110 protein-coding genes and 4 pseudogenes (2 of these 114 cut by a window edge) are annotated in these 113,426 nt (G+C 66.5%); 73 read left to right on the top strand and 41 right to left on the bottom strand.

The window, feature by feature from the left end; all coding sequences use genetic code 11:
• A protein-coding gene (locus tag ACLBYA_RS23595) for a PhoX family protein (RefSeq protein ID WP_447711876.1) crosses the window boundary here: on the bottom strand, positions 1–343 show its beginning. The gene continues 1,739 nt to the left of window position 1, outside the view; only the first 343 of its 2,082 coding nucleotides appear in the window; its start codon is at positions 341–343; the stop codon falls past the left edge of the window.
• A gap of 215 nt (positions 344–558) precedes the next feature.
• Between ACLBYA_RS23595 and ACLBYA_RS23590 the strand changes: the two genes are divergently transcribed.
• A complete protein-coding gene (locus ACLBYA_RS23590; RefSeq protein WP_447711875.1) occupies positions 559–2,307 on the top strand; it encodes an Ig-like domain-containing protein in 1,749 nt (582 codons plus the stop codon).
• Here the strand turns inward: ACLBYA_RS23590 and ACLBYA_RS23585 are convergent.
• Positions 2,297–3,223, bottom strand: coding sequence for an alpha/beta fold hydrolase (locus ACLBYA_RS23585; protein WP_447711874.1), 927 nt, complete (start codon positions 3,221–3,223; stop codon positions 2,297–2,299). The genes ACLBYA_RS23590 and ACLBYA_RS23585 overlap by 11 nt on opposite strands.
• Positions 3,224–3,273: 50 nt before the next feature.
• Between ACLBYA_RS23585 and ACLBYA_RS23580 the strand changes: the two genes are divergently transcribed.
• Positions 3,274–4,737, top strand: coding sequence for a diguanylate cyclase (locus ACLBYA_RS23580; RefSeq protein ID WP_447711873.1), 1,464 nt, complete (start codon positions 3,274–3,276; stop codon positions 4,735–4,737).
• On the opposite strand, the gene ACLBYA_RS23575 is transcribed toward ACLBYA_RS23580, so the two are convergent.
• Complete coding sequence (locus ACLBYA_RS23575) at positions 4,727–5,377, bottom strand: TetR/AcrR family transcriptional regulator (protein ID WP_447711891.1); 651 nt, start codon at positions 5,375–5,377, stop codon at positions 4,727–4,729. The genes ACLBYA_RS23580 and ACLBYA_RS23575 overlap by 11 nt on opposite strands.
• A gap of 103 nt (positions 5,378–5,480) precedes the next feature.
• Here ACLBYA_RS23575 and ACLBYA_RS23570 point away from each other — a divergent pair, with 103 nt between their 5' ends.
• Positions 5,481–7,061 (top strand): alpha/beta hydrolase, encoded by a 1,581-nt coding sequence (locus tag ACLBYA_RS23570; protein WP_447711872.1) that lies wholly within the window; start codon positions 5,481–5,483, stop codon positions 7,059–7,061.
• A gap of 62 nt (positions 7,062–7,123) precedes the next feature.
• Here the strand turns inward: ACLBYA_RS23570 and ACLBYA_RS23565 are convergent, their stop codons facing one another.
• The 4 genes from ACLBYA_RS23565 to ACLBYA_RS23550 form a co-directional block, all read right to left on the bottom strand.
• Complete coding sequence (locus ACLBYA_RS23565) at positions 7,124–8,221, bottom strand: inositol-3-phosphate synthase (protein ID WP_447711871.1); 1,098 nt, start codon at positions 8,219–8,221, stop codon at positions 7,124–7,126.
• Between the two features lie 37 nt (positions 8,222–8,258).
• Positions 8,259–8,807 (bottom strand): PadR family transcriptional regulator, encoded by a 549-nt coding sequence (locus ACLBYA_RS23560; protein WP_447711870.1) that lies wholly within the window; start codon positions 8,805–8,807, stop codon positions 8,259–8,261.
• A gap of 172 nt (positions 8,808–8,979) precedes the next feature.
• Positions 8,980–9,849, bottom strand: coding sequence for a DUF1707 SHOCT-like domain-containing protein (locus ACLBYA_RS23555; RefSeq protein WP_447711869.1), 870 nt, complete (start codon positions 9,847–9,849; stop codon positions 8,980–8,982).
• 18 nt (positions 9,850–9,867) lie between these two features.
• Entirely contained in the window at positions 9,868–10,740 is an 873-nt protein-coding gene (locus tag ACLBYA_RS23550) for a DUF1707 SHOCT-like domain-containing protein (RefSeq protein ID WP_447711868.1), read from the bottom strand.
• 81 nt (positions 10,741–10,821) lie between these two features.
• On the opposite strand from ACLBYA_RS23550, the gene ACLBYA_RS23545 reads away from it, so the two are divergent.
• The 8 genes from ACLBYA_RS23545 to ACLBYA_RS23510 all read left to right on the top strand — a co-directional run bounded on the left by ACLBYA_RS23545 (position 10,822) and on the right by ACLBYA_RS23510 (position 20,812).
• Positions 10,822–11,256 (top strand): DUF5318 family protein, encoded by a 435-nt coding sequence (locus tag ACLBYA_RS23545; protein WP_447711867.1) that lies wholly within the window; start codon positions 10,822–10,824, stop codon positions 11,254–11,256.
• Positions 11,257–11,449: 193 nt separating this feature from the next.
• Positions 11,450–13,801, top strand: coding sequence for a transglycosylase domain-containing protein (locus tag ACLBYA_RS23540; protein ID WP_447711890.1), 2,352 nt, complete (start codon positions 11,450–11,452; stop codon positions 13,799–13,801).
• Between the two features lie 95 nt (positions 13,802–13,896).
• Entirely contained in the window at positions 13,897–15,447 is a 1,551-nt protein-coding gene (locus tag ACLBYA_RS23535; protein ID WP_447711889.1) for a glycosyltransferase family 87 protein, read from the top strand.
• A gap of 131 nt (positions 15,448–15,578) precedes the next feature.
• On the top strand, positions 15,579–15,869 hold the full coding sequence (gene rpsF / locus ACLBYA_RS23530; protein ID WP_059014612.1) for a 30S ribosomal protein S6: 291 nt from the start codon (positions 15,579–15,581) through the stop codon (positions 15,867–15,869).
• 102 nt (positions 15,870–15,971) lie between these two features.
• On the top strand, positions 15,972–16,487 hold the full coding sequence (locus ACLBYA_RS23525; protein WP_447711866.1) for a single-stranded DNA-binding protein: 516 nt from the start codon (positions 15,972–15,974) through the stop codon (positions 16,485–16,487).
• 35 nt (positions 16,488–16,522) lie between these two features.
• Positions 16,523–16,786 carry a 30S ribosomal protein S18 gene (gene rpsR, locus ACLBYA_RS23520; RefSeq protein WP_019512180.1) on the top strand — a complete coding sequence of 88 codons (264 nt, stop codon included), beginning with the start codon at positions 16,523–16,525 and terminating at the stop codon, positions 16,784–16,786.
• Positions 16,787–16,798: 12 nt separating this feature from the next.
• On the top strand, positions 16,799–17,254 hold the full coding sequence (gene rplI, locus ACLBYA_RS23515) for a 50S ribosomal protein L9 (protein ID WP_447711865.1): 456 nt from the start codon (positions 16,799–16,801) through the stop codon (positions 17,252–17,254).
• 462 nt (positions 17,255–17,716) lie between these two features.
• Positions 17,717–20,812 carry a replicative DNA helicase gene (locus ACLBYA_RS23510; protein WP_447711864.1) on the top strand — a complete coding sequence of 1,032 codons (3,096 nt, stop codon included), beginning with the start codon at positions 17,717–17,719 and terminating at the stop codon, positions 20,810–20,812.
• Positions 20,813–20,905: 93 nt separating this feature from the next.
• Here ACLBYA_RS23510 and ACLBYA_RS23505 read toward each other — a convergent pair whose 3' ends face one another.
• Positions 20,906–21,715: a hypothetical protein gene (locus tag ACLBYA_RS23505; protein ID WP_447711863.1), complete on the bottom strand. Its 810-nt coding sequence runs from the start codon at positions 21,713–21,715 to the stop codon at positions 20,906–20,908.
• 430 nt (positions 21,716–22,145) lie between these two features.
• Here ACLBYA_RS23505 and ACLBYA_RS23500 point away from each other — a divergent pair.
• Positions 22,146–22,869: pseudogene (locus ACLBYA_RS23500) on the top strand (IS3 family transposase); the annotation flags it as partial.
• A gap of 103 nt (positions 22,870–22,972) precedes the next feature.
• Here the strand turns inward: ACLBYA_RS23500 and ACLBYA_RS23495 are convergent.
• Positions 22,973–24,493: an MFS transporter gene (locus ACLBYA_RS23495; protein ID WP_447711862.1), complete on the bottom strand. Its 1,521-nt coding sequence runs from the start codon at positions 24,491–24,493 to the stop codon at positions 22,973–22,975.
• 103 nt (positions 24,494–24,596) lie between these two features.
• On the opposite strand from ACLBYA_RS23495, the gene ACLBYA_RS23490 reads away from it, so the two are divergent.
• Complete coding sequence (locus tag ACLBYA_RS23490; RefSeq protein ID WP_447711861.1) at positions 24,597–25,055, top strand: Lrp/AsnC family transcriptional regulator; 459 nt, start codon at positions 24,597–24,599, stop codon at positions 25,053–25,055.
• 314 nt (positions 25,056–25,369) lie between these two features.
• Here the strand turns inward: ACLBYA_RS23490 and ACLBYA_RS23485 are convergent, their stop codons facing one another.
• Positions 25,370–25,975, bottom strand: a complete 606-nt coding sequence (locus ACLBYA_RS23485) for a TetR/AcrR family transcriptional regulator (RefSeq protein ID WP_447711860.1) — start codon at positions 25,973–25,975, stop codon at positions 25,370–25,372.
• Between the two features lie 51 nt (positions 25,976–26,026).
• Here ACLBYA_RS23485 and ACLBYA_RS23480 point away from each other — a divergent pair, with 51 nt between their 5' ends.
• From ACLBYA_RS23480 to ACLBYA_RS23465, 4 genes are all read left to right on the top strand, one after another.
• Complete coding sequence (locus tag ACLBYA_RS23480; protein ID WP_447711859.1) at positions 26,027–26,251, top strand: carboxylesterase family protein; 225 nt, start codon at positions 26,027–26,029, stop codon at positions 26,249–26,251.
• Positions 26,248–27,105, top strand: a complete 858-nt coding sequence (locus ACLBYA_RS23475) for an alpha/beta fold hydrolase (RefSeq protein WP_447711858.1) — start codon at positions 26,248–26,250, stop codon at positions 27,103–27,105. Before ACLBYA_RS23480 ends, ACLBYA_RS23475 begins: the two co-directional genes overlap by 4 nt.
• Before the next feature lie 49 nt (positions 27,106–27,154).
• On the top strand, positions 27,155–27,481 hold the full coding sequence (locus ACLBYA_RS23470; RefSeq protein ID WP_447711857.1) for a DUF2510 domain-containing protein: 327 nt from the start codon (positions 27,155–27,157) through the stop codon (positions 27,479–27,481).
• A 180-nt stretch (positions 27,482–27,661) separates the two neighbouring features.
• A complete protein-coding gene (locus ACLBYA_RS23465; RefSeq protein ID WP_447711856.1) occupies positions 27,662–27,835 on the top strand; it encodes a hypothetical protein in 174 nt (57 codons plus the stop codon).
• A gap of 19 nt (positions 27,836–27,854) precedes the next feature.
• Here the strand turns inward: ACLBYA_RS23465 and ACLBYA_RS23460 are convergent, their stop codons facing one another.
• Positions 27,855–28,832, bottom strand: a complete 978-nt coding sequence (locus ACLBYA_RS23460) for an AraC family transcriptional regulator (RefSeq protein ID WP_447711855.1) — start codon at positions 28,830–28,832, stop codon at positions 27,855–27,857.
• A 143-nt stretch (positions 28,833–28,975) separates the two neighbouring features.
• Here ACLBYA_RS23460 and ACLBYA_RS23455 point away from each other — a divergent pair, with 143 nt between their 5' ends.
• The 6 genes from ACLBYA_RS23455 (at position 28,976) to ACLBYA_RS23430 (ending at position 35,266) form a co-directional block, all read left to right on the top strand.
• The gene (locus tag ACLBYA_RS23455; protein WP_447711854.1) at positions 28,976–30,553 is read left to right on the top strand and encodes a succinic semialdehyde dehydrogenase; all 1,578 of its coding nucleotides are present in this window, start codon (positions 28,976–28,978) and stop codon (positions 30,551–30,553) included.
• A 76-nt stretch (positions 30,554–30,629) separates the two neighbouring features.
• A complete protein-coding gene (locus ACLBYA_RS23450; RefSeq protein ID WP_447711853.1) occupies positions 30,630–30,980 on the top strand; it encodes a nitroreductase family deazaflavin-dependent oxidoreductase in 351 nt (116 codons plus the stop codon).
• A gap of 29 nt (positions 30,981–31,009) precedes the next feature.
• A complete protein-coding gene (trhA, locus tag ACLBYA_RS23445) occupies positions 31,010–31,648 on the top strand; it encodes a PAQR family membrane homeostasis protein TrhA (RefSeq protein WP_447711852.1) in 639 nt (212 codons plus the stop codon).
• A gap of 109 nt (positions 31,649–31,757) precedes the next feature.
• Positions 31,758–32,999: an NADH:flavin oxidoreductase/NADH oxidase family protein gene (locus ACLBYA_RS23440; protein ID WP_447711851.1), complete on the top strand. Its 1,242-nt coding sequence runs from the start codon at positions 31,758–31,760 to the stop codon at positions 32,997–32,999.
• 18 nt (positions 33,000–33,017) lie between these two features.
• Entirely contained in the window at positions 33,018–34,256 is a 1,239-nt protein-coding gene (locus tag ACLBYA_RS23435; RefSeq protein ID WP_447711850.1) for an acyl-CoA dehydrogenase family protein, read from the top strand.
• A 62-nt stretch (positions 34,257–34,318) separates the two neighbouring features.
• Positions 34,319–35,266 carry an enoyl-CoA hydratase/isomerase family protein gene (locus ACLBYA_RS23430; RefSeq protein ID WP_447711849.1) on the top strand — a complete coding sequence of 316 codons (948 nt, stop codon included), beginning with the start codon at positions 34,319–34,321 and terminating at the stop codon, positions 35,264–35,266.
• Positions 35,267–35,477: 211 nt separating this feature from the next.
• Here the strand turns inward: ACLBYA_RS23430 and ACLBYA_RS23425 are convergent, their stop codons facing one another.
• Both ACLBYA_RS23425 and ACLBYA_RS23420 read right to left on the bottom strand, forming a co-directional pair.
• Positions 35,478–35,693, bottom strand: a complete 216-nt coding sequence (locus tag ACLBYA_RS23425; RefSeq protein WP_447711848.1) for a hypothetical protein — start codon at positions 35,691–35,693, stop codon at positions 35,478–35,480.
• 10 nt (positions 35,694–35,703) lie between these two features.
• Positions 35,704–36,063, bottom strand: coding sequence for a hypothetical protein (locus tag ACLBYA_RS23420; protein ID WP_447711847.1), 360 nt, complete (start codon positions 36,061–36,063; stop codon positions 35,704–35,706).
• Between the two features lie 139 nt (positions 36,064–36,202).
• Between ACLBYA_RS23420 and ACLBYA_RS23415 the strand changes: the two genes are divergently transcribed.
• Both ACLBYA_RS23415 and ACLBYA_RS23410 read left to right on the top strand, forming a co-directional pair.
• On the top strand, positions 36,203–36,643 hold the full coding sequence (locus tag ACLBYA_RS23415; protein ID WP_447711846.1) for a pyridoxamine 5'-phosphate oxidase family protein: 441 nt from the start codon (positions 36,203–36,205) through the stop codon (positions 36,641–36,643).
• A 101-nt stretch (positions 36,644–36,744) separates the two neighbouring features.
• Positions 36,745–37,443, top strand: coding sequence for an oxidoreductase (locus ACLBYA_RS23410; protein WP_447711845.1), 699 nt, complete (start codon positions 36,745–36,747; stop codon positions 37,441–37,443).
• Positions 37,444–37,452: 9 nt separating this feature from the next.
• On the opposite strand, the gene ACLBYA_RS23405 is transcribed toward ACLBYA_RS23410, so the two are convergent.
• Positions 37,453–40,257 (bottom strand): ATP-binding protein, encoded by a 2,805-nt coding sequence (locus tag ACLBYA_RS23405; protein ID WP_447711844.1) that lies wholly within the window; start codon positions 40,255–40,257, stop codon positions 37,453–37,455.
• Positions 40,258–40,426: 169 nt separating this feature from the next.
• Between ACLBYA_RS23405 and ACLBYA_RS23400 the strand changes: the two genes are divergently transcribed.
• From ACLBYA_RS23400 to ACLBYA_RS23375, 6 genes are all read left to right on the top strand, one after another.
• On the top strand, positions 40,427–40,987 hold the full coding sequence (locus ACLBYA_RS23400; RefSeq protein ID WP_447711843.1) for a TetR/AcrR family transcriptional regulator: 561 nt from the start codon (positions 40,427–40,429) through the stop codon (positions 40,985–40,987).
• A gap of 116 nt (positions 40,988–41,103) precedes the next feature.
• A complete protein-coding gene (locus ACLBYA_RS23395) occupies positions 41,104–41,520 on the top strand; it encodes a hypothetical protein (protein WP_447711842.1) in 417 nt (138 codons plus the stop codon).
• Between the two features lie 59 nt (positions 41,521–41,579).
• Positions 41,580–42,146, top strand: a complete 567-nt coding sequence (locus tag ACLBYA_RS23390) for a sigma-70 family RNA polymerase sigma factor (protein ID WP_447711841.1) — start codon at positions 41,580–41,582, stop codon at positions 42,144–42,146.
• 47 nt (positions 42,147–42,193) lie between these two features.
• Positions 42,194–43,834, top strand: coding sequence for a glutamate synthase-related protein (locus ACLBYA_RS23385; protein WP_447711840.1), 1,641 nt, complete (start codon positions 42,194–42,196; stop codon positions 43,832–43,834).
• Complete coding sequence (locus tag ACLBYA_RS23380) at positions 43,831–45,783, top strand: thiamine pyrophosphate-dependent enzyme (protein ID WP_447711839.1); 1,953 nt, start codon at positions 43,831–43,833, stop codon at positions 45,781–45,783. Before ACLBYA_RS23385 ends, ACLBYA_RS23380 begins: the two co-directional genes overlap by 4 nt.
• 2 nt (positions 45,784–45,785) lie before the next feature.
• Positions 45,786–46,811, top strand: a complete 1,026-nt coding sequence (locus ACLBYA_RS23375; protein ID WP_447711838.1) for a zinc-dependent alcohol dehydrogenase family protein — start codon at positions 45,786–45,788, stop codon at positions 46,809–46,811.
• 24 nt (positions 46,812–46,835) lie between these two features.
• On the opposite strand, the gene ACLBYA_RS23370 is transcribed toward ACLBYA_RS23375, so the two are convergent.
• Positions 46,836–47,891: an aldo/keto reductase gene (locus ACLBYA_RS23370; protein WP_447711837.1), complete on the bottom strand. Its 1,056-nt coding sequence runs from the start codon at positions 47,889–47,891 to the stop codon at positions 46,836–46,838.
• 88 nt (positions 47,892–47,979) lie between these two features.
• Here ACLBYA_RS23370 and ACLBYA_RS23365 point away from each other — a divergent pair, with 88 nt between their 5' ends.
• From ACLBYA_RS23365 to fbaA, 8 genes are all read left to right on the top strand, one after another.
• A complete protein-coding gene (locus ACLBYA_RS23365; RefSeq protein ID WP_447711836.1) occupies positions 47,980–48,570 on the top strand; it encodes a TetR/AcrR family transcriptional regulator C-terminal ligand-binding domain-containing protein in 591 nt (196 codons plus the stop codon).
• 127 nt (positions 48,571–48,697) lie between these two features.
• Positions 48,698–49,690, top strand: a complete 993-nt coding sequence (locus tag ACLBYA_RS23360) for a substrate-binding domain-containing protein (RefSeq protein WP_447711835.1) — start codon at positions 48,698–48,700, stop codon at positions 49,688–49,690.
• An 8-nt stretch (positions 49,691–49,698) separates the two neighbouring features.
• Positions 49,699–50,694, top strand: coding sequence for an ABC transporter permease (locus tag ACLBYA_RS23355; RefSeq protein ID WP_447711834.1), 996 nt, complete (start codon positions 49,699–49,701; stop codon positions 50,692–50,694).
• Positions 50,691–51,473 (top strand): ATP-binding cassette domain-containing protein, encoded by a 783-nt coding sequence (locus tag ACLBYA_RS23350; RefSeq protein ID WP_447711833.1) that lies wholly within the window; start codon positions 50,691–50,693, stop codon positions 51,471–51,473. Before ACLBYA_RS23355 ends, ACLBYA_RS23350 begins: the two co-directional genes overlap by 4 nt.
• Positions 51,451–52,368 carry a PfkB family carbohydrate kinase gene (locus tag ACLBYA_RS23345; protein ID WP_447711832.1) on the top strand — a complete coding sequence of 306 codons (918 nt, stop codon included), beginning with the start codon at positions 51,451–51,453 and terminating at the stop codon, positions 52,366–52,368. The genes ACLBYA_RS23350 and ACLBYA_RS23345 overlap by 23 nt, the downstream gene beginning before the upstream one ends.
• On the top strand, positions 52,365–53,015 hold the full coding sequence (locus ACLBYA_RS23340) for a nucleoside/nucleotide kinase family protein (RefSeq protein ID WP_447711831.1): 651 nt from the start codon (positions 52,365–52,367) through the stop codon (positions 53,013–53,015). Before ACLBYA_RS23345 ends, ACLBYA_RS23340 begins: the two co-directional genes overlap by 4 nt.
• Positions 53,016–53,020: 5 nt before the next feature.
• Positions 53,021–54,010, top strand: a complete 990-nt coding sequence (locus ACLBYA_RS23335) for a LacI family DNA-binding transcriptional regulator (protein ID WP_447711830.1) — start codon at positions 53,021–53,023, stop codon at positions 54,008–54,010.
• A gap of 25 nt (positions 54,011–54,035) precedes the next feature.
• The gene (fbaA, locus tag ACLBYA_RS23330) at positions 54,036–55,058 is read left to right on the top strand and encodes a class II fructose-bisphosphate aldolase (RefSeq protein WP_447711829.1); all 1,023 of its coding nucleotides are present in this window, start codon (positions 54,036–54,038) and stop codon (positions 55,056–55,058) included.
• On the opposite strand, the gene ACLBYA_RS23325 is transcribed toward fbaA, so the two are convergent.
• The gene (locus ACLBYA_RS23325) at positions 55,055–55,939 is read right to left on the bottom strand and encodes a serine hydrolase (RefSeq protein WP_447711828.1); all 885 of its coding nucleotides are present in this window, start codon (positions 55,937–55,939) and stop codon (positions 55,055–55,057) included. The two genes, fbaA and ACLBYA_RS23325, sit on opposite strands and share 4 nt — an antisense overlap.
• 101 nt (positions 55,940–56,040) lie before the next feature.
• Here ACLBYA_RS23325 and ACLBYA_RS23320 point away from each other — a divergent pair, with 101 nt between their 5' ends.
• Positions 56,041–57,159: a cellulase family glycosylhydrolase gene (locus ACLBYA_RS23320; protein WP_447711827.1), complete on the top strand. Its 1,119-nt coding sequence runs from the start codon at positions 56,041–56,043 to the stop codon at positions 57,157–57,159.
• 3 nt (positions 57,160–57,162) lie between these two features.
• On the opposite strand, the gene ACLBYA_RS23315 is transcribed toward ACLBYA_RS23320, so the two are convergent.
• On the bottom strand, positions 57,163–57,864 hold the full coding sequence (locus ACLBYA_RS23315) for a hypothetical protein (protein WP_447711826.1): 702 nt from the start codon (positions 57,862–57,864) through the stop codon (positions 57,163–57,165).
• A 120-nt stretch (positions 57,865–57,984) separates the two neighbouring features.
• Between ACLBYA_RS23315 and ACLBYA_RS23310 the strand changes: the two genes are divergently transcribed.
• Positions 57,985–59,082, top strand: a complete 1,098-nt coding sequence (locus ACLBYA_RS23310) for a coiled-coil domain-containing protein (protein ID WP_447711825.1) — start codon at positions 57,985–57,987, stop codon at positions 59,080–59,082.
• 191 nt (positions 59,083–59,273) lie between these two features.
• On the opposite strand, the gene ACLBYA_RS23305 is transcribed toward ACLBYA_RS23310, so the two are convergent.
• Positions 59,274–59,936: an NADPH-dependent F420 reductase gene (locus ACLBYA_RS23305; protein WP_447711824.1), complete on the bottom strand. Its 663-nt coding sequence runs from the start codon at positions 59,934–59,936 to the stop codon at positions 59,274–59,276.
• Positions 59,937–60,084: 148 nt separating this feature from the next.
• Here ACLBYA_RS23305 and ACLBYA_RS23300 point away from each other — a divergent pair, with 148 nt between their 5' ends.
• Positions 60,085–60,936 (top strand): HpcH/HpaI aldolase/citrate lyase family protein, encoded by an 852-nt coding sequence (locus ACLBYA_RS23300; protein ID WP_447711823.1) that lies wholly within the window; start codon positions 60,085–60,087, stop codon positions 60,934–60,936.
• Positions 60,937–60,939: 3 nt separating this feature from the next.
• Here the strand turns inward: ACLBYA_RS23300 and ACLBYA_RS23295 are convergent, their stop codons facing one another.
• From ACLBYA_RS23295 to ACLBYA_RS23285, 3 genes are read right to left on the bottom strand one after another with little or no spacing between them, the layout of a single operon-like run.
• The gene (locus ACLBYA_RS23295; RefSeq protein WP_447711822.1) at positions 60,940–61,701 is read right to left on the bottom strand and encodes a DUF1906 domain-containing protein; all 762 of its coding nucleotides are present in this window, start codon (positions 61,699–61,701) and stop codon (positions 60,940–60,942) included.
• A gap of 56 nt (positions 61,702–61,757) precedes the next feature.
• Positions 61,758–62,681 (bottom strand): DUF5996 family protein, encoded by a 924-nt coding sequence (locus ACLBYA_RS23290; protein WP_447711821.1) that lies wholly within the window; start codon positions 62,679–62,681, stop codon positions 61,758–61,760.
• Positions 62,682–62,720: 39 nt separating this feature from the next.
• The gene (locus ACLBYA_RS23285; protein ID WP_447711820.1) at positions 62,721–63,326 is read right to left on the bottom strand and encodes a sigma-70 family RNA polymerase sigma factor; all 606 of its coding nucleotides are present in this window, start codon (positions 63,324–63,326) and stop codon (positions 62,721–62,723) included.
• Between the two features lie 164 nt (positions 63,327–63,490).
• On the opposite strand from ACLBYA_RS23285, the gene ACLBYA_RS23280 reads away from it, so the two are divergent.
• Positions 63,491–64,120 carry a TetR/AcrR family transcriptional regulator gene (locus ACLBYA_RS23280; RefSeq protein WP_447711819.1) on the top strand — a complete coding sequence of 210 codons (630 nt, stop codon included), beginning with the start codon at positions 63,491–63,493 and terminating at the stop codon, positions 64,118–64,120.
• Positions 64,121–64,133: 13 nt separating this feature from the next.
• On the opposite strand, the gene ACLBYA_RS23275 is transcribed toward ACLBYA_RS23280, so the two are convergent.
• Positions 64,134–66,281 carry a DNA gyrase subunit A gene (locus tag ACLBYA_RS23275; protein WP_447711818.1) on the bottom strand — a complete coding sequence of 716 codons (2,148 nt, stop codon included), beginning with the start codon at positions 66,279–66,281 and terminating at the stop codon, positions 64,134–64,136.
• Positions 66,282–66,291: 10 nt separating this feature from the next.
• On the bottom strand, positions 66,292–68,337 hold the full coding sequence (locus ACLBYA_RS23270) for a toprim domain-containing protein (RefSeq protein ID WP_447711817.1): 2,046 nt from the start codon (positions 68,335–68,337) through the stop codon (positions 66,292–66,294).
• Between the two features lie 102 nt (positions 68,338–68,439).
• On the opposite strand from ACLBYA_RS23270, the pseudogene ACLBYA_RS23265 reads away from it, so the two are divergent.
• From ACLBYA_RS23265 to ACLBYA_RS23255, 3 genes and pseudogenes are all read left to right on the top strand, one after another.
• Positions 68,440–68,691, top strand: a pseudogene (locus tag ACLBYA_RS23265) (type II toxin-antitoxin system antitoxin MazE5); the annotation flags it as partial.
• The gene (locus tag ACLBYA_RS23260; protein WP_447711816.1) at positions 68,688–69,017 is read left to right on the top strand and encodes a type II toxin-antitoxin system PemK/MazF family toxin; all 330 of its coding nucleotides are present in this window, start codon (positions 68,688–68,690) and stop codon (positions 69,015–69,017) included. The pseudogene ACLBYA_RS23265 and the gene ACLBYA_RS23260, both read left to right, overlap by 4 nt.
• Positions 69,018–69,030: 13 nt before the next feature.
• A complete protein-coding gene (locus tag ACLBYA_RS23255; protein WP_447711815.1) occupies positions 69,031–70,428 on the top strand; it encodes an RNB domain-containing ribonuclease in 1,398 nt (465 codons plus the stop codon).
• Here ACLBYA_RS23255 and ACLBYA_RS23250 read toward each other — a convergent pair.
• Together ACLBYA_RS23250 and ACLBYA_RS23245 are read right to left on the bottom strand one after the other, a co-directional pair.
• Positions 70,397–71,038 carry a ceramidase domain-containing protein gene (locus ACLBYA_RS23250; protein WP_447711814.1) on the bottom strand — a complete coding sequence of 214 codons (642 nt, stop codon included), beginning with the start codon at positions 71,036–71,038 and terminating at the stop codon, positions 70,397–70,399. The two genes, ACLBYA_RS23255 and ACLBYA_RS23250, sit on opposite strands and share 32 nt — an antisense overlap.
• A 55-nt stretch (positions 71,039–71,093) precedes the next feature.
• Positions 71,094–71,729, bottom strand: coding sequence for an isochorismatase family protein (locus tag ACLBYA_RS23245; protein WP_447711813.1), 636 nt, complete (start codon positions 71,727–71,729; stop codon positions 71,094–71,096).
• 86 nt (positions 71,730–71,815) lie between these two features.
• Here ACLBYA_RS23245 and ACLBYA_RS23240 point away from each other — a divergent pair, with 86 nt between their 5' ends.
• Positions 71,816–72,766, top strand: coding sequence for a GlxA family transcriptional regulator (locus ACLBYA_RS23240; protein ID WP_447711812.1), 951 nt, complete (start codon positions 71,816–71,818; stop codon positions 72,764–72,766).
• Between the two features lie 4 nt (positions 72,767–72,770).
• Here ACLBYA_RS23240 and ACLBYA_RS23235 read toward each other — a convergent pair whose 3' ends face one another.
• The 4 genes from ACLBYA_RS23235 to xylA all read right to left on the bottom strand — a co-directional run bounded on the left by ACLBYA_RS23235 (position 72,771) and on the right by xylA (position 77,275).
• Complete coding sequence (locus tag ACLBYA_RS23235) at positions 72,771–74,060, bottom strand: sugar ABC transporter permease (RefSeq protein WP_447711811.1); 1,290 nt, start codon at positions 74,058–74,060, stop codon at positions 72,771–72,773.
• A gap of 41 nt (positions 74,061–74,101) precedes the next feature.
• Positions 74,102–74,887 (bottom strand): ATP-binding cassette domain-containing protein, encoded by a 786-nt coding sequence (locus tag ACLBYA_RS23230; protein WP_447711810.1) that lies wholly within the window; start codon positions 74,885–74,887, stop codon positions 74,102–74,104.
• Positions 74,888–74,894: 7 nt separating this feature from the next.
• A complete protein-coding gene (locus ACLBYA_RS23225; protein WP_447711809.1) occupies positions 74,895–75,968 on the bottom strand; it encodes a sugar ABC transporter substrate-binding protein in 1,074 nt (357 codons plus the stop codon).
• A gap of 83 nt (positions 75,969–76,051) precedes the next feature.
• Positions 76,052–77,275 carry a xylose isomerase gene (gene xylA / locus ACLBYA_RS23220; protein ID WP_447711808.1) on the bottom strand — a complete coding sequence of 408 codons (1,224 nt, stop codon included), beginning with the start codon at positions 77,273–77,275 and terminating at the stop codon, positions 76,052–76,054.
• A gap of 143 nt (positions 77,276–77,418) precedes the next feature.
• Between xylA and ACLBYA_RS23215 the strand changes: the two genes are divergently transcribed.
• The 3 genes from ACLBYA_RS23215 (at position 77,419) to ACLBYA_RS23205 (ending at position 81,396) form a co-directional block, all read left to right on the top strand.
• A complete protein-coding gene (locus tag ACLBYA_RS23215) occupies positions 77,419–78,582 on the top strand; it encodes an ROK family transcriptional regulator (protein ID WP_447711807.1) in 1,164 nt (387 codons plus the stop codon).
• 1 nt (position 78,583) lies between these two features.
• Positions 78,584–79,978 (top strand): xylulokinase, encoded by a 1,395-nt coding sequence (gene xylB / locus ACLBYA_RS23210; protein ID WP_447711806.1) that lies wholly within the window; start codon positions 78,584–78,586, stop codon positions 79,976–79,978.
• A 317-nt stretch (positions 79,979–80,295) separates the two neighbouring features.
• A complete protein-coding gene (locus ACLBYA_RS23205) occupies positions 80,296–81,396 on the top strand; it encodes a glutamate--cysteine ligase 2 (RefSeq protein ID WP_447711805.1) in 1,101 nt (366 codons plus the stop codon).
• Here ACLBYA_RS23205 and ACLBYA_RS23200 read toward each other — a convergent pair whose 3' ends face one another.
• A complete protein-coding gene (locus ACLBYA_RS23200) occupies positions 81,397–81,849 on the bottom strand; it encodes a carboxymuconolactone decarboxylase family protein (RefSeq protein WP_447711804.1) in 453 nt (150 codons plus the stop codon). It abuts the gene before it with no gap.
• Positions 81,850–81,926: 77 nt separating this feature from the next.
• Complete coding sequence (locus ACLBYA_RS23195; protein WP_447711803.1) at positions 81,927–82,523, bottom strand: TetR/AcrR family transcriptional regulator; 597 nt, start codon at positions 82,521–82,523, stop codon at positions 81,927–81,929.
• A 167-nt stretch (positions 82,524–82,690) separates the two neighbouring features.
• Between ACLBYA_RS23195 and ACLBYA_RS23190 the strand changes: the two genes are divergently transcribed.
• The 10 genes from ACLBYA_RS23190 to ACLBYA_RS23145 all read left to right on the top strand — a co-directional run bounded on the left by ACLBYA_RS23190 (position 82,691) and on the right by ACLBYA_RS23145 (position 90,563).
• Positions 82,691–83,824 (top strand): metallophosphoesterase, encoded by a 1,134-nt coding sequence (locus ACLBYA_RS23190; protein ID WP_447711802.1) that lies wholly within the window; start codon positions 82,691–82,693, stop codon positions 83,822–83,824.
• A gap of 13 nt (positions 83,825–83,837) precedes the next feature.
• A complete protein-coding gene (locus ACLBYA_RS23185; RefSeq protein WP_447711801.1) occupies positions 83,838–84,485 on the top strand; it encodes a maleylpyruvate isomerase family mycothiol-dependent enzyme in 648 nt (215 codons plus the stop codon).
• A 19-nt stretch (positions 84,486–84,504) separates the two neighbouring features.
• Positions 84,505–85,806 (top strand): serine hydrolase domain-containing protein, encoded by a 1,302-nt coding sequence (locus ACLBYA_RS23180; RefSeq protein WP_447711800.1) that lies wholly within the window; start codon positions 84,505–84,507, stop codon positions 85,804–85,806.
• 78 nt (positions 85,807–85,884) lie between these two features.
• A complete protein-coding gene (locus ACLBYA_RS23175) occupies positions 85,885–86,100 on the top strand; it encodes a hypothetical protein (RefSeq protein ID WP_447711799.1) in 216 nt (71 codons plus the stop codon).
• 131 nt (positions 86,101–86,231) lie between these two features.
• The gene (locus ACLBYA_RS23170; protein ID WP_447711798.1) at positions 86,232–87,500 is read left to right on the top strand and encodes a sensor histidine kinase; all 1,269 of its coding nucleotides are present in this window, start codon (positions 86,232–86,234) and stop codon (positions 87,498–87,500) included.
• A gap of 11 nt (positions 87,501–87,511) precedes the next feature.
• Complete coding sequence (locus tag ACLBYA_RS23165; RefSeq protein WP_447711888.1) at positions 87,512–88,156, top strand: response regulator; 645 nt, start codon at positions 87,512–87,514, stop codon at positions 88,154–88,156.
• A 103-nt stretch (positions 88,157–88,259) separates the two neighbouring features.
• Positions 88,260–88,526, top strand: coding sequence for a type II toxin-antitoxin system Phd/YefM family antitoxin (locus ACLBYA_RS23160; protein ID WP_447711797.1), 267 nt, complete (start codon positions 88,260–88,262; stop codon positions 88,524–88,526).
• Between the two features lie 9 nt (positions 88,527–88,535).
• The gene (locus ACLBYA_RS23155; protein WP_447711887.1) at positions 88,536–88,934 is read left to right on the top strand and encodes a type II toxin-antitoxin system VapC family toxin; all 399 of its coding nucleotides are present in this window, start codon (positions 88,536–88,538) and stop codon (positions 88,932–88,934) included.
• Positions 88,935–89,019: 85 nt separating this feature from the next.
• On the top strand, positions 89,020–89,427 hold the full coding sequence (locus ACLBYA_RS23150; RefSeq protein ID WP_447711796.1) for a YciI family protein: 408 nt from the start codon (positions 89,020–89,022) through the stop codon (positions 89,425–89,427).
• Positions 89,376–90,563 (top strand): RNA polymerase sigma factor, encoded by a 1,188-nt coding sequence (locus ACLBYA_RS23145; protein WP_447711795.1) that lies wholly within the window; start codon positions 89,376–89,378, stop codon positions 90,561–90,563. The genes ACLBYA_RS23150 and ACLBYA_RS23145 overlap by 52 nt, the downstream gene beginning before the upstream one ends.
• A 33-nt stretch (positions 90,564–90,596) precedes the next feature.
• Here the strand turns inward: ACLBYA_RS23145 and ACLBYA_RS23140 are convergent.
• The 3 genes and pseudogenes from ACLBYA_RS23140 to ACLBYA_RS23130 form a co-directional block, all read right to left on the bottom strand.
• Positions 90,597–91,106 (bottom strand): annotated as a pseudogene (locus tag ACLBYA_RS23140) (hypothetical protein); the annotation flags it as partial.
• Between the two features lie 96 nt (positions 91,107–91,202).
• Positions 91,203–92,849 (bottom strand): cation:proton antiporter domain-containing protein, encoded by a 1,647-nt coding sequence (locus ACLBYA_RS23135; RefSeq protein ID WP_447711794.1) that lies wholly within the window; start codon positions 92,847–92,849, stop codon positions 91,203–91,205.
• A gap of 70 nt (positions 92,850–92,919) precedes the next feature.
• Complete coding sequence (locus ACLBYA_RS23130) at positions 92,920–93,498, bottom strand: TetR/AcrR family transcriptional regulator (RefSeq protein ID WP_447711793.1); 579 nt, start codon at positions 93,496–93,498, stop codon at positions 92,920–92,922.
• 115 nt (positions 93,499–93,613) lie between these two features.
• On the opposite strand from ACLBYA_RS23130, the gene ACLBYA_RS23125 reads away from it, so the two are divergent.
• Entirely contained in the window at positions 93,614–95,041 is a 1,428-nt protein-coding gene (locus tag ACLBYA_RS23125; protein WP_447711792.1) for an MFS transporter, read from the top strand.
• A 70-nt stretch (positions 95,042–95,111) separates the two neighbouring features.
• The gene (locus ACLBYA_RS23120) at positions 95,112–95,363 is read left to right on the top strand and encodes a hypothetical protein (protein WP_447711791.1); all 252 of its coding nucleotides are present in this window, start codon (positions 95,112–95,114) and stop codon (positions 95,361–95,363) included.
• A gap of 133 nt (positions 95,364–95,496) precedes the next feature.
• On the opposite strand, the gene ACLBYA_RS23115 is transcribed toward ACLBYA_RS23120, so the two are convergent.
• Positions 95,497–95,874 carry a heme-binding protein gene (locus ACLBYA_RS23115; protein WP_447711790.1) on the bottom strand — a complete coding sequence of 126 codons (378 nt, stop codon included), beginning with the start codon at positions 95,872–95,874 and terminating at the stop codon, positions 95,497–95,499.
• Between the two features lie 488 nt (positions 95,875–96,362).
• On the opposite strand from ACLBYA_RS23115, the gene ACLBYA_RS23110 reads away from it, so the two are divergent.
• Positions 96,363–98,699: a hypothetical protein gene (locus tag ACLBYA_RS23110; protein WP_447711789.1), complete on the top strand. Its 2,337-nt coding sequence runs from the start codon at positions 96,363–96,365 to the stop codon at positions 98,697–98,699.
• A gap of 16 nt (positions 98,700–98,715) precedes the next feature.
• A complete protein-coding gene (ilvA, locus tag ACLBYA_RS23105) occupies positions 98,716–99,936 on the top strand; it encodes a threonine ammonia-lyase (protein ID WP_447711788.1) in 1,221 nt (406 codons plus the stop codon).
• 6 nt (positions 99,937–99,942) lie between these two features.
• Here ilvA and ACLBYA_RS23100 read toward each other — a convergent pair whose 3' ends face one another.
• The 4 genes and pseudogenes from ACLBYA_RS23100 to ACLBYA_RS23085 all read right to left on the bottom strand — a co-directional run bounded on the left by ACLBYA_RS23100 (position 99,943) and on the right by ACLBYA_RS23085 (position 102,395).
• Complete coding sequence (locus ACLBYA_RS23100; RefSeq protein ID WP_447711787.1) at positions 99,943–100,290, bottom strand: VOC family protein; 348 nt, start codon at positions 100,288–100,290, stop codon at positions 99,943–99,945.
• Positions 100,291–100,331: 41 nt separating this feature from the next.
• Positions 100,332–101,384, bottom strand: a complete 1,053-nt coding sequence (locus tag ACLBYA_RS23095; RefSeq protein ID WP_447711786.1) for a fused (3R)-hydroxyacyl-ACP dehydratase subunits HadA/HadB — start codon at positions 101,382–101,384, stop codon at positions 100,332–100,334.
• Positions 101,385–101,431: 47 nt separating this feature from the next.
• Positions 101,432–101,812 (bottom strand): annotated as a pseudogene (locus ACLBYA_RS23090) (alpha/beta fold hydrolase); the annotation flags it as partial.
• 139 nt (positions 101,813–101,951) lie between these two features.
• A complete protein-coding gene (locus ACLBYA_RS23085) occupies positions 101,952–102,395 on the bottom strand; it encodes a GNAT family N-acetyltransferase (RefSeq protein WP_447711785.1) in 444 nt (147 codons plus the stop codon).
• Between the two features lie 12 nt (positions 102,396–102,407).
• On the opposite strand from ACLBYA_RS23085, the gene ACLBYA_RS23080 reads away from it, so the two are divergent.
• The 3 genes from ACLBYA_RS23080 to abc-f are packed head-to-tail and all read left to right on the top strand — an operon-like array spanning position 102,408 to position 104,897.
• Positions 102,408–103,055, top strand: a complete 648-nt coding sequence (locus ACLBYA_RS23080) for a lysophospholipid acyltransferase family protein (RefSeq protein ID WP_447711784.1) — start codon at positions 102,408–102,410, stop codon at positions 103,053–103,055.
• Positions 103,056–103,059: 4 nt separating this feature from the next.
• Positions 103,060–103,263: a zinc-ribbon domain-containing protein gene (locus ACLBYA_RS23075; protein WP_447711783.1), complete on the top strand. Its 204-nt coding sequence runs from the start codon at positions 103,060–103,062 to the stop codon at positions 103,261–103,263.
• Positions 103,260–104,897: a ribosomal protection-like ABC-F family protein gene (gene abc-f / locus ACLBYA_RS23070; protein ID WP_447711782.1), complete on the top strand. Its 1,638-nt coding sequence runs from the start codon at positions 103,260–103,262 to the stop codon at positions 104,895–104,897. Before ACLBYA_RS23075 ends, abc-f begins: the two co-directional genes overlap by 4 nt.
• A 370-nt stretch (positions 104,898–105,267) precedes the next feature.
• Here the strand turns inward: abc-f and ACLBYA_RS23065 are convergent, their stop codons facing one another.
• Together ACLBYA_RS23065 and ACLBYA_RS23060 are read right to left on the bottom strand one after the other, a co-directional pair.
• Positions 105,268–105,612, bottom strand: a complete 345-nt coding sequence (locus tag ACLBYA_RS23065) for a hypothetical protein (RefSeq protein ID WP_447711781.1) — start codon at positions 105,610–105,612, stop codon at positions 105,268–105,270.
• Positions 105,613–105,823: 211 nt separating this feature from the next.
• Positions 105,824–106,942, bottom strand: a complete 1,119-nt coding sequence (locus tag ACLBYA_RS23060) for a cellulase family glycosylhydrolase (protein ID WP_447711780.1) — start codon at positions 106,940–106,942, stop codon at positions 105,824–105,826.
• Positions 106,943–107,519: 577 nt separating this feature from the next.
• Here ACLBYA_RS23060 and ACLBYA_RS23055 point away from each other — a divergent pair.
• The 6 genes from ACLBYA_RS23055 to ACLBYA_RS23030 all read left to right on the top strand — a co-directional run.
• Positions 107,520–108,062, top strand: a complete 543-nt coding sequence (locus tag ACLBYA_RS23055) for a sigma-70 family RNA polymerase sigma factor (protein ID WP_447711779.1) — start codon at positions 107,520–107,522, stop codon at positions 108,060–108,062.
• A gap of 19 nt (positions 108,063–108,081) precedes the next feature.
• Complete coding sequence (locus tag ACLBYA_RS23050) at positions 108,082–109,710, top strand: DUF222 domain-containing protein (protein WP_447711778.1); 1,629 nt, start codon at positions 108,082–108,084, stop codon at positions 109,708–109,710.
• A 122-nt stretch (positions 109,711–109,832) separates the two neighbouring features.
• Positions 109,833–110,930 carry a glycoside hydrolase family 6 protein gene (locus ACLBYA_RS23045; RefSeq protein ID WP_447711777.1) on the top strand — a complete coding sequence of 366 codons (1,098 nt, stop codon included), beginning with the start codon at positions 109,833–109,835 and terminating at the stop codon, positions 110,928–110,930.
• A gap of 6 nt (positions 110,931–110,936) precedes the next feature.
• Complete coding sequence (locus ACLBYA_RS23040; protein ID WP_447711776.1) at positions 110,937–112,361, top strand: phospholipase D-like domain-containing protein; 1,425 nt, start codon at positions 110,937–110,939, stop codon at positions 112,359–112,361.
• Between the two features lie 92 nt (positions 112,362–112,453).
• Positions 112,454–113,149: a YciI family protein gene (locus ACLBYA_RS23035; protein WP_447711775.1), complete on the top strand. Its 696-nt coding sequence runs from the start codon at positions 112,454–112,456 to the stop codon at positions 113,147–113,149.
• 10 nt (positions 113,150–113,159) lie between these two features.
• On the top strand, positions 113,160–113,426 hold the start of the coding sequence (locus ACLBYA_RS23030; RefSeq protein WP_447711774.1) for an RNA polymerase sigma factor. The gene runs 960 nt beyond the window's last position; 267 of the gene's 1,227 nt are visible here — the first part of the coding sequence; its start codon is at positions 113,160–113,162; its stop codon lies off the right edge, out of view.

Here is a 113,426-nt window from a genome sequence, read left to right as displayed (position 1 = left end):
CGTCCTCGCTGTTGGGTGCGACGGCGGTGAAGTTCATACCGGCCGGCGTGGCCGGCTCGGCCGGCACCGAGGTGGTCGCCGAAGTCGTTGCGGCGGTGTCGGATCCATTGGGTGAGCAGGCCGCCAGCGCCGATCCTGCGCCGACGGCGAGGACCGCGACGCCGGCGGTCTTGAGCGCCGAGCGGCGGGACACCGCGGCGACGATATCGCCGAAGTACTCGTTGTCGCTGGTGTTGGGCACGGGCTTGGAGCAGGCGTCACCACACCGGTAGCGGCAGGTGATGTGCTGGCGCGACGACCGACCCTGGTGCGCGACAAAGAGATTCAACGGTATGAGCGCCATGGCTGGGAGAGTTCCTTCCAATCCGAATACCGGTCGTGGGCTGGACGACCGGTTCGGGCGAGAAAGTTACGGGAGCCGGGCTAGCAGCAGGCAATCAGAAGGTGAACGGAAGTTGACGGACCTAACGGTCCGCTCGGCGCAATGTTTGACAGATCACGGAATTTGCTGACGAGTGGCGGTACATTGATCCGAATCTATTGACGAAAGGGTCAAATATGTCGGCTGCCGCGCGCGCCCGTCGCTCCGAGTCCTTCGCTGTCCGCCGGTGGCTGCAGCTCGGTGTCGCCTCGGCGGGTATGGGCGCCGCGCTTTGGGGCCTGTCGCTGGCCGGACCTCAGGTCGGCACCGCCACGGCCGACACAGGCGGCGCATCGTCGGCGTCGGCGAGCGCATCGCGATCCGACGGCGCGAAGTCGGTGCGTTCGGTGCGGACCGCCCGCACGGCCCGCACCGCGACGGCGCCGCGCAACTCGGCACGCCATGCCGAGGACGCCGAGGACGCCGAGGACGTCGAAGAGACCGAAGAGGCCGAAGAGGCCGACCAGGACAAGCGGGACCCCGCCGAGCCGGACACCGCCGCGTCGGATTCCGTCGAGCAGTCCAGCACTGCAAGCCCGACGCCCGATGCGAACCTGTCGAGCACCCCTGGCCCGGCAGTACCGACGCAGAGTGCAAATTCTACTGCGGTACAACCAGTCTCGACTCCGCCGCCGACACCATCGCTGACCGCGTCCTGGCAGAGTGCGTACTCGCGCTGGGTGGCCCGCTCACTGGACGCGTGGAGCAACGACAGCCTCGGCTGGATCGAGTCACTACAGACCGACGAGCGGACCAAGGCTCAGCTGGAGGCGGCGTTCTTCACCATCCGTCGCACCTTCTTCAACCAGGCGCCGACCATCGACCCGGTGCAGATCACCGGCGTTCTCGACGGCCCGGTGACCGGAACATTGGGGGCCTATGACCCCGACGGTGACCGGATGATCTACGTGCTGACCCGGGGTCCGAAATCGGGCAGCGTGCACATCAGCGGCGACGGCACCTTCACCTATACACCCGGAACTGGGTTCGACGGCGTGGACACCTTCCGCGTCACCGCCATCGATATCGGGTTCCACACCAACTTGCTGGAACCGCTGCGACCGATCGGCAGCAATCCCACGCGGTCGCTGATCAATCAGGGTGCGGTCAAGTTCGACTTCGACTACGTCGAGGGTGCCGAGCACTGGACCGCGGAGCGACGGGCCGAGCTGCAGCGGTCGGCCGACGCGTTGATCCTCTACTTCCGGGTCTTCAATCCGGTCCTGCTGACCTACTCGGTCAAGGGTGACAACAACCCGGACTCGCGCACACTGGCGTCGGCGGGCAGCAGTCTGCTCAGCGAGAACCCCGGCTACTGGAACACCGTGGTGCAGCACAAACTCCTGACCGGGAGAGACGCCAACGGAGCCGGGGTCGATGGCGAGATCAACTGGAACTTCGGCGCCCCGTGGGGGCTCGGGGATGACGTGGCCGCCGGGGCGTACGACTTCCAGTCCACAGCCATGCACGAGCTGCTGCATTCGTTCGGGTTCATGTCGATGATCGGCGGACCCGGTGACAACGAGGATCGGCACTGGCTGACGACGGACCGATTCCTGGTGACCGCCAACGGAAAACGGCCGATCGGGCGGGATTACCGGTGGGACGACGATTTCGACGGTCACCTCGTCGGGCAGGACGGAGGTCTCTACTTCGGCGGTAAGAATGCCGTCGCGGCCTATGGCGGTCCGGTGCCGCTGTTCACCCCGGATCCCTGGTCCGACGGAAGCTCCGGAAGTCACACCGATGATGTGACCTTCGCCGGGGATCAGCAGTTGCTGATGAACGCGAGGACCGACAGCGGGTTGGGGGTACGGGTGCTCAGCGCGATGGAGATCGGCGTCCTGCGCGACCTGGGGTACCGGGTCGTCGACATCAGCCGCTGACGATCCCGCGCAGGATCTCGATCAGCTTGCCCGGCTGATCGCCCTGCACGGAATGACCGGCACCCTCGACGATGTAGGTCTGCCGGAAGCCGGGGGCGTTCTCGGCGAAGGCCGCCGCGTCCTCGTCGTTGACGAAGAACGAGTTGGCGCCGCGTACCAGTGCGGTCGGCATCGTGATGGACGGCACGTCATCCCAGAGCCCCAGGAACGACTCGGGCATCCCGGTGCCCGTGGCGCCTCGGCGGATCGAGTCGTACCGCCAGGTCCAGGTGCTGTCATCGAGTCGTTTGGCATTGTGGAAGACCCCGCGCCGCAATGATTTCCGATCGCGGTGCGGTGCGGCCTCGATGGTGACGTCGAGCATGGCCTGAAAGCTCGGGAAACTGCGCTCACCCTGGACCAGCGCCACCGCACCCAGCTGGGCCTTGGACATCTGCTCATGCCGTTCCGGTGCCGACGGCGTCACGTCGACGAGCACCAGCTCGGGCACCAGCGCGGGTTCGGTCGCCGCCACCCGCAGCGCGGTCAGTCCGCCGAGCGACATCCCCACCACCAGTCGGGCATCGGCGGCGTACTCGCGCAGCACGGGCTTCACCGTCTCGGCGTTGAGCTTCGGACCGTAGTCGCCGTCCTCGCGCCAGCCCGATCGACCGTGCCCGGGCAGATCGATGGCCAGGGCCGGCAGTCCGAGGCCCAGGATCACCGTGTCCCAGGTGTGTGCGTTCTGCCCGCCACCGTGCAGGAACACCACCTCGGGGGACTCGGCACCCCACTTGATGAGGCTGATATCGCCCGCCTCGATCCGCTGCACGGCGGGCAGCGGGCCGTCGAGCCCGGCCTGCTCGGCGTTCTCGCCGAGCAGCGCGAACTCATCCAGTTCGAGCAAATCGTCATCGGAGATATCCGGGTTGGCCACGTGGGGGACATTACATAGTTGATGTCCCCCGATGGGGCGACAAACCGTCGATGAGTTTGCGAGCGCGTATGCTGGCAAACGCGTTACTGGCGCTTGGGAGGTGGCAGACGGCAAGGGGTGGGACCATCAGTACAGTTCAGACCGGTCGAGCAGTTGCGTACCGGGTCGCGCTGATTGCGTTACTGGTGTTTGCTGCGTGCTTGCTGGGAATTCTGACGCGATTACCCGGGACATTGGCGGCGTTCTGGCCGGCGAATGCCTTGCTGCTCGGTGTCATCATCCGTTTTCCGAAGTGCGCACCGCTCGCGGCGTGGCCGGTGTGGCTGGCCGCCTACCTGGCGGCCGATCTGGTGACCGGCGGATCGCTGGTCCGCAGTCTTGCGCTGAACACCGTCAATCTGGTCGGCGTCGCGGCCGGGTACTACCTGTTCCGACGCTTTCCGCTACCGGACCGCACGCTGGGCCGTGTCCGGTCGGTGGTGTTCCTGGTAGCGATGGCGGCGACAGCCGCGCTCGCCGCCGGTGTGGCGGGCGGCCTCGCACACGTGTGGATTCTCGGGCAGTCCTGGGGCGACACGGTGGTGTTCTGGACGACGACGGAGTTGGTGCACTACCTGACCATCACGCCGTTGGCGATGACCTGCCCGCCGTTCTGGCGGCGTACTGCACTGCCGACGGGTCGCGAGCTGGTTCAGGTCGCCGGCGCGATCACGACGCTGGTGGTGTGCCTTGTCATGGCGGTGGTCATCGGCGGGACCGGCGCGCTGGCCTTCCCGGTGCCAGTCCTGGTGGTGACCGCCTTGTTGACCACGGTGTTCATCACCGCGCTGTGCACCGCACTGGCCGCGGCCGCGCTGATGTTGCTCAATGCGCACGGGCTGGTCGGCCTGCCGACCGATGTGGCCACGCCGGTGAGTGTGTCCGTGCAGATCGGCCTGGCGCTGCTGGCGGTCGGACCTATCGCGGTGGCCTGCGTCATGGCCGAACGGCACCGTCTGCTGGACGAGGTGCGGCGGGCCGGCACCGTCGACGATCTGACCGCGGCGTTGCGCCGCGACGAGTTCTACCGGCTGGCGGAAAACAGCCTGGCGGCGTCGACTCGGTCGGGCCGACCTGTGGCGGTGCTGCTGATCGATCTGGATCACTTCAAGAACGTCAACGATGCGCTCGGGCATCGCGCCGGAGATGGTGTGCTGCGCGATTTCGCCGACCGGGTGCGTGATGTGCTGCGTCCCGGCGATCACTTCGGCCGCCTCGGCGGTGAGGAGTTCGCAGTGTTGATCCCGGATATCGAACTGGAGGTGGCCCGGACGATCGCCGAGCGGTTGCGGGTGGCGCAACAGGACGGTGCCGCAGCGTCGTTCGGAGTGCACGGACCCACGATCAGCATCGGCGTGGGCTACGCCAACGCCGCCGATACGGATCTGGAGCAACTGCTCGACATCGCCGATGCGGCGCTGTACCAGGCAAAGAAGGACCGTAACGCCACGGTGGTCGACTCGATCACCGACTAGCGTCCCGGTGGTCGAAGACCGGACGGGGACCCGGCGGGGCAGCCAGGATGGCCGGCAGGAAGAACGTCTCGATGTACCGGCGCGCGGTATCGGGGTCATCGGTGCCGGGAACGACACCGAGTAGCAGGGCGACCGCCGTCGAGATGAAGTACTGGGCGATATCGCCGGCGCGCAGTCCCGGCCGGAGCTGATCCTCCTCGGCGATCTCGATCATGGTCGCCACCAAGGCAGGCAGGCTGGGGTTCTCGGCCACAAGTCGGCCGACCAGGCCCTCGTCGGCCTGCTCGGACATCGTCTTGAGCAGTGGGTCGTGGATCAGTTCGGTGGCGACGATGACGAGGCTCTCGACGGCGATCTCGGCGAATCCCGCGCCGTCGGGCAACCGCTCGCCGATCGAGGACTGGTAGCGCGCCGTGGTCCGGTGCACCAAGGCTTCCAACAGATGTCGGCGGGTCGGAAAGTGCTGATACATGGCTGGGCGCGAGTACCCGGCGTCGCGGGCGATCACCGCCATGGTCGACGCCACGAAGCCGCGCGAGAGGATGGACTGTTCAGCGGCGTCCATCAACACCAGGCGGGCCTGTTCGGCGGTGTTCCCCCCGCCGGCCGGACGGCCGCGTCCACGGCGCGGCGGCGGCATGGTGGACACGCGGTCAGTATGCCGAAACGCCTCCGCTCTCTAGGCGACTGAGTTATAAAAATAGACACTTTCTAAATATGTCTATTATGCTGGGGGGCGGATAATGAGGGCTGGGCTGCTGGGCATCGTCGGCGCGGGGCTGATCGCGGTCTGTTTGTCGGCCGGAGCGCCGGTGGGATGGGCGGCACCGGAGGACGCCGGCGGTTCGGATGGCCCAAGCCAGTCGTCGGCACCGCCAAGTGCTGCGCCGGCCGACGCCGGGGCGGGTGACGCGACTGCCGGGCGACCGGACGGTGAGCCGACCGAGGCCCGGCAACCCCGTACCCGTCCGCGTGCGGTGACCGGTCCGCGGACCATCATCGAATCCCGCAAGCGCACCCTTGGCGTCGGTGACCGACCGGCCCGATCGATCGCCGCGCCGGCGGAGGCGGCCGCCGAGCCCACAGAACCCGCTGAACCAGCCGATGCTGCGATCGAGACTCCGCCCGAGCCGGCACCCGCCGCACCCGCCGTGGCGCTGTCCGCGACCGTGCAACGTGCCGCGTCCGCGGAGGTGTCGGTGCCGGCCACGGTGGCCGCTGTCGAGAAACCGGCCGAAACCGTCACGCGTGCACCGTCATTACTCAACACGGTCGGCTCGATGGTGCTCGATGCGCTGATGGGATTGATCCATCTGATCGACGGACCGCCGATGCTGCCCGCGGGTAGCACCGTCACGGTCCGCACCTCATCGTTGACCGTGCCCATCGGAGCGGGCCGTTCCGTGGAGGCGAACTGGTACTTCCCGAAGGATGCCGACGAGTCGACACGGCTGATCTATCTGCAGCACGGATTCCTGGCCAGCGCGCCCATGTACAGCTACACCGCAGCCAACCTGGCGGAGCGGACCAACAGCATCGTGGTGGCACCGTCGCTGTCGTCGAACTTCTTCAGCGTGAACGCCGAATGGGTGGGCGGATCGACCATGCAACGTGCGATGGCCGACCTGTTCGCCGGTGATCGGCACGCGCTCACCGAAAGTGCAAGCGCGGCAGCGGGTCACGCGTTCACACTGCCGGAGCGCTTTGCGCTGGTGGGGCATTCCGCGGGCGGCACCGTGGTGACCGCGGTGGCGGGATACCTGGCCGGAACGCCGGCCTTCGGCAATCTGGCCGGTGTGGTGATGCTCGATGGTGTCGAGCCCGCCGGGTCCCGCGCCATCGGCGACGCGCTGGCCAAACTCACCGGCGCGCAGGATATCCCGATCTATCTGATCTCGTCGCAGCGGTACATGTGGAGCAGGCACGGCGATATGGCCGACAAGCTGATGGCCGCGCGGCCGGGCCGATTCAACGGGGTGGCGCTGACCGATGGTATGCACATCGACTACATGGAGGGCGGAAACTCACTGCTGCAGTTCGCCGAGTACGTCGTCAGCGGATTCTCGCATCGGGTGAACATCGATGCGGCAGGCCTCATCACAGCGGGTTGGGTCGACGACCTGTTCGCCGGCACTTCGACAGGTGGCAGTTACGGCGAACCGGGGGATCGGATCACGATCGACACCAGGACCGGAGCGGCCACCGCCGTCGTCCTGCCGCTGGGGCCCGCGGGCCCCTCACCGTTGGGGCCGCTGCTGGACCCGGTGCTGAGTTGGCTGCTCACCTTCGCCGGGCGGCACCTGTTCGTCTATGACCCCGCATAACAGATTTGGGGAGTCCCCGTCGGAATGGTTCCGACGGAAACTCCCCAAATCACAACGGAGGTCTAGCCTTCGATGAACTTCTCCAACTCGACGCGGGCGACATCGTCGGCGATCTGCTTGGGCGGGCTCTTCATCAGGTAGGCCGATGCCGGCAGGATCGGGCCGCCCAGACCACGGTCCTTGGCGATCTTGGCCGCCCGCACGGCGTCGATGATGATGCCGGCCGAGTTCGGCGAGTCCCACACCTCGAGCTTGTACTCCAGGTTCAGCGGCACGTCACCGAAGGCGCGGCCTTCCAGGCGCACGTAGGCCCACTTACGGTCATCAAGCCAGGCGACATAGTCCGACGGGCCGATGTGCACGTTCTTGTCGTAGACCTTGTCGGCCAGCGAACCGCTCAGGTTCGAGGTCACGGCCTGGGTCTTGGAGACCTTCTTGGACTCCAGGCGATCACGCTCCAGCATGTTCTTGAAGTCCATGTTGCCGCCGACGTTGAGCTGGTAGGTGCGGTCCAGCGTCACGCCGCGGTCCTCGAACAGCTTGGCCATCACGCGGTGGGTGATGGTGGCGCCGACCTGGCTCTTGATGTCGTCGCCGACGATCGGCACACCGGCGTCCTCGAACTTCTTGGCCCACAGCGGATCCGAGGCGATGAAGACCGGCAGCGCGTTGACGAACGCGACCTTGGCATCGATGGCGCACTGCGCGTAGAACTTGTCGGCCTCTTCGGAACCGACCGGGAGGTACGAGACCAGCACGTCGACCTTGTTGTCCTTGAGGACCTTGACGACGTCGACCGGTTCGGCATCGGAGACCTCGATGGTCTCGGAGTAGTACTTGCCGATGCCATCGAGGGTCGGGCCGCGCTGCACGATGATGTCCGTCGGCGGTACATCGGCGATCTTGATGGTGTTGTTCTCGGAGGCGCCGATCGCCTCGGACAGGTCGAAGCCGACCTTCTTGGCGTCCACGTCGAACGCGGCGACGAACTTCACGTCGCGCACGTGGTACGGGCCGAACTTGACGTGCATCAGGCCGGGGACGCTGGCATTCTCGTCGGCGTCGCGGTAGTACTGCACACCCTGAACCAGGGAGGATGCGCAGTTGCCGACTCCGACAATCGCGACCCTGACCTCGTTGGGCGCGGTGGTCTCAGACATGACGTTCTCCTTCTCCTGCTGAAATTTCAGGTGCTGCTCACGGCTGGTTATCGGGGTGGCTCTGTGCGACGCGTTCGGCCGCGATCAGTTCGTTGAGCCACTTCACTTCGCGTTCGCTGGACTCCAGGCCCAGCTGGTGAAGCTGCTTGGTGTAGCGGTCCAGCGAGGTGCTGGCGCGGGCAATCGCCTCCCGTAGGCCTTCGCGGCGTTCCTCCACCTGCCGCCGGCGGCCTTCCAGGATGCGCATGCGTGCTTCGGCCGGGGTCCGGTTGAAGAACGCCAGATGTACACCGAAACCGTCGTCGGTGTAGTTCTGCGGTCCGGTGTCGGCGACCAGCTCGGCGAAACGCTTCTTGCCCGCATCGCTGAGTTGGTAGACGCGGCGCGCGCGCCGCATCTTCGGGGTCCCGTCCGGCGCGGCGTCCTCGACGATGAGTCCATCGGCCTGCATGCGCCGAAGCGCGGGGTAGAGAGACCCGTACGAGAAGGCGCGGAAGGCGCCCAGCAGCCCCGTCAGGCGCTTGCGAAGTTCGTACCCGTGCATCGGTGACTCCAAGAGCAGGCCCAGAACTGCGAGCTCCAGCATCGAATCACCTCCTCGTACAGTCGACCGCTACGACGGATCGACACCTCGGCGAAGTGTATCGCCCCGATATAATCGGCGCTACTCGCACATGACGGTACGGCGATCTGCGGGGATCGCCGGGGTGTCTGTCGGGTGAACGGGGCGAGCGATGCGACGGGGGGGGGGGGGGGGGTTACGGGCTCGGGTAGTTGATCCGCTTGACGGTCGCATCGCCGTTGAACTCGATGTAGCCGCTGTTCCCGAACTCGGGGGAGACGTAAATGCTGATCTCGATACTCTCCGGCGGGGCCGTGGTGTCGCTGTTCGGGCCGATGCTGACATGAATCTGCTTGACCTCGGCCGGGTCGATGCCCAGGGTCTCCGGGGCACCCCGGATCAGGCCGACGAACGTGGCGACGTCGAACGCGGCCAGGTCGACGACCCGGGCGTCGCTGCTGACGCTGGTCTCGGACGGGTCGTCCCAGCCGCCGCGGTAGCTGTAGCGCAGCACCCGGCGCGGCTCGTTCGGGTCGGCCCGCTCCAGCGAGGCGTAGTCGTCGAAGATGGTCAGGTCGTAACCGTTGGTGTCGCCGAACTTCTGGCGCATCTGCTCGAACAGCCCGGTCAGCCCACCGAGTGACTGCAGCTGCCGGGGCGCGGTCAACACCGTGGCCGGGATGCCGTCGGCCTTGGCACCCGGATCGGTCTCGAAACTGAACGGTGAGGACGTGTTTCCGTACAGCCCCCAACCGATCGCGACACCGAGCACCACCAGCACCGCGGCCGTGGCGATCCGGATACCCCAGCCGGCGCCCGGGCTGATCGCGGGCCCCTTGCGCTCGGGTTTGAGGTCGGGCAGTTTCACCGGGGCGCTGTCGGTCTGTAGATCGCTGACCAACCCCTGCAGGTCGCCGAGGGTCGCTGCGCTGGTCGCCGACGCCACCCGCTGCCGGTGTTCTTCCGCGGACAGCTGCCCGTCGCTCAGTGCGCTGTCGAGGACCTTGCAGGTGTCATCGCGGTCGGCGTCGCGCGCCCGCGTCCCCGCTGTCTGCCGTGTCGCCACGGAAGTTGATGGTAGGGCTCAGCTCGGCTTTTCGACACGCAGGACATTGCCGGCGGGGTCCAGATAGATATAGCCGTAGGTGTTTGCGTAGGTGGACACTCGGATCAACAGCTCCAGCGGGCCCGGACCGCTGTCGCTCCCCGCGATGTCCAGGTAGGTGTACTCGACACTGTCGAGTGTGATGCCCAGAGTCTCGGGGGCGGCCTGCCAGGCGGCGGCCGCGGCCGGGACGTCAAAGGCCGCGAGATCGGTCACCTGGTTTGAATCCGAGCGAGGCCAGGGTCTCGGCGCATCCCAGCCACCGCGGAAGGTGTAGCTGAGCTCTCGCCCGTCGTCGGCCGGATCCGGAACCGACAGATCGGCCCGATCCGGGGTGAAGGTCAGCTCGAATCCCATGGTGCTGCCGAACCGCTTGCGCATCTCTTCGAGCACACCCGACATGCCCTCGACGGTGTTCAGGTACCGCGGCACGTTCAACACCAGGGGCGGCGGTTCATCGACCGGCGCCGGCCCCGCTGTGACGGCGGGTGGGACCAGTACCTCCGGGGTCGGGTTGGCCGATGGCGTGGCCGGGGTGACGTCGTCGCCGCCGGAGAACACGATCGCGCCGATGATGCCGAAGCCGACGACCGCGGCACCCGCGGCGGTCAGAATCTGGGCGCGGGGCACCGACTTCTTGGCCGGTCGGGGCCAGGACGATGCGTTGCGTTGCAGGTCGGCGACCAGATCGGCCAGTTCTCCCAGCGTGCTCGCCTGCAGTGCGCGGGCGATCCGCTGCTGATGTTCGGCCATCGACAGCTGACCTTCGCTGTGCGCCTCGTCGAGTTGCCTACAGGTCGCATCGCGATCGCTGTCCTTCGCGCGTGTTCGCCCTGTCAGCCGTGCCGCCACGGATACAGATGGTAGAAGTTCGGTGCCGGCCGCGCTGCCGTCGCGCCTCGGTAGCTGCGGGGCCGACGTACTCTGGTGATCGTGCGATTGCAGCGACAGGTGGTGGATTACGCCCTTCGGCGTCGATCCCTGCTGGCCGAGGTGTACTCCGGGCGTACCGGTGTCACCGAGGTGTGCGATGCCAATCCGTATCTACTGCGCGCGGCCAAATATCACGGCAAGCCCAGCTCGGTGATGTGCCCGATCTGCCGCAAGGAGCAGCTCACGCTGGTGTCCTGGGTGTTCGGGGAGCATCTCGGCGCGGTGTCGGGTTCGGCCCGCACCGCCGAGGAGCTGGTGTTGCTCGCGACGCGCTACGACGAATTCGCGGTCCATGTGGTGGAGGTATGCCGCACTTGCAGTTGGAACCACCTGGTGAAGTCATACGTGCTCGGAACGCCGCGCCCCAAGGACGGGACGCAACGGCCGAAGGGCACTCGGACGGCGCGCTCCGGCGCGCGTACGGCCAGTGAATAGCGAAGGGCGCCACAGCGGTCCGACGGGCGATGCCGAATTCGAGCGGTCCGTCGGCGAGCGTGCGCGTCAGAACCCGAACCCGGCAGGGGCGCATCCTCGTCCGAATCCACCGGTTGGATCTCAGCCCACCCCGCCCGACCGATCCCGGCAGAACCCGCCCGAGCCACCGCGCCCCGGCAGGCCCGCCGGCGGCATCCCCGACGACCGCAAGACGGCGCTGATCCCGCCGGTGCGCAGTGATATCGCACCGCATATGCGCGACCAGATCGACGTCGTCAAGGCTGCGCTCGACGGCGGCCCGCCGCGTAAGCCCCCGCCACCCCCACTCGGCCCGGGCGGACCCGGCGGCACCGGTGGACCCGGTGGCCCGCCGCCCGGACCGAAGCCGGCCCGCAGGTTCCAGTGGAAGTGGGTGCGGCGGGCGGTTTATGCCGCGCTGGTGGTCTTCCTGGTGCTGCCGGCGATCACCTTCGGCATGGCCTACATGATCGTCGAGGTCCCCAAGCCCGGCGATATCCGCACCGCACAGGTGTCGACCATCCTGGCCAGCGACGGCAGTGAGATGGCGAAGATCGTTCCGCCCGAAGGTAACCGGGTCGACGTGAAGATCGACCAGATCCCGGTGCACGTCCGCGATGCGGTGATGGCGGCCGAGGATCGCGACTTCTACTCCAATCCCGGCTTCTCGTTCACCGGATTCGCACGTGCCTTCCTGAACAACCTGTTCGGCAGTAGCGGCGGTCTGCAGGGTGGTTCGACGATCACCCAGCAGTACGTGAAGAACGCGCTCGTCGGCGACGAGCGTTCCGGGGTCGGCGGCATCGTGCGCAAGGCCAAGGAACTCGTCATCTCCACGAAGATGGCCGGCGAATGGTCCAAGGACGCCGTGCTCGAGTCCTACCTGAACATCATCTATTTCGGCCGCGGCGCCTACGGGGTCTCGGCCGCCGCCCAGGCCTATTTCGGCAAGCCCGTCGAGCAACTGAACGTCGCCGAGGGCGCCCTGCTGGCAGCACTGATCCAGCGGCCGTCCACGCTGGATCCCGCGGTCGATCCCGAGGGTGCGGCCGACCGGTGGAACTGGGTGCTCGACGGCATGGTCGAGATCGGCGCACTGTCACCGGCCGACCGCGCCGCGCAGGTGTTCCCGCCGACGGTGCCGCCCGATTTCGCCAGCCAGGCCAATCAGACCACCGGTCCCAACGGCCTCATCGAGCGTCAGGTGACCCGCGAGCTGCTCGAGCTCTTCGACATCAACGAGCAGACGCTGAACACCGAGGGTCTGAAGATCACCACCACCATCGACCCGCAGGCGCAGAAGGCCGCCGAGGAGGCGGTCACCGAAACCCTCGACGGGCAGGACCCCGATATGCGGTCGGCGGTGGTGTCCGTCGACCCGCGCACCGGCGGGGTCAAGGCGTACTACGGCGGTTCGGATGCCAACGGGTTCGACTTCGCCCAGGCCGGCCTGCCGACCGGATCGTCGTTCAAGGTGTTCGCGTTGGTGGCCGCCCTGCAGCAGGGCATCGGGCTGGGCTACAACATCGACAGCTCGCCACTGGAACTCAACGGCATCAAGATCGGTAACGTCGAGGGCGGCAGCTGTGGCAGCTGCAACATCGCCGAGGCGCTCAAGCGGTCGCTGAACACCAGCTACTACCGGCTGATGCTGAAGCTGCAGAACGGTCCGCAGGATGTGGCAGACGCGGCGCATCAGGCCGGTATCGCCGAGAGTTTCCCCGGCGTCGACCACACCCTCAGCGAGGACGGCGAGGGCGGCCCGCCCAACAACGGTGTCGTGCTCGGCCAGTACCAGAGCCGCGTCATCGACATGGCCTCGGCGTACGCCACGCTCGCCGCGTCGGGTGTCTATCACCGGCCGCATTTCGTGCAGCGGGTCGAGGACGCCTCGGGCAACGTGTTGTTCGACGCCGGCGAGCAGGGTGACGAGGGCGAACAGCGCATCGAGTCCAAGGTCGCCGACAACGTGACCGCCGCGATGCAGCCGATCGCCGGCTACTCCAACGGCCACAACCTGTCCGGCGGTCGGGCGTCGGCTGCCAAGACCGGTACCAATCAGCTGGGCGACACCGGGGCCAACCGGGACGCCTGGATGGTCGGCTACACCCCGTCGCTGTCCACCGCGGTCTGGGTCGGCACCACCGGCGGCGACAAACCGTTGGTGAACCAGTGGGGCGGCCCGGTCTACGGCTCGGGACTGCCGTCCGATATCTGGAAAGAGACCATGGACGGTGCGCTGGACGGCACCGACAACGAGACCTTCCCGAAGCCGTCGGAGATCGGTGGGTATGCCGGACCGCCGGCCGCCGCGCCTGCGCCGCCCCCGCCGCCGGACACCCCGATTCCGCCACCGCCGTCGGAGACGGTCATCCAGCCGACGCTGGAGATCGCGCCCGGGCTCACCATCCCGTGGGGCCCGCCGACCACGGTGCCGATCGGGCCGCCGCCGGTGCCGCCGGTGCCCGGTGATCCGAACGCTGTGCCGCCGGGTCAGCCGGTGCCGCCGGGTCCGCCTCCGCCGTGACGGCATCCGACGGCTCGGTGTCACCGGATCCGCTGGCGGGGACCGTCTCGCCAGCTCCGCTGGCAGAAGACCGGCGGTCGCTCGACGACCGGGACATGCCGAGCCGCACCGACACCATCGGTGCGGCGCTGTCGCAGACGATCGGCGGCCCGGTCGGCCGGCACGCACTGATCGGCCGGACCCGGTTCCTGACCCCGCTGCGAGTGATGTTCCTGATCGCCGTCGTCTTCCTGGCGCTGGGCTACTCGACCAAGGCGGCCTGCCTGGTCTCCACCGATACCGGTACCGCCGCGCAACGCGTCGCGAACTGGGAGAACCAACGCGCCTACTACTCGCTGTGTTACTCGGACACCGTCCCGCTCTACACCGCAGAGTTGTTGAACCAGGGCAAGTTTCCGTACAAGTCCAGCTGGATAGAAAAGGACGGCGACGGTAAACCGCACGTCGTCTACGACGGCAGCGAACCGGTGCGGTACATGGAGTATCCGGTGCTGACCGGCATCTACCAGTACCTGTCGATGACGCTGGCCAAGACGTATTCGGCGTTGACGACGGTCGCCGCGGTGCCGGTGGTGGCCGAGGTGGTGATGTTCTTCAACATCTCCGCGTTCGGATTGGCGTTGGCCTGGCTGGTGACGGTCTGGGCGACCGCGCTGCTGTCCGGTCGACGCATCTGGGACGCCGCGTTGGTGGCGGCCTCCCCGCTGCTGATCTTCCAGATCTTCACCAACTTCGATGCGCTGGCGGTGGCCTGCGCGACCGGAGCGCTGCTGGCCTGGTCACGACGTAAGCCGGTGCTGGCCGGGGCGCTGATCGGTATCGGGGTGGCATTGAAGCTGTACCCGGCGCTGCTGCTCGGCCCGCTGCTGGTGCTGTGTCTGCGGTCGGGCCGGATGCGCGAGTTCGGCAGGACTGCGCTGACCGCGCTGGTGGCCTGGGTGCTGGTGAATCTGCCTGTGCTGGTGCTGTTCCCGCGTGGCTGGTCGGAGTTCTTCCGGCTCAACTCGCGTCGCGGTGACGATATGGACTCCATCTACAACGTGGTGAAGTCCTTCACCGGCTGGCCCGGATTCGATCCGGGGCTCGGCTTCTGGGAGCCGCCGACGGTCACCAACGCGGTGACGGCGGCGTTGTTCCTGTTGTGCTGTGTGGGCATCGCCTGGCTGGCGCTGACCGCGGCGCGGCGGCCGCGGCTGGCCCAGCTGGCGTTCCTGGTGGTCGCGGCGTTCCTGCTGACCAACAAGGTGTGGAGCCCGCAGTTCTCGCTGTGGCTGGTGCCGCTGGCGGTGCTGGCGCTACCGCATCGCCGAATTCTGTTGGCGTGGATGACGATCGACGCGCTGGTCTGGGTGCCGCGGATGCTCTATCTGTACGGAGAGCAGAACCGCGGGCTGCCCGAGCAGTGGTTCACGCTGACGGTGCTGCTGCGTGACATCGCCGTGGTGGCGCTGGTGGTGCTGGTCATCCGACAGATCCGGCGTCCCGAGCTGGACCTGGTCCGCCGCGGTGGCATCGATGATCCGTCCGGGGGCGTGTTCGACCGGGCGCGCGATGACCCGCCGCGCTGGTTGCCTTCGTGGCTGCGGCCGGCGGCTGCCGTTGACTCTGCGGTGACGGCGACGCCTACTCGCACTTTTGCACCCTGAGCGCAGCGTCAACGCAGCGATTTCGCAGATCACGGCCCGTTCCTGTACCTTGGAGCGGTTGCCGACGCAGGCGACCCTCCTGCCACGGACAAGCCGTGGCCGCAACGACCATAGGAGGTGATGGGTTTCTCATGCGTCCATACGAAATCATGGTCATTCTCGACCCCACTCTCGACGAGCGCACCGTAGCTCCCTCGCTGGAGACGTTCCTGAACGTCATCCGCAAGGACGGTGGCAGCGTTGACAAGGTTGACATCTGGGGACGCCGCCGGCTCGCCTACGAGATCGCCAAGCATGCCGAGGGCATCTACGCGGTCGTCGATCTGAAGGCCGAGCCCGCGACCGTGTCCGAGCTGGATCGCCAGCTCAATCTGAACGAGTCCGTGCTGCGCACCAAGGTGATGCGGACCGACAAGCACTGAGTCTGGCGACATCATGTGTACGTCCGACCGGTTCCGTAGGCTCGCCTGCGACCGCTCTTCGTATACATACTCCCGCTTTGACTAGACGCCCAGGAGGACCTCGTGGCTGGTGACACCGTCATCACTGTTATCGGAAACCTGACCGCCGACCCGGAACTGCGTTTCACGCCGTCCGGCGCGGCTGTCGCGAACTTCACCGTGGCCTCCACGCCGCGGACGTTCGACCGTCAGACCAACGAGTGGAAGGACGGCGAAGCGCTGTTCCTCCGCTGCAACATCTGGCGTGAGGCTGCCGAGAACGTGGCCGAGAGCCTCACCCGCGGTTCGCGGGTCATCGTGTCCGGTCGTCTCAAGCAGCGGTCCTTCGAAACCCGTGAGGGTGAGAAGCGCACCGTCGTCGAGCTTGAGGTCGACGAGATCGGACCCTCACTGCGCTACGCCACGGCCAAGGTCAACAAGGCCAGCCGCGGTGGCGGCGGCGGTGGTGGGTTCGGCGGCGGAAACAGCGGTGGTGGCGCCCCACGTGGCGGCGGTTCGGATCAGCCCAAGGACGACCCGTGGGGCAGCGCCCCGGCGGCGGGTTCCTACAGCGGCGCCGACGACGAACCGCCCTTCTGACAACGCTTTACATCATTTGAGAAAGAGATAGATCCATGGCCAAGTCCAGCAACAAGCGGCGGCCGGCACCCGAGAAGCCGGTCAAGACCCGCAAGTGCGTGTTCTGCTCCAAGAAGGGCAAGAACCAGAACATCGATTACAAGGACACCGCGCTGCTGCGCACCTACATCAGCGAGCGCGGCAAGATCCGTGCCCGTCGGGTGACCGGCAACTGCGTCCAGCACCAGCGCGACGTTGCCGTCGCAGTCAAGAACGCCCGCGAGGTGGCTCTGCTGCCGTTCGGTTCGTCGACGCGGTAGGGGAGAGAAACAATGAAGCTGATTCTCACCGCTGAGGTGGAACACCTGGGTATCGCCGGCGACGCCGTCGAGGTCAAGGACGGCTACGGCCGTAACTACCTGCTGCCCCGTGGGCTGGCCATCGTGGAGACCCGCGGTGCCGCACGCCAGGCCGAGGAGATCCGTCGGGCTCGCGAGATCAAGGAAGTTCGCGGCGTCGAGCACGCCAACGAGCTGAAGACCGCTCTTGAGGGCCTCGGCGCCGTCACGCTGCCCGTGAAGGCCGCCGCCGACACCGGCAAGCTGTTCGGTTCGGTCACCCCGGCTTCGGTCGTCGCCGCCATCAAGAAGGCCGGCGGCCCGAACCTGGACAAGCGCACCGTCGAGCTGCCCAAGGCCCACATCAAGGCCACCGGTACGCACCAGATCGGTGTGAAGCTGCATCCCGGCGTCACCGCCGTCGTGCAGCTGAACGTCACTGCGGAGTAGTTGCTTTTTCAAACGCCTGGGTGGGAGGCTCCTTTGCCTCCCACCCAGGCGTTGCTGTGTCGGCCAGCGAACAAGTTCTAGTAATCTGCTCACAGCAACGTAAACCGACTGTTAACCTCGTTGGCTTTTCGGCGAAACGCAACACGCCCGAAGGGGCAACCCGCCGAGACACGCCGAACGAATAAGTGTCCACAGAGCAATATCCTCCGAAAATACTCCTGACCTGCTGGCCGTCTGGTATCGCGCGCGGTTGTCCACAGGTTCTCCCCAGCCCGTCAACACGGCTCACCGGAGCTGTCCACACGCCATCCACAGGGCTATCAACAGGCCCCGATTGCGTGGTGCTGAGCAAAGCCTTACGTTATCGGTCGCAGCCGCATCGACAGGTTTGTCGGGGGGCGTCTGTATCGTGTCGATCGAACGTATTTGCGATATATCTGATAGTGGAGGTGGGGGCGCTTCGTGGCTGTCGTAGACGACTTCAGTCATTCCGGCCGGGACTCCGATATCGAGGAGCCACCGCGCGAAGACTTCGGCCGCCAACCCCCGCAGGACATGGCGGCCGAGCAGGCCGTGCTGGGCGGCATGCTGTTGTCCAAGGACGCCATCGCGGATGTCCTGGAGAAGATGAAGCCACCGGACTTCTACCGGCCGGCCCACCAGGACGTGGCCGAGGTCATCCTCGACCTCTACGACCGCGGTGAGCCCGCCGACGCGGTCACTGTCGCCGCCGAGTTGGACCGGCGCGGTCAGTTGCGCCGCATCGGTGGAGCGCCCTATCTGCACACCCTGATCTCCACCGTGCCGACCGCTGCCAACGCCGGCTACTACGCCACAATCGTGGCCGAGAAGGCGCTGCTGCGTCGTCTGGTCGAGGCCGGCACCCGGGTGGTGCAGTACGGCTATGCCGGGGCCGACGGCGCCGACGTGGCCGATGTGGTCGATCGTGCTCAGGCCGAGATCTACGACGTCACCGAGAGTCGGAATCAGTCCGAGGACTTCGTGGCGCTGGAAGACCTGCTGCAGCCCACGATGGACGAGATCGACGCCATCGCGTCCTCGGGGGGTATGGCGCGCGGTGTGCCGACCGGATTCATCGACCTCGACGAGATCACCAATGGTTTGCACGGCGGGCAGATGATCATCATCGCCGCGCGCCCGGGTGTGGGTAAGGCGCTGGCGCTGAACACACCGCTGCCGACGCCGACAGGCTGGACCACCATGGGCGATGTCGCCGTGGGGGATCGGCTGCTGGGCGCCGATGGCGAGCCGACCCGCGTGGTCGCCGAGAGCGGCATCCTGCTGGGCCGGCCCTGCTACGAGATCGAGTTCTCCGACGGCACCGTCATCGTGGCCGACGAGCAGCACCAGTGGCCCACGGGCTTCGGCGTGCGCACCACCGTGCAGCTGCGCTCGGGCCTGGACACCGTGGCACCGGCAGGCTCGCCGGTGCCGTCCGTGCACGGCACCGCGATGGTGCTGGCGCGGCCGCTGCAGATCATCGAGGTTCGCCGCGTGGACAGCGTTGCCGTGCGATGCGTCGAGGTGGACAACCACGCGCACCTCTACCTCGCGGGGCGTGGCATGGTGCCGACACACAACTCGACGCTGGGCCTGGACTTCATGCGGTCCTGCTCCATCAAGCACCAGCTGGCCAGCGTCATCTTCTCGCTGGAAATGAGTAAGTCCGAGATCGTCATGCGTCTCCTGTCAGCCGAGGCCAACATCAAGCTGGGCGATATGCGCTCGGGCCGGATGAACGACGACGACTGGACGCGGCTGGCGCGGCGCATGAGTGAGATCAGCGAGGCGCCGCTCTATATCGACGATTCGCCGAACCTCACCATGATGGAGATCCGGGCCAAGGCACGGCGGCTGAAGAAGAAGGCCGACCTTCAGCTCATCGTCGTGGACTACCTGCAGCTGATGAGCTCGGGCAAGAAGTACGACTCACGACAGCAGGAAGTCTCGGACTTTTCCCGAAGCCTCAAGCTGATGGCCAAGGAACTGCACGTGCCGGTGATCGCGATCAGCCAGCTGAACCGTGGTCCCGAGCAGCGCACCGACAAGCGTCCCCAGGTCTCCGATCTTCGTGAGTCGGGCTGCCTGACGGCCAACACACGCATCCTGCGCGCCGACACCGGCGCCGAGGTCACCTTCGGTGAACTGATGGCCATCGGCGAACGGCCGCTGGTGTGGTCGTTGGATGAGCGCAAGCGCATGGTCGCCCGGCCGATGACCAATGTGTTCTACAGCGGGCACAAGGAGGTCTTCAAGCTGCGGCTGGCCTCCGGCCGCGAGGTGGAGGCGACCGCGAACCATCCGTTCATGACACTGAATGGCTGGGTGTCGTTGGGCGACTTGGCCGTCGGTGACCGACTGGCGACACCGCGGACGGTGCCCGAGCCGGTGCACACCGAGCGGATGGACGAATCCGAGATCGTGATGCTCGCGCACATGATCGGTGACGGGTCGTGCGTGAAGCGTCAGCCGATCCGGTACGCATCGATCGACGAGGAAAACCTCGTTGCCGTGGCCCGGGCCGCCACCCATTTCGGAATCACTGCGGTGCGCGACGAATACCCGGCGGCCCGGGTGACCACGCTGCGGATGCCGGCGCCGTACCGGCTGACCCACGGCAAGCGGAATCCGATCGCAGCCTGGCTGGACGGATTGGGCCTGTTTGGGCTGCGCAGCTACGAGAAGTTCGTACCTAAAAAGGTTTTCGGGCTTCCCAACGATCAGGTGGCGCTGTTCCTCAAGCACCTGTGGGCCACCGATGGCTCGGTGCGCTGGGATGCCAAGGTCGGGCAGGGCCGGATCTACTACGCCACCACCAGCCGGCAGCTCGCCGACGACGTGGTGCAACTGCTGCTCCGGGTCGGGGTGTATGCGCGGATCAAGCGGGCGCAGAAGACCGGGTATCGCGACTGCTGGCATGTGCTGATCTATGGCGGCGAGAACCAGAAGCGCTTCCTGACCGACGTCGGTGTGCACGGTGCGCGCGGCGTGCTGGCGCGTGATGTGCTCAGCCACCTGACGGCACTCAGCTGCAACACCAATCTCGACACCGTGCCGAAAGAGGTTTGGCACCAGGTCAAGTCGGCATTGACACGCGAAGGCATGACGCACCGGCAGTTCGCTGCGGCGATGGGTACGCAGTTCTGCGGTTCGACGATGTGGAAGCACTCGCCGAGCCGCGCCCGACTGCGCCGCGCAGCCACCTTGCTCAAGGACGAAGCGCTGCACGACCTGGCGACCAACGACGTGTTCTGGGACGAGATCGTCGAGATCACCAGCATCGGCATGCAGGACGTATTCGACGGGACTGTCGACGGAACGCATAACTTTGTGGCGCAGGGGATTTCAGTTCATAATTCGCTGGAACAGGATGCCGACATGGTCATGCTGTTGCATCGCCCCGACGCGTTCGACCGTGAGGACCCGCGCGGCGGCGAGGCCGACATCATCCTCGGCAAGCACCGCAACGGCCCGACCGCGAATATCACTGTGGCGCATCAACTTCACCTGTCGCGGTTCACGAATATGGCGCGGTAAGCCCGTCATTTGCTGCGACGCGGTCACTTCCTTGCGCCGTTGATTCTCTGTCCATTAACGACTCTGGTGTTTCCTAGCCGGATACGCAGCTATTCAATCTGTGCGGCAGTCGTCGCATACGCCATGGTCAGGCAGGATGACGAAGTGCACTGGGCAGATCTGTTCTTTTCGAGCGCTACCGTGGGTGTGCCGTGAGGCACCTCGGTCGGCTCGGTGGTAGAGCTGGGTTTCGACTGGGCGGATTTGGCGTCGCAACGGTGCGCTCCGCGCCTGCCCGATTTCATCAGGCAACTGTGGGCCGTTTGATCGTTGCGGCGGTTGATCCCAGTGCTTTCGAAAAACCGTACTGATCGCCTTTTGCCACAAAGGCCGCTTATCGTACTGAATCGCGCGAGCTTTGGCAGGGTCGGGCTCATCGACCGCTTCCAAAATTGTGGTTTTGCGATCTGCCAGGAAGAACAGACCATTGCGTTCGTAGAACCGACCGCCCTTGCCCCGGCGGATGGTTTGCAGGATATCGGCAGCTTCGTCGAGCAGCCAAGACACCCGTGTGATGTCCACCCGGGGTCCATGAATGGTCCAGCCGTCACCCTCAGCCGTGAAGATTGCGCCGTTCGGTGAGACGCCGAATTGGGCAGCTCCCCGCGTCATAGAGATCGCCCGGACGATGACTAACTCGATCGGATCGACCGGAACGACGAGGTGGGTACCGAGGTCGATTCCTTGCTTGTTCTTGAACCGCGACGGCCGGGGGAGATAGTCGCCATGCCAGTGCTGAAGTCGGCATTCGAGTTCGACCGCTGCCCTCGACTGGAGAGCTTCATCGACACCGGTCTGCGCTTCGATACGCTCCCAAAGCGTTGCCACACGTTCCTTAGGATCTTGGTCAGGTGAGATGAACAATTGCTCTCCTGGAATTGGCTTTTCTCGGCGTCGATGCCCAGGTTGAAGTATGCACCGGTCAGCATTCACATCCATCCGGTAGTTGACGCGCCAATCTTCACTGGAGCTGTCGACTCTGGCACCTGTCGGCGCTCGGGCTCGCTGAGTGGCCGGACGACTTCAGCGGCCGCGGAGTCGCGTAGCTGGTGCGTCGCGCCGCGCTGCCCCCACACGCACAGGCGATCGCCGCAGTCGGGAAATGGTGCACCGGCGACAACCCGACAACCACAGCGAACAATAGAACGAGCGGCATTCAGGTCTGCCGCAAAATTCACAATCAACGTGAATCGCATAGATACTTGACTTGTTTGGCAACTGCGTGTCATCCTCAACCCCGCTGGCTTAAGATCGCCGACCGTGAGGACGGCCGGGCCAGTCCGCATCACCGGACCTGATCAACGCCGGGCGTGACATCCACGCCGATGACCCCGCTTTCGGATACCGGTTCATCGCAGACGAGCCGCCCAGTCGCGGAATCACCGCCGGAGAGAACCGTGTCGCCCGGTTGTGCTCCCAGGAGCGGATCTGGTCGATCTTCGCCAAGAAACGTGGATTGAACCGCCGATCTGGCCCACCAGTTCACGACGACCTCGTAGAGCGACTCTTCAGTGCAGCAAGCCCAAATCAGGTCTGGTTGACCGACATCACCGAGCACCCAACGACGAAGGCAAGCTCTACCTGGGCGCCGTCAAAGACGTCTACCCCAACCGGATTGTGGGCTACTCGATCCCTCACGGATGAAGTCCTCGCTGGCGGTGGCCGCCCTGGATCACGCGGTGGCGCTGCGCTCGCCTGTCGAGACGATCGTCCACTCTGACAGGGGCAGTCAATTTAGGTCACGTAAGTTCGTCCATGCACTGTTGCACAACGGGTTACACGGATCAATGGGTCGAGTTGGCGCGTGCGGAGATCATGCCGCCATGGAGTCGTTCTTCGCTCTTCTGCAGCGCAACGTGCTCGGACGAAAACGGTGGTCCACACGGGCCTAACTGCGACAAGCCATAGTCACGTGGATCGAGCGGACCTACCACCGACGCCGCCGGCAACGTGCCCTCGGCCGAATCACCCCGATAGAGTTCGAACTGCTCCACACACCGGTCACAACCGCAGCCTGAAGTTCACACCCCGCGAGTCAACTGAAGTCGGGGCCGCCCCCCTGGTTTTCGACGTGTGAGCTACGGGACTGCGTTGTACCGACCGGTGCTTTAGGGCAAGAGATCAGAGATTCGCGTTGCGGCGCACTGAGCTTCCGAAGATGAGCCTGCTGGCGATAGCGAGCAGGACTGCGGCCGTGCCGCCGTACAGGGCCGCTGCGCCGAAGCCGTTGCGTATGGCGTCGGCGGCAAGTGCGTCAAGGGTCCCCGTGCCAACCGCGGTCGCGGAGTTGTGTCCACTTCCGGTCATCTGGAGAGCGAGATCATCGACAAACTCGACAGATTCGGATGGGAGCCGGTCGCGGAGGGTGGCGGTCACGCTCTCGGTGAACAGCGCGCCCATGACGGCGATGTTGATCGCCAGGAAGCTCAGCCGTGCGGTCAAGTCGATACCGGAGGCCATCCCCGAGTGTTGCGGCGGCACAGAGCCCGTGGTGGTGTTGGTGACCGGGGTGTTGGTCAGTCCGAGGCCGACACCGGCAACGATCAGTCCGGGTAACACGGTCCACCAGCCGGGCTGCGGCATCGCGACGCCGAGGTCGATCAACAGCATCCCGGTCCCTATGACGGCGATCCCTGCCGGGATGGTTCGTGCCGCCCCGAACCGCAGTGCCAGGCGCTCTCCCAGCGGGGGCAGTACGAACGTTGGCAGGGTGTAGCCCAGCACGATGATGGCCACTGCGAGAACGGAATAGTGGAGTGCACGTTCCAGATACATGGGTAGGTAGATAATCAGCGGCCAGAAACTGAAGTTCATCGCGATAGCGCCCACCAGAGCGCCAGTGAACGGGCGGCGGGTGAACAACGACAACGGCATCATCGGAGACTCGGCGCGCAGTTCGACCACAGCGAAGCTGGCGAATCCGAGCACCGCGATGACCAGGCTGATGACCGCCGTGGCGCTGGCGAACCCGGCTGTCGGCCCATGGGTGATAAAGAATACGAGCGTAAACAGGGCGAGACTGAGCGTCGTTATCCCCAGCACGTCCAGCCGGCCTGGACGTACGTCGCGTGATTCGGGTACCCAGCGCACAATCAGGACGAGGGCGATCATCGCGATGATGACGTGGATGAGGAACACCCAGCGCCAGTCCCACCATGCGACGAGCGCGCCACCGATGATCGGTCCGAACCCGAGGCCCGAACCCAGTCCGATACCCCAGATCCCGAAGGCCTGGGCGCGTCGAGTCGACTCTTGAAACTGATGCGACAGGATCGCCAGACCACAGATCACCATGGCGCCGCCGGCGATGCCTTGAATGAAGCGGGCGGCGATGAGCACTTCGATCTCGGGCGCCAATCCGCACAGCAGGGAGGCGATTCCGAATCCGGTCACCGATGTGGAGAAGACCAGCCGGCGGCCGTAGCGGTCCGCGAGTACGCCCGCGGCAACAAGGATCATCACGCTGGCGATCGTGTAGGCATTCATTACCCATTGCAGATCGGCAAAACCGCCGCTCAATTGCTCGCCGATGGCAGGTAGCGAGACCGGAACGCTAGAGATCTCCAACCCGAACATCAAAGCGGATGCAAAGCTTGCGCCAATCGTGATACCGGGTCTGGCTGGGCGGTCCTGCGAAGTCATGAGCGAAAGCATCGCGGACAGCAGGTGCCTTCAGAACCGCTGATCCACGAAGAATGAAATCTACGGCCGTCGATTCGTTGGCATATCCTGCGGTGTGCCCCCGATGCCCCAACCGTCACTAGATCCGACCGATGTTGCTATCTTGGAGGTGCTGCAACGCGACGCGCGGACCAGCATGGCCGACCTCGCGCGGGCAGTATCAATGTCACCGTCATCGGTAGCGGATCGAGTACGAAGACTTACCGACCAAGGCGTCATTGTCGGCTACCGTGCTGTCGTATCGCCCGAGGCGGTGGGATATCCGCTGATGGCATTCGTTCGCCTGCGGCTCACATTTGGCACAGGGCAGCCTTTTTACGAGTACCTGGAGCGTGCGGCGCGTGTGCTCGAAGCGCACCATCTCACCGGTGAAGACTGCTTCTTGCTCAAGGTGGTCGCCGCGTCGATGAGCGATCTGGAAGCTCTGGCGGCAGACCTCGTGACCTTTGGCCACGTCACCACCAATCTTGTTTTCAGCAGCCCCGCGGACCGACGCCCCGTGCCGACAACCTGCTCGCACTGAACCGCAGTTGACCGTGCTGCGCAGTCAGTCCCTGCCTGTCTGTCAGCTTCGGTTCGAAAGTGAGCAGGTAGTCGGCGGCGCGTCGGCGGACATAAAACTCGGGAAGCCACAGCGCCTCCATTCTTGCTCCTTGTGGGTTCTCAAGTTCGAATGCACTTTCTCAAGTTCGGCTGCACTTATGCAGCGAACATGAGAGACGCCGTGCGGGACGCCGGTTCCCTTTCCTGCTGTCATATACGACATAGGCGGCTGGAATCTTCGGGGCCGCTCGTTCCGACGGGTCTGCCGATGGGGTATCGGGAGGAAGATGGGTCTCATTGCGGTGTCGATGTGAAGAGCTCGTCGAGATGCTGATCGATTGCGGCGAGGGCCTCGCCGGGATTGATGACCTCCAGGTCGAGAAGTGGCGTGAGGCCGGTCAAGGCAAGGATGCGGTCGGTCTCGGTGTTCGCGTCGCGATCGTGGGCGATCTTCCCATCAGTGATCGCCTGCGCGATGAGTGCTTTGACCTGTTCTCGTCCCTGACGTAAGCCCTCACGCGCACGATCGCGAATCGCGTTGTCGTGCAGTGCTTCGAGAACGTAGGCAGCATTCATGCGGCTCGTCGCCCGAGCATCGTCGTCCAGCGGCAGCATTTCGATGAGGATCAACCGCAGGACATCTCGCGCGTGTGGCACCGGGCCGAGCCCTTGCAGACCACCTGCCACTCGCTGAGCGGTCTGGTCGGCAGCGAAGTCCATCGCGAACGAAAGCAACTCTTGACGACTCGCGAAGTAGTGCTGGAGCTGACCGTGTGACATCGCGGCCTCCGCCGCCACCTCGCGCAGGCTCAGTCTCAGAACGCCGCGTTGATCCACCACACGCCACAGAGCGCGAGCGATCGTTTCGCGACGCTCGCGGTGATCAACCTGTTTCGGCACCGTAGCCCTTCGACCTTTCCAATACAGTTGAAATAATACAGGTGGCTGATTATGGTTCGCCGCAGGGCGCACCGACAGATTGGAGCGAGCATGCACGGACATCCGCAAGTCCGAACGGAGCAGGGGACCGTCGAGGGTCGCCTACGGCGGACCAACGCCGCCTTCCGCGGCATCTCGTACGCTCAGCGCCCGGTCGGTGCGCTGCGGTTTGCTGGACTGTATGCCCTGTCTCTGCTGGATGGGCGCCGCCGATTCGAGTTGGTGAGTGCGCGATGAGTGCGTTCGCCGCCGCTGAGCTGGAGGCCGCGTATTTCGAGGCCTACGACGCGGTGCTGGCACAGTGGCCGGTGCCGTTCGAGACGGTAGATCTTGCGGGTCGGTACGGAACGACGCGGGTCACTTCCGCCGGCCCGACCGCAGCGCGGTCGCTGGTTCTGCTGCACGGATACGGTGGCACGTCCGGGATGTGGTATCCGGTCGTCGGTTCACTGGCCGAGGAGCATCGCGTTCGGGCGGTGGACACCATGGGAGAGCCGGGCCGCAGTCGACACACCGGCGCGGCCTTGACCAGTATGGACGATCTCGTGGCCTGGCTGGCGGAAACGTTCGACCTTCTCGGGCTACAGGCGGCCGACCTGTGCGGCCAGTCCCTGGGCGGTCACCTCGCGCTCCAGTTTACGCTCGCTCATCCCGAGCGGGTGCGACGGCTGGTCCTGCTCGACCCGCCGTTGGTCTTTGCCGAATTCAGTACCGAGTTCGAGGAGCTGGGCCGAAACCGTAACCCGCACCCCACATTCGAGGCCGCCCGCGCGATGCTGGCACCGGACGGTCCCGGCAGCGGGCCGGCGCACGTGGAAGCCTACTTCGATCTGCTCGCGCACGGGGCCGCGCACTTCCCGGCCTCGCCGATGGTCTATCCCCACCTGCCGAATGGGCTGACGCGGCTGCCCGTCCCGACCCTCGTCGCGCTGGCCGGAGCGAGCGAGGTTCACGATTCGGAGGTGGCCGCGGATGTCGCGCGGCGCGCCGGGGCGGATACGGTGATCCTCCCTGGTGCCGGACACAGCCTCCTGGCCGACATCGAACCCGTCCGCAGCCTCGTCCTCGAACACCTCCGGCGAACGGACTGATCAGTTCGATGCACCTCGAATGACAGCCAACACGAGAGGATTTCGGGCCGTGGATCTCAAACGCACATCGACCAGAGTCGGGCTGGCCTGTGGACTGTTGTTCGTGATCGGCGTGGTGGCCCGGATCATCGGACCACTGCTGGGACCCGCCTCGTATGTCGGGCGCGACTTGGTGATCTTCGGACCGGCACTCGCCATCCTTGGTGCTGTAGGCGTCTCTATCAGCCTGCTCGTCAGCATCTCTACAGGCTCTGTGAACAATCAATCGACCATAGTGGCCGGCTGGTATCCAGACCACCAGAACCCCGAGCTGATCCGCTATTTCGACGGCAAGTCTTGGACTCAGCACACCGCACCGCGCCACGCCGACCCATAGATACGGGGACCGCTCCGGCGATTACCAACACCCTAAGCGCTACACCGCATTTCATCACTGCCTGATACCGATGAGGAGAACAAGCGATGCCACAGTACTTCCTAGCTGTCCCGCATGACGCTGCAGAGGAACCAACCATGGAATCGATGCAGGAAATGAACCCCACGGGAACTCCAGGCGATGATTGCCGCGGTCGAGCGGTTCAACACCGCCTTGAACGACGCCGACGCGTTCGTCCGCGCCGGTGGCTTACACCCTCCCTACACCGCCGTCACCGTCGATGTCACCGGCAGTGAGACCATCCGCACCCCGGGCCCTTCGCCGACGCCACCGGCTACGTCGGCGGATCTTTAGGGGTCGACCGCGGCTGCTCTCATCGACCCGGATAGGCCGCCCGGAACTCGCGGGGTCCGACGCCTTTCCAGCGGCGGAATGCTTGAGAGAAGCTGGTGACTTCGAGGTAGCCAAGACGGTGAGCGATTTGTTCGACGGGAAGGCGCGCTGTGATGAGCAGTTCCTCGGCCAGATGCTCGCGGACCTCGTCGAGGAGTAACCGGTAGGACGTGCCTTCGGCCGTCAGGTATTTCCGTAGTGTCCGGCCACTCATGTGCAGTCTTGCTGCGACCTCGTCCAGCGCGGGCGGGTCGTCGATCCGCGCGACGAGTTCGTCGCGCACCCGGCCGGCGAATCCGGTACGGGCGCGCCGGGATTCGAGCAACTGCCGGCACTGCTGGATCGCGTGTGCGGCGGTGTGCGGATTGGCCCCGGGCAGCGGCTGGTCGAGTTGGGCGCCCTCGATGACGAGCACGGTTTCCGGCGCATCGAATGTGGGCTCTACTCCGAGGATCTCGACGTAGTGTGCGACTCCGTCGACCGGTGGGGGGAATGCGAACTCGACACGATGGACCGCGTCGAGGTCGGGGGAGAGTCCGCGTTGGATCGTCATGATGGAGGCGGCGTCACGTTCGACGTAGAAGCGGCGCATCGTGGGAGGTATGTCCTCGGCGTCCAGCACCAGCGCCAGGTCACCGTCGGCGCCTACCCGTGCCTGCACCGTGCCCATCGCGAAAGCCAGGTCGAGGAAGCGGATCCCGATATCGATCGCCGCCCGCAATGTCGGGCTACTGAGCAGGGCGAACCCGTAGATGCCCTGCTCGCTGAGCTGGAATCGGCTGCCCATCTCTAGTCCGGGCTGACTGTCGGGAACCATCTTGCACAGATTGCGGGCCACGGCGAGGTCATGGCGCGGGGTCACCTCGACAGTGGGGTCGAGCAGTTCCTCGGGCGACAATCCCGTCCCGGCCAAACATTGCTCGGCGGTCCCACCGTGGTCAGCAGCGATCTGTGTCATGAGCAGCAGGCTGACCGGTGGTCGCGGCTGATCCCAATGCACGGTGCCTAATCTAGTAACTCCCGGGCCCGTTGGCATCTGTTTCGCGCATATCCGGGCTGCGAATCTGGTCGACGTACCTGTGTCAGCCGATGGGAGCGCCCATGACCACGACAACCACACCGGTGAACTTGCCGGCCAACCTGAGTCACGCGACTCTCGCCGCCCTGGCAGGCACCGTCACTGCCGCGCCGCACGCGTCCACCGTAACCACCTACGCTCCCTACACCGGTGAGCCCATCGGCCAGCTGCCGCAGTCGAGCACCGGGGATGTCGCCGCCGCGTTCATTCGGGCACGGCAGGCTCAATTTGCCTGGAGCCAGACGCCGATCGAGCAGCGCGAACGGATCCTGCTGCGCTTCCACGATCTGCTGCTCGGCCGCCAGGCGGCGGTCCTTGATCTCATACAGCTCGAGAACGGAAAGACCCGCAAGGACGCATTTTTCGAGGTCATCGATATCGCAACCACGTCGCGCTACTACGCGAGAACGGCGCGCAAGCTGCTGGCGCCGAAACGGCGCCGAGGTGCCGTTCCGCTGCTGACCCGCACCAGCGAACTGCGCCACCCCAAGGGTGTCGTCGCGATCGTGTCGCCATGGAACTATCCGCTGAGCATGGCCGCCGGTGACGCCATCCCGGCGTTGATGGCAGGCAATGCGGTCGTCCAGAAACCGGACACCCAGACCGCGTTCACCGCGTTGTGGGCGTTGGATCTGATGAGGGAAGCCGGTCTGCCGGAGGATGTTTGGCAGATCGTCGTCGGTCGCGGGTCGGTGATCGGCGACACGCTCATGGACAATGCCGACTACGTGATGTTCACCGGGTCGACTGCTGCGGGCCGTCGCATCGCCCGTGAGGCGGGTGAACGCCTCATCGGCTCGTCGCTGGAACTCGGTGGCAAGAACGCCCTGCTGGTGCTCGATGACGCCGAAATCGACCGGGCGGCCGAGGGCGCGGTCAATGCTTGTTTCCCGTCGGCGGGTCAGCTGTGCGTATCGGTCGAACGTCTCTACGTGCACGACAGCATCTACGACAAGTTCGTGGCGGACTTCGTTCGCCGAACCGAAAACCTCGACATCTCTTCGGCTTTCGACTTCAGCGGTGATGTCGGTTCGTTGACCAACGCGTCACAGCTCGACGCCGTCACCGCGCATGTTGCTGACGCCGTCGGGAAGGGGGCGACGGTGCTCGCGGGCGGAACTCCGCGCCCCGATATCGGGCCGTTGTTCTACGAACCGACCATCCTGACCGATGTCACCCCCGAGATGGCGGTGTTCGAGGACGAGTCCTTCGGGCCGGTCGTCTCCGTCTACCGCTACACCGACCTCGATGACGCGATTGCTTTGACCAATTCCACCTCGTATGGGCTCAACGCCAGCGTCTGGACCCGCGACGGTGCCCGCGGCCGCGCCGTCGCGGCCCGCATCCATGCCGGAACCGTGAACGTCAACGAGGCTTTCGCCGCCGCGTGGGGCAGCGTCGATGCACCCATGGGCGGCATGGGCGACTCCGGTCTCGGGCGCCGGCATGGTGCGGAGGGGCTGCTGAAGTACACCGAGGCGCAGACCGTCGCTCAGCAGCGGCTGTACCCGATCAAGCCTCGTGCCGGTGTGCCGTTCGGATGGTGGCGGTCAGCCGTCACCCTAGGGCTCAAGGCTGCCAAGAACCTCGGCATGGCCTAGACAGAAAGGCACCGCGATGTCGACAGATCAGGAGAACCTGTTTCCGGAGTGGCTGAATCGCTTGCAGATTCGCTACATGAATCCCGTCTTCCGCAGACTGGCGCCGTATGCGCCCGGGTTCGCCGTCATCGAACACACCGGCCGCAGGTCGGGGCGGACGTATGCGACACCGGTCAACGCATTCCGGGCCGGCACGGCCATCTCTTTCGGTATGGGCCACGGCCGGTCCGATTGGGTGAAGAACATCCTTGCCGTCGGCCATGCCGATATCCGGCACGTCGGCCGCAGATGGCGCCTGGTGAATCCCCGTGTCGTGACGCGCGATCAGTCGAAGGTGGGTCTCCCGCTGGCGGCGCGGCTGGTCGGACTGCGGGTTGACGTGCTCGTGGCCGACATCGAGTCACGAGACGGCATCGACCCGCGATGATGACGCAACGCGCCGACGAATCCAATGTTGTGACTGTAGATCTCGGTAAGCCGCGGATGCGTGGGTGGATCCACGCGGCGTTCGTGCCCGTTGTCCTGGCCGCGGGTACCGTTCTCGTCTGCCTCGCCCCCGACCGCGTATCGCGGTGGGCTGTTGCGACCTATGCGGTCGCGACCCTGCTGTTGTTCACCACCAGTGCCGTCTATCACGTCGGAACTTGGACGCCGGGCGCCGAACGGCTGCTCAGGCGACTGGATCACACCAATATCTACCTGATAATCGCCGCGAGCTATACGCCGATTGCCCTTGGGGGACTTGATGACTGGCGTCGACAATTGGTCCTTGTCGTGGTGTGGGGCGCTGCAGCGGCTGGTGTCGCCTTCCGGTGGATGTGGACCGACGCGCCGCGAAGCGTCTCCACGAGTCTCTATGTCCTCGTGGGTTGGTCCATTGCGCCGTTTCTCGGTGAGGTGATTTCGACCGACGTCACCGCCGGCGTGCTGACCATCGTCGGCGGGTCGCTATACACGGTCGGTGCGGTGGCCTACGCCACGCGATGGCCCGATCCGCACCCCGGTTGGTTCGGGTATCACGAGGTGTTCCACCTGTTCACCGCGGCGGCATGGATCTGCCAGTACATCGCCATCGTCGCGTTCACCCTGCGCTGACCCCGGGCGTGCCTAAACGAGTAACTCCCATACCTGCGGGCACCTGTGCCCGACATCGACTGACTCATAGCGTAGGTAGCACACACATGATCGGAGTTATTGAATGTCAATGGAATTTGCGAAACCCCTGGAACTTCCCTCGGGTGTGACACTGTCGAACCGGATCGCCAAGTCCGCGATCAGTGAGGGCCTCGGCGACCGTGACCAAGCGCCGACCCTCAATCTGATCCGGCTGTACCGCCGCTGGGCGCAGTCCGGTGCCGGCCTGCTCATCACCGGCAACGTGATGGTCGACCGTCGCGCCCTCGGCGAGGTCGGAAACGTTGCGGTCGAGGACGACCGCCATATCGGACTGCTGCGCGAGTGGGCCGAGGCGGCGACCGCCGGTGGCGCACAGGCATGGGTTCAGCTCAACCATCCGGGCCGGCAGGCGCCACGTGCCCTGAACAAGGCTGCGCCGGTTGCGCCGTCGGAGGTTGCGGTCACGGGTGCACCGGGAGCGTTCGGAAAGCCCCGTGTCCTGACCGCCCCCGAGATCGAGGACATCATCGGTCGCTTTGCCGCAGCCGCCCGGGTGGTCGCCGAAGCCGGCTTCACCGGTATTCAGATCCACGCCGCGCACGGATATCTGATCAGCCAGTTCCTGTCGCCGCTGACAAACCAGCGCACCGACAAATGGGGTGGGAACCCAGAGAACCGGCGCCGACTCCTGCTGGAGATCGTGCGTGCAGTGCGCGCCGAGCTCGGCGCGCATATCCCCATCGGGGTCAAACTCAACTCCGCCGACTTCCAGCACGGCGGCCTGGACGAAGACGAGTCGACCGGGATCGCGCTCGCACTCGCTCAAGAGGGCATCGACCTCCTCGAAATATCCGGTGGCAACTACGAATCGACCGCCTTCATGGGCGCGTCCAACGTCAAGGCATCCACTCGTGCCCGCGAGGCCTATTTCCTGGATTACGCCGAACGGGTGCGGGTTGCCATTACGGCGGCAGGCGCAGACCTTCCGCTGATGGTCACCGGCGGATTCCGCAGTGCCTCGATGATGAACGACGCCGTTGCCGGCGGAGCGGTCGACGTGGTCGGGCTCGGACGCCCGCTCATCATCGAGCCAGACCTGCCGCAACGCCTGCTCGACGGCGCTCCCGCCGCCCGACCCGTCGAGGTCAAGAAGCTCCCCTTCAAACACCTTCAGGGAATGGGTGAACTGCTGTGGTACGGCGTCCAGATCCGTCGTTTGGGCAACGGCAAGGAACCCGACCCCAACCGCCACCCCCTGCGCAACTTGCCGCAGTACCTCGTCAACGCGGGCATGCTCGGGCGTCCACAACGCCGCGGTTTCGCCGCCTGAACCCCGGAAGGCACAACAATGACGATCGGATTCAGGCTCACTCCCGAGCAGATCGAACTCAAGAACCAGGCCCGGGCCTTCGCCGCGGAGCACCTCGCCCCGCTGGTCGATCGGGTCCGGCACACCGCCGACCCGTACGAGGCTGCGTTGCTCGTGAAACCTGCTCACGAAGCCGCCGTCAAGGCCGGCCTGATCAAGGGCATGATCCCCGAGATCTTCGGTGGCACCATGGCTTCCGGTATCGACGCGGCCCTGGCCACCGAGGAGCTGGCCACCGTGATGCCGGACTTTGTGGCCGTCCTCGGTGGCGTCATGATTGCGCTGACCCCGGTCTATTTCGGCGGCGACCCGGACCAAACGCGGCGATTCCTCGCACCGTTCCTCGCCGACGGCGGGTCTCCGCTAGCCGTCATGGCGCTCAGCGAGCCCGCCGGCACGGCCAACTTCGCCGCGCCGCCGCCGGCCGAGGGCCTGCGGACCACCGCCGTACTCGACGGGGACGAGTGGGTGATCACCGGGGAGAAGCAGTGGTCGGCCAACCTCGGCGGGTGGGACGGCACCGGCCCGGATCTCATGGTTGTGGCCTGCCGGACCCCCGGCGGTGTCTCGTTGATCGGCGTCCAGCGTGAGCACTTCACACGGGGGAACCTGGTGGTCCTCGACACGCTCGACATGCCGGGTCTGCGTGGCCATCTGACCCAGCGGGTCCGGCTCGAGGGTGTGCGGGTGCCCAGGAACAATCTCATCGGCCAGGAGGGACAGGGTCCCCAACTGACGTATGCGGCCTTCACCGGGAGTGCGGCGGCAGTGGGATTGTTGTCCACCGGCTCGATGCGGGCCGCCTTCGATATCGCCTATCGGTTCGCCACCGAGCAGACCCGCGGCGGCGGGATGCCGATCATCGAGCACCGGCCGGTGGTCGATGTTCTCAGCGAGGCCAAGGGCAAGATCGAGGCGGTCCGGTTGTTGTCCTGGAAGGCCCTTGATGCCGTCACCACGGGGGATCCCGCCGGACTCGAACTTGCTTTGCACGCCAAGGTTTACGGTTCGGAGACCGCGGTCGAGGTGATCCAGAAGCTCGTGCAGGTCGTGGGGGTCACCTCCTACGACCGGGACTTCCCGATCATCCACCACCTGCTCGACGCGCTCGCCTACCCCGTTTTCGAAGGCGGCAATATCGGTGTTCGCCGCAGGCAACTGCAGGACATCCTCACCAGCGACGGCTGGGATCCGCTGGCCGCGTCCGGACTGGCGTGAGGCGGTTGGCCATGACACGGAGGAGAACGCCACTGGCTACCGCACGGTTCGACCGTCTCGCGATGGATGTCGAGGACGGAGTCGCCCTCGTACGCATGGATGGCGGCCCTATGGGTCTACTGGACCGCCCGCTGGTAGCGGACCTCGCCACCATGGTCGACCTCGCGGATCGCGACCCCGGCGTCAAGGCCGTCGTGCTGACCGGGGCTCGCCCGGACCGGTTTGCCGGCCACGCCGACGTTCGTTGGATGCGGGAAGGGTCCGATGACAGCCCGTCCATCAACCGCAAAGGTGCGACGGCACTCATGAGGTTCGTCGGTGCGGCCGCCAAGTCGTCGGCGTTCCGTCGGATCGCCGCCCGCACCCGGTTGGAGGGCGTTATCGAGCTGGACCGGTTCCACGACACTTTCGTGAAGATGAACACCAGCAGCGTTGTCTATGTCGCCGCGATCAACGGTTCCGCGCTCGGTGGTGGCGCCGAATTGGCGTGGGCTTGCGACGTCCGCTTCATGGCCGACCATGATGACGCCTTCATCGGTCAGCCTGAGGTGCTGATGGGGTTCAATCCCGGTGGCGGTGGGACCCAGCGGCTCGCGCATCTCATCGGTCCGCACCGCGCACTGACGGCAATACTGGACGGGACATCGTTTACGGCGGCGGAGGCATTGGGCATGGGTGCCGTGGACGCGGTGGTGCCGCCCGGTGAACTGGTGGCGCACGCGGTGACGCGGGCGCACCGGCTCGGTGCTCGACCGACCGACGCGATCGGAGCGATCAAACGAGCGGTGTACTTCGGCGCGTCATCGCCTCTGCGGAGAGGGCTGCTGGCCGAACGCGCCGAGTTTCTGTCTGTGCTGGGCGATGACCAGACGGCGGCCATCATGAACGCCTATGTGCGCGACTACGAATCGGCCGGACGACTGCTCCTGCATGATCCGGCGAGTTACGAGCGCGCTGTCGAAAACGGACACTGGGCGCCAGCCCCGGAAGCGCGGCCACCGGCACTCTGAGAATCAACCCGCCTGCCGGACGTCGGTGAGGACCCAATTGACTGCGCGCTAGGAAATGCAGCACTTCGTGAGACGAACTGGGGCGCACCCGGCGTGACTCGAATCACAAACGTACTGGCCAGCGGTGGCGGCAGATGCAGCGAAACGTGAGAACCTACATCTCTTGTGTGGCTTCTCAAGTGAGATGTCCACTCGATGTCCAATTGGAGCTTTACCGGCCGGAGCCGCGCAGAGGCACCAGCTCGGGGTCAGCGCTGCCGTCGACGACAGCGCCGTCCTGTCGCATGAAAAGTCGCTCGTCGCCGCGGGATTCGTTGAAGTGACCGTCCAAGGCCCGGAGCACCCGTTCGGCTCCGAATGCAATCACCTCGGCGGAGACCGCGGCGCGTCTCAACGGCTCGACCCCGTCCGCGTGATCCTTGCGCACCGGGACTCAGCTACGAGTGGCCCAAACTCGGCCGGTAGTCAGCCACCTCGGACTCAGCAGCAAGAAACGCACCCAATTCGCCCTCTTGCTGGGCAACAAACACACCGATCACCTGGCGGCACACCTCCGGCACGCTCACCCCACGCATATCAGCAATACGTTTCAACCCAATCAGCATTGACGTAGACACGTGAAACTGCACGGCGAATTGACCGCACGAACCATCCTCGGGCGGCAACCCCGGACCTACCACCACAGGATCATCGGTCCCGAATTCGTCCACCTCAGTACGGCGCGCCCTCGCAACGACCCCATCGCCAGCGTCGCCAGCAGGGCGGTCGGCGAACTCCTCATGGCTGAACAAACCCATTCGGCCAACTTAGACCTCCAAGAACTCCGAATCCGTCAAGTGAGCGGCGCTGCTTGCTGTGGCCGGCCGACAGCGAGGGATTGCCGTGGACCTTTCGCTCCGATGCGGGCGGGAGCAGCCTCACGAGTAACCTCGCCACATGCCGCGCAAACTGACTGACGACGAAATAACGGCGCTGCTCGACAGCCGTCCGGGCTGGGCGATTCTGGCCACCATCGACAAGGACGGGTTCCCACACACCGTGCCTCTGGGCTACTTTCGGATGGACGGTGACGTCGTCATGGGTGTGCGAGATGGCACGCGCAAAGTGGCCAACGTAGAGCGCAATCCGAACGTGAGCGTCATGCTCGAAGACGGCTCAACCATGGCGGATATCCGCGGCGTGATGTTCCAAGGTCACGCGCGCATCGTTCGGACAGCCGCTGAAACGCTGGAACTCGCACGGCACGGTGCCCGGTCGCGCGGCGTGCCAGAGTCCGAGTGGCCTACCGCGCCGAGACCGGGTGCCACCTACATCTACGTCACCCCCGTGCGGACCCTGTCTTGGGACTACGGCGACTCGGCGTCGGACGACGAATAGCCTCAGCAGACCCCCATGTAGGCCCCGCCACGTGGGCTGTCCCGGGGCGCTTCGACGAGTAGGCGTGGAGGGACAACGTGGATGAATCAGGCGGTCTGAGGATGACGACCGCCGCGGGCCGGTGGGTGCTGCTGACCACGGTGCTCGGGTCCGGCATCGTGATGATCGACAGCACCGTGGTGAACGTCGCGTTGCGAAGTGCGCGTTCCAATCTGGGCGCACCGGGTATGTACTCCGACGAACACGTCACCGGGTGGCGCAAGGTCACCGACGCTCGTGACGGTCCCGTGGAGAATCGGGCCCGGCTCATGTTCGAAGTGTTGTTCGCTGTCATCGACGTGTGGGGTCCGGATCGGGTCGGTCTTCGTGTATCCCCCAGCGGCACCTACGGTGACATGTCCGACAGCGATCCCGGGCACACGTTCGGATACGTCGCCCGGCGCGCCGACGCGATCGGCCTGGCCTACCTGCAGATCATCGAACCGCGCGTGCGCGGTAACGAGACTTTGGCGGAGGAAGCGGAGCCGGTCGCGTCGGCCGACCTCCGCAGGGACTTCAGCGGAAGCACCATCTCGGCGGGCGGTTTCGAGCCGCGTGGTGCCGAGGCGATCGTCGAGAGCGGCGCTGCCGATCTCATCGCCTTCGGCCGACTGTTCAGGTCCAATCCCGATCTGCCGCAGCGCATCAAGTCTGGTCAGCCGTTGACGCACCACGACCACTCAACCGTCTGGAGCGGTACCGAGCGCGGTTACATCGACTTCCCGACTTACATGGAGATGCACGCGAAGCAGCCTGCGTAGCGGTCACGTTCAGGGCGGCGGCAGATCCCTGAGCTGCCGCCGCGAGGTGATGCCCAGCTTCCGGAAGATGTTGCGCAGATGGGCTTCGATCGTGCGGGGGCTCAGAAAAAGTTGTGCGCCGACTTCTCGGGATGTCGCTCCGGTCGCGACGAGTCGCGCGATGGTCACCTCCTGGGCGGTGAGCGCATCGCTGGGTTGCGAGGTTCGTTTGCGCGCTCGCTCACCGGTGGCGCGTAGCTCACGGGCGGCGCGGGCGGCGAACGACTCCGCGCCCATGTCCGAGAGCAGATCGTGGGCGGTGCGGAGTTGTTCGCGTGCGTCGCCGCGGCGGCCTTCGCGGCGTAGCCATTCGCCGTACACCAGGTGGGTGCGGGCCAGTACGGCGCGCATTCGAGAGTTCTGCAGTTGCCCGATTGCCTCCCGGTAGTGCCCCTCGGCCTCCTGCCCGCTGGTGGTCAACGCGCGAGACCGCGCGGCAACCCCAAGCGCCCATCGCGTAGGATTGGCCCGGGCTCGCATGCTGAGCTCTTCGGTTGCGCAACAGGCAGATTCCGAATCGTCGGCACGGGCGGCCGCTTCGACCAGTTCGCACAGCGCCAACCCTCTGATCCCGGGCTCGTACGAATTTCCGGCAGCGGCAGCGGCCATCTGTGCCGCCGGATAGTCACCGCGGCCGTTGTGCAGCACCGCCATCGCACACATGGATACCACGGCGTCGATACCCTGCGGGCGTGTCTCGGTCCCGTGATCGCGGAGGGTGGCCTCCAAATCCTCGCCGCGCCAGGCTTCCAGATAGGTTTGCGTGTAGTCGATGGGCATTGCACCCGACACCTGAGATATGGCAGCCGCCTCGTCCGACAACTCGGCGGCAAGAGCGAGTTCGCCGGTATGCACCCGCGTGAATGCCGAGACGACGAGCGCGGTGGGTAGCATTGCGAGGTCGCCGGTTTCGCGTGTCTGTCGCACGTGACGGTCGGCCAGTTCGATGGCCAGTTCGTCTTCGAACAGGGCTGTCGCGGTTCGTGCGGCCAGCGACAGCCAGGTGCCGGCGTCGCCGGTCCGCGCGAGTGCAACCGGAAACACGTTGTCACGGAACGCTTCCAACGCCTGCCTGAGGATGGGTGTACCGGTTTCGTATCCATCGGCGTGTACCGCCACCAATCCGGTGAGCAGCAGATCCGCGGGTCCATGAGGAGTCGGCGCGGAACGGGCGGCTTCGGCAATCTCGGGCAGGCCGGATTCGACGCCTGGACTGCCGGTGATGGTCGCTGCGTCGAAGGCCTGCAGGTAGGTGTCACGGGCCAGTGCGGGATCCAGGGGAGCCAACATCCGCGCAGCGTCCAGCAGCATCCCGGGCACCTCGCTGCCCTGGTCGAGGGCGAAGGTGATCTGCGCGCGCAGCAGTTCCAGGCGGGCCCGCTGCAGCTCGTCGAGGTGCTCGGTGTTCACCTTCTCCAACACCGACAACGCAAGAGCGGGCGCGCCGGCGCAGTGGCTGGCATCGGCAGCATCCAGTGCACGTCTGGACCGATCGGCAGCGTCCGGCGTCAACTCGGTCGCACGCCGCAGAAACGCTGCCGCGGCACAGAACCCGCCACGTGCCAACGCACGATCGGCCGACCGCTCCAAACCCGTGGCGGCGTCTTCGTCGGTGCCCAGCACTGACTGTGCGCGGTGCCAAGCACGGCGGTCCGGGTCGGCCTCGGGATCGGTGGCTGCCGCCAGGGCGTCGTGCACCCGGCGGTGCTCCGATGCCGTGGCGGCGCGGTAGACCGCCGAGCGCACCAACGGATGGCGAAATCGAACCCGGGTATCGATCTCGAGCAGCCGCGCGGCTTCCGCAGGCGCGGCTGCTTCGCGGTCGATGCCCAGATGGTCGGCTGCTCGCCACAACAGGCTCGCATCGCCGGTCGGCTCGGAGGCAGCCACCAGCATCAGCTGTTGAGTCTGCGCCGGGAGGCCGGCCGAACGACGCTGGAAATTGTCTTCGATGCGATGCGGGACGCTCGTGAGGTCGGGGAGTCCGAACCCGCCGGCCAATTGCAGACTGCTCGGCAGTTCCAATAGCGCCAACGGATTACCCCGTGCCTCGGCAATGATGCGATCGCGGACCCCACGATCGAGTGGTGCGCCGATGGCGGTGGCCAGCAGTGTCCGGGCATCGGCGTCGCCCAGCCCCTCCATGCGCAGCTCTGGCAACCCCGTCAACCCGTATCCGCTACTCGAACAGGGATCGCGCACCGCGAACAGCAGTACCAGCCCGTCGGCCGCCACCCGCCGCGCCACAAATGCCAGCACCTGCGCCGACGCCTGGTCCAGCCACTGGGCGTCATCGAAGAGGCACAGCATCGGTCCCGCCTCGGTGAGGAGGTTGAGGACGGCGAGCCCGACCAGGAATCGATCCGGCGAGGGGCCGGCCTGCCGGCCCAATGCGACTTCGAGGGCGGTCTGCTGCGGTTCGGGCAAGGCCGCGGCACGGTCGAGAAGAGGCGCGCACAGCTGATGCAAGCCGGCAAACGCAAACTGCGTCTCCGCCTCCACGCCGAGAGCTGATTCCACCCGGATCCCCAGCGAGACCGCGGCATCGCGGGCGTGCTGCAGCATGGCAGATTTTCCGATGCCCGCTTCGCCGCGTAACACCAGGACCCCGCTGCGACCTGCCGTCGCCTCGGCCAGCAGGTGGTCGATCGCTTCACGTTCGCGATGTCGGCCGAGCAGGGGTGATGTCCCGCTGGGGCGCCGCGAGGTGTCGGCTTCGACGGTGACGTGCCGCGCGGAAGTGTCGTTGTCCGAATCGATCCGTTCGACGGACATGGGCAGGCTCCCCTCCGCTGAGATGACGCCGAGCCGGGCCGGGCTGAGCTCCACGCTTTGGCCGGGTGCGCCGCGCCGCTCCCTGACCTTATGAGAAGGACCACAACACGTCAATACGGACCGCACCGTATTGCTTCAATCGGGCCGGGGGTCGTCTACGGTTCGCGGTATGCCTGCCAACCGCAGCGAGCAATCGCGCCGCGCCATACTCGACGCGGCCATGTCGATGATCGGCGAGTTGGGATACGACCGCATTTCGATCGAAGCGATAGCCCGGCGGGCAGGGGTCAGCAAGCAGACCATCTACCGGTGGTGGCCGTCCAAGGGTGCAGTGATACTCGAAGCCGCGACCGAAAGCCTCAGCAGCGTCGTGGCTCTCCCGGACAGCGGCGATATCGTCGGCGATCTCCGGACCCAGTTGACCGCGCTGGTTGAGCTAATCAACACCACCGGATTCGGACCGGCTTATCGATGTCTGATTGCCGCCGGCCAGTCCGACCCGGACCTCCTGCGCGCCTTGTTCGACCAGATCATCGCACCCAACATCGAGGACTTCGGTGCCCGCGTCGCGCTCGCGCAACAGCGCGGTGAGATGCGTACCGACGCCGACTGGCGCACGATGCGCGACCTGTTGTACGGGGTCGTCGAGTACCGGCTGATACATGGGATGCCACTGGAGCCCGCCTACCTGGACGGCGTGTTGGCCATCGTCTTCCCGACGATGCACTAGAGCACCCGACGTACCGGCGCCTACCGCTGACCATCTAAGGGACTTTCACCGACGCGAAGGCGGCGAGGGAGCTGCGAGGCTGACGTCACCGAGTACTCCTCGACGACGGAAAGTCCATGACGGTGGAAGAGATTCCAGCAGCGCTGTCGGCCTTCTTGGCGGCTATGGGCGCGCGTGATGCGGCGGTCGCGGCAACGCAACTGGCCGACTACGTGATCCTGGAGAACCCGATCGAGACCCGACCCATCGTCGGCCGCGAACCGGTCGCGACGGCCCTGTCCCAGAGCCTCGCCGTCATCGACGAGTACACGGTCACGGACATCATCCCGGGCGACGGATATTTCGTTGTCGTGACCAATATCAGGATCAGCACCACGGAACTCGATGGTGTCGACCTCATCGGGGTCAACCCCGCGGGCAAGGTTGCCTCCCTGGCCGTTCACCTGCGCCCGACGCGGGCCATCGTCGAACTGCAGAACAGGCTGGCACCCACGCGACGCAAACCGCTGCACATACTGCCCGACACGAGTTAGGCGATGTCTCGATGAGCTGTGAAAGCGTTGTCAGACAGCAGATCAGGGCACGTCCGATAGTGGAGGAGGCCGAAGCCGATCTGGCTGCTCGTTTCGAGCGCGACGTTGTTCCCCTGGTGGACGCGCTCTTCGGCAGGGCAGTGCGATTGACCCTGCAACGCGCCGACGCCGAAGACCTGGTGCAGGAAACCATGATGCGCGCGTATACGAACTTCCACACCTTCGAAGAAGGAACGAATCTCAAAGGATGGCTGTTGCGTATCCAAGCCAATGCCCACATCAGCGGCTACCGCAAGCGATTGTGCCGGCCCGCCGAACTGCCCGTCGCCGCGAACTCCGACTGGCAGGAGGTACAGGCCGGCGAGTATTCGCCACGGGCACTGCGCTCCGCGGAAGCGGAGGTGCTCGAATTGTGGCCCGACAACGACATCAGAGATGCATTACATGCGCTGCCCGTCGAGTTTCGGATGGCCGTGTACTACGCCGACATCGAGGGACTCCCGTACAAGGAGATCAGCGACATCATGGACGCGCCGTTGGGCACCGTCATGTCGCGAATTCACCGCGGCCGAACCCGGCTGCGGGCCAGGTTGAGTGCCCTCGCTGTCGCCCGCGGATACGCCTGAATGTGTATTCCGACACGTTGCAGCTCGACAACACCTTGGAGGTTCGAATGACCGACGCCCCAACGATTGTGGGCGAATCCGCACTGCGGGTGGCATCCTTCGACGACCTGGCGGCCGACCGGCCCCATCCCGTCACGGTCAACGGGGTGGACATCGTCCTCGTCCGCCGCGGCACCGGCGTGTCCGCTCTCTACGGACGGTGCCCCCACCGGGGCGCCCTGCTGGCCGACGGGCATGTGGACGGCAACCTGGTCGTCTGCGGCGTGCACGGCTGGCGCTATGACTCCGAGACCGGCGTGTCACCGGTGAACCCGGCGGTGGCGCTCACCACGTTTCCTGCCTGGGTGTCCGACGGCGCGGTATACCTCGACGAGTCGTCGGTCACGGAATACCAACGCGCCCAGCCGGTGACACATGCCGATGACGGCTATCAGGGCCGCTGGATCACGCCGGCCGACTCCGCCGACGAGCCGTTCGTCACCCAGATTCACGAACTCGCCGCACACGGTCTGGGCCGTGCCGGCCACCACGGGCCCATGGCGGCGATGGGTGTGCCCAGGGATCAGTTGCCCAAGTGGGACTCGATCCAACTGGTCACCGGACAACTTGCGCGGCTACCGCTCCTTGAGGACGAGCCGGTGGAAACCGGCACCGTGATCGGACCGGCGGCCGAACGCCCACTGGTGCTCGACATTCCGTTGTTCGTCAGCGATATGAGCTTCGGAGCACTCTCCGAGGAGGCCAAGGTCGCTCTGTCGGCCGGGGCACAACTGGCCGGAACCGGGATGTGTTCCGGGGAAGGCGGCATGTTGCCCGCCGAGCAACAGCACAATTCGCGTTATCTCTACGAGTTGGCGTCGGCCCGCTTCGGTTGGACCTTCGATCATCTGCGCAAGGTCCAGGCGTTCCATTTCAAGGGCGGTCAGGGCGCCAAGACCGGAACCGGCGGACACCTGCCCGGGAACAAGGTGACCGCCACGATCGCCGAGGTGCGAGGATTGGTCGAGGGCACCTCCGCGATCTCACCCGCGCGGTTTCCGGACTGGACTTCACTCGAGCAGTACCGCGACTTCGCCGCGCAGGTCCGTGAGGTCTCCGGGGGAATACCCGTCGGATACAAGATGAGTGCGCAGCAGATCGAACGCGATATCGACGCTGCACTCGAGATCGGTGTCGACTACATCATCCTCGATGGGCGTGGCGGCGGAACGGGAGCGGCACCAACACTTTTCCGCGACAACATCTCGGTACCCACCATCCCGGCACTGGCCAGAGCGCGGCGACACCTGACCGCGGCCTCGGCGCACGACGTGACATTGGCCGTCACCGGTGGTATCCGTACCGCGGCCGATATGGTCAAGGCGCTGGCGCTGGGTGCCGATGCGATCGGACTGTCCAATGCGGCCCTGCAAGCCATCGGATGCGTCGGCATGCGCGCGTGCAACACCAACACCTGCCCGGTGGGCATCGCCACCCAGCAACCCCACCTGCGCGACCGGCTGCCGGTAGAACTCGCCGCGCAGCGCCTGAACCGCTTTCTGCAATCCACGGTCGAGTTGATGGTGATCCTCGCCAGGGCGTGTGGCCACCGCCGCCTCGCCGATTTCGAACTCGACGACCTCGTCACCTTTGACCGCGACTTCGCCTACCTCAGCGGAGTCCCCTACGCAGGAGTGATGCCGCTGTGAGCGATGAAGATCAGGAGTTTCAGTGGCACAGGGTCATCGACGCAGACGCACTCGATGAGGGCGAGGTGGCTGTCTGTCCCGCCGGGCTCAAGTCTGTCGCGCTCACCAAACTGCACGGCGAGTACGGGGCCATCGACAACCGCTGCCCCCATCAAGGTGGGCCGCTCGGACAGGGCACGGTGGAGAACGGCAAGATCCGGTGTCCGTGGCACGGGTTCGATTTCGACCCGTTCACCGGCGAGGCAGCCGGCGGGCCCGACTATGACGTTCCGACCTATCCCGTAGAGACTCGTGCCGACGGGGTCTATGTGGGCACTCCGGCTCCAACCGTGCCAGTCCGGACCGTCAGCGACGTACTGGTCGAGACCATGGTCAACTGGGGCGTCGACACGGTGTTCGGGATGGTCGGGCATTCGAATCTCGGTATGGCCGAGGCGATGCACCGCGCCGAGACCGAGGGCAAGCTCCGATACTTCGGCGTTCGGCACGAGGGCGCGGCCGCCTTCGCGGCATCGGCCTACGGCAAACTGACCGGCCGGCCCGCCGCGTGCTTCGGCATCGCGGGACCCGGATCGACGAACCTGCTGACCGGTCTGTACGACGCCAAAGCCGACCGCGCACCCGTCCTGGCGTTGTCGGGAAACGTGGACTCCGCGGTGGCCGGCAAGGGTGCCTTCCAGGATATCGATCTGGTTTCCGCCTTCGCCGACGTCACCACCTACTCGACGATGGTCCGGTCCGGATCCGATCACGCCGAATTGATGACGATGGCGCTCAAACACGCCATTCTCGACCGTGGCGTGGGACACCTGGTGCTGCCCGACGAAGTGCAGGTGCTCGCGGCCCCGCAACAGAGTGCCTCGGGCCCGGCCGGTCGGATACCCGATCTTCGTGTGGGTCCGCCCGCTCATGCGCTCGGGGCGGCTCTCGAGCGCGTCGCGGCTGCCACCCGTCCGGTGATCGTCGTGGGTGCCGGTGCCCAAGCCGATATGGCGGTGGTGATTTCACTCGCCGAGCGACTGAACGCCCCGATCCTGACGACCTTCAAAGCCAAGGGGCAGATCTCCGACACACATCCGTTGGCCTGCGGCGTCCTGGGACGATCCGGCACACCCGTCGCATCCTGGATGATGAACAAGGCCGACCTGCTGCTTGTCTTCGGCGCCTCGTTCTCCAACCACAGCGGCATTTCCCCGTACACGCCGACGGTCCAGGTGGACACCGATCCGCGGATGCTCGGCCGGTTTGTACCGGTCGCCGTACCGGTACTCGGCGATGTGGGTGTCACCGCGGAGGCATTGGCCGACGGACTGCGCGTGCACCCGGGCATTGTCGACCAACGACCGGAGATCGCCGATCGCTGGGAGGTGTGGCGCAGCGAGAAGACCCGGCGTGCGGCTGTCGTGCCGGTAAACGGACGGGTGGCCGCCGCGACCGTCTTCCACGAACTGAATACACTGGTGCCCGAAAACGCCGTCATGACAGTCGATGTGGGCAATCACGCCTATTCGTTCGGGAGGTACTTCGAACCCACCGCACAGACGGTGCTGATGTCGGGTTACCTCGGTTCGATCGGCTTCGGTTTCCCCGCCGCCATGGGTGCGTGGGCTGCAGCCCCGGACCGTCCCATTGTCGCGGTCACCGGCGACGGTGGGTTCGGCCAGTACCTCGCCGAGTTCACCACGGCGGTGAAATACGACATGAACATCACCCACATCCTGCTCAACAACGGTGAGCTCGCGAAGATCAGCGAGGAGCAGCGCAGCGCCGAGTACGCGGTGTGGCAGACATCGCTGCTGAATCCGGACTTCTCAGCGCTGGCGCGGGACTGCGGTGCCTTTGGCAGACGTGTCACCGATCCGACGGAGGTCGGGGCCGCCATCGCAGCAGCACTCGATCACCGCGGGCCGGCCATGGTCGAGATCATCACCGACCCACGTACGCACTGACGATGAGGAACACAGCTATGACCGATGCGATGAAAGCCGTTGTGCTCACCCGGTTCGGCGGGCCGGACGCATTCGAGCTACTTGACGTCCCGGTGCCGCATGTCGGACCTCATCAGGTTCGGGTGCGCGTACATGCGACTGCCGTCAATCCACTCGACTATCAGATCCGGCGCGGCGATTATCCGGACCACGTGGCGCTCCCGGCGATCATCGGATATGACATCTCCGGTGTGGTCGAGGAAGTCGGCTTCTATGTCACCGACTTTCGTGCCGGTGACGAGGTGTACTACACACCGCAGATCTTCGGCGGCCCAGGCTCTTACGCGGAGCAACACGTCGCCGACGCCGATATCGTCGGCCGCAAACCGGAGAACCTCACTCACCTGGAGGCGGCGAGCCTGACGCTCGTCGGCGGAACGGTCTGGGAGGCGCTGGTGACACGAGCTGCACTCACCGTGGGGGAGACGATCCTCATCCACGGGGGTGCCGGCGGTGTCGGCAGCATCGCGATCCAGGTCGCGGCGGCGATCGGCGCCCGGGTGATCACCACCGCCAAGGCGGCAGAGCATGAGTTCGTGCGCTCACTGGGGGCGGACGCGGTCGTCGACTACACATCGAAGGACTACGTGGAAGCGGTTGCCGAGCTGACGCGGGGGAAGGGCGTCGATGTCGTGTTCGACACGATCGGCGGCGACACACTCACCCGGAGCCCCCTGATTCTCAACGACTTCGGACGGGTGGTCAGCATCGTCGACATCGCCCAGCCGCAGAACCTCATCGAGGCGTGGGGCCGCAACGCCGCCTACCACTTCGTCTTCACCCGACAGAATCGCGGAAAGCTGGACGCCCTCACTACGCTTGTCGAGCGGGGTCTGGTGAGGCCGGTCATCGGTGCGACACTGCCGCTCGCTCGGATGGGCGAGGCGCATGCACTCCTAGAGGACAGGCGTTCCTATGCGCTGCGCGGCAAGGTCGTCATCGATGTCGCGGGCGGAGCGGTGGCGCTGCCCCCGCGAATCAGCGGGTAGTCGACCACGAAGCAAATACCCTTTCTAGGAAGCCGAACTGAGCGACGGGAACAGCGGGGGATTGATCCGCGCGAAACCCTCTTGGCGGAAGTACGGGAAGTATGGGTAGGGCTGGTCACGTTGGCTGACGGCGTCCAACCGTGCGATGTGGTGGTCCTCGAGTGACCACCCGACGGCGCCGAGATTGTCGCCGAGTTGATCGGCATTACGCGCGCCGATGATCACCGAGGACACGGTCGGCCGGCGCAGCAGCCAGTTCAATGCGACCTGTGGAACCGTCCGGCCGACTTCGGTTGCGATGGAATCCAATTCGTCGACGACCGCGTACAACAGCGAATCGTCGACCGGCGGGCCGGCGGCGGCGGTCTTGTGCAGACGGCTCTGGGTGGGCACCGCGGTATCGCGGCGGATGCGTCCGGTCAGCCGGCCCCAGCCCAGCGGGCTCCACACCAGCGCCCCGACACCCTGGTCGAGTCCGAGCGGCATCAGTTCCCATTCGTAGTCACGCCCGACCAGCGAGTAGTACACCTGATGCGCGATATGGCGGGTCCGGTGCGCGGCATCGGCCATCGCCAGCGATTTCATCAACTGCCAGCCCGCGAAGTTCGACACCCCGGTGTAGCGGACCTTGCCCTGCTCGACCAGGAGATCGAGTGTCTGCAGAGTCTCCTCGATCGGCGTGACCGCATCGAATCCGTGCAGCTGGAACAGGTCGATCCGATCAGTTCGCAACCGCCGCAACGCATCTTCGACCGACCGGATCAACCGTGACCGCGAGGTACCGGCATCGGCGGGGCCGTCGCCCATCGGCAGGGCAGCCTTCGTGGAGATCAACACCTCATCGCGCCGCCCGTCGAGGGCGAGCCCCAGCACCTCCTCGGACCGTCCGCTCGAGTAGACGTCGGCGGTGTCGAACAGCGTGATGCCGGCGTCCAGGCACAGATCGACCATCTCGCGGGCCTCGCGCACCCCGGTATCGGCCCACGCCCCGAAGAACTCACCCGCGGCACCGAAAGTGGCTGCACCGAAGGCCAATTCCGACACCACCAGTCCGGAGTGGCCGACTCTGCGATACTCCACCGATTCTCCTTAATGGAACGATCGTCGTTTTAAGCACCATACATGCCGATACCACTTAACGCGACTGCAGTTTTGTTAAGCTCCGTAGATGGCTCAGCGTCGACCCGGTGGCAGAACGGCGAGTGTCCGCACCGCCGTGCTCGAGGCGATTGCCGACCTGCTGGTCGAATCCGGGCTGGAAGGTGTCGACCTGGTGGTCGTCGCCGAGCGGTCCGGTGTCAGCAAGTCCACGGTCTACCGCCGCTGGGGAGCGGTGTCGGCGCTTGTCACCGACCTGCTGACCGATATGGCCGAGACCTCGTCGCCGCGTCCGGACACGGGTTCTCTGGAGGGCGACCTCCGCCACTCCGCCGAGCTGGTTCAACGAACACTCGCCGATCCCCGGCAGGGCCGGCTGTTCGCGGCGATCATCGCGGCGGCGACGTGCAATCCGGAGACCGCCGCTGCGCTGGCCGAGTTCTACCGCCGCCGCCGCGAGCAGCTGGCCGGCATCGTCACCGACGGCATCGCCCGGGGCGAAGCACCCGCAGGCACCGACCCGGGCGACGTGCTGCGATACCTGTCTGCGCCGTTGTACTACCGGATGCTGACCGGCAATGGTGCCCCCGACACCGGCGACTCTGCGCGCTCGACGCAGGCGACCCTCGCGGCGATCGCTGCGGGTGCCTTCGTTCGGTGAACAAACGCCGGCCGAATCTGAAACGACTCAATTTTGCGAAAGCGCGTGCGCAAGCGCTTTCGCGGGGTTTACGCTCCGAATCACCACGTGATGCGACCGGCGTCACATCGGGGACAAGGGAGTCCACATGTTCGGAAAGCGCAGCATCCACGCGGTCGCGACGGCCGTCATGGCCGGCTCACTGGTTCTCGGTATGACCGCGTGCGGCGGCTCGGACTCCGACAGCATCAAGGTCGGCCTGATCACCAAAACCGACTCGAATCCTTTCTTCGTGAAGCTGCGCGAGGCGGCCCAGGCTCAGGCCGAGAAGGACGGCGCCGAACTGATCGCACTGGCCGGTGCCTTCGACGGCGATAACGAGGGCCAGGTCGCGGCCATCGAGAACATGGTGGGCCAGGGGGTGAAGGGCATCCTGATCACGCCGAACTCCTCGACCGGTGTGCTCGACGCCATCAAGAAGGCCCGCGACGCCGGTGTCGTCGTCATCGCCCTGGACACCGCGACCGACCCCGAGGATGCCGTCGATGCGACCTTCGCCACCGACAACCTGGCCGCCGGTGTCAGCCAGGGCAAGTGGGTGCGCGCCGCCCTCGGTGACGCGCCGGCCCAGGTGGTGATGCTGGACGGCACCCCGGGCGGCACCGTCGACACGTTCCGGCATGACGGATTCCTGGAAGGCTTCGGTATCACCGAGGGTTCGCCGGAGATCGTCGCGCAGGAGAACACCAACGGCGATCAGACCAAGGCGCAGACCGCGATGGAGAACATCCTGCAGCGCGCCCCGGGCATCAACGCGCTGTACACCATCAACGAGCCCGCGGCGGCCGGCGCATACCAGGCCATCCAGTCCGCCGGCCGCGCCGACCAGATCACCATCGGCTCGATCGACGGCAGTTGCACCGGCGTCGCCGACGTGAAATCCGGCAAGGTCGGCGCGACGGTCATGCAGTTCCCGGCGAAGATGGCCGAGCAGGGCGTGCAGGCCGTCGTCAAGTTCGCCAAGGACGGCACCAAGCCGAGCGGATTCAACGACACCGGCTCCGAACTCATCACTGACAAGCCGGTTGCCGGTCTCGACTCCAAGGACACCGCCTGGGGCGAACAGAACTGCTGGGGCTGAGTGCACCCGTGAATTCCGCTGCACCGACCACGGCCAAGCCGACGGTATCGAGCCGGTTCAACGTGGAAAGCATTCTGCGTGAACCGTTGCTCGGCCCGGTGGTGGCGCTGGTCTTGGCGATCATCATCTTCAGTTCGATCTCGGATTCGTTCCTCAATCCGCAGAACGTCTCGCTGATCCTGCAACAGTCGGTGGTCATCGGCATCCTGGCCGTCGGCCAGACGCTGATCATCCTGACCGCCGGCATCGACCTGTCGATCGGCGCGATCGCGGTCTTCGGCAGCATCGTGCTGGCCCAGAGTGCCGGTGCCAGCGGCCCTTTCGTGGCCCTGGGCTCCACACTGCTGGTGTGTGTGGCCTTCGGCGCGATCAACGGCGGACTGGTCACCGCGCTCCGACTCCCACCGTTCATCGTCACGCTGGGAACGTTCACCGCCATCCAGGCGGCGACCCGTCTGCTGGCGGGCTCGGAAACCTACCGGGTGGAACAGGGCCCGCTCACCTTCCTGGGCACCTCGTTCCGGATCGGCTCCTTCGCGACCACCTATGGTGTGGTCGCGATGCTGCTGGTCTATCTCGTCGCCTGGTACGCATTGAGCCAAACATCCTGGGGTAAACACGTTTACGCGGTGGGCGGCAACCGGCAGGCGGCCGACCTGTCCGGTATCAAATCGGGACGTGTGCTGTTGTCGGTGTACATCACCACCGGGGTGATCGCGGCCATCGCCGCCTGGGCCGCACTCGGGCGCATCCCCAATGCCGACCCGAACGCGTACCAGAACGCCAACCTCGAATCCATCACCGCGGTGGTGATCGGCGGAACGAGTCTGTTCGGCGGTCGCGGCGGGGTCGGCGGAACTCTGGTCGGCACCCTCATCGTCGGTGTCCTTCGCAACGGTCTCACCCAGGCCGGGGTCGACAATCTGTACCAGAACATCGCGACCGGCATCCTTGTGATCGTGGCGGTGGCGGTGGACCAGTTCGCGCGCAGGAGGTCACAGTGACGAACGCACCTGTGCTGGAGGCTCGGGGCCTGGTCAAGAAGTACGGAAGTGTGACGGCGATCAACGGTGCAGACTTCGAACTGCGCCAGGGTGAGGTGCTCGCCGTCATCGGCGACAACGGCGCAGGCAAGTCGAGCTTGATCAAGGCGCTTGCCGGGGCCGTCATCCCGGACTCGGGCGACATCCTGATGTACGGAAAACCGGTGTCGTTCAAGAACACCCGCGACGCGCGGGCGGCCGGCATCGAGACGGTGTACCAGGATCTTGCGGTGGTACCTGCGCTGGATATCGCCTCGAATCTGTATCTCGGCCGGGAGGTCCGCCGTAAGGGCATCGCGGGCAACATCTTCCGTCGACTGGATATGCCCAAGATGCGTCAGGATGCGTCGCAGCACCTGGCAGACCTGAAGATCGGTATCAAGTCGGTGAACCAGGCCGTGGAGACGCTCTCGGGCGGGCAGCGCCAAGGTGTCGCGGTGGCGCGCGCCGCCGCGTTCGGCCGCGGGGTGATCATCATGGATGAGCCGACGGCGGCGCTCGGTGTGCGAGAGTCCGGACAGGTCATCGACCTCATCCGGTCGATCCGCGACCGCGGAATCCCGGTGGTACTCATCAGCCATGACATGCCGCACGTGTTCGAGGTGGCCGACCGCATCCACATCCACCGTCTCGGGAAACGTGCCGGGGTCGTCGACCCGAAGCAGCGGTCGATGTCCGAGGTGGTCGCCCTGATGACCGGTGCGGAGGAGCCGACCGATGAGGAACGCGCCGCCGTCTGAGAAGGCCCCGGTCGGGGTCTTCGTCGGATTGGCCACCCTCGATGTGATCCACCGCATCACGGCGGCTCCAGCGGCCAACGAGAAGATCACCTCGACAGCACAGTTTGTCGCCGCCGGCGGACCGGCCGCCAATGCCGCGGTGACGTTCGCGGCCCTGGGAGGGGAGGCCACGCTGGTCACCGCGCTCGGCACCGATCCGGTGGCCGACCTGATCCGGGCCGACCTCGCGGCATACGGGGTGGAGGTGGTCGACGCGGCAGCCGGCCAGCGGCGGGCGGTACCGGTGTCGGCCGTATCGGTCATTGAATCGACCGGGGACCGCTCGGTGGTGTCCCTGGATGCGGTGAACTCCGCGGCAACACCACCCGAGCAGCTCGGCGACCTGCTCGACACCGCCGATGTGGTGTTGGTCGACGGGCATCACCCGTTGATGGCCACGGCGGCCGCCTGCCATACCGCAGCCCGCAACGGAACGATTGTGGTCGACGCCGGCCGGTGGAAGCCGGTGATGGCCGAGTTGATCCCGTACGCGACCGATATGGTGTGCTCCAACGATTTCCGATACCCGGGCGCCGAAACTGCGGAGTCCACCGCGACGGCACTCGCGCGTGATGGCATCGATACCGTGGTCACCACACACGGCGGTGACCCCGTGCAGTGGTGGTCGCGCGGTCGGGCCGGGAGCGTCGCGGTGCCGTCCGTCACGGTGGTCGACACCCTGGGCGCCGGTGATGCCTTCCACGGCGCCTACGCCTTCTTCTCGACTCAGGAGGGCGGGCTGGAAGAGCGCCTCGATCGCTGCGCCCGGGTGGCGGCACTACGGTGTTCGATAGTCGGGCCACGGCAGTGGCTGGACGAACTCCCTGTTGAGCACAACCGGAAGCGGGAACGGTGACCATCGATCAGGACGTCGCAGAGGCCTCACTGGACCAGCTGGTCGAGTGGGCAAAGGCGCTCGTCGTACAGGGGGAGCGGCGCATCCTCGGCCTGACCGGAGCTCCAGGGGCCGGAAAGTCCACCGTCGCCGAGCAACTCGTCGCCGCACTGGGACCGGAGCTCGCCGTGCTGGTGCCGATGGACGGATTCCATCTGGCCAACGAGGTGCTGATCGAGCTGGGACGCCTGGACCGCAAGGGCGCACACGACACCTTCGACGACGGCGGCTATGCCCGGTTGATCACCGCCCTGCGGACGCAACGCCCCGAGGACCCCGTCGTGTACGGGCCGCGGTTCCGGCGCGAGATCGAAGAGTCGATCGGCTCGTCCATCCCGGTGCCGTCGGCGGTGCCGCTCGTGGTCACCGAGGGCAACTACCTACTGCTGGAGTCGGATGCCTGGCCGGCCGCGCGGGCACACATCGACGAAGTCTGGTTCCTGGCACCCGATACCGATGTGCGACACGCCCGCCTGGTGCGCCGGCACGAGGCGTACGGGAAATCGCCGCAGGAGGCCCAGTTCTGGGCGCTGGGCTCCGACGAACGCAACGCCCAACTGATCGAGTCGACCGCCGCGCGCGCCGACCGGGTCGTTCGCCTGTTATGAAGACGATGGGTGATGTCGCGCGCCTCGCCGGCGTATCCGCCTCCACGGTCTCCCACGTGCTCAACGGCACCCGCAAGGTCAACGACGCCACCCGGCTGCGCGTCGAGGCGGCCATCGAGCAGACCGGGTATCGCCGCAACGGCGTCGCGCGATCGCTCGCCGCCGGACGCACCCACACCATCGGACTTTCGATCTCCGCGTTGACGAACCCCTACTTCGGCAGCCTGGTGCACGCGGTCGAGCGGGCATTGTCCGACGCCGGATACGTCCTGATCGTCGGTGACTCCCATGACGATGTGACCTCGGAGCAGCGCGTCACCGGATCACTGCTGGACCGCCAGGTCGACGGGATGATCGTGGCGCCGGCCGCCGGATCGGAGCGCAGCACACTTCCCGAGATCACCCGTACCGGAACACCTCTGGTGCTGATCGACCGTGGTGTCGACATCGGTTGTGATCAGGTCGGTCCGGAGAACTTCGAATCGAGCAGATCGCTGACCGAGCATCTGATCGACCAGGGGCACCGCCGGATCGGCGTCATCCGCGGCCTCGCCGGGATATCGTCCACCATCGAGCGATTCGACGGCTTCTGTGCGGCCCTGGCTGACCGCGGTATCACCCTCGACCCGGCGCTTGTCGTCGACGGCGATTCCAATACCGATGTCGCCGAGCGGGAGGTTCACGCGCTGATGTCGCGTCCGGACCGGCCCGCCGCACTGGTATCGCTCAACAACGCCATGACCATCGGCACCCTCAAAGCGGTTCAGCGCCTGGACTTGTCGATACCGCGAGATGTCGCGTTCGCTTGCTACGACGACTTCGAGTGGTCGGACCTGTTCGAACCCCGGCTCACCGCGGCCGCGCAGGATGTCGAGACGATCGGCGCCACCGCGGTCGATTTGCTGCTGCGCCGGATCCACGGCAATCAGGGCGCTCCCCAACAGATTCGGGTACCGACCACATTCCACCACCGCAATTCCTGCGGATGCGCCTAACCCCGACCGAGGAGGATGCTCGAGCATGCCGATAGCAACACCAGAGCAGTACGTGGCCATGCTGGACCGCGCCAAGGAGGGCGGCTTCGCCTATCCGGCCATCAACGTCACCGGTTCCCAGACGTTGAACGCTGCGCTGCAGGGGTTCGCCGAGGCCGCCAGTGACGGCATCATCCAGGTGTCGCTGGGCACCGCGCTCTACCTGTCCGGGAACAGGGTGCAGAACCGGTTCGCCGGATCGAAGGCGCTCGCGCTGTACGCACACGAAGTCGCACAGCACTATTCGGTGACCGTGGCGCTGCACACCGACCATTGCCCTGCCGAGAATCTTGACGACTGGGTCCGCCCGTTGATCGCCGACTCGATCGAACGCCGCAGCCGGGGACTGGACCCGCTGTACCAATCGCACATGTGGGACGGTTCCGCGGTGCCGCTCTCGGAGAACCTGCGCATCGCCGCCGATCTGCTGGAGGCCTCGGTGCAGGCGAACACACTGCTGGAGATCGAGGTCGGTGTGATCGGCGGCGAAGAGGACGGGGTATCGCACGAGATCAACGAGAAGCTCTACACCACCGTCGACGATGCGCGGGCCACTGTGCAGGCCTTGGGCACCGGGGAACGTGGCCGCTATCTGACCGCTCTGACCTTCGGCAACGTGCACGGTGTTTACCACCCGGAGTCTGTTCATCTGCGCCCGGAGATCCTCGCCGAGATCCAGACCGTCGTCGGCGCCGAAACCGGCCGGGACAAACCGTTCGATCTCGTCTTCCACGGCGGATCGGGTTCCAGTGCAGCGGATATCGCGGCGGCCGTGGCAAGCGGTGTGGTCAAGATGAACGTCGACACCGACACCCAGTACGCCTTCACCCGGTCGATCGCCGGTCACATGATCGGCAAGTACGACAAGGTGCTCAAGGTCGACGGCGGCTACGGCGACAAGAAGGCCTACGACCCGAGGTCATGGGGTAAGCCGGCCGAGAATGCCATGGCCGCACGGGTTGTCGAGGCAGCGCAGACACTGGGATCGGCCGGCCGGGCGATGCGTTAGATCCGGCCGCCCGGAAACATCGTGCGGACCACCTCGGTGATCGTCTCCCGTGCCGTCGCGTCGTCCACGGGCTGCAGTGAGCCGATCGCCATCACGTACCGTCGGTCGGGTCCGATCGTGCCGGTGGAGACATGCACCTGGTTCGACGGACTCCAGCAGCAGAACCAGCCCTGCTTCACCGCGACCTTCTCGGCGTAGAGCCCCTCGGGAATCCCGAAGCGTTGGGGATAACCGTCGATCCCGAGCGGTGTGGAGCGGGCGAGGTCGCCCAGGATGACATCGGCCTGTGCACGCGGCAGTCCGCCGCTGCCGTCCAGCAATTTCGAGTAGTACCGGACCAGATCGCCCGCGGTGCTCTGTGCGACATCCCAGTTCCCGTCGTATGGCGCCAGGGTGGCCGCCAGTCCGTACCGTGCCTTGACCCGCGCGATGATCGCGTTGCGCCCGCTGCGCTGCCAAAACGTCTCGGCCGCATTGTCATCGGAGGACCGCAGCATGACGTCCAGGGCGCGGCGATCATCCGCGCTCAGGTCCGTCTCGCCACGTGACGCCTGCAGCAGCAGGTCGTCGGCGATGAACAGCTTCACCACGGACGCGATCGGAAAGGTCCGGTCGGCGCCGTCGCCGATGAACTCGCCGGTCTCGCGGTCCAGCACGGCCACCCCGATGGTGGCACCGGAGTCCGCCACTGCCTGGCGAGTGCGGGTCTGGAGCCCGTCAAATGAGGCCGGCGGCCCGGCCGGGGCGGCCACCGTCGGTGCCGCCACTGTGGCATCCGGTGCGGCTTCGGCGGCCGGCGGTGTGCTCGGTACCTCCCCGGCGCACCCGGCACACAGCATCGCGACCGCACCGGCCGCCGCGGCTGTCCTGGCCCAGCGCATAGGTCCTCCCAACTCGTCGTCTCATAACAGTTTGCAACCTGAACGGTTGCAATGTGATTCATGAGTGGCAGCAAACACGTTCGGCGACCTAAATTTTTGAGGTGCGCCGCCGAACCATGCTCCAACTGTCTGCTCTGACGGCTGCGGGAGCGGCGCTCACCTGGTCGCCGCCCGCGTCGGCGGCGCCCACGCGGTGGACCGCCGAGCAGGCGCACGCGTGGTACCGGCAACAGGGCTGGTTGGTCGGCGCGAACTACATTCCCGCCACGGCGGCCAACCAGATCGAGATGTGGCAGGCCGGCACCTACGATCCACGTCGCATCAACACCGAGCTGCAGATCGCCCGCACCATCGGGTTCAACACGGTCCGGGTGTTCCTGCACGACCAACTGTGGGCCCAGGACCGCGCCGGCTTCCTGCGCCGCATCGGTCAGTTCGTCGACATTTCTGCGGCCAACGGCATCAAACCGCTGTTCGTGTTCTTCGACTCCTGCTGGGATCCGCACCCGCAGCTGGGCCAGCAGAAGGCGCCGACTGCGGGGGTGCACAACTCGCGGTGGGTGCAGAGCCCCGGCGCCGAGATGATCGACAACCCGCGCTACCGCCCGGTGCTGCGTGACTATGTCACCGGCGTGGTGGGCGCCTTTCGTAACGACGCCCGGGTGCTCGGGTGGGATCTGTGGAACGAGCCGGACAATCCGGCACCCCAGTACGGCGACGTCGAACGTGATGACAAAGACGAGGTTGTCGCGGAACTGTTACCGCAGGTCTTCGACTGGGCGCGGTCGGTGAATCCGACGCAGCCGCTGACCAGTGGTGTCTGGGAAGGGTCCTTCCGCAACCCGACGGGCATCCCGAAGATGCAACTCGACAACTCCGACATCATCACGTTCCACAGTTATGCCGAGCCTGGGACCTTCGAGGACAAGATCGACGAACTCGTCCCGCTCGGGCGGCCGATCATGTGTACCGAATACCTCGCGCGAGCGGATGGCAGCACAGTCGAGGACATCCTGCCGGTCGCCAAGCGCCGCGGCGTGGGGGCCTACAACTGGGGACTGATCGCCGGACGGACGCAGACGTACTTCCCGTGGGATTCCTGGGACGACCCGTATGACGCCGCACCGGAGAAGTGGATGCACGACCTGGTCGACCCCGAGGGCCGTGCGTTCCGGGGCAGTGAGATCGAGACGATCCAGAAGCTGTCCGGGCGAGTCTGAGGATCAGGCCCGGAGTCCGGTCACGGCGAATCGCTCGACCTCGGCGACATGCCCACCCGTCCACACCACCACGGTGAGCGCACCCGGCTGCGGGGGCGACGTGGCGACCCTTGCCGACCAGGGTTGAGCCTCACCCCCGGCGGGGACGCAGCAGAACTCTCCGAGTACCTCGCCCCCTGTGCCCTGGTGTACCTGCAGATGCAGGCTCTCGTCCACGCCGGTGATGGTGCCGCCGGCATCGATCACCGATCCCGCGGTGCTGCCGTACGGCGGCGAGGTGAGGGCGAGATCGTCGTCGAGGCTGCCGACGACTTCCCAGGGCGCATCCGGGGCGGTGCCGAACCGGGCGAGGTGGATTGTCGCGGCGGTGTGGGAATCGCCGTTGGGTGATGCGTAGCCGACGCCGACCCATGCCTCGTCGACGTGTTCGGTGACGGTGGTGGTCCGATCGATCTCGGCGAAGCCCAGGTAGTCCCTGGCGAAATGCAGTGCCGTTTCCTGCGGATCGCGGTGCCACGCTGTGTTCGCCGACATCGCCTCGGCCTCGGAGGCGAACGGCCACAGCGGTAGATAAGGAAAGGTCTCCGAAACCGGGTTGTCGACGGGATCGGCCGGCGCGGGCGTTGCCAACTGCCCGCCACCGACGACGAGCACTGCGCCGAGGATCAGCACGCTCGATGCGGTTGTGATGGGTTTTGAGGCCATGTCTCCATGGTGCGGCAATATTGCCGGGTGGACATCGCCACCGCGTCTTCGTAGCCTGTCCGAGACAACGATGCCGGGCCACGAACGGTCCTTGCAAACCGAAGGATCGTGACTTTCCGTATGACCCGTGTGCGCCATACCTTGCGGCGAGCGGTATGCGGGTCGGCGGCTGTCCTGGTGCTCGCCGCGTCCATGGCCGATGCGAAAGCAGACCCGGCAGCCGACGCGTTGGCAAAACTCGACGAGTTGTCCAGTCAGGCCCTGGAGAGCCGGGAGGCCGTCACCGCCGCTCAGCGTGATGCCGACGCCAGGCTGGCCGAGCAGACCGCTGCCGAAGGTCGCCATCGGGCCGATCTTGCGGCGCTCGAGGCGGCCAACGCCCAGCTTGCTCCCTACCAGGCCGCAGCGGACCGGGTCGCCGCGATGACCTACATGAACGGCAGCAACGGTCAGCTGGCGGCGCTGCTGAACGCGGGCTCCCCACAGCAGCTGATCGACAAGCTATCCCTGCAGCGGGCGGTCGCCGCGCAGACCGCCGACCAGATCGCGGCGTTCAAGGTGGCCCGCGAGCACGCCGCCGGCGCCGCCCGGGTCTCGGAGCGCTCGGCCGCGGAGGCGCGCGCCGCGGCCGACAAGGCCGCCGCCGTGCAGGCCGAGTTGCAGGGCAAACTGCGTGAACTGCTCAGCCAGATCGCTGCCGCCGAGGCGCAGTATGCGGCGCTGACCCCGCAGCAGCAGGCGGTCATCGATAACGCGCCGCCGCCCGCCGCGCCGCCGGCTCCCCAGGACCCGGCGATCCTCGCGATGCCCGGCCAGCCGCCGGCCGATGTGCCGCCTCCACTGCTCGCCGCCGCTGCGGTGGACATCCCGGAAGCGCTGCCCGTCGGCGTCGCGAACGAACGCGGCCTGCAGCCCAAGGCCGTCCTGGCCGCGCGCGCCGTGAGCCAGCAGTTCCCGCAGATCTCCGAGATCGGTGGGGTCCGGCCGGACTCGAAGCCGTGGCATCCCAGTGGTCTGGCCATCGACATCATGATTCCGAACCCGAACAGCCCGGAGGGTATTGCGCTCGGTGATCAGATCATGGCGTTCGCGATGGCCAATGCCGCCCGGTTCGGGTTACAGGATGTGATCTGGCGCGGGACGTACTACACACCGGCGGGTCCGCAGGCGAGCGGGTACGGCCACTACGACCACGTGCACATCACCGTCACGCGCTGATTCGCCGACCCTCACTGCGACCACACCGTTCCCTGCACCTACCGGGCATGCCCGCCTCGCTGGATTCGCAGCCCTGGATCCTGTTCGGGGCGTGGTCGGCGCTCGGTGCAGTCTTCCGCTGCGAATCCCGACGGGGTCGCGCCGGGTGAAGACGCCGAACACCGTCTGCTCGTCGCCCTGAAACAGCGCGGTTAGCGCGCGCTCCACTCGGCGGTGCGCTCCGGTGCGGCCTCGGCAAGTGCCGTGCGGGTGGCGTCGGCACCAAAATCCTTACCGTAGACCGGTGTTCCGGGCTGTTGGCGCCACGATTGCGAGATGGGGCCGGCGTCGACGGGATCGAATCCGAGCGCATCGACGACACCGTGGACCAGCTCCCTACTCGGTCCGTCCGCACCCGCGATCGGCAGTGCGATGCGGTTTGCAGTGCCGGCGGGAACGCCTTTTTCCAGCAGGTGCTTCCAGAAGATGCCGTTGAACACCTTGTACACCGGAGCACCGATCTGCTCGGCAACCCACGCGCTCTCGACCTGACCGTCCTCGATCCCGACGATCTCGCCGTCGCGCTGCTGCGGGTAGTAATTGTTGGTCTCGATCACCGGGGCACCCGGCGTGCGGCCGTCGACGATGCCGTCGGCGAGGTCAGGGACATTCTTCTGCGGGATGCTCACGATGACGAGGTCGGCGTCGGTCGCGGCGTCTTTGGCCCAGACCGCGGTCGCACCCGTTTCGGCGGCCAGCTCCGCGAGCGTCTCGGGCGATCGTGAATTCGCGACGTACACCTCGTGGCCGAGGTCGCGCAGTCTGCGCGTCAGGGTGCCGCCGATCTTGCCCGCTCCGATGATTCCGATCCTCATTTGTCGCACAACGGCAGGCGTTCGACCACTATTCCGAGGTGCGGACGTACGCCGCGGGTCCAGGCCGTGAACTTTATGTGCGCAAGCTGGCAGATGCACCGACCTGTCGGGACGATGGAGGTGATGACGCCGAGCGAAAGGCCCATGTGTGACAGCCGCACCGCAGTCCACCGAGCAACGCCGCAAGCCGCACTGGTCACTGGCCCGGACCTGGCTGCTGCAGCCAGGGATCCCGGATGGAGGTGCAACCTACGACGCGGCGGTCGCAGGTAGCGCGGATGCGGTGGTCCTCGACATCGAAGACGGATTACCCGCAGCGCAGAAGAGCGCAGGGCGCGCGGCGGTGGCGCAGTGGCTGGCTGGCGGCACGCGGGCGTGGGTGCGGATCAACGATGTGACGACACCGGAATGGGCGCCGGACCTGGAGGCCGTGGCGGCGACCGAAGGCTTGCTCGGGGTGATGCTGGCCAAGACCGAATCCCCCGACGATGTGGAGGCGACTGCGGCCCGGTTGCCGGCCGGCACACCGCTGGTTGCGCTCGTCGAGTCGGCGATCGGCATCGAGGCGGTCTCCGAGATCGCGCGGGCGGCGGCATGTTCGCGGATTGCATTCGGGCTCGGTGACTTTCGGCGGGATACCGGTATGAGCGATGACCCGATGGTGCTCGCCTACGCGCGATCGCGCCTGGTGATCGCCAGCCGAGCGGCCGGCATCCCCGCTCCCATCGACGGCCCGACGCTGCGTAATCAGTCCCGCCACCTGGCTCGTGAGACGGCGGTCGCCAAGGCCGCCGGCATGACCGGTCGCTTGTGCCTGGATCCTGACCACACCGAATCGATCAACAGTCTGCTCAGCCCGTCCGCGCTGGATATCGACGAGGCCCGCCGGACACTTGCCCGCCTCGAGGCACCCTCGGGAGAGTACGACGGGAGCGTCGGACCTACCCGGGCCCGTGCCCAGGCCGTTTTGGACCTTGCCGAGAAGCTCGGTCTGGCCTGATCGTCAGGGGTGCAGGTTCCATTGGCCGACGTCGGAGGCCAGCACATCGTTGACGTCGACGCGGATCCCGCCGACCACCGGCCCGGGGTTTGACGCGGTGTCGATGACGCGCTGATACAGCACCGCCGCGGGATGGATCTGGCCGCCCGACCACGACCGGGTCTGCCACACCCACGCCTTCCCGGGTGTACTGGATCGTCCGACGACACCACTGGCGATGGCCCACTCGCAGGGTCGGATGCCTGCGTAGATGCCGGTGCGCATCTGGCCCAATACGGAGTTGATGCCCCGAAACCATTGCAGAGCAACGGTGTCCCAGGTGTTGCGGTCGATATCGTCGTCGACACTGAAGTAGACCGGCGCGGTCTGGCCGCCGCCCGCCGCGGTGTGCAGTTGCCACGCGGTGCGCGCGTCGGCCACCCCGCCGGCGAAGCCACGGGTGAAGTCCGACGGCGCAGTTCCGCCGGGTTTGCCGTACTGGAAATTGCTGACGATCACCAACCCGGCGGCATTCAACGACTGGGCATACGGCAAGGTGATCGGCTTGGCGCCGAACGAGGAACCGGGCCGCGAGGTCGACACGTAGTTGATCACCCCGGCGTGGCCGGCGGCCCGGATGTCGGCTGCCGGGATCTGTTTCATCGCGTAGTCGATCAGCGTGGGCGCGGCGGCGGCTGCCGTGGGAGTGCCGGCGGTCGCAGCGACACCGAGTCCGGCCAGCGCCGACCCTGCGTAGCGCAGCGCGTCACGCCGGGAGATCGACACCGCGTGATGTTAACAAAGTGGCTGTTGGGATCGATGTTGCCACGCCGGGGCCCCGGCTACGCTTCGCGCCACCGATGAGGGTCGACCTCCAGCGCCGCGCGGTCCCAGCCCGCCAGATCCGCGGCCGCGACGTAGGAGAACTCCAGAAAGTCCAGCACCAGCTGCTCCGGATCACTGGCTGTGCGGACCGTCTCGTACGGCAAGAGGTACTGGCGCAGCTTGGTGTCGTAGAAGGCGCCGTCGGGGCATCCGGGGAATTGTGCGTAGCCGTCCGGCTCGGGATAGGAATAGGCGTAGAAGGCCCCCTCGTCGCCACCGCCGGGCCAGAATCCGCAACTGGTCAGCTCGTGGGAGTAGCCCTCGACCATCACCCAGTCACCACAGTTGGGTGCCCCGCCCGGGTGCGGCGGTGCGGAACGCCCGGAGAACCGGCTGCACGCCAGGTCGAACGAGCCCCAGAAGAAGTGCACCGGACTGACTTTCCCGATGAATCGGGACCGGAACTGGCCGATGACGCGGTCGGCCGCGATGAGCTGTTGCCAGAATCTGCCGGCCGCGTCCGGATCGTAGGCCGCATGAAAGTTCTCGGCGAAGGGGACCGCCGGGTCCACCTCGTTGGGGCCCGCGGAGATCCGGACATCGACACCCAGGTCGGCGAGCAGTGCCAGCACCTCGTCGTGGAACTGCGCGACGGAACGGTGACGTAGCGAGAGCGCGCCGGAACCACCGTCGCTGACCCGAACTTTCACTGCGTGGTCGATGAAGTCGAACTCGACGTCCAACATGCGGGTATCCACCGGAATCGCCGATGTCGTCAGCCCGCGGGGGGACACGTACAGCGGCACCTGCCACCAATGGTTGAGCAGCGGCGCATGCGCGAGTCGCACCTTCCCGATGATCTGGGTCCACATGTGCAATGTCTGGCGTGTGGGTTCCCAGTCGTCGACGCGTAGTGCCGGCCATCCGGCGGTCTGGCTCATGGCGTTCTCCCTTGTCTCGTAAGGTATCTCCGGCGACCTTTATGATGCTTTCAGTTGCGGATGGTGCCGGTGGTCGTAATCGGCGAGCAGGTCGCGTAACTGGGCCCGGCCGCGGTGTAGGCGGGACATCACCGTGCCCACCGGCGTGCCGGTGATACCGGCGATGTCCTTGTGCGGAAAGCCCACGACATCGGCATAGAACACGGCGATCCGGAAACATTCCGGGAGTGCACCCAGGGCATCTCTGATGTCGCCGTCCGACATCGAGTCCAGCGCCATGGCCTCGGCGGATCGCGTCCGGTACCGGGGGTCGGTCGCAAGTTGGCTGTCGGTGAACTCGGTCGATGCGACCTCGGTGGGTCGACTCGAGCGCTTGCGATGGTTGCTGATGTGGGTGTTGGCGAGCACCCGGAAGAGCCATGCTCGCAGGTTGGTTCCCGGCTGAAACGTCTGAAAACTCTTGTAGGCCTTCAGCATGACTTCCTGGGTGAGGTCTTCGGCATCGGCGCGATGCCGCGTCAGCTGCAGCGCGCTGTAGAAGATCTGGTCACGCAGGGGCAAGGCATCACGTTCGAAGCGGGCGGCCAGATCGGCGCCGGCCGCGTCAGGTTCGCGGCGGCGCGAAGTTGTCGGAGCGTGGTCCACCGTGTCTCCCGCCGGGGGTCTCGTCGGCCGCTGAGTACATTTGTACCGTAAGTACATTTGTACCGCAACCGGGCTGTCAAGCCCCGCCGGTGTGTGAGCAGTCGGTGCTGCCGCGGCGTGAGTAAGCTGGATCGGCTAGGAGAACCTGTACCGCCGGTACCTGTGTGCCGACACTAGGAGAGTGGGCGATCGCTACCCGCAAGACTGCGGAACAGATCTGCGCGGACATTGTCGACGCGGCCATCGAGGTCGCCGGTCGCAAGGGCATCGACGCGCTGACGCACCGCGCCGTCGCTCAGGCCGCCGGAGTCTCGCTGTCCTCGACCACCTATCACTACGCGTCGCGCGAGGACATCATCGCCGCCGCCTTCCGGCACACCGTGGCCACCGAACTCGCCGAGATGCGTGCCGACACCGATCGACTCGCGGCCATGGCCCGCAGCGCGCCGAACAAGGTGCGCTCCGCCGTGGACGAGTGGCTGCGCAAGATCATGGTCTCCGCGCCGCGCGGGCGCGTCTACATGCGGGCTCAGTACGAGTTCCAGCTTTATGCCGTGGCCAAACCGTCCATGCGCGACGAGGTCCGGGCCTGGCAGGACGAGACGGGCGAACTCTTCGCGCGCCTGTTCGAGGTCCTCGGTGCGCGCGAGCCCAAGGTTGCCGGCCAGCTCGTGGTGGCCGCGGTCGACGGGTTACGTCTGGCATTCCTGACCAGTACCCAATCCAGCGCGGAGGCGGACAAAGCCTGTACCCCCGCACTGGTCTGGCTCACCAAGCGCATCCTCGACGATTGAGCGCGTGCGCAGCTCACTCTGCCGGCGTCACATCCGACCCTGAACCCTTGACCGATGCCTTGGCCCGCTTCTCGGCCCGCACGGCCCTGCTGCCGCGGACGAACCCGGTGGATGAGATGGTCGCCGACACCAGCGCATCCTCACCGCCGACGAACGGATGGAACCCGACGCCGGCACCGCCGCGACCCTTGACCGGGATATCGGCGACTTCGGTGACCTTCCAACCCCTCTCGGATATCGAGAGGATCGCCTCGCCGTTGCCACACGACACCGGCAGCGCGGCGATCACGGTGTCCTCCGGATCGCCGTCGCTCGCGAGCTTCACCCCGGCGACACCATTGCCGGCTGCGCCCTGCGGATTCACCACCATGGGGTCGATGCGCAGAATTTTGCCGCGCCGGGTCACCAGCGCCAGGTGATGGCCGTCGGGCAGGACACCCGAGCGCAACAGGCCGGTGATGTCCGGGGCAACCGGGATATCGCGGATCTTGAACGGCAGCCCGCCGCCGGTGGTGAACTTCACCCGGCCATCGGTCCACACCGCCCAACCCAGGCCCGAGGTGAGCAGCTCGCCGTGGCTGTCGGAGAACACGCCGCGGTCGTCGAGTCGCCAGGAGGCGTTGACCTTACGTTCCCGCGGACCGTCCTCGTCGGAGCCGGACGCGACCGGGGTAGCCTCGGTATCCAGCACCGTGCGGCGGTCGAACTCGGCCCCCTTGAACAGTTTTGCGGTCTCCACCAGTTCCTTGTCGATGACCTTGCGGCGGGCATCCGGATCGTTCACCAGCTCGGTCAGCTCCGCAAACTCGGCGTCGAGTTTGTCTGCCTCGGCTTGCAATTCGATGACGTCGAGCTTGGTCAGCCTGCGAAGTTGCAGGGCCAGTACGTAGTTGGCCTGCTCCTCATCGATTTTGAAGCGCTCCTGCAGGCCGGTGCGTGCATCGTCGACGGTGTCGGAACCGCGGATGACCGCGACCGCCGCGTCGATGTCCAGGTGGATCTTCATCAGGCCGGCCACCAGATGCCTACGTGCGGTGACCTTTTCCAGCCGGTACTGGCTGCGATGCAGCACCACCGAGTCGCGCAGATGCAGGAAGGCGCCGATCAGTTCGCGCACGTTCCACCAACGCGGCACCCGGTCCTCGTCGAGGGCGACCAGGCTGGCCGCGAACGTCGACTCCAGCGGTGTCAGCGCCAGCAGCTGGTCGCGGATCTGTTCGGCACTGGTTCCGCGCTTGGCGGTGACGACGATGCGCAGGCCGTTGCGGCGGTCGGTGAGGTCGGACATATCCGCCACACCCGACATCTCACCGGATTCGACCAGCGCCCGAATCCTGTCCTGGACAGTGTTACTCGCGACGCCGGGTGGCAGCTCGGTGACGATGCAGTTCTTACCCTCGACCGTGATCGTGCCGCGGACCGTCAACTGGCCGCGGCCGGTGGTGATGTAGTCGCGCAACCCCGCGGTGCCAACCACGGTGGCCCCGCACCCCCAATCGGGGCCCGGGATCAACTTCATCAGCGTGTCGTCGGTCGTGTTCGGCCGTGCCAGCAGGGCCCGGCAGGCGGCCATGATCTCCCGAGGATTGTGCGCGGGCACCTTGGTCGCCCAGCCCTCGGCGATACCGACCGCGCCGTTGCACAGCAGCACCGGCCACTGCGCGGGCAGCATCGTCGGCTCGGTCCACTCACCGTCGAAGGTCTGCACCATCGGCACGGCGTGATCGTCGAGTTCGGCGGTCAGCGCGGCACCCGGCGCGGACAACCGCATCTCGGTGTACCGGTCGGCGGCCGGGATATCGCCCTGGATACGCGGGAACGCACCTTGTCCGTCAATGACTTTCACACGCTGGAACTCGGCGGCCATCAACGCCGCCGCCCCGTACATCGAGGCGCCGCCGTGCGGGTGCAGGTTACCGGTGACCGCCGAGCAGATCTTCGAGGACTTCTGCGGCTTGTTGCCGGGAAGCAACTTCGAGTCGTGCATCTGGTAGAGCAGACGGCGCTGGCCGGGCTTGAGGCCGTCGAACGCCGACGGGATGGCCCGGTCGCTGACACTGTAGAGGGCAAATGTCAGCTGGTAGTGGTTCCAGTAGTCATCGGCGCTCTGGTCGAGCACCAGGTCCGGGTTCTGTTCCGGGACGTCCAGGGTGGCGGTCACGATAGGTCTCCTAGGTCAGGTCCAGCGCGGAGGTGTCGACACGGGCGGCCACATCGGCCATCCACGTGCGCCTGCCCTCCGGCGGCCCACCGAACAACGTGTGGTGCAGCTTCTTCTCGCCGTCATCGAGGTGGACTCGAATCACGGTGCGCCGCTGTGGGTCCAGCACGGTGTTCCAGAAGTCGTCCGCGTCCATCTCACCGAGACCCTTGTTGCGCTGCACCTCCACCTTGCGTTTGGAGGTGGCCTTCAACTGGGCGACCGCGGCGTCGCGTTCGGACTCGTCCTGGCAGTAGATCCGCTCGCTGCCACCGTCCTTGACGACGAACAACGGCGGCAGCGTCACATAGACCATGCCGGCCTCGACCAGCGGGCGGTAGAAGTCCAGGAACATCGAGATGAGGCTGGAGTTGATGTTGCCACCGTCGGGATCGGCATCGGAGGCGAACAGGATCCGGTCATACCGGCACTGTTCGGGATCGCAGTTGTCCCGGATCCCGCAGCCGAGGATGCGCTCGATCGAGTCGAACTCGTCCTTGACCCGCGCCTTGCTGATGGTGAACCCGTAGACGTTGGGCGGCTTGCCTTTCAGCGGGAACGCCGCCTGGAAGGTGGCGTCACGGGCGGCCTTGATGGTGCCCAGCGCCGAATCGCCCTCGCAGAGGAACAGTTCGGCTCCCGAGCCGCGCCCGGATTCCCGGCTGGGCAGCAGTTTCGGCGGCAGGGACAGGTTGGTGCCCAGGCCTTTTGCCTTGGAGGCCGCGCGCGAGCGGGCCTTGGCGCCCTCGGCGCTGCGGCGGGCCCGGGCGGACTCCAGCGCCAGTTTGGTCCACAAGGTGACGGCATCACTGTTGCCGGGGTTGGCGGCCCAGATGGTCACGCTGCGTGCCACATCCGGCGCCATCGCGACGTTGAGCGATCTCGATGAGACCGCGGTCTTGGCCTGCGAATCCCACGCCACGTCGGGTGCGCGGGTATCGACGGCCAGCGCGGTCACGGCCGCGAAATCCTGCGGTTCCGGGCCCTCTTCACCCTTGGCCAGACCCAGGTCGCGGATCCGCGAGGCGCGGTCGGACAGTGCCTCGGACAGGCCCTTCATCGCGGCATTCAGGTGCGAGCCGCCCCCGGGGGTGCGCACGGTGTTGCAGAACGCGGCCACCGTCACCGGTTCGGCCGGGCCGGCGCTCAGCGACCAGCGGAACGGCGTCGGGCCGCGGCCGGTGGTGTACTCGCCGCGCCCCTCCACGACCGCCTGCACGCCGGGGACCGGTGTGCCACCGGCGGTGCACATCAGTTCCAGCAGGGTCTCGGTGCCCCACGGTCCGTTGAACGGTTCGAGCAGCGCCGGCGGAATCTCGTCACCGGGCCAGCCCTCGTCGATGACGACCAGTTGCACACCCGGCGACATCCGGGCCGCGGCATGTGCCCGCAGCAGCACCTCACCGATGTCGACGCTGGTATCGGGCACCACGGTGGGGTCGAACAGGATGCGCACCGTCGTACCGTGTGCATCGGGCTTGCGGTTACCGGACCCGCGCAGTTTCTGGGAATCGTCGCGGGTGAAGGGGGCATTGGCGTCGAACCCCAGGTCCGCAGCGCCCTCGAAGGTGCCGGGGTAGCCGCCGCCGAAGCTCTGCAGGTAGGTCTTGCCGGCCCGGCGCACCGTGACATCGGTGCGTGCGGAGATGAACACCGCTGCGGCAGCGCCGATTCCGTTCAGGCCGGCACCGGTGCTGGCCGCGTCGGAGTGGGCGGAGAACTTGCCGCCCGCGCGGGCGGTGCCCAGCGTCTTGACGATGCCGTTCTTGCCCGTGGTCGGATCGGTGTCGACAGGTAGGCCGCGGCCGTCGTCGGCGACACTGACCGAACCGTCGGCATGCAGGGTGATCGTCACCGTCGAGCCGCCGTGGCTGGGGACGGCGACCTCCTCGATGGCGTTGTCGATGATCTCCCGCAGGGCGGTGTTGAGGACGTCGAGACCCAGGTTGACCGCCGGCCGCAGGCGTGTGTGCTGGACATCATCGAGCTCGGTGATGTCGGCGGCGGTGTAGCTCACTGCAGGTCCTTTCCGGGTGGCGGCAGCGCGGGGCTGCGCATCAATTCTGCCTTGGACCCCCGACAGGAGTAGAGCGGTCCCGGTCGTCGTGTCGCCCACAGATGGCATGATTGTGGCATGAACCGCATACGGCTCAGTACGACCGTGGACGCCGCGTTGTTGACCAGCGCACGTGGCGCACGCGCGGGTCTGACCGATGCCGCACTCATCGACGAGGCCCTCGCCGCGCTGCTGGCGCGTCATCGGACCGCCGAGGTAGATGCCGGATATGCGGCCTACGACGATCAACCGGCGGACAACCCCGACGCATGGGGTGACCTGGCGTCCTGGCGTCAGGCGGCGGGCAGTTCATGAGTCAACTCCCGGCCCGCGGTGAGGTGTGGTGGTGCGAGATGGCCGAGGTCGGTCGGCGGCCGGTTGTGGTGCTGTCGCGCGACGCGGCGATCCCGCGGTTGCGCAGAACGCTGGTCGCCCCATGCACGACCACCATCAGGGGTTTGGCCAGTGAGGTTGCCCTGGACCCCGGCGTCGATCCGATCCCGCGGCGATCTGCGGTGAATCTCGACTCGGTCGAAAGCGTCTCGGTCGGGGTTCTGGTCAGCCGGATCGGGCGCCTCTCCGACCGGCGCATGCGCGAGATCTGCGCTGCCCTCGACATCGCGGTGGCGTGCTCGACCTAATGGACACACGCCCGTGAGCACTCCGCTGCGGCGCCTGCGCGCCCCCGCGATCGACTTCGCCGCCATCCGTACGGAATTCGGTGAGCCACCGGCCTTCACCGCGCAGAGTCTCGCCGAAGCCGCTTCGGCCCCCGCAGATCTGGAGCGGACCGACCTGACGGAACTACCGTTCGTCACCGTCGACCCACCCGGCTCGCAGGACCTGGACCAGGCGGTCCACCTGGTCCGCGACGGGACCGGATTCCTGCTGCACTACGCGATCGCCGATGTCGCGGCCTTCGTCGCCCCGGGTTCGGCGCTGGACCTCCAGACACGGCAACGCGGTGTCACCGTCTATCTCCCCGACGGCAAGATCCCGCTACATCCACCGATAATCAGCGAAGGTGCAGCCAGCCTGCTGCCCGGTCAGATTCGTCCCGCAATCGTCTGGACCATCCGCACCGATGCGGATGCGGTACCGACCGATATCGGGGTGCGCCGCGCGCGGGTGCGCAGCACGGCTCAGTTGACCTATCCGCAGGTGGACGCCGGCGCAGAACCGGAGGCCTTGACCGGCCTGGCCGAGTTCGGGCAGACCCGTGCCGAACGGGTACTCGAGCGTGGCGGTATCGACCTGGGTCTGCCGGAGCAGGACGTCGAACCCACATCCGAGGGCGGATGGCAGCTGGCGCTGCGCGCGCAGACCCCGTCCGAGCGGCACAACGCGCAGGTGTCGCTGCTGACGGGGGAATGTGCTGCGGCGCTGATGCTCGACGCCGGTGTGGGGCTGCTGCGCACGGTGCCGCCGGCTCAACCGGCCGACCTCGAGCGTGTCCGGCGGGCCGCAGTCGGACTGGGTATCGACTGGCCGGCCGGGGCGGCGGCCGGCCGGGTGGTCGCGGCAGCCGACGCCGACGACCCTCGCGGAGCCGCGTTCCTCGATCTGGCCGCGACACTGCTGCGGGGCTCGTCCTACACGGCCTTCACCGACGGACCGCCTGCGCAGCCCTTGCACGCCGGTGTCGCCGCACCCTACGCACATGTGACGGCGCCGCTACGGCGCCTGGCCGACCGGTTCACGTTGGAGGCCTGCCTGGCCGGGGCCGCCGGGAATGAGCCCCCGGCTTGGGTTTTGGCGGCGCTGCCGGAACTTCCCGACGTGATGACCGGCGCGATGCGGCGGGCGAATCAGATCGAACGGGCGGCCATCGACCTGGTGGAGGCGGTCCTGTTGGCCGGCCGTGTCGGTGAGGCCTTCGATGCAGCCGTGGTCGAAGCCGCCGGCGGTGATCGGGCCGGTGAGGTGGCGCTGGATGATCCGCCGGTACGTGCAAAATGTGTGGGGCCCGACCTGGTGGCAGGGACGCGTGCGCGGGTGCGGCTCACCGAGGCCGACCCGCTCACCCGGAAGATCCGGTTTGAACAGGTCTGACCTGGCTGCACCGGAAGACGGCATACCCGACCAGAAATAGCACCGTCGCGTTCAGGCAGTGCCACAGGAAGTGGGTTCCCAGCGGGAACCGGGAACACAGCGGCTCGTCCAGCGTGCGCAGCGTCAGTGACGTGGCGATAACCGCTGCGGCGACGAACAGCAGCGTGCTGAAGCGACGGGTCTGCGCCGGCGCCCACCGCCGGACGGCCGGTCCGAACCCGACCAACACGACCAAGGCCCCCGGATAACTGCCGAGCGCCGATCGGACACCCGGTGTGGACACCACGGTGCAGGTCACCGCGACCACGGCGATCGCAGCCGGGGCGGCCAGCCAGGCCCACCGCCAGCCGGCACCCCAGATCTGGTGTACCGCAACAACAGCTGCCAGCTGGATGAACACCGCGATGGACAGCGAATCGAGCATCCCGGTGAATCCGGTGGCGAAGGTGTGGAACGCCAGACTGCACAGACCGACCGCCGCGGTCGTGACCGGTAGCAGCCAGACGCTCACCGGGACCGGATGTCTCGACCGGATGAACAGCCGGACCAGGAACCCGGCGGCGATCAGGAAGGCGAAGTTGGTCACCGCATTGACCGGTTCGGCCCACAACCCGGGGGCCAGGCGCTCACAGTGTCAACGCAATACGGCCAACGGGTTTCGAAACCTAACCGCCGACGGTCTCGCGGCCCTGCAGTGCCGAGACCACCAGATTGCTCTTCGGCAGCGGTTCGCCGGCTTCGACGGCCTTGGCCCAGTCGGCGGTGGGGGCCACCGCAGCGAAGTTGGACTGGTACAGCACCATCAGGGTGGTGTGCAGCGTCTCGGCACTGACATGGCCGGCCTCGTTGGCCAGGTTGATCGCCCCGCTGGCATCGGACAGGATCTCGGCGGTGAACCCGAGTCCCTCGGCCTCGACCGCGGTGCCCAGATCACAGTTGTTTGTCATGTACCCGACGATGGTGATGGTGTCGATCTGGTTGGTGCGCAACCATTCCGCCACATCGGTGCCGGCGAACACACTGCCATACTCCTTGTGCACATGCTTCCACGACGGATCCACCGCGGCGACGATGTCGGGGTGTAGTTCCCAACCGGCAGTGCCCTCCACGAAGACCGGGGCGCCCTCGGGCATCCGGTGCTGCACCACGATGACGGGGATATCCTGCGCCGCAGCGGTTCCGATGGCGGAGACGATATTGGCCAGCGATTCTTGCCGCGGCGGGTGGTGGATCTCAAGGGGTCCGGCGAAGTACTCCTGCTGGACATCGACGACGATCAGGGCGCGGCGTGGTGTGGTCATGAACCCATCGTGGGCGATCGATCTTGCAGGGGCGAGTGGCATGGATGCATACTTTCGATGATTCTGTGCCAACGCTGGGAGCCTCGATGCGGATCGCTGTCTACGCCTTCGACGGCATCACGATGTTCCATCTCGCCGCACCTCTCATGGTGTTCGGTGAACTCGACAGGCTCGGTCTGGCCACTGACTGGGAAACGCGGTTGTGGTCGGATCGGCCCGGGTCGATCCGGACCACCGAGGGGTACCCGATCGGTGAGATTGCCGGACCGGAGCTCACCGAGTGGGCCGATATCGTCGTCGTCCCGTCCTGGCCGCAACCGGTGACGCCGAGCACCGAGGACTACCGGGAACGGCTCCGGACCGCCCACCGGCGCGGCGCCACCATCGTCGGGCTGTGCCTGGGCGCTTTCCCGGTCGCCGACAGCGGTGTGCTGAAAGGCCGTACCGCCGTGACTCATTGGGAGATGCTGCCCGAACTCGCCGAGCATCTCCCAGGTACGGCGATGCAGACCTCCGTGCTCTACATCGACCACGGTGACGTGCTCACCTCGGCGGGCACCGCCTCCTCGCTGGACGCCTGCCTACATCTGGTGCGTCGTCATCTCGGGTCGGCCGTGGCGACCCGGGTGGCCCGCAGCCTGGTGGTGGCCCCGCACCGCGACGGCGGTCAATCCCAGTACATCGAACGTCCGCTCCCGCAGGCCGCCACCGATACCGCGATCGCCGATGTGCAGCAATGGGCCCTGCAGCATCTCGCCGAGAACCTGTCCGTCGATCGAATGGCCAACCACGCCAACATGAGCCGGCGTAGCTTCATCCGTCAGTTCACCACCAGCACCGGCGTCACTCCTGCCCGCTGGATACTACAGCAGCGCCTCAACGAGGCCCGTGTCCTGCTGGAGACCACCGATTGGAGCATCGACGAGGTGGCCACCACATGCGGCTTCGTCAGCACCGTCACCTTCCGGCAGAACTTCACCAGCGCCTACGCCACGACACCCACCGCCTACCGACGCCAGTTCGCCGCCCTGAGCTGACGGTTCAACTCAGGCCGGTGGACGACCTCCTGCGGCGGGAGACCGCGTCGACGCTGGCGGCCAGCAACAGCACACCACCGGTGACCAGGAAGTTGATGTAGGAGGACTGATTCAGCAGTCCGAGACCGTTGGCGATGGTCGCGACCACAACACCACCGATGACCGCATCGACAGCTCGGCCCTTGCCGCCGAACAGGCTGGTGCCGCCGATGACGGCCGCTCCGACGGCGTACAGCAGGACGTTGCCCGCACCCGAGGAGGCCGACACCTTGCCGGCGTAGGACGCCGCGATGATGCCGCTGAGCGCGGCCAGTGACGAGCACACCAGAAACACCGAGATGCGGATCCGGTCGACGTTGATACCGGCACGCCGGGCGGCCTCGGCATTACCGCCGACGGCGTAGATGTGCCGGCCGTAGGACGTGCGCTTGAGCACGATGGTCAGCACGATCAGCAGGACCACGATCAGCGGGAGCACGTAGGGGATGCCCCGGATCTCGACATTGGCGTTGACACTGCGGTTCACACTCAGGATGAAGGTGACGCCGAGTACCACGGCGGCCACCGCCGCGATACGTGCCGCGACCACACCGGACGGCGGGTGCGCCAGGTTCAGCGCCTGCTTGCGGCGGTACCCGCGGATCTCCAGCGCCGCAAAGAACACCGCCACCAGAGCGGCAACCGTCCAGCCGATCTCGACCGGCAGGTTGCTGATCGTCAGTCCCCGGATCACCGGGTCGTCGACGCGGACCGATCCGCCTTCGCCGATCAGTTTCAGCGTGACGCCCTGCAGACCCAGGAAGAACGCCAGGGTCACCACAAAGGACGGAATACCGAGCTTGGCCCGTAGCAGTCCGATCGCCAGGCCGATCACTGCGCCACAGGCGATCCCGACGAGCATCGCCGCCCACCACGGCCAGTTCAGACTGGTGGCCACCAGCGCCATCGCACATGCGGATACACCGCCGGCCACACCGGCCGACAGGTCGATGTCACCGAGCAGCAAGACGAACACCAGACCCATCGCGAGCACGCAGATCGAGCCGGCCTGCGTGATGAGGTTGGCCAGGTTCAGTGCCGACAGGAAACGGTCGTTGGCCAGGCCGAACACGATGAACAGCACGATCAAGCCGAGGACCGCGGGCAGCGAGCCCATATCGCCGCCACGGACGCGGCGCAGGTAGCCGCGTACCGCGGCACCGAAGGTGTCCTCGGAGTGGGTGTCGCCGGCGAAATCCGAATCAGCCAGGGTGGCTGATGTTTTGGTGTCCGAAGGTGCGTTGACGACAGTCATCTCGGTGTTCCTCGGGTCTACATCGTGAGTGGGCACGGTCATCACATCGACTCGGCGGCTTCGGCGGGAGCCAGACCGAGGTCGCCGGTCCGTCCCGCGGTGATGAGCTCGACGACCTGCCCGTGTGTCACCTCGGAGGCTTTGACATCGGCGGCCACCCGGCCGAGGTACAGCGTGCAGATGCGGTCGGCGACCTCGAACACGTCGTTCATGTTGTGCGAGATGAGGACGACACCGAGTCCTTGCTGCGCCAGCCTGCGCACCAGCTCGATCACCTGCTGTGTCTGTGCCACACCGAGTGCGGCGGTGGGTTCGTCGAGCAGCACCACCTTGGAGTTCCACAGCACCGATTTGGCGATGGCGACGGTCTGGCGTTGCCCACCGGACAGGCTGGACACCGCCTGCCGGACCGATTTCACGGTTCGCACCGACAGCGACGCCAGCGCCTGGCGGGCCATCGTCTCCATCCGCGCCTCGTCGAGCATGCCCCGGGTCTTGAGTTCGCGCCCGAGGAACATGTTTTCGACGATGTCGAGGTTGTCGCACAGGGCGAGGTCCTGATAGACCACCTCGACGCCGAGCGCACTGACGTCGTTGGGACTGCGGACCGTCACCGGATTGCCCTCGAACAGGTAGGTGCCCGTGTCGATGGGGTGAATCCCGGCGATCGCCTTGACCAAGGTGGACTTACCGGCGCCGTTGTCCCCGACCAGGGCGGTGACCTGGCCGGGATACACCTTGAAATCGACATCGTGCAGTACGTGGACGACACCGAAACTCTTGTTGACGCCCTGCAATTCGAGTATTGGTGCCACGGGATCGGTCATCGGCGTGTCAGACTCCGGCCTCGGTGCACATGGCGGCGAATTGACCGGCGCACACCTCTTCCTTGGACTGCCCGCCGTCCTCGAAGACGACGTTGACGTTGTCCTTGGTGATGGACTTGGGCGTCAGCAGCACGGACGGGACATCCCGGCCACCCGTGTCATCACGTGAGGTCGCCGTGGTCTCGGGCTCGGTACCGGTGGCCAGGGAGATCGCCACCTCGGCCAGCGCGTTCGCCTCCTCGGTGGCCGACTTGTAGACGCTCATGCACTGGGTGCCGGCGATGATGTTCTGCAGACCTTCGACGGTGGCGTCCTGGCCGGTGACCGGCACCTGGCCGGCGCGGCGGTTCTTCTCCAGGATCGAGATCACCGATCCGGCCAGACCGTCGTTGGCGGCGTACACACCGTCGACGCGACCGTCGGCCGCGGTGTAGAGCTGTTCGAAGATGGTGACGGCCTTGTCGTTGTCCCATTCGGGAACGGCCTGTTCGCCGACATTGGTGATGGTCGGGGTGGCGTCGATCACCGAGTGCGCACCGGCGCTGAACAGTGTGGCGTTGTTGTCGGTCGGAGAACCGTTGAGGAACACCACATTTGCCGGCTTTCCGCCCAGGCAGTCGACGAGTCCCTGGCCCTGCAGTTCGCCGACCTTGGTGTTGTCGAACGAGACGTAGACATCCGCGGAGCCGCCGAGGGTGAGCCGGTCGTAGTCGATGGTCTTGACGCCCTGGGCCGCGGCCTTCTCCTGGATCGATGCGCCGCTGTCGGAGTCGAGATTGACGATGGCGAGCACGGTGACACCATCGGCGATCATGCCGTCGGCGATGGTGGCCATCGTGTCGGCCGAGCCCTCGGCGTTCTGGATGGTGTATTCGACGCCGGCCTCCTTGAAGGCGGCCTCCAGCGCGGGCCGGTCCTTCGTCTCCCACCGGACCGAGGATTTGGTGTCCGGGAGGATGACGCCGACCTTGCCGGAGCTACCGGAACTGCCGGTCGAGGTGTCGGAGTTCGAGCCGCAGGCGGTCAGGGTCAGCCCGACGCCGACGACGGTGGCGAGCAAAAGAGTGTTGATGCGCTTCACGAGGATTCCTCCGAAAGTCTGGTTGTCCGCATTTGTTGTTCTTCTATACATATAAAGTGATCGCAGTCACTTTTTAGTGACTTTCAGCGTGCGCCGAGCAGATGTTCCAGCGCCAACTGGTTGAGCGCGACGAAGCCGCAGCCCTTGGCGCCGAAATACGAGTCGCTGTCGAAGCCCTCGTATGCGCTGGTGTCGGCCAGCAGGTCGGTATAGGTCTCGCCCTCGGCAAGGGTGGGCCGGCCCAACTCGGAGACCTTGGCCGCGGCCATCGCCTGCTGCACCTCGGGATCGGCACGGAAGGCCGCAGCGCGCTGGCGCAGCAGAAGATACATCCGCATGTTGGCGGCCGCCGACGCCCAGACGCCGTCGGTGTCCTCGGTGCGGCTGGGCTTGTAGTCGAAGTGCCGGGGGCCGTCATAGGCCTGTCCACCGGAGGGCCCACCGTGCTCCAGCAGGTCGACGAGTCCGAACGCATTGGTCAGGTCGCCGTGGCCGAACACCAGATCCTGGTCGAACTTGATACCGCGCTGACCGTTGAGGTCGATGTGGAAGAGCTTGCCGCTGTAGAGCGCCTGGGCGATACCGTGCACGAAGTTCAGGCCGGCCATCTGTTCGTGCCCGGTCTCGGGATTGACCCCGACCATCTCCGGGTGAGCCAGGGTCTCGATGAAGGCGAGCGCGTGTCCGACGGTGGGCAGCAGGATGTCGCCGCGGGGCTCGTTGGGTTTGGGTTCGATGGCGAAGCGCAGCCCGCTACCCTGATCGATCACATACTGGCACAACAGATCCAGTGCCTCGCGGTAGCGGGCCAGCGCGGCCTGCACGTCCTTGGCCGAGTCGTACTCGCTGCCCTCGCGGCCGCCCCACATGACAAACGTCTGGGCACCCAGTTCGGCGGCGAGGTCCAGATTGCGCAGCACCTTGCGCAGTGCGAACCGGCGTACGTCGCGGTCGTTGCTGGTGAAGCCGCCGTCCTTGAACACCGGTTGGGTGAACAGGTTGGTGGTCACCATCGGCACCACCAGACCGGACTCGTGCAGGGCTGCGGTGAGCCGGTCGATCATCCGTCGGCGCTCGGTGTCGGGGCTGCCGAAGGCGAACAGGTCGTCGTCGTGGAAGGTCACCCCCCAGGCGCCGAGTTCGGCCAACCGATGCACGGCCTCGGTGGGATCGAGTGGGGGACGGGTGGCCACCCCGAACGGGTCGTTGCCCGGCCAGCCCACCGTCCACAGACCGAATGAGAACTTGTCGGACGGTTTCGGCGTGAGGGCGTCCGCTGCGGGGGCGCTGGACTCCAGCACAGTCATCAGGTGCTCCTTAGGGATTCGAATACCGTGGTGCCTGCTTGTGGCGGGCGGCGTTCCGGTGACAAGATGCATTTGTTCTAACGGCGAACATAAAATGTGGCCTGCGACACTGTCAAGGGCTCTGTGAGGGGTGACTGCAGCTGATGAAGGGGAGCGACGACCTTCGACTCGCCCGCGTGGGCACCAACACCGACGATGTGCGGCGACGGAACCTCTCCAGCGTGCTGACCCTCGTGCACCGGCACCGTGCCCTGAGTCGCGCCGACCTGACCCGATTCACCGGATTGTCGCGGTCGACCACGAAAGACCTCGTCGAGGATCTTGCGGCGCGCGGACTGGTGCAGGAATCGCCCGGGCCGGCGATCGCGCAGGTCGGGCGGCCCAGTCCGATCGTGAGCCCGGGCCGACGCATCCTGGCCGTCTCGGTCACCCCGGAGGTCGACGCCGTCACCGTCGGGGTGGTCGCCATGGGTGGGGCGGTCCTCGAGGTGACGCGGTGTCCGACCGCCCGGATCCCCACCGCCGCCGAGACGGTGGACATCGCAGGCGCCGAGATCGCACGCATCCGGCGATCCCTCGACCCGGACTCGACCGTCACCGCGGTCGGGATCGCGGTGCCCGGCCTGGTGCATTCACCGGAATCCGCCGTGCAACTGGCCCCGAACCTGGACTGGCATGATGTCGAGATCGGTCAGATGCTCAGTGCTGCAACTGATCTACCTGTCTATGCGGCCAACGACGCCAATGTCGGGGCGGTCGCCGAGTATCTGTTCGGTGACCACCGCCGCGGCGGGCACCTGATCTATGTCAACGGCGGACCGAGCGGTATCGGCGCCGGATTTGTGGTCTCAGGCGGACTGTTGGAGGGAGTGGCCGGTTATGCCGGCGAACTCGGGCACACCTATGTCGGCGGTGTTCAGCAATGCCACTGCGGTAGCCTCGGATGCCTGGAGACCGAGGTGGTGCAGGCGCCGCTGACGCAGCTGCTGACCGGTTTGGACGAGGTGCCGGCCGCCCGGAGTAGTGCCGAAACCGATGTATTGGCCAGGCAGGCAAGATATCTGGCGATCGCGTTGGGCAACGCCGTCAACATGCTCAATCCTGGTGTCATCGTGCTCGGCGGGTTCCTGCGGGTCTTTCCGGCCTATGCGGCCGGAGCATTGCACGAGGAACTGAGCCGGCGCAGCATGCGCGCCCCGCGTGACATGGTGCGGGTGGTCGCCGCCACCCTGGGCTCCGAAACCCTGATGATCGGTGCGGCCGAGTTGGCCTTCGCGCCGGTGCTCGCCGACCCGGGAAGGTACTGATATGACACTGGTGGCCGGAGTCGATTCCTCGACACAGTCCTGCAAGGTGCTGATCTGCGACGCGGAGACCGGTGAGGTCGTCCGCTCGGCGTCCTCGGCGCACCCAGACGGCACCGAGGTGCACCCGCGGCGATGGTGGGAGGCCCTGGAGCGCAGTATCACCGCAGCCGGCGGCCTCGACGATGTCGAAGCCATATCCGTCGGCGCCCAGCAGCACGGCATGGTGTGTCTGGATTCCGAAGGGCAAATCGTTCGAGATGCGCTGTTGTGGAACGACACCCGATCCGCATCGGCTGCCACCGAGCTGATCGAGGAGCTCGGTGGGCCCGGTGAGTGGGCCCGCCGGATCGGCGTCGTCCCGGTCGCCTCGATCACCGCGACGAAGCTGCGCTGGCTGGCCGACAATGAGCCGTGGCACGCCGACGCCACGGCCGCGGTCTGCCTGCCGCATGACTGGCTGACGTGGCGGCTGAGCGGGTCCACCGATATCGCCGATCTGCGGACCGACCGTAGCGATGCGAGCGGTACGGGGTACTTCTCGGCGGCCTCCGACGAGTATCAAACCGACCTTCTCGGGCTGGCCTTCCGGGGCCGTCGACCCACACTGCCCGAGGTTCTCGGTCCCCGGGCTGTCGCCGGTACCCGCAATGGTGCCGTCCTGGGCCCGGGTGCCGGCGACAATGCCGCCGCGGCAATGGGTTTGGGTGCCGGGCAGGGTGACTGTGTGGTGTCGCTGGGTACCTCGGGGGTGGTCAGCGCGGTCGGGTCGGTGGCACCGAACGATCCCGAGGGCATCGTCGCCGGGTTTGCCGATGCGACGGGGCGGCAGCTGCCGTTGGTCTGCACCCTCAATGGGGCCCCGGTCCTCGCCGCGGTGGCGGCGATGCTCGATATCGGGTTCGACGAGTTCGACCGACTGGCGTTGTCGGCACCAGCCGGTGCAGAGGGCCTGGTCATGGTGCCCTACTTCGAGGGTGAACGCTCGCCCAACCTGCCCACCGCGACGGGATCGCTGCACGGGATGACATCACGAAACCTCAACTCCACCAATATAGCCCGTGCCGCGGTTGAGGGTCTGGTGGCCTCGATGGCCTACTGCATAGGCAAGATCTCCGAACAGGGCGTCGATACGCGGCGGATCACCCTCATCGGTGGGGGTGCCCGCTCGGATGCCATCCGGCGGATCGCCCCCGCCATCCTGGGTACGGACGTCGAGGTTCCTGCCACCGCCGAGTACGTCGCGCTGGGCGCGGCACGCCAGGCGGCCTGGGTGCTGTCCGGTGCGGAGTCGCCGCCGGTCTGGAAGAGCGCGGAATCAGTGCGATACCAGGGGGACCCGGCGCCGGGGTTGGTCGACCGCTACCGGGAGGCGGCCAGGCTGACCCTGCTGTCCTGACGGGTGTCAGCTGGTCGCCGCGATCCGGTCGGCTCGCTTGCCGCCCTTGGGCCAGAAGTAGCTGCCGGGCTTACGGGACGCCCACCGAGGCCGGGTTCAACGTCGTGGGGTCCTGGCCGCCGATACGCGCCAGCACCGTATCGGCGGCATGCGAGGCCAACGGCATCGCCAACTGGCAGCTCATCCGCAACGGCTCGGCCGAGGGTGACGCTGCGTCCCCGACCGCGACGATCGACCGATGATCGGTCGACTACGGGAGCCGGGATGTTTTCCGGTCGCGGTATCAGGGCACATCACCTCCGACCAGAGGAGGCGACATGTCCGGCCATCCGACGTTCGGTGTCGAAGAGGAGTTCCTGCTGGTTGACCCGCAATCGGGCGAACCGGTCCCGCTCAACACCCGGGTCGCCGAGATCGCCGACGAGGCGGGTGTGGATCTGCAGTTGGAGCTGACGACCTGCCAGGTCGAGACCGCGACCGAAGTCGCGTCCACCACCACCGAGTTGCGCGCCCAACTGACCCGATTGCGACGGACCGCCGTCGATGCCGCGCACGCTGCCGGTGCCCGGCTGCTGGCGGTGGCCCTGCCGCCCACAGTGCCGCAACATTTCCCGATCACCGACACCCCGCGTTACCGCCGGATCGGAACGGAGTTCGGCATGATCGCTCACGAGCAGGGGATCAGCGGCTGTCACGTGCACGTCGCGGTGCCCGACCGCGACACCGCCATCCATGTGAGCAATCACCTGCGGCCGTGGTTGCCGCTGCTGCTGGCCCTGGCGGCGAACTCGGCGATCTGGCGCAAGGCCGATACCGGTTACGCGAGCTGGCGTCAGGTGCTGTGGTCGCGGTGGCCGAGCGCCGGGCCACCCCCGCATTTTGATTCCGCCGCCGACTACGACGGGACGCTGCAGTCGCTGCGGGATATCGGCGCAATGCTCGACGACGGGATGGCCTACTGGGATGTCCGGCCGTCGGCCAACTTCCCGACCGTCGAGGTGCGGGTCGCCGATGTGCCTGCGACGGTTGCCGAGACCGTGCTGCATGCGGCACTGACCCGTGCTGCGGTGATGACGGCCCTCGACGATCATCGACGAGGCGAGCATGTGCGGCCGATCCGCGCCCACGAGCTGGCGGCGGCCTACTGGAAGGCGGCACGCAACGGGCTCGACGGCAAGGTTGTCGATATCGCCGAAAACAGCAGTGCTGCAGACACAGTGGATGTGTTGCGGGCCTTCGTCGACAGGCTCGCCCCGGCGCTGCGTGCCGTCGGTGACTACGAGTTGGTCGACGACGAGCTCAGCCGACTCGCCGAAGAGGGCAACGGTGCGATGCGCCAGCGCACGGCGTGGCGACGGCGGGGCGAGGTCACCGATGTCCTGGACGCCGCCGCGGCCGCCACCGTCGAGGGCTGCTGATCACGGACCGACCGGGTAGTGACTGGCGATCGCGATGCGATTCCAGCCGTTCATCATCACCGCGAGCCAGGTGACCGCCGCGATCTCCGACTTCGACAGCGCGGCCTCGACGTCGACTTCGGGTGTCGGCGCGGTGTGTTCGTCACCGATCCGCGTGATGCGTTCGGACAAGGTCAGCGCCGCACGCTCCTGATCGGTGAAGTACTGGGACTCCCACCACGCGGGCAGGACCGCCAGCCGGTCGGTGGTCTCACCGGCCGCCAGCGCGTCGCGGGTGTGCATCCGCAGGCAGAAGGCGCAGCCGTTGAGCTGGGAGACCCGCAGCTTGACCAGCTCGACCAGAAGCTTGGGCAGACCGGCCTTCTCGGTGGCCTCCACCACTTGCTTGTCGAGCGCGATGTAGGCCTCGTACGGGGCGGAGAACTGCTTGCCGATGTTGACGTGGGGGAGCATGGCTGCCTTTCGTGCCGAGCGTCTCGATGAATATGTCACCTATGAGACGGCGCGGGCACGCGTGGTGTGACAGCCGGTCACGATCCGAACAGCTGCGCCGCCAACCCCACCAAGGGAGCGTGCAACGACCGGACATCACCGTCGTCGCCGTTGACGAGCTCATGGGTCACCAGCGACGAGATCGCCGCGACCAGCGCCCGGCAGGCGAACCGGCCATGATCGGTGCGAACGTCGAACACCATGTACAGGCCCTCGATGGTGCGCTGCTGCAGTTCCATTCGCGCCCGCAGCGCCTCCGAGCCGGCTGCGTACACCTCGATCAGGTAGACGCGCGCCATGGTGGCGTCGCGGGCCAGCGCGTCGAGGTAGTTCGTTAGGACGGCGTCGAACACCGCCATCGGGGTGGCATCCGCGGGCACGGTGCCCGCCGCCACGCTGACCCGCCGGTGGATGCGGGCGTAGGCGTCCAGGAAACAGGCCTGCTTGCTGCCGTAGTGCTCGTAGAAGGTCTGCTTGGACACCTTCGCGCGCTCGATGATGTCCGTGACGGTGGTCGCCGCGAAGCCCTTCGCGAGCATCGCCTCGCCGAGTGCGGCGATCATCCGATTCCGCTGGTCGGTGGCGACCTCTTCGCGGGTCAGGCGGTGCCGGCCCGGCGGCAGCTTGGTGGCCAAGGTGCGCTCCTGTTCGAGGACACATTTGTGTACGCAATCGTTTATAGTTTTACCGCAGCGAGTCGACGTCGAGGGGTCGTCGACAGAAAACCCGGGTCGCCGGTCACAGGGTAGTTTCGAAGCATGCTTGTGACCGTCGACCGTGCGCGCTCGGAGTAAGTACCACAGTGGGTTTCGTCCTCGGCCTGGGTAGTGTCCTGCTCCTCGCCCACCTCTACCTCTACTGGCGTCTGGTGCACTGCACCGGAACCGGGCGGCGTTGGCGAACGGGCGGCGCCGTCGGTATCGCCACGCTCTTTGTCAGCGTGCTCACCTCGCTGGTCACCCAGCGGTCGGGTCCGCGGGACTACCTGATGCCGCTGCACGCGGTCGGTATGACGTGGATGGCGGCGGTGGCCTATCTGATTCTGCTGTTGCTGGTGGTCGAGGTGCTCCGCCTGGTGCTGTTGGTGCTGCGCCGCCGCGGTGACGAGCCGCAGCGGCTCCGGTTGGCGCGCGGTGCGGCCGCGTTCGTCGTCGTCATCACCGTGGTGGTGGTCGGCTACGGCGTCACCCAGGCGCTCGGACCCATCCGCACGGTGCAGGCCCGCATCGTCATCCCGGATCTGCCCGAGCAGTTCGACGGCTACCGCATCGGTCTGGCCACCGACCTGCATCTGGGCGCGCTGAACGGGCGCGACCGCACCCAGCGCGTCGTCGACCTGCTCAACGAGGCCGACGTGGACATCGTGGCACTGGTGGGTGACCTGTCCGACGGTCTGCCCAGCCAACTCGTCGCGGCGACCGAACCGTTGACCGAGCTCACCGCACCCGACGGGGTGCTGTTCACCACCGGCAATCACGAGTACTACTTCGACGCGGCCGCCTGGTGGGCGGCGCTACCGGGCCTGCAGGTCGAGCTGCTGCACAACGAGTCGCGCCCGATCGCGCGCGGTGACCAACGGCTGCTGTTCACCGGAATCAACGACTACACCGGAGATGAGTTCGGTGACGCTGCCGATCTGGACCGCGCGCTGACCGATCGCCGCCCGACCGACATCGTGGTGCTGCTCGCGCACCAGCCGCGCCAGGTCCATGACGCGGCCGTCGCCGATGTCGATCTGCAACTGTCCGGGCACACCCATGGCGGGCAGTTCTGGCCGTTTCATCTCGCCGTGCAGGCCCAGCAGGGAACCCTGGCCGGCCTGAGCCGGCTCGGTGACACCCAGGTCTGGACCACCCGTGGTGCCGGCTTCTGGGGACCGCCGGTGCGAGTGGGCGCACCCCCGGACGTCAGCATCATCACGTTGGCGCCACAGTAGCTACAGTGCACCTGTGCGGCTCACCCCCGACGAGCGAGAGCAGGTGTTCGCCGCGGTGGCTCGGGAACGACGAGCGATCGCGGACCTCGTCGACGCCCTGACTGCTGACCAACTCGCCACACCGAGTTTGTGCACGGGCTGGGATGTCAAAACGGTTGCCGCCCATCTGGTCAGCGATTTCACCGACGGCTTCACCGGCTTTCTGGTCAGCGGCATCCGGCACCGCAGCATGCACCGGGGTATCGATGCGCTCGCCCGTCGCCGCGCGCACGCCACGCCCGCGCAGATCGCGCGGACCTTGCGTGAACAGGCCGACTTCCGGCTCAGCCCACCGCTGACCGGGCCGCTGTCCGGTCTGACCGATGTCCTGGTCCACGGCGCCGATATGCGTATACCGCTGGGGATCACGCACATCCCGGACCCGAGGGAGGTCGACCGGGTGCTCGATTTCCTGACCGGCCGTACCCAGCGCGGATTCTTCCCGCCGAAGCGGTTGCGCGATATCGCGTTGCACGATCAGGACACCGGACGGACCTGGGGCCGTGGCGACACCGTCAGCGGACCCGGCGACGCTCTGATGCTGGCCGTTTGCGGCCGCGTCGTCGGGTTCGAGCGGCTCAGCGGACCCGGCGTCACCGTGCTGAAGGCCCGGTTGGGATAGCGAAAGATCCGGTGGGCCAATGACTCCGATCACCCGTTTGGGCGCGCTGGGGATCGTCTTGATGGTGACCGCCTGCGGACCGGCGGCGCCCGCCGGTGAGCCAACCAACACCGTGGCATCGAGCACCTCGGCGACGACAACGCGGGTGATCACCCCACCCGCCCCGATCACCCCGGCCGAGTTCGCACCCGTCGGCCGACTCGTGAACGATGCCGTTGCCGCGCACCGCCTGCCCGGCGCGGTGGTCCAGATCGGCCACAACGGACGCGTCGTCTTCCGCGAGGCGTTCGGGGTGCGCAAACTGGCGGGTGAACCCGGACTCGACGGGGCACTGTCACTGGCCGAACCGTTGACCGCCGATACCCTCTTCGACCTCGCCTCGCTGAGCAAGCCGCTGGCGACCACAACCGCCGTCATGCAGCTCCAGGAAGACGGCAAGCTCGAGCTCGACGAGCCCGTACAGACCTACCTGCCCGGATTCAATCCGACCGGCGATCCCCGGCGGGCCCGGGTCACCCTCCGGATGCTGCTCACCCACACCTCGGGAATCGCCGGCGATCTGAGCCTGGACGGCCCGTGGGGTCTGGGCCGCGCGGACAAGGCCGAGGGCACCAAGCGCGCGCAGGCCGCCTGGGTCGTCCATGAACCCGGGGAGATCTTCCACTACTCGGATATCGGGTTCATCCTGCTCGGCACCATCGTCGAGGACCTGACCGGCCAGACCGTCGACGACTATGTGCAGCAGCATGTGTTCGCCCCGCTGGGCATGGCCGATACCCGCTACTTTCCTGACGGTGTCCCGGGCACCGACCTGTTGTCCCGCATCGCGCCGACCGCACACGACGGTGACACCGCCGGACTGAACCCGAACTTCGGTCGCCTGCTGCGCGGCACGGTCCACGACCCCACCGCACGCCGGATGGGCGGTGTGACCGGCAGCGCCGGGGTTTTCAGCACCGCCGCCGACGTCGGATTGTTCGCGCAGGCACTGCTGGACCGGATCGCCGAGCGGCCCAGCACGTTCCCCCTCACGCGGCAGACGCTGGAGCTGATGACGGCACTGTCGCCCGACCAGCACGGCCGGGGCCTCGGCTGGGATATCGATACCCCGCATTCCGGACCCCGCGGCGCGGTCTTCCCGGTCGGCAGTTTCGGTCATACCGGGTTCACCGGAACCTCGCTGTGGATCGACCCCGGCTCGGACACCTACGTCGTGGTGTTGGCCAATGTGATCCACCAGCCCGGCGGGCCGCCGATCACCGGCCTCAGCGGCGACATCGCCACCGCCGCAGCCCGCGCGCTGCACCTCTACGGCAGCTGAGCCACCGGGGAATCAAACCCTCACCGGTGCCGTTGTAGCCGACAGAGCAAGAGCAGCAGTCGAGAAGAGGCGAGAACGATGAAGAAGATCGGGTTGGCAGGAATCATCGCCGGAGCGTTCACCGCAGCCGTGGTGGGGTTGGCCGGTCCGGCTCAGGCAGAGGCGCCGGTACACATGCTTCCGCAGGCACCGGGCGGCATCTACTACGACAACGACAACGATTACTACCCCTGGCGTGACCAGCTCTTCCCGACCGTCAAGGTGCCGCAGGTCGACACCTCGGTCCGTAACTGATCCGCACCTTCAGCGAGGGCGTCCGCACACGCGGGCGCCCTCGCTGTGTTTTACCGGTGGGGCTAGCCCTACCCTGATCACGCGGGCGTACGGGATGGGGGTGGCGGCACCAGATGCCTAGCGTCGATGTCGTGACCACCGCCCCGCGCCCGGGAACGCTCCGGCAACTCGGCATCGACACCAACTACGTGCTGCTGGGATTTCCACTCGCCATCGCGAGCTTCACCGTCGTGATCACCGGACTGTCGGCTGGATTGGGCACCCTGGTGGTCCTCATAGGTCTGCCGGTGCTGATCGGCACGGTGTTGATCGCACGCGTCTTCGCCGATGTCGATCGGCTGCGGTTTCCCGCGGTACTGCACACGCCGCGCACTCGGCCCACCTACCGGCAGGCGCCGCCGACGGCTGGGTTCTGGAAGCGCCTGGTCGGTCCGCTCGCCGATGGTCAGTCCTGGCTGGACACCACCCATGCGCTCATCCGGTTCCCGGTGTCGGTGGTCACGTTCTGTGCCGTCCTGTGCTGGTGGGCCGTCGCGATCGCCGGCACGCTGACGGTGTTGTGGGACTGGGCAATTCCGCGCGGACCGGACAATCAGTCATTGGCGCAGCTGGTGGGGCTCGGCGACAGTGCGTTGGTGCGCATCGGATTTCAGACTGCGATCGGGGTGGTCTGCCTGCTGACGCTGCCATGGGTGGTGCGCGGGTGTGCGCTTGTCGAGGCCGGACTGGCGCGGGTACTGCTCACCGGAGTGGCCGAGATGCGCCAGACCATCACGGTGCTCACCGAGCAGAAGTCGGCGGCGGCCAGCGCCGAGGCCCACGCGCTGCGCCGGCTGGAACGCGATATCCACGACGGCCCGCAGCAACGCCTGATCCGGCTGGCGATGGACCTGGGTCGAGCCCGTGCGCAGGCCGAGCCGGGCCCGGGCCGGGATTCTCTGGACGAGGCGATCGTCCAGACCCAGGAAACGCTCAACGAGTTGCGTGCGTTGTCGCGGGGCATCGCCCCGCCGGTGCTGACCGACCGCGGATTGCCGAGCGCGCTTGCCGCGCTGGCGATTCGGAGCACCGTACCGGTCGAGCTGGTGGTCGATCCCGCGCTCGGCACCCCGCAGGGGCGGCTCGACGCCGCGGTGGAGACCGCGGTCTACTTCGCGGTGGCCGAATGTTTGACCAATGTGGCCAAACACAGCGGTGCCGGCAACTGCTGGGTGACCGTGGCGCGCGGGCCGGCGCGGGTCGGTGTCGAGGTCGTCGACGACGGCGACGGTGGGGCGCACGTGGCCAAGGGGCACGGATTGTCGGGGCTGGCCGACCGCATCAAGGCCGCCGGCGGCACGCTGGACGTGCGCAGTCCGCTCGGTGGACCGACGACGATCCGGGTGGAAGTACCGTCATGACGGTGCCGGGATTGCGAGTGGTGGTGGCCGACGATTCGGTTCTGTTGCGGGAGGGCCTGATCCGCCTGCTCACAGAACACGGCCACGAGGTGGTTGCGGCGGTCGGCGACGGCCCGGCGCTGGTCTCGGCGATCGAGACACACCGCCCCGATGTGTCCGTGGTGGATGTCCGGATGCCACCGTCACACACCGATGAGGGTCTGCGCGCGGCGGTGCAAGCCCGCCGATCGGTGCCGCGCTCGCCGATCCTGGTGCTCTCGCAGTATGTGGAGGTGTCCTACGCCGACGATCTGCTGGCCGACGGCACGGGTGCCGTCGGGTATCTGCTCAAGGATCGGGTGGTCGCGGTCGGCGAGTTTCTCGAAGCGATCGCCCGGGTGGCCGGTGGTGGCACCGTCCTGGATCCCGACGTCGTCGCGCAGCTGCTGGTCCGCCGTCGCCGCGACGACCCGTTGCGGCAGTTGACCTTGCGCGAACAGGAGGTGTTGGCACTGATGGCCGAGGGCCGCTCCAACACCAATATCGCGGCGACCCTGGTGATCAGCGACGGCGCGGTGGAAAAGCACGTCACCAACATCTTCGCCAAGCTCGGGCTGCCGCCGGACGGCGCGCAGCACCGACGGGTGCTGGCGGTGCTGACCTATCTACGGGGCTGAGCCCGGATGCACAATGGGCCGACGATCGCGGCCGGTGCTCGGGAACCGGGCACCCGTCCCGAATGAAAGCCGACTCACGACTCCATGTGCTACCATGTAGCACATGGAGTCGATCGGCGTCCGGGAGCTGCGGCAGCACGCCAGCAGGTACCTCGATGCCGTTGCGGCCGGCGAATCCATCGTGATCACCGATCGGGGGCGTCCGGTTGCGCGACTGGTTCCGATCACCGGCGACACCTGGCAGGACCTGGTGCGGACAGGTGAAGTCGTCGAAGGCGCAGAAAAGCTCCGGCTGGACGAGCTGACACCCATCGAGGCCGCCTTCGACATATCGGCGCATCTCGACGAGATACGTTCGGGTGAGCGGTGATCCGTGCGCATGTACCTGGATACGTCGGCGATGGTGAAACTCGTCGTCGCGGAAAAGGAAACGCCGGATCTCGTCGCCTACCTGGGTGAACGTGCCGACGATGGTTTGTTCACCGCGGAGCTGACCCGTACCGAACTGATTCGCGCCGTGATGCCGCTCGGGCCGCAGGCGATCGCCGCAGCGCGCAAGCTCCTGCGCGGTACGGACTCGGTGGTGCTCAGTCGCCAACTGCTTGACGATGCCGGGACCCTCGGGCCGCAGACGCTACGCAGTCTCGACGCCATCCACCTCGCGGCGGCGCGAAAGGCAGGCGACCTGCTGCGGGCAGTGATCACGTATGACACCCGGATGATGGCTGCGGCGCAAGCGATCGGATTGGCAGTGCAGGCCCCAGGCCGACATGAGTAACTCCGATGTCGAGAACTCGGATCCGGCTCCGTCCCAGTGGTGAGCGATACCGACGAGGATCGCCGACCGAGTTAAAGGAGACACCATGGCGAAGTACCTGTTCCTCAAGCATTACCGCGGCGCTCCGACAGCGGTGAACGACGTCCCGATGGACCGGTGGACACCGGCCGAGATCGATGCCCACATTCAGTACATGAATGATTTCGCCGACCGGCTCAAGGACAGCGGCGAGTATGTGGACAGCCAGGCACTGGCCGCCGAGGGTGCCTGGGTGCGCCACGACGGTCCCGGCAAGCCCGCGGTCACCGACGGCCCGTTCGCCGAGACCAAGGACCTGATCGCCGGCTGGATGATTGTCGATGTCGACTCTTACGGCCGCGCCATCGAGCTCGCCGGGGAGCTGTCGGCGGCACCCGGTGCGGGCGGCAAGCCCATTCACGAATGGCTGGAGGTACGGCCGTTCATGGGTTCCCCGACCACCGTCACCGAATAGTGGACGAGGCGGAGCTGCGGGCACTCATCCCCGCTGTGCTCGCCGCTGTGGTGCAACGCGGGGCGGACTTCGCGACCGCCGAGGACGCCGTGCAGGAGGCGCTGATCAGTGCGGTCCAGAACTGGCCGGGCGCGCGGCCCGAGGACCCCAAGGGGTGGCTGATCACCGCGGCGTGGCGTCGGTACATCGATCTCGCCAGGTCGGCGGGCGCCCGGCACCGGCGCGAGGTGCAGGTGAGCAACGAGTCCGGGCCGGGACCGGTCACCGACACCGACGAGTCACTGTGGCTCTACTTCCTGTGTGCGCACCCGAGCTTGCGTGACGCGTCGGCGGTGGCGCTGACCCTGCGGGCGGTCGGCGGGCTCACCACCCGCCAGATCGCGCAGGCCTACCTGGTGCCGGAAGCGACCATGGCGCAGCGGATCAACCGGGCCAAGCGCACGATTGCCGATACCCGGCTGGACCGGCCGGGTGACCTGCGCACCGTGCTCAAGGTGCTCTACCTCGTGTTCAACGAGGGCTACAGCGGTGATGTCGATCTGGCCGCCGAAGCGATCCGGTTGACTCGGCAACTCGCCGCGATGACCGATGATCCCGAGGTCGCCGGGCTGCTGGCGCTGTTCCTGTTGCACCATGCGCGTCGTGATTCCCGGACACGGTCCGACGGAACGTTGGTGCCGTTGGCCGAGCAGGACCGCGGGCGGTGGCGAGTCGATCTGATCGCCGAAGGCGTGGAGATCCTGCAGGCGGCGCTGACGCGAGACCGGCTGGGGGAGTACCAGGCGCAGGCGGCGATCGCGGCACTGCACGCCGACGCACCGACCGCCGCGGAGACCGACTGGGTGCAGATCGTCGAATGGTACGACGAACTGGTCGCTCTCACCGACAGTCCGGTGGTGCGCCTGAACCGCGCGGTGGCGGTCGGCGAGGCCGACGGGCCGCAGGCTGGGCTGGTGGCGCTGGACGGTCTGGATCCCACTCTGCCGCGATATACCGCTGCGACCGCTTATCTACACGAGCAGGCCGGTGAAAGGCGCACCGCAGCAGACCTTTACGTGCGCGCCGCCGACCAGGCGCAGACCGTGGCCGAGCGTCACCACCTCACCCGCAAGGCGGCCGCGCTGCGTCGGGGGTAGTCAGTGCGGGTGCGCGGGCACCTGCACGACGCTGTGATCGGATTCTGGACCTTGCGCGTCCGCCTCGCCGTGCCGCAGACCCGAAGTGACGCCGACCGCGGACGCCGCCGCCACCACACCGATCGCGCCCAGCAGGACCGCGGCGCCGGCGAATGCCGGTACCGGCTCGCCGCGCAGGCCGCGGTAGCCGACCCACCCCGCGCCCATCACGACGTAGACCTGCAGCAGCAGGGCACACAAATCGGCGGCCTGAACCAGCTCGGGCTCACCCGGGTGCGAGCCGAAAGGTGTTCCGGCCGTTCGGGACAGCGCCCACAACGAGATCGCGCCGACATTGAGCAGAATGCCGGCGACCAGCAGCGACGGGGTGGTCCGCACCAGCACCGCACATGCCCAGAACAGTTGGCAGGCACCGACAACCACGAAGAACAGCCCGGCCGGCAGCCAGTCCTGCCAGTGCGCCGGTGCAACCGAGAAGTGGATGACCGCCGCACCGACGGAGGCGACGGCCGCCAGTTGCGCCGCCAGCCTGCTGTCGGACATGGACGCTGACCTGGATTTCACCGGTCCGATGTTCGCAGCATTCGGGCCTACCGCAAACTCGTGAGATCACGTCTCAACCGGACCGAGACCGTGTCGTCATCCCCCGGGCGATCGGTCGTTGCGCAGCGGGCCGTCACCGTCGACCTCAAGGTCGGGATCGACCACTGTCGGTACCGGTCCGCCACCCACCTGGTCGGCCAGTTCCAGCCCGGCGCCGGCGTAGACGTTGAACGCGATGTCGACGCCGTGCTCCTTGGCCCAGGCCACCTCATCGTCGTACCGGGCGACGGCGGCGACGGTGCCGCTGAACCCGGACTCGCGTAGACATTCGAGCGCGGTGACATTGGCGCCATGGCGTGGCATCGCCAGGATCGCGATGCGCGCCGAATCCGAGCGCCGCAACCGATGCCAGAAATCCAGATCGGTGGCGTCTCCCTCGACCACGTTGAAACCCTCGTCGCGTAACCGCTGGATCCGGCGACCGTCGTAGTCGACCCCGACGACCGGGAATCCGTAGTGATCGGTAAGCCGTTGGTAGGCGGCGAAACCCACGCGGCCCATGCCGATCACCACGACCTCGGCATCACCGGCGTCGACCGGTCGTTCCTCGGGTTGCAAAGTGCGTTCGTCCTGCGTCGGCAGGCGTGCGGCGATCTTCTCCACCATCAGATGGCCGCGTCCGTTCACCAGGGCCGACACCACGAAGCTCAACGCGACGGCGATCGACATCTCGACCAGCCATGCCGGCGCCAGCAGTCCCGCCGATACCCCGACCGACACCACGATCAGGCCGAACTCCGAGTAGTTCATCAGACTCAGCCCGGCCAGGATCGACGTCCGGTGCCGCAACCGCATCAACGACAACAACGCCACGTACCACCCGGCCTTGAACGGCAGCAGGAGCACCATCAGCACGGCGACACCGATGGACGGCAGGTCGGGCAGCCCGGTCAGACCGATCGACACAAAGAACCCGACCAGCAGGAGTTCCTTGATGTGGAACAGGGACCGCGCGAGTTCGGAGGACGCCGCGTGTGAGGCGAGCAGGATACCGATGATCAGCGCGCCCAGGTCGCCCTTGAGGCCGACGGCGGTGAACAGCGCGTAGCCGGGGACGAACGCCATCACGATGCCGAACAGCGACTGCATCTCACCGTGACCGAGCCGGGTCCAGATCTTGCGTAGCAGCCGCGTCAGCGGCCACAGGCCGATGAGTGTCAGCGCCCACGGGCTGGGCAGGTGCCCGCTGGTCGCGGTCAGGAACACCACCGCAACGATGTCCTGCATGACCAGGATGCCGATCGCCACGCGTCCGTAGAGCGCGTGCGATTCGCCGCGCTCCTCAAGGACTTTGACGACGAACACGGTGCTGGAGAACGAGAGCGCGAACGCCAGCAGCGCGATGGTCTGCAGGCTCTGGCCGGACAACATCGCCATGCCGGCGATGGCGGCCAACCACATTGCCGCGCCGCCGAGTACGACACTGATCACCATGTGCGCCGATGTCGTCAACCACACCTCGCGGCGTAACAGGATCCGCACGTCGAGCTTGAGCCCGATCGCGAACAGCAACAGCGTGACGCCCAGGTCGGCCAGGATCTCCAACTCCGGAATGTGTTCGACGTCCAGGGCATTGATGACGAAGCCCGCCGCCAGGAATCCGACCAGCGGTGGGAGCCGGACCGCCATGGCGAGTCCGCCCAGCCCGAAGGTCACGATTAGGTAGATGGCGACAGTCGTCAAAGGCGGCTCCCTTGTGTGGAATTGCTCCAAGTATCGCGGGAATCGCCGCAGATCTCTCGGCGTACCGCCCTCAGCGCGGTGCCGAGGTCAGGTAGGTGAAGACGTGTTCGAGCGAGTCCACCATCGTCGGTTCCTCGTCGGCGGCCCAGCGTCGCCAGGCGAGGTCCAGGCAGGCCAGTGCGGCGACGACGACCGGGCGGGCCGCATCCGGATCCTCGATGCGGGCGGCGAGAACGGGTGTGAGGGTGTCCTCGAGGGCGAACCTGCGTTGCGCCATCCGGGTGCGCAGCGACACCGTGGCGTTGAGCATCTGCACCCGGGACCGTTCCAGTTCGGAATGCTCGCCGATATGCGGTAGCGCGGCGGCGAAGGTGCGGTGCAGTAGCTGCCAGGGACTCTCGCCGTCGATCGGGGACAGGCCCTCGAGGCTGCCGACGTAGTCGACCGACGACGCCTCGATGGCCGCCAGCACGGCGTCCTCCTTGGATCCGAAGTACCGGAAGAAGGTGGCCCGGGAGATCCCGACCTCATTCGCGGCCTCGTCCACGGTGACCTCGTCGAAACCCCGCTGCGCGAACAGATTGCTCATCGCTGCGGCGATCTCGGTGCGTAGCGCCAGGCGTGCGCGCTCCCGTACTCCGGCGGCCATCCGGTCAGAGTAGCGGACGTGACGTGGAATATCAGGATAGGTACTGAGGCTTGAAGTTGATACCGAGTCTCACCCGCCGGTACGGTGAGCCGGGCAGCACGATGAAGGGCGGTTGATGACACTCGATACCCGGGCAGCGGTGGATCCGCAGCCGGACGCTCCCGTGACGGTGCGTCCCGGTCGAGCGATCGCGGCGCTGGCCTTCGCGGGGATGACGGCAGCATTCACCCAGACCATCCTGATCCCGATCCAGGGCGAGCTGCCGCAGCTGCTCAATGCCTCCGGCGGTGACACGGCCTGGGTCATCACCATCACCTTGCTGGTGGCCGCCATCTGCACGCCCATCTCCGGGAAATTGGGCGATATGTACGGCAAACGCCGGATCGCACTGACCCTGCTCGGTGTACTGATGTTCGGGTCCGTCGTCGCCGCGCTGTCCTCGACGGTGGCTCCACTGATCGTCGGGCGCGGTCTGCAGGGTGTCGGGATGGGAGTCATCCCGCTCGGCATTGCGATCCTGCGGGACACGCTCGACGCCGATCGGCTGGGTTCGGCCATCGCCTTGGTCAGTGCGACGCTGGGTGTCGGCGGTGCGCTCGGTCTGCCGGTCAGTGCCTTCGTCACCGAGCACTTCGACTGGCATGTGCTGTTCTGGTTCGCCGCAGGTCTCGGTGCCGTGGCCTTCACCTTGATCGTCACGTTGGTGCCGGAGAGTCGACTGCGCGCCGGCGGCCGCGTGGACGGTGTGGGGATCGTCGGGCTGGCGATCGGTCTGACCGGTGTGCTGCTGGCGATCTCGCGGGGCAACGAGTGGGGCTGGTCATCGACGCGCACCATCGGCTGTCTGGTCGGCGGGATCGTTGTACTGCTGATCTGGGGCTGGCTCGAACTACGCATCCGCGAACCCCTGGTGGACCTGCGGGTCAGTGCTCGGGCACCGGTGCTGCTGACCAATCTCGCGTCGATCGCCATGGGCTTTGCGCTGTTCTCCTCGCAGATCGCCTTTCCCCAACTGCTCGAACTACCCCGGGCGGCAGGCGGATTGGGTATGCCGCTGCTGCAGGCCAGCCTGTACCTGATGCCTGCGGGGCTCGCGATGCTGGCCATGTCGCCGGTCGCCGGCCGGCTCGGGCGCCGGTGGGGACCCAAACCGCTGTTGGTGTCCGGAGCCTCGATCATGGGGGCCGGCTACGCCGTGGCGGTGCTCGCGGATCTGCATGCCGGCCACATCCTGCTCATCAATGTTCTGATCGGTATCGGGATCGGCCTGGGGTACGCCGCGATGCCGACACTCATCATGCGCGCCGTACCCGCGTCGGAGACGGGCGCGGCGAACGGACTCAACACGCTGATGCGATCGCTCGGCACAGCGACGGCTGCGGCGGTCATCGCCGCGGTGCTCGCTCGGTCGACCGTCGACGTCGGGGGTACCGCAGTGCCCAGTGGAACCGGATTCCACGCGGCCTTCCTGTTCGGATTGGGCGCCGCCGTCCTGTGTACCGTCATCGCGCTTTTCATCCCGCAGTCGCGGCGGTCCGTGTGAAGCTTGTTGTACACAGCACCATCTCCTGAGGATGCGCTGTACGCTTCACGTATCCGATGAAAGGACCCTTGTGATCAAGTCACGTTTGACCGTTGCCGCACTGCTCGCGGGCGCGGGTGCTGTCGGCGCAATCATGGCCGCACCGTTGGCCGCTGCCGAGCCTTCCTGCACGCAGGCCGGCAATATCGTCTCCGGCACCAGCACCGTGTGCCAGAGCCCGGGCAACGCCCAGATCACGAGTTCGCCCGGCCAGCTCGGCGAGACGCAGTGGGGCATGTGGCCCTGGGGCTATGGCGGCTACGGCGGCATCGGCATCCTCTGATCCCAAGATCTTTCGAAAGCACCGCATCTGCATTCGCAGGTGCGGTGCTTTTTTGTGTCGCCTGCAGTCCGGTCCCGAAACGCCGAAACCCGGATACGCGGTGTCCGTATCCGGGTTTCGGTCGAAGTCGTGATCAGAGGATGTCGACATCTCCGTCGCCATCGGTATCACCGCAGCGAAGACGGATGTCCTGCAGCGGCTTCCGGATATTCTTGAGCTCGGCGCCGATCTGCGGGTTGGCCTCGAAGTACTCGTTGACCTTCTGCTCCATCTCGCCATGCGACAGGCCGTGCAGGCTGGTGAAGAAATCGTTGACCGGCGGGTGGGTGAACAGGTAGGCCGAGGTCGCGGCCGAGACACCGGATTGCACGCCTGCCAGATCGGCGGCGGTGCAGTTCGGCGGCGGCACGGGCTCGGCGAACGCGGACGGAGCGCCGGCGAGCAGTGTCGCACCGGTGACTGCGCCGGCCCCCAGGATTCCGACTACCGCACGACGGGCATTGAGCAACATTGATCGGGCTCCTTTATCGATGTCGAGACGTGACGACGCGCCAGTTGATTGGTGCTGACGCTCAAAGCTAATCAGATCTTAGAGGCAGTTTCTCGCCTTGTGGGCAGACCGCCGTGACGGGTCAGGCGTGGTCGGGGGAGTGCTCCGGTGCCGGTGCCTGGTGCCGCCAGTGGTTGCAGCGGGAACTGAATAGACATATTTGACGCAAGTGTCTATTTGCTGAAATAGACATAACATTGTTTAGAAGCAAGATAAAACTTAGCTATATCGTTGAACCTGCAATCACCCATCTCAATATCGCTACGTGTGGAGCGGAATTGCCCTTACAGTCTCGGTGGCCGAACAATGCGTGGTACATAGCGCATCGACGACCACAGCCGAAGGCAACCGTGGGACAGGGGAGCTCGACCACGGTGCCGGTGGCTGTCGTCCGGGCTCGGCTGAGACCAATGATCGGGGGTACGGACCAGAGCCATGGAGAGACCGCTATGAGTGCAGCCCCCGCCCGCCACCGTGCCAAACATGCGCTGAAGGACTCACCCGGATACGCGCTGCACGTTGGCCGCGTGGGTGCGCTGGCAGTGTCGCTGGGTGTCGGCTTTGCGATCGCCAATGCGGCACAGCCGGCCTATGCCGACACCGGGACGAGTTCCGGTGCCGATTCGTCGTCGCAATCGTCGTCGTCCTCGGAAAGTTCGTCCTCGGAATCCGATTCCCGTCCGGCCGGCAATCGCAAACGCGGACCCAAGGCGGTCACCACGGCGCGCACCGCCGCCGCTCCCGCCGAACGCAGCACCGACACCGACGAGCAGACCGACGACGCGAGCGAGGAATCCGTCGAGCCGACGCCGGATGCGGTCGACGAGTCCACCGCGGCGCCCAGCGATGACACCGTCGGCGAAACGCCCGCCGACGCACCGGTCGCCGACGCACCGGTCGTCGACGCACCGGACCGCAAGCCGCGCCCCCAGCTTCAACTCGCGCAGCCGCTGCAGGTCGCCACCGCCGTAGTCGAGGCCACCACCCAGGCATCCATCGAAGCAGAGGTGCCGGTGGTCGACATCACCGAGCAGCCCCCGGCGGCGACCCCGGTCGCCGAGGTGCCGCACGCGCCGACAGTGCAGGAGCCCAAGCCGTCGGTCGGCACCGTGACCCCCAAGATGACCGCCGCCAGTGTCACCCTCGGCACCCAGTCGGCGAACACGCCCACCGCGCTCGACGTGCTCATCAATTCGATGATGGCGTGGGTCGCCCGCCAGATCAGCCACACCTTCGTCAACCGGACGCCGGTCGCGGGCCCGATCGTCTACGAGCAGAACGTGCTCGGCCAGGTCTACATCGACCTCAATGCCACCGATCCCAATGGCGACGTGCTGACCTACGACATCATCCAGCCGGAAAAGGGTTGGGTGTACCGAGATCTGATCACCGGAAAGTTCGTCTACACACCGTGGGCGCTTGTCACCGGCCAGCCGCTGGTGGACAGCTTCCAGATCGTCGTCCGCGACGACTCCGAGCATCTGCCCGGGGTATTCGGCCAGATCCAGACGATGATCGAGACCGTCACCCGGTTCTTCGGCATCGCCCAGGCCGACAATCTCACGGTCACCGTCCCGGTCACGGTGGACCCCGTGTACCAGGCGCCCCCGCTGGTCACCCCGATCATCGGCGGCGGCTACACACTCGGTGAGCAGCCTGCCCACATCGTGTCCACGGTGGACATCGTCGACGGCGACTCCGGTTTGTTGAAACGGGTCGTCATCAAGATCGCCACCCTCGGGCAGACCGGTGACACGTTGTCGTATACCGCGCCCGTCGACAGCCCGATCGTGGGCTCCTGGGATGCCGGGACGCTGACCCTGACCCTGACCGGTGCGGCGACTCTGGCCGAGTACGAGGAAGCGATCAAGGCGGTGACGTTCTCGGCGACCCAGGGCGCCTTGCTGGTGCGCGGGTTGTCGATCTCGGCCACCGATTCCGACGACGTGGACAACATCGCTCCCGGGTTCGTCACCGTGGCGGTGTGGGCCGCCGCGAAGCTGCCGCCGCTGGTCACGCCGATCGCCGGTGGCGGGTTCACCATCGGTGGCAACCCGGCCAAGGTCGTGTCGACGGTGGACATCATCGACGGTGATTCGGGCAGGCTGTCCAAGCTGACCGTGAAGATTGCCACGCTGGGGCAGAGCGGCGATGTGCTGGGTTACGTTGCGCCGAACGGGAATCCGGTGACTGCAACCTGGGATGCGGCTTCGCGGACACTGACCTTGACCGGTGACGGCACGCTGACCCAGTACGAGGAGGCGCTCAAGTCCGTGACCTTCTCGGCCACCCAGGGTGCGGCGCTGGTGCGCGGTCTCTCGATCTCCGCGACCGACGAGCACGGTATCGAGAACCTGGCGCCGGCCTTTGTGACGGTCGCGGTGTCCTCGCCCACGCGTCTGGTTCCGCTGGTGACGCCGATCGGCGGCCGGTCCTACACGATCGGCAGCTCGCCGCAGCGCCCCATCGCCTCGGTGAGCATCGTCGACGGTGACTCCAGCCATCTGCAGCAGGTCACCGTGCGCGTCACCACCTTCGGTAAGGACGGCGACACGTTGTCCTTCGGCGGATTGTCCGGGAACCCGGTCACGGCGAGTTATGACGCCTCGACCAGGACGCTGACCCTGTCGGGCATCGCCACCAAACAGCAGTACGAGGAAGCGTTAGAGGCTGTTACATTCACCGCCACCCAGGGCGCCTGGACGACTCGGACCATCCTGATCGTCGCCACCGATACCGATGGTGTGAACAGTGCGGCCGGATCGTTGACCCTGTCCGTGTGGTAACCGCACGATAGGGGGCGTGAACTCCGCCCTGGTGACCCTCGACCAGATCACCGACGCCGCCGACCGGCTGGCGCCGGTGATCCGGGAGACCCCGGTGATCGCATCCCGGGTGCTCTCGGAACGCATCGGCCGTCAGGTCTGGCTGAAGTGTGAAAACCTGCAGCGCACCGGGTCTTTCAAACCGCGGGGTGCCTACAACCGGATCGCGAATCTGGACTCGGGGGAGCGGGCGCGCGGGGTGGTCGCCGCCAGCGCGGGCAATCACGCGCAGGGCGTCGCCTGGGCGGCCACCGAGTTGGGTATCGAATCGACGGTGTTCATGCCGGTGAACGTCGCGCTGCCCAAGTTGGTCGCCACCAAGGCCTACGGCGGGCGGGTGCATCTGGTCGGGGCCACCATCGCCGAAGCGCTCGACGCCGCAGCCGAGTTCGCCGCCGAGACCGGTGCGGTGTTGATCCATCCGTTCGACCATGCCGATATCGTGGCCGGCCAGGCCAGCGTGGGGATCGAGATCCTGCGCCAGATCCCGGACGTCGCAACCATTCTGGTACCGACCGGCGGGGGAGGGCTGGTTGCCGGGATCGCGGCGGCGATGCATCATCTGGCGCCGCACGTCACCGTTGTCGGTGTCCAGGCCGAGGACGCCGCGGCCTGGCCCGCCTCACTGGCCGCGGGCAGCCCGGTCCCCGCGCCGACGGTCACCACCATGGCCGACGGTATCGCGGTGCCCGTCCCCGGACAGGTCCCGTTCCGTCAGGTTCAGGAGTACGTCGACTCGATCCGAACGGTCAGTGAGGAAGCGCTGTCGAGGGCCCTGTTGCTGTGCCTGGAACGCGCCAAGCTGTTGGTCGAACCCGCCGGTGCGGCGGCCGTGGCCGCGCTGATGTCCGACGAACTGCCCGGCTCGGGTCCGGTGTGTGCGGTGCTGTCCGGCGGCAACATCGATCCGCTGGTGCTGACCCATGTGATGAATCACGGATTGCGGGCGGCCGGGCGCTATCTGGTGGTGAAGGCCGTCATCGCCGACCGGCCGGGTGGGCTGAGTGCGTTGCTGCGCGTGGTCGGCGCCAGCGGGGCGAGTGTGCTGGACGTGGTGCACCGGCGGACGGCGCCGAAGCTGGCTTTCGACGAGGTCGAGGTGATGCTGACCGTCGAGACTCGCGGCAACGCCCACCGCGAACAGGTGTTGCAAGCACTGGCCGAGGCCGGGGTGCGGGTCACCGTCGAGGACGAGTGACGTACCTCAGGTCAGGTCCTGGGCGAATACGACCATGTTGCCGTCCGGGTCGTCGAGGATCGCGATGCGGAACTGACCCGACGGTGTGGTCTGTGCCGCGGGCACCGATATCCCACGTCCCGCCACGGCCGCCAACTCGGCATCAACATCGTCGACGACGAGGGTGACACTGCTGGAGCCCGCCCGTCGGGCGTCGTCGACCAGCTGAATACCGCTGCCGCCGCTGAACGCCCATTCGACATCGCCGGGCATCGGAACACGATCAGGTTGGCGGCCCAACAGGTTCTCCCACCAGGCGCGGGACGCGGTCAGATCCTGGGTGGCGACGAAGGCGAGTGCGGCGGTGACGACCATGGCTGGGGTGTTGACGGCCGTCGCCGATTCAAAACCTCGGCTCAGCTGAACCGCAGGCTCAACGTGGCCAGACCGAAGATCTTGCGTCCCTCGGATTTCGCGCCGATCAGCACCACACCGCTGCGGGTGTCCGGATCCAAGGACTTGACCTTGCCGCTGAACTCGATCTCGGTGCCGGTCACGGGGACGATCGCGGGCTGGGACAGCCGCACCGCATAGCGGGTCACCGCGCCCGGATCGCCGGACCAGGCGGAACCGAAACTGTTGCCCAGGCCCATGGTGAGCATGCCGTGCGCCAGCACGTCATCCTGTCCGGCCAACTTGGCGATGTTCTGGTCCCAGTGCAGCGGATTGGCGTCGCCGGCCACGCCGGCGTAGTTCACCAGATCGCCGCGTGACAACCGCGCCACCTGCACGGGCAGCTGTTCGGACACCTGCAGGGTGTCGAAGGATCGAGAACCGGGGGTGCAGGAGTGACCGTCGGCGATCCGGATATCGCCGGCCGGGCGCGGCGTCTTCTCGTACGGGGCGCCGGACTCCTCGGCGCCGAGCATGTTGATGCCGTGCATCATCACGCCCTGCACGGCCGGCCGGATCTCCGGGTCGACCTCCTCGGCGCCGACGCCGACGACGGTGGTGTGCAGGGTGTGCACCACCTCGTCGGCGGTATCGGTGAAGGTGTTGGTGACCGTGATCAGGTCGCGGCCGGCAATCCGGCGCACGGCGGTCAGTTCGACGTCGATGGTCAGCTCGTCGCCCTCGACGATCGGTCGATGCTGCTCGAAGACCTCTTCGGTCTGCAGGTACATGTCGTAACCGACGACGACCTGCTCGAACATGCGCTGGTTACAGGCCATCGCGGGGGCGGAGGTGAAGGTCAGCGGGGCGACCAGTCCCGGGTAGCCGAGTTCGGCGGCAGCAGCGAGGTCCCAGTGTGCGGGGTGCTTGTCCTGCACTGCCCGGGCGAACTCGCGGATCTTCTCCCGGCCCACCACGTAGGTGTCTTCCATCTGGTACCAGTGCCCGACCCGGGCTTCCAGTGCCGACGCTTCTGCTGCTGCGGTCATGGTGGTGCTCAACTCTTCTATCTGCATATTTGCTACAGCCGGACCACTGCACCCTAACGCGCGCCGGCTACGGAGCCGGAATCCGGGGATCGACCGACACCGATCCGGCCGTGCGCCGAAACCCGCGTACCCGAGGTTAGAAGTGCCTGGACCACCCAGCCGCCGCCGGGCAGCCGGCACAGCAGTGCGGCCGGCCGGGCCGGTTTGGGCGGGTGGTAGTTGTCGAAGGCCGGGCACGAGGCAAGGACCAGCCTGCTCAGCCGTTTGTCGCGCCCGTCGGAGATAAGGAACTGCCCGCCGCCCCAGTCGTTGAACACTAGGGTCACCTCGTCCAGTTCCAGGGCGTCCAGGAAGTCCGCGAGGATGGCGGCCACCCTCTGCTCGGTCAGATCCGCATCGGGATGCATCGCCTCCTTCTGAGCGCCCACCGGCAGTGTCGGTGTGATGCAACGGTATTCACACCGTCTGGTGGTCATCACGCTGACCGCCCTGGAGGGGGTCTCGTGCTGTGCCGGACGCTGCGTTCGGTACAGCCGATGATCGTGGCCGGCCAGGGGGTGCACGCGGCAGTGCCGGCGGTGCTGGCCGAATGAGTCAGAGCTGCTTGCGGAAATACACGCGGTCGAACCCGTCCTCGGTGCACCGGCCGGTCTCGACATAACCGAGGCGGGGATAGAACGCGAGGTTCTCGGTCATGGCGGCGTTGGTATACAGCCGCGCTTCGGTGAGTCCCTGTCGGCGGGCCTGCGTTTCGGCGTGATCGAGCAGCGCCCGACCATAGCCCTTGCCCTGATGACCCGGCCCCACGGCGACGTTCTCGATCAGTAGGTGGTCGTCCGCCACGAGGGTGACGATGACGCCGACGATGGCATCGTCAACGATCAGCAGCGCGGTCTGCCCGAGCAGTACGTGGTAGTCGGCTGTCATCGGAGCGGGCTCACGGCCGATGCGGTCGACATAGCCGACGTAGGCGGCTGCCACGATGTGTTCCACGGTGGCGACATCCTCTGTTGTCGCCGGGCGGACGAAGCTGCTCACGGAAGGAACCTAATGGCTCGACTTCTGCGGCGACCCCGAGCCCGTGGGTTGGGCAAGCGCGCGTGGCTGTTGACCTGGTCGATCCGGCTGATCCTGTGGACGCTGGGCTTCACCCGCATCATCCGGACCGAGATCGTCGGCGCCGATGTGGTGCCGGACAAGGGTGCGGTGCTGCTCGCCGCGAATCACACCTCGATGATCGACGTGTTCTTCATCCTCGGCGCATTACGCCGGGAGGCGATCGCGATGGCGATGGCCGAGCTGTGGAAGTCACCGTCCACCCGGTGGCTGGTCGAGGTGCTCGGCCAGATCCCGGTGGTACGCGGTGACCCGGAATCGGGCAAACAGGCGTTGGAGAGTGCCGCGCACGCGTTGTCCGACGGCGCCCTGGTCGGCATCTTCCCGGAGCAGAAATGTGTCCTGCCGGGTGAGATCGCGCCGTACCGGCCCGGTGTCGCGGTGTTGGCCAAGCGCACGGGCGTGCCGATCATCCCGGTCCGGCTGATCAACGCCAACAAGGTGCTGCCGCTGGACAAGAGGATCCCGAACAGAGGCCACACCGTCCAGGTCATCTTCGGCGAGGCGATCGACCCGGCTGCGTTCGACACCGTCGAGGCGCTGCTGGCCGAAGTGCAGCGCCGCATCACCTCTCTAGGCTGATGAGGTGCTCTTCATCTTCGGCTTCGGCACCAAACAGAAACCGCTCGGCCCTGGGGATGTCCGGCTCTGCCCGCGCTGTCACAACACCACCCAGTGGTCCAGGATGCGGCAGTACAAACAGTTCACATTGTTCTTCGTACCGATCGTCCGGTGGAACCGCAGGCAATACGAAGCCTGCGGCATCTGCGGTGCGACGATTGCCGCATGACCGCAACACTCGTCGCCAAGGATGTGGCCGGTGGTTTCGCCCACCGCACCCTCTTCGAGCGGGTCGACCTGACCGTGGCGCCCGGCGATGTCGTCGGTGTGGTCGGTGCCAACGGAGCAGGCAAGAGCACGCTGCTGCAGATCCTGGCCGGTGAACTCGAACCGCTCGAAGGGACGGTGAGCCGGGCGCCGGCCGACGCCTTCGTCGGATGGCTGCCGCAGGAACACGAACGGGTGGCCGGTGAGACCGTCGCCGCTTACATCGCGCGCCGCACCGGATGCGCCGCGGCGACGGTGGCCATGGAATCGGCGGCCGCGGCGCTGGCCGATTCCGACGCCGGTGCGGACACCTATGCTGTGGCTCTGGAGCACTGGTTGGCCAGTGGCGCAGCGGATCTGGATGAACGGCTGCCGGTCGTCCTGGAGGATCTGGGTTTGGCGGTCGAACCGGACACCACGCTGATGATGGGGCTGTCGGGTGGGCAGGCCGCCCGGGTGGGGCTTGCGGCGCTGATGTTGTCGAGATTCGACATCGTGCTGCTCGACGAGCCGACCAACGATCTGGACCTGGACGGGTTGACCCGGCTGGAGCAGTTCGTGCGCGATCTGCGCGGCGGTGTCGTGCTGGTGAGCCATGACCGGGAGTTCTTGGCCCGCACCGTCAACCGCATCCTGGAACTCGATCTGGCGCAGAACATGACCACCGTCTACGGCGGCGGCTACGAAAGCTATCTGGACGAGCGGGAGGTCGCCCGTCGGCACCGCCGCGAAGAGTACGAGGAATTCGCCGAGCGCAAGGCGGATCTGGTGGCCCGGGCCAGAACCCAGCGGGAGTGGTCCAGCCAGGGTGTGCGTAATGCCATGCGCAAGGCGCCCGACAACGACAAGAACCGCCGCCGGGCCCAGACCGAATCGAGTGAGAAGCAGGCCCAGAAGGTGCGACAGATGGAGAGTCGTATCGCTCGACTGGAAGAGGTCGAAGAGCCGCGCAAGGAATGGACACTGCAGTTCACCATCGGCGCCGCGCCGCGTTCGAGCTCGGTCGTCGCCACGCTCGACAATGCCGTTGTGCGCCAGGGCGATTTCCAGTTAGGTCCGGTGTCCCTGCAGATCGACGCCGGCGATCGGATCGGGATCACCGGCCCGAACGGGGCGGGCAAGTCGACACTGCTGCGCCTGCTCTTGGGCCGTCGCGAGCCCGATGATGGACGCACGAGCCTGGGAACCAATGTGGCGATCGGTGAGATCGAACAGGCCCGTGCCGATTTCACCGGGCCGGACCGTTTGGTCGACCGATTCGAGCAACGCGTGCCGGACTGGTCGACCGCCGACGTCCGGACCCTGTTGGCCAAATTCGGACTGCGGGCCGACCACGTCGAACGCGCCGTCGACGACCTGTCTCCCGGCGAACGCACTCGCGCCGGGATGGCGCTGCTGCAGGCGTGCGGCACCAATGTGCTGGTGCTCGACGAGCCGACCAACCATCTCGACCTGCCGGCCATCGAACAGCTGGAGCAGGCCCTGGACAGCTATGACGGCACCCTTTTGCTGGTGACCCATGACCGGCGGATGCTGGCCAACGTCCGGCTGAATCGCTCCTGGATCGTCGAGGACGGTCGGGTCACCGAAGCGTAGGGATCTGGCAAAAATCTCTTGACCGCAGGGCGATGCGATGGAACCCTGTTCCGCTTGCCCTGTTCCGTCGACAACCCTGAAACACCATGACACTCAGCGAGATCACCGATATCACCGCGTGGCTGGACGACCAGCCCTACGGAGTGCAGCCGTCGCTGCGCGCGCTCGGCGAGCTCCTCATCGGCGCCACCACGCAGAACCGCGCCGAGACCGCCGACCAGTTCACGGCGCGGTGCCTGGGTGTGACCGACTGCGGGCACCTCGTCGACGAGGAACGTGAGCTCAATCCGGTGACCCGACTGACGACCGCATTGGCGTTGGCGGACTGGATCGATCGGTACGGCGACGCGTGCGTGATCGGGCCCGGCGATTACACCAACCCGCCGAAGTGGACCCAGACCGACGTCGGCGACCGGCGCCATCGCCACCCGCTGTGCATGCGCGTGTTCTTCCCGGCCGGTACGCTGTTGGCGGCCGGCGAGTGTGTCATCCACATCGAGGCCCGGTTGTCCTTCCAGCACTCACCGGAGGTGAGCGCCTTCGTCAGCCCGGACCTGCAGAGCGAGGCCCGTGAGGTGCTGGACCGGCTCGCCGTGGATGCCGCCGCGCTCAACCCGTACCGAGGTCGTGCGCTGCGGGCGACGTTCCAGGCCGGGCTGGTGCTGACGGTCATCGACCTGCCCTCGACGGTGAGCCGGGACAACGTCATCGTCACCGACGAGGTCTGGGCGGAAGTCGATCTGGGAGTGACCGCGGTCCGCGATCGTCACGAGATGCTGAATGCGCACGGGCTCGGTGCGCGACGTGGTGTGCTGCTGTGCGGCCCGCCGAGCAGACCAGTGGCAGCGACCTGCGTGAGATCGTCCGGCGGCGCTGCTGGACGAGGTCGGCAACGGCCGCTATCGCGCCGACGTCCCGGACGGCCTCTACCTGTAGCCGCTCATCTGATCGATGACCGAGCCTTCGGCACGTTCGGCGATCCAGTTGCGAATGGCCTCCACGGCGGGTTTGGCACCCCAGTTGCGGTCGTAAATACCCCACGGTGTTTCGTTTGCGCGATCCACCAGCGAGTAGATGAACATCGGGCCGACACCGTCGAGCCCGGACCAGGTGTCGGCGAAGTCGACCATCCAGGCGGCCTGCGTGGCACCGTTGACCGCCGATGTCGGCACGCCGTACTCGGTTGTCCAGATGAGTTTGTCGGCATCCCCGTTGGTGTCCATCAGCTGACGCAACGACATCAGTTGCCGGTAGGGCGTGTTGGCGTACGGCATTCCCGCGGAGAAGCTGCTGGAGAAGTTGTACGGGTGGAAGGACAGCGCGTCGAAATATCCTTGGGCGCCTGCGGCGTACATCTGGGTGAGGTAGTTGACGGGATTGATGGTCCATGTGCCGAAACTCAATCCGGCACCGAGTACCCCACCGACGATCAAGGCTGTCGGCTCGACGGCCTTGATCGCGGTGTAGGCGGCCTGCAGCAGGGCGGTGTATCCGGCGACATTCGGCTCCGGTGACCAGCCGATGTTGGCATTGGGTTCATTCCAGATCTCGTATGCGGCGAGCCGGGGATTATCGCTGCCGGCACCGTAGCGCATCGCCACCGCGGTCATGAACGTCGCATAGTCGGCCGGGTCGTTCGGCGCCGCGTTCGGCAGCCAGAACCCGTTGCGGGAAGCCCAGACCGGGGTACTCGTCACCGCCCCGACAACCGCGATGTCCCGCTGTGCCGCGGCATCCAGGATGCGGTCGGCGATCGTCCAGTTGTAGGCACCCCTTGTCGGTTCCATTGCGCGCCAAGGGAGGAACACCCGGATCTGGCTGACGCCCAACTGCTCGAACGCCTGCATCGCGACGGCGAGTTCTTCTGGGGTCATGAAGTACAGATTGGATTCGGCGATACCCAGTGCGCTTGCCGAGGTGTCGATCCGGGCGGGCGCTGCAGCGTGTGCGACGAAGGGTTCGGCCGAGCTCGCAAACAAGATGGCGGCCACGAGCGCGACGACCCGGGCGCGCCGAGCGAAGGGTCGGAACAGCGTGTGCGGCATGGCGGCCTTTCTGGCAGTCCGATGCGGAGGATATCGTGATGGCGCCCAATGTAAGCAGCGCAACCACTTTGGTGCATCTGCGATCCGGATCGCTCCGGTGCCGGGCGTTAGTCGAGGTTCGGTCGGGCGAATGGGCTGAATGCGCACGGGCGATCAAGATCAGCAAATGAATGACGGATCACTGCGTGGCGCTGCCTCCGTGATCGCGTTGGTATGGCGGGGGTGAATCGACCTGCCCTTGCAGCTACTTCAGTTTGCAAACGGCGTGGGCGGGTTGAAATTTGCCGGCGGGTAAAAATGCGCCGAGGCCAATGGCGGTGAATGAGAGGCGGATTCGCGTCGGGGCTCGCCTGGCGCATCGGCCGGCCGGCGAACGCCTGTCCGCGACGCGAAACATGTCACGCAACCGTGATCGTGCTGAGTGTTTACCGAGACCGGGGGCGTCGTTCTGTTCCGGGACGTGGACTACCTGCTAGCCGGTAGTGGGCACTACTGCTGGCTGTGCAGACTTCGATCTTGATCGAAAGCAGGATTCCAGGCATACCCGAATCCGGCATCGAATGCGAGAGAGACCGACATGGAAACCATCGCCCACGACCTCACCACCGACTTCGAACGTGACGTACGCGAGCACCTGGATGTGCTGCGGCGCGGGGCGTATCGGCTGACCCGTAACCGGGCCGACGCCGAGGAACTGTTGCAAGAGACGCTACTCAAGGCCTACGCCGGGTTCGGGGCGTTCCGTACGGGCACGAACCTGCGGGCTTGGTTGTTCCGGATCATGACGAACACCCATATCGGTAACTACCGCAAGAGCTCGCGCCGACCGGAGTACCTGACCGATGACATTGCGTCCGTCGGTGACTCGATGCCCGCGGGGTCGAGGTCGGCGGAGGCCGAAGCCTTGGAGCTGGTTCCCGACGAGGCTGTTGCGACCGCGCTGGCCGGCCTGCCCGAGCAGTTCCGTGAGGTGCTCTGCTATGCGGCGATCGACGGGTACAGCTGCCGCGAAATCGCCGAGCTGATGAACACCCCGATGGGCACCGTGCTGTCGCGGTTGCACCGCGGGCGGAGTCTGATGCGTGCCGCGCTGGCGCCGCCGCAGCTGGTCGCCGCCTGATCGACTTGTCGGTGGTCGAATGTATGTTCGACTCATGGCCACAGCGACGGACGCGATGACGGCCTTACGGGCCGCCTTCGACGCCTTCGCCGAATGTGATCTGCAGGCGTTGACCCGCGACGAACTCGTCGCGGTCATGGACGACTACGAAACCCTGACCTGCCAACTCCCCACCGGCTGGCACCGCCTGCTGGCCGCGCTGCAGGCTGACACCACCGCCCGGGAGATGGGCGCCAAATCCTGGAATGAGGTGCTGCGCATCCGGTGGCGGCTCTCCAAAGCCGAAGCCGGCCGCCGGTTACGTGAAGCCGCCGCCCTGGGGCCGCGACGGTCGTTGACCGGGGAACCGTTACCGCCGCTGCTGCCGGTGGTGGCCGTGGCCCAAGCCGCCGGACTGATCACCGCCGACCACCTCACCGTGCTCCGCGACGCCATGCGCGACCTACCCGGCCACCTCGACACCGCCGACCGCGAACAATTCGAACTCGACATCGTGCGCGACGCCCTCGGCGTCGGACCCGCCGATCTCGCCAAAGCCATCGCCGACCGCCTCTTCCTGTTCGACCAGGACGGACCCGCCCCCGACGACAACGAACGGATACGCAAACGTTCGGTGACCATCGGCACCCAACGCCGCGACAGCACCACCGCGATGAACGCCACCCTGGACCCCGAAGCAATGGCCGTCTGGGAACCCCTGTTCGCGAAATTCGCCGCCCCCGGCATGTGCAACCCCGCCGACGAAAACCCCTGCACCCTCGGCACCCCCACCCAAGCCCAAATCGACAATGACCACCGCACCCAGGCCCAACGTCAACACGACGCCATGATCGCCATCGGACGCATCGCCCTGATGTCCAACCCGGGTCAACTCAACGGCCTCCCGGTCACCCTCATCATCCGCACCACCGTCGGCGAACTGCATGCACTGGCCGGGATCGGTGTCTCCGGTGGCGGCACCAAGATCCCGATCCGCGACGTCATCCGGATGGCCGCACACGCCTCGCATCACCTCGCGGTCTTCGACGACGCCACCGGCGCCGCCCTGAACTACTTCCGCAGCCGACGCACCGCCAGCCCCGCCCAGCGCATCATGCTCATCGCCCGCGACGGGGGCTGCACCAAACCCTGCTGCACCAACGGCCCCTACCACTGCCAGGTCCACCACGGTGAGAGAGCGTTCTCGCGCGGAGGCAACACCAACGTCGATGAACTCACCCTGGCCTGTGGGTGTGACAACCGGATGGTCGACGACGCTGGTGACGGCACCGGCTACACCACCACATTCAATGCCCGCAACGAATGCGAGTGGCACCCACCGGCAGCGCTGGAGCACGGCCAAGCCCGCATCAACTACCACCACCGCCCCGAACTGCTCCGCAACCCGCCCGACGACAGGTCGCAATGGGCCCACAACATCAACCAACTCGACCGACTACTCCAGCCACCCGACACCACGCCCCGAGACCACGGATTCGACGACAGCTACCCCGACGAGGTCAATCTCGACGACCCCTACCCCGACGACGACCACACCGACGACGCCGCACTCCTGAAACAAAGCCGCTACATCAAAGCCGAACTCGAATTCTGGGAAACCATCACCACCGACCACACCCACAACAGCATCGGCCTCCACAGCCCGTGACATCGATGGCCTACGGCGGCCGCCGACCTGAAACCCGTGGTGCTGGTGTGATCCGCCGAGTATTGACGCGTGAGCGTTGCTGACGTCGACGGAACTTCTGTCGAGTGCGCACGTGGCGCAGCATGCGACCGGCGAGGCGCGGTTTGCCGAGCGTGGAATTGCCCTGTGACCTGCCCATGAGCGATTGGCGATCGTCACCGAGCCGCACTAACTTTTTGATCGTGAAGTCCTCAGCTGCTGGCACCGCCGCGCGGTGGCTCGCCCCCTTCTTCGCCGTCGCGGCCATCATCGGCCTCTCCGTCACCCCGGTTCAGGCCCCGCAGGTGCGCCTCGCCAGTGAGGCCAACCCGCTGGCGGGCCGTCCGTTCTACGTCGACCCGATCTCGAAGGCGATGCGGGCGGCACAGGCCTCGCCGGGCACCCCGCAGCTCGACTACGTGGCCAACACCCCGCAGGCCTACTGGCTGGACCAAGCCTTCCCCGCCTCGACGGTGGCCGGCACGGTCGGCAAGCTCGTCGGCGCCGCGCAGGCCGCCGGCGCGACACCTGTCCTGTCGCTCTATGCGCTCCCACACCGCGACTGCTACAGCTACGCGGCCGGCGGCTTCGGCTCCGCCGACGGCTACCGGCAGTGGATCGACGCCATCTCGGCAGGCCTGGGCGGTTCCCCGGCCGCGATCATCCTGGAGCCCGACGCACTGGCCATGGCCGACTGCCTGACCGCCGATCAGCGCGCCGAACGTTTCGATCTGATCCGCTACGCCGTCGACACCCTGACCCGGGATCCGGCCGCCGCCGTGTACATCGACGCCGGCCACTCGCGCTGGGTCGAGGCCGGTGAGATGGCCAACCGGCTCAATCAGGTCGGCATCGACCGTGCCCGCGGGTTCAGCCTCAACACCACGAACTACTTCACCACCGACGAGCAGATCGGCTACGGCGAAGCCATCTCCGGCATGACGGGCGGCGCCAACTACGTCATCGACACCTCCCGCAACGGCAACGGTCCGGCCCCGGACAGCCCGCTCAGCTGGTGCAACCCGCCCGGCCGTGCGCTGGGCGTACCACCCACCACCGCGACCGCGAACCCCAAGATCGACGCCTACCTGTGGGTCAAACGCGTCGGTGAATCCGATGGCTCGTGCGGCAGTGGCGAACCGAGCGCCGGGACGTTCGTCAACCAGTACGCCATCGACTTGGCCCGCAACGCCGGGCGGTAGGAACCCATGACGGCGGACCGCCTCCTCGTCGCAGGCCAGACCTGCTGGCAGGTGGTGCATGCCGACCGGTTCGCCCATATCGTCGACGGCGCCGATTACCTGCGTCTGACCAAGGCCGCCATGCTGCGGGCGCAGCATCGCATCATCCTGATCGGCTGGGACTTCGACTCCCGCACCACGTTCGAACAGGACGGCGCGACGCTGCCCGGACCGAACCAGCTCGGCCCGTTCCTGTACTGGCTGCTGTGGAAGCGTCCCCGACTCCAGATCTACGTGCTCAAATCCAACCTGCGCCTGCTGCCGGTGTTCGACGACCTCTGGTACGGGTTGACGCCGGTGTCGCTGCTCAACCGGATCAGTATCAGGCGCATCCGATTCGAGGTGGACGGTGCTCACCCGACCGGCGCGGTGCACCACCAGAAGATCGTGGCCATCGACGACGCGATCGCCTTCTGCGGCGGAATCGACCTCACCCTCGAGCGCTGGGATACCTCAGACCACCTGGACGACAACAAGTTCCGCACCGAACACGGTCCACGGCACGAGGTTGCCGTGGCCGTCGACGGGACCGCTGCGCAGGCCCTCGGTGAGTTGGCCCGCGAGCGCTGGCGTTCGGCCACCGGGCAGGCGCTACCCCCGTTGGCTGTCATGCACTCGGCCTGGCCGCGAGGCCTGGATCCGGACCTGCGCGATATCGAGGTGGGTATCGCCCGCACCAACCCCGAACTGCCGGAGCATCCGGAGGTCCGTGAGGTCGAGGCGCTGAACCTGGCGGCGATCGCGGCCGCGCAACGCATCATCTATCTGGAGAACCAGTACCTGGCCTCGCGCATCCTCGTGGAAGCCCTCATCGGCCGCCTCGAGGAACCCGACGGTCCCGAGATCGTCATCGTGTTGCCGAGACGGTCCGAGAGCCGCCTGGAACAGGAATCGATGGACAGCGCGCGCAAGCTGCTGGTGGACGAACTCTGGGCCGCCGATCAATACGGCAGACTCGGCATCTACTGGCCGGTGACCGCCAACGACAACCCGATCTACGTCCATTCGAAGGTCGTCATCATCGACGATCGCCTGCTGCGCATCGGATCCTCCAACCTCAACAACCGCTCGCTGGGATTCGACAGCGAATGCGATATCGCGCTGGAAGCCGATACCGATGCGGTGCGCACACTGATCGACACCGTGCGCACGCAGTTGATCTGCGAGCATCTCGGGGTGGCCCCCGAGGACTTCGACTCGGTCGGCGCATCCTTTCTGGGGACCATCGACGCTTTGCGTGGCGAGGGCCGCACCCTACGACCGCTGACCCCCGACGAGGTCGCCGGTGAGGAGACTCCGTTCGCCGAGAACGACCTGATGGATCCCTACCGGGTGCCGAAATCGCTGGCCTGGAGTGCCCGCCGATTCCTCAGCGGCCTGGCCGGACAATAAACCCGACGGTGTTGTCGGATTCGGTGGGCATCGTTCGTCGAACAGTTGGAGAGTGGGACACGAGGTTTCGCTCACTGACCGGAGGTGAACCGATGCACTACCTCGCGTTACTGCTCGGACCCGAGCCCACCGAGGAGCCCGATGCCGAGGCCCAGATCATGGCCGCATATCAGAACTTCCACACCGCAGCGGGCCCGGCGATCTGCGCAGGCGACGCGCTGGGACCCGCCGCCGACGCGGTCCGCATCACCGGCGGGCCGACCGCCCCGACGGTGACCGACGGACCATTTGTCGAAGGCGCCGAGGTGGCGGGCGGCTACTACGTCCTGGAGGCCGACAACCTCGATGACGCACTCGAGATCGCCCGCCAGATCCCCGCGTGCGCACAAGGAGCGGTGGAGGTTTGGCCGATCGTGCACTGGAAGGCGCCGACCCAGCAGGTCCGTGACGACTGGCTCGCGCTGCTGTTGGAGCCCGCCGACGCGGTGCACGCACCGGACACGCCGCAGTGGCAGGCCGGAGCCGCCCGGCATGTCGAGCTGGGCGAGGTGATCGGGGAGGCCGCTCTCGGTGGCGCGCCGCTGCATCCACCGAGCACCGCCACCACGGTGCGGGTCCGTGACGGCAAGACCATCTATACCGACGGACCCTATGCCGAGGGTGCCGAAGTGGCCAACGGCTTCTATCTGCTGCGTGCCGCCGACCGTGACGAGGCCGTCAAGTTGGCCACCATGATCCCGGCATCCGCGGTCGAAGTGCGTCGGCTGACCGGTATCTCGGGGCTGTAGTCGACGCTGGATGAGCAACCTGGACGGCGTCTTTCGACGTGAATGGGGCCCGGCCGTCGCCGCGATTGCCCGGTGGTCGGGTGATCTCGACATCGCCGAGGACGCCGTTCAGGAGGCCGTCGCCGATGCACTGCGCGCCTGGCCGCGTGACGGTATCCCCGACAAACCCGGCGCCTGGCTGACGCGTGCCGCACGCAACCGGGCACTGGATCGGTTACGCCGCGAAACGGGGCGAGGCCCGCGGGAGCGTGCCGCGGTCTACGAGGACGGTCTGGCC

The organism is Mycobacterium sp. C31M (assembly GCF_053345865.1).
This window is presented reverse-complemented; position numbering and strand designations above follow the sequence as displayed.

What these genes read in the sequence shown, in the direction of transcription:
- ACLBYA_RS23570 (WP_447711872.1), top strand. Translation starts at nt 5,481, where the DNA reads ATGAGGGCTGGGCTGCTGGGCATCGTCGGCGCGGGGCTGATCGCGGTC.
- ACLBYA_RS23435 (WP_447711850.1), top strand. Translation starts at nt 33,018, where the DNA reads ATGACGATCGGATTCAGGCTCACTCCCGAGCAGATCGAACTCAAGAAC.
- ACLBYA_RS23565 (WP_447711871.1), bottom strand. Translation starts at nt 8,221, where the DNA reads ATGTCTGAGACCACCGCGCCCAACGAGGTCAGGGTCGCGATTGTCGGA.
- ACLBYA_RS23315 (WP_447711826.1), bottom strand. Translation starts at nt 57,864, where the DNA reads ATGGCCTCAAAACCCATCACAACCGCATCGAGCGTGCTGATCCTCGGC.
- ACLBYA_RS23365 (WP_447711836.1), top strand. Translation starts at nt 47,980, where the DNA reads ATGGCTCAGCGTCGACCCGGTGGCAGAACGGCGAGTGTCCGCACCGCC.
- ACLBYA_RS23325 (WP_447711828.1), bottom strand. Translation starts at nt 55,939, where the DNA reads ATGCGCTGGGCCAGGACAGCCGCGGCGGCCGGTGCGGTCGCGATGCTG.
- ACLBYA_RS23130 (WP_447711793.1), bottom strand. Translation starts at nt 93,498, where the DNA reads ATGGCCGCCGGAGTACGGGAGCGCGCACGCCTGGCGCTACGCACCGAG.
- ACLBYA_RS23235 (WP_447711811.1), bottom strand. Translation starts at nt 74,060, where the DNA reads ATGACTGTCGTCAACGCACCTTCGGACACCAAAACATCAGCCACCCTG.
- ACLBYA_RS23375 (WP_447711838.1), top strand. Translation starts at nt 45,786, where the DNA reads ATGAGGAACACAGCTATGACCGATGCGATGAAAGCCGTTGTGCTCACC.
- ACLBYA_RS23160 (WP_447711797.1), top strand. Translation starts at nt 88,260, where the DNA reads ATGGAGTCGATCGGCGTCCGGGAGCTGCGGCAGCACGCCAGCAGGTAC.
- ACLBYA_RS23175 (WP_447711799.1), top strand. Translation starts at nt 85,885, where the DNA reads ATGAAGAAGATCGGGTTGGCAGGAATCATCGCCGGAGCGTTCACCGCA.
- ACLBYA_RS23205 (WP_447711805.1), top strand. Translation starts at nt 80,296, where the DNA reads ATGTCCGGCCATCCGACGTTCGGTGTCGAAGAGGAGTTCCTGCTGGTT.
- ACLBYA_RS23410 (WP_447711845.1), top strand. Translation starts at nt 36,745, where the DNA reads ATGACGACCGCCGCGGGCCGGTGGGTGCTGCTGACCACGGTGCTCGGG.
- ACLBYA_RS23035 (WP_447711775.1), top strand. Translation starts at nt 112,454, where the DNA reads ATGCACTACCTCGCGTTACTGCTCGGACCCGAGCCCACCGAGGAGCCC.
- ACLBYA_RS23580 (WP_447711873.1), top strand. Translation starts at nt 3,274, where the DNA reads ATGAGTTTGCGAGCGCGTATGCTGGCAAACGCGTTACTGGCGCTTGGG.
- ACLBYA_RS23385 (WP_447711840.1), top strand. Translation starts at nt 42,194, where the DNA reads ATGACCGACGCCCCAACGATTGTGGGCGAATCCGCACTGCGGGTGGCA.
- ACLBYA_RS23125 (WP_447711792.1), top strand. Translation starts at nt 93,614, where the DNA reads ATGACACTCGATACCCGGGCAGCGGTGGATCCGCAGCCGGACGCTCCC.
- ACLBYA_RS23230 (WP_447711810.1), bottom strand. Translation starts at nt 74,887, where the DNA reads ATGACCGATCCCGTGGCACCAATACTCGAATTGCAGGGCGTCAACAAG.
- ACLBYA_RS23335 (WP_447711830.1), top strand. Translation starts at nt 53,021, where the DNA reads ATGGGTGATGTCGCGCGCCTCGCCGGCGTATCCGCCTCCACGGTCTCC.
- rpsR (WP_019512180.1), top strand. Translation starts at nt 16,523, where the DNA reads ATGGCCAAGTCCAGCAACAAGCGGCGGCCGGCACCCGAGAAGCCGGTC.
- ACLBYA_RS23430 (WP_447711849.1), top strand. Translation starts at nt 34,319, where the DNA reads ATGGATGTCGAGGACGGAGTCGCCCTCGTACGCATGGATGGCGGCCCT.
- ACLBYA_RS23590 (WP_447711875.1), top strand. Translation starts at nt 559, where the DNA reads ATGTCGGCTGCCGCGCGCGCCCGTCGCTCCGAGTCCTTCGCTGTCCGC.
- ACLBYA_RS23245 (WP_447711813.1), bottom strand. Translation starts at nt 71,729, where the DNA reads ATGACCACACCACGCCGCGCCCTGATCGTCGTCGATGTCCAGCAGGAG.
- ACLBYA_RS23115 (WP_447711790.1), bottom strand. Translation starts at nt 95,874, where the DNA reads ATGTTGCTCAATGCCCGTCGTGCGGTAGTCGGAATCCTGGGGGCCGGC.
- ACLBYA_RS23110 (WP_447711789.1), top strand. Translation starts at nt 96,363, where the DNA reads ATGAGTGCAGCCCCCGCCCGCCACCGTGCCAAACATGCGCTGAAGGAC.
- ACLBYA_RS23415 (WP_447711846.1), top strand. Translation starts at nt 36,203, where the DNA reads ATGCCGCGCAAACTGACTGACGACGAAATAACGGCGCTGCTCGACAGC.
- fbaA (WP_447711829.1), top strand. Translation starts at nt 54,036, where the DNA reads ATGCCGATAGCAACACCAGAGCAGTACGTGGCCATGCTGGACCGCGCC.
- ACLBYA_RS23360 (WP_447711835.1), top strand. Translation starts at nt 48,698, where the DNA reads ATGTTCGGAAAGCGCAGCATCCACGCGGTCGCGACGGCCGTCATGGCC.
- ACLBYA_RS23560 (WP_447711870.1), bottom strand. Translation starts at nt 8,807, where the DNA reads ATGCTGGAGCTCGCAGTTCTGGGCCTGCTCTTGGAGTCACCGATGCAC.
- ACLBYA_RS23080 (WP_447711784.1), top strand. Translation starts at nt 102,408, where the DNA reads ATGGCTCGACTTCTGCGGCGACCCCGAGCCCGTGGGTTGGGCAAGCGC.
- ACLBYA_RS23040 (WP_447711776.1), top strand. Translation starts at nt 110,937, where the DNA reads ATGACGGCGGACCGCCTCCTCGTCGCAGGCCAGACCTGCTGGCAGGTG.
- ACLBYA_RS23535 (WP_447711889.1), top strand. Translation starts at nt 13,897, where the DNA reads ATGCCGAGCCGCACCGACACCATCGGTGCGGCGCTGTCGCAGACGATC.
- ACLBYA_RS23240 (WP_447711812.1), top strand. Translation starts at nt 71,816, where the DNA reads ATGCGGATCGCTGTCTACGCCTTCGACGGCATCACGATGTTCCATCTC.
- ACLBYA_RS23455 (WP_447711854.1), top strand. Translation starts at nt 28,976, where the DNA reads ATGACCACGACAACCACACCGGTGAACTTGCCGGCCAACCTGAGTCAC.
- rpsF (WP_059014612.1), top strand. Translation starts at nt 15,579, where the DNA reads ATGCGTCCATACGAAATCATGGTCATTCTCGACCCCACTCTCGACGAG.
- ACLBYA_RS23400 (WP_447711843.1), top strand. Translation starts at nt 40,427, where the DNA reads ATGCCTGCCAACCGCAGCGAGCAATCGCGCCGCGCCATACTCGACGCG.
- ACLBYA_RS23100 (WP_447711787.1), bottom strand. Translation starts at nt 100,290, where the DNA reads ATGGTCGTCACCGCCGCACTCGCCTTCGTCGCCACCCAGGATCTGACC.
- ACLBYA_RS23150 (WP_447711796.1), top strand. Translation starts at nt 89,020, where the DNA reads ATGGCGAAGTACCTGTTCCTCAAGCATTACCGCGGCGCTCCGACAGCG.
- ACLBYA_RS23200 (WP_447711804.1), bottom strand. Translation starts at nt 81,849, where the DNA reads ATGCTCCCCCACGTCAACATCGGCAAGCAGTTCTCCGCCCCGTACGAG.
- ACLBYA_RS23050 (WP_447711778.1), top strand. Translation starts at nt 108,082, where the DNA reads ATGTATGTTCGACTCATGGCCACAGCGACGGACGCGATGACGGCCTTA.
- ACLBYA_RS23310 (WP_447711825.1), top strand. Translation starts at nt 57,985, where the DNA reads ATGACCCGTGTGCGCCATACCTTGCGGCGAGCGGTATGCGGGTCGGCG.
- ACLBYA_RS23420 (WP_447711847.1), bottom strand. Translation starts at nt 36,063, where the DNA reads ATGGGTTTGTTCAGCCATGAGGAGTTCGCCGACCGCCCTGCTGGCGAC.
- ACLBYA_RS23405 (WP_447711844.1), bottom strand. Translation starts at nt 40,257, where the DNA reads ATGTCCGTCGAACGGATCGATTCGGACAACGACACTTCCGCGCGGCAC.
- ACLBYA_RS23450 (WP_447711853.1), top strand. Translation starts at nt 30,630, where the DNA reads ATGAATCCCGTCTTCCGCAGACTGGCGCCGTATGCGCCCGGGTTCGCC.
- ACLBYA_RS23155 (WP_447711887.1), top strand. Translation starts at nt 88,536, where the DNA reads ATGTACCTGGATACGTCGGCGATGGTGAAACTCGTCGTCGCGGAAAAG.
- ACLBYA_RS23055 (WP_447711779.1), top strand. Translation starts at nt 107,520, where the DNA reads ATGGAAACCATCGCCCACGACCTCACCACCGACTTCGAACGTGACGTA.
- ACLBYA_RS23060 (WP_447711780.1), bottom strand. Translation starts at nt 106,942, where the DNA reads ATGCCGCACACGCTGTTCCGACCCTTCGCTCGGCGCGCCCGGGTCGTC.
- ACLBYA_RS23145 (WP_447711795.1), top strand. Translation starts at nt 89,376, where the DNA reads ATGGCTGGAGGTACGGCCGTTCATGGGTTCCCCGACCACCGTCACCGA.
- ACLBYA_RS23440 (WP_447711851.1), top strand. Translation starts at nt 31,758, where the DNA reads ATGGAATTTGCGAAACCCCTGGAACTTCCCTCGGGTGTGACACTGTCG.
- ACLBYA_RS23215 (WP_447711807.1), top strand. Translation starts at nt 77,419, where the DNA reads ATGAAGGGGAGCGACGACCTTCGACTCGCCCGCGTGGGCACCAACACC.
- ACLBYA_RS23180 (WP_447711800.1), top strand. Translation starts at nt 84,505, where the DNA reads ATGACTCCGATCACCCGTTTGGGCGCGCTGGGGATCGTCTTGATGGTG.
- ACLBYA_RS23260 (WP_447711816.1), top strand. Translation starts at nt 68,688, where the DNA reads ATGAGTCAACTCCCGGCCCGCGGTGAGGTGTGGTGGTGCGAGATGGCC.
- ACLBYA_RS23305 (WP_447711824.1), bottom strand. Translation starts at nt 59,936, where the DNA reads ATGAGGATCGGAATCATCGGAGCGGGCAAGATCGGCGGCACCCTGACG.
- ACLBYA_RS23575 (WP_447711891.1), bottom strand. Translation starts at nt 5,377, where the DNA reads ATGCCGCCGCCGCGCCGTGGACGCGGCCGTCCGGCCGGCGGGGGGAAC.
- xylB (WP_447711806.1), top strand. Translation starts at nt 78,584, where the DNA reads ATGACACTGGTGGCCGGAGTCGATTCCTCGACACAGTCCTGCAAGGTG.
- ACLBYA_RS23345 (WP_447711832.1), top strand. Translation starts at nt 51,451, where the DNA reads ATGAGGAACGCGCCGCCGTCTGAGAAGGCCCCGGTCGGGGTCTTCGTC.
- rplI (WP_447711865.1), top strand. Translation starts at nt 16,799, where the DNA reads ATGAAGCTGATTCTCACCGCTGAGGTGGAACACCTGGGTATCGCCGGC.
- ACLBYA_RS23495 (WP_447711862.1), bottom strand. Translation starts at nt 24,493, where the DNA reads ATGACTTCGCAGGACCGCCCAGCCAGACCCGGTATCACGATTGGCGCA.
- abc-f (WP_447711782.1), top strand. Translation starts at nt 103,260, where the DNA reads ATGACCGCAACACTCGTCGCCAAGGATGTGGCCGGTGGTTTCGCCCAC.
- ACLBYA_RS23465 (WP_447711856.1), top strand. Translation starts at nt 27,662, where the DNA reads ATGATTGCCGCGGTCGAGCGGTTCAACACCGCCTTGAACGACGCCGAC.
- ACLBYA_RS23395 (WP_447711842.1), top strand. Translation starts at nt 41,104, where the DNA reads ATGACGGTGGAAGAGATTCCAGCAGCGCTGTCGGCCTTCTTGGCGGCT.
- ACLBYA_RS23475 (WP_447711858.1), top strand. Translation starts at nt 26,248, where the DNA reads ATGAGTGCGTTCGCCGCCGCTGAGCTGGAGGCCGCGTATTTCGAGGCC.
- ACLBYA_RS23095 (WP_447711786.1), bottom strand. Translation starts at nt 101,384, where the DNA reads ATGCAGATAGAAGAGTTGAGCACCACCATGACCGCAGCAGCAGAAGCG.
- ACLBYA_RS23045 (WP_447711777.1), top strand. Translation starts at nt 109,833, where the DNA reads ATGCGACCGGCGAGGCGCGGTTTGCCGAGCGTGGAATTGCCCTGTGAC.
- ACLBYA_RS23290 (WP_447711821.1), bottom strand. Translation starts at nt 62,681, where the DNA reads ATGAGCCAGACCGCCGGATGGCCGGCACTACGCGTCGACGACTGGGAA.
- ACLBYA_RS23480 (WP_447711859.1), top strand. Translation starts at nt 26,027, where the DNA reads ATGGTTCGCCGCAGGGCGCACCGACAGATTGGAGCGAGCATGCACGGA.
- ACLBYA_RS23460 (WP_447711855.1), bottom strand. Translation starts at nt 28,832, where the DNA reads ATGACACAGATCGCTGCTGACCACGGTGGGACCGCCGAGCAATGTTTG.
- xylA (WP_447711808.1), bottom strand. Translation starts at nt 77,275, where the DNA reads ATGACTGTGCTGGAGTCCAGCGCCCCCGCAGCGGACGCCCTCACGCCG.
- ACLBYA_RS23490 (WP_447711861.1), top strand. Translation starts at nt 24,597, where the DNA reads ATGCCCCAACCGTCACTAGATCCGACCGATGTTGCTATCTTGGAGGTG.